This window comes from Desulforhabdus sp. TSK (genome assembly GCF_022836495.1).
GTDB lineage: Bacteria > Desulfobacterota > Syntrophobacteria > Syntrophobacterales > Syntrophobacteraceae > Desulforhabdus.
The window spans coordinates 1-113,678 of sequence record NZ_BQXM01000002.1 but is presented as its reverse complement, the minus strand read 5'-3'; the positions used below and the strand labels follow the sequence as shown (position 1 = coordinate 113,678).

The following is a 113,678-nucleotide window of genomic DNA, read 5'->3' as shown; positions in this document are numbered from 1 at the left end:
CTTACAAATCCGACATCCAGCGAAATGCTCCAATGGCTCCCCCAAAAGATGCTGCAAAATCATGGTAGGCCTGAAGAACATCTGAATCCCCTCGAACAAATCCATTTCCAGGGTGGTTGCATCGCCTTGCCGCATATCCAGGAGGATTTCCCTCAGCAGCGCCCTTTTTTCGCCTTTCTTGGTTTTCTTCACCAGCTCCTCGTCCAGGCGGCGGGACCAGCCATCCAGCAGGCGGTGAACCTCAAAGGGTGTCAGTCCGGAAATGCGGTAAACGGCACGCTGCTTGTCCGCCTGCATGGCCCGCGCAGTCGCCTGACGGACGGCTTCGATCCTCAGCCCCTCAGGCAGACAGGCGTTCAGGCGTGATTTGATGACCAACGGATCGAGTCTTTTCGTCAACGTGAGCCGCCCTTCGGCCACCAGGCTCTCCATGCCCAGGGGCAGAGCATCGGCAAAAGAAAGCTTCAAGTGCGGATGAAATCCCCTGGAATAGGCCCCTGGAAGACCGGCGCGGCGCACCGCCCGGCTGAAGGCCTGAGCCACCTCCAGCTGCCCGATGAAACGGGCTTTACCCACCTTGGCGTATCTGAAGTTGTATGCGCAGGCTTCTTCCTCAACGGGAGCCGCCACACCCCGCTGCTCCGCAGCCAGAGGAACCTCTTCGCAATGCAGCCGGGGCTGAATCGCTTTATGATCGCACACCCCGCACGCACTGCATACGTTCCAGCGGCAGTCGGGAGTGAGCTCCTCCCCCAAAGCCCGTTCGTATTCCTTCCAGAGGAACTCCTTGTCCACCCCTGCCGACAAATGGTCCCAGGGGAGTATTTCCTCGCGCCGGCGCTCGCGCTGGTTGTAGAAAACCGGGTCGAGCCCCGTTTCCTCGAAGGCCCGCTCCCACAGATCCTCCCGAAAGAGCTCCGTCCATCCGTCGAATCGGGCTCCCAGCTCCCAGGCACGTTTCAAGGTGTCCCCAAGGCGGCGGTCGCCTCGCGCGAACACCCCCTCGAGAATGCTGTGGCCCGCCTGATGCCATTTCAACCGGAGCCCGGGCTTTCTCAGCCGCTCCTTCAATGCCGTCAAACGGGCTTCCACGGCCTCCCGGGAAATCTGGGGAGCCCACTGGAAGGGGGTCTGGGGCTTGGGGACAAAGGTGGAAACGGAAACATTGACGGAAGACCGGGAAGGCTTGGCAAGGGTCCAGACCTTCAGGGAAAGCTCCACCAGGGCGTCCAGATCTTCTTCCGTTTCCGTGGGCAGGCCCGTCATGAAGTAGAGCTTCAGAACCCGCCACCCCAGGCCGAAAGCACTCTCAGCGGCGCTCAGCAGATCCTCCTCGAGGATTCCCTTGTTGATGACGCGCCGCAGGCGCTCACTCCCCGCCTCGGGGGCCAGGGTGAAGCCCGTCTTGCGCACCTTCCGAATGAGCTCCATGAGCTCCGGCGTCAGGGTCCCCACCCGCATGGACGGGAAGGAAACCGCCACTTTCTCCCTTTCAAACCGTTCCATGAGAGCCGCCAGAAGCGGCTGGATCCGGCAGTAATCTCCCGTGCTCAGAGAAAGGAGCGACAGCTCCTCGAAACCACTCTGAGCGATGGCTGCCTGGGCCCGTTCCAGCAGAACCTGGGGATCTCGCTCTCGAACCGGGCGATAAATGAAGCTCGCCTGGCAAAAGCGGCATCCGCGCGTGCACCCTCGGGCGATTTCCAGCCCCAGGCGGTTGTGGACAATATCGAGCATGGGCACGAGGGGAGTTTCAGGGATGGGGGCATCCCCGTCCAGGTCCAGAATGAGGCGTTTGCGAACGGATGTGTAGTCGTCGAAACGAGGGGTCACGGCCGACACGGTGCCGTCCGTGGCGTAGGATACTTCGAAGAAGGACGGCACATAAACACCCTCGATTTTTCGTATCTCCTGAAGGAACTCCTGCCGCGTCCCCCGGGAAGCCTTCCACCGTTCAAAGGCTACCACCAGTTCACCCAGGACTTCTTCAGCTTCCCCCAGCACAAAAAAGTCAAAAAACTGTGCCACAGGCTCGGGGTTGTAGACACAAGGCCCCCCGCCGATGACCCACGGATGTTCCAGGGTTCGGTCGGCCGATTCCAGGGGGATTCCCCCCAAATCCAAGATCGTCAGGATATTGGAGTAGCTCAGTTCGTATTGAAGGCTGAACCCCACAAAGTCGAATGCGTGCAGCGGCTGCCCGCTTTCCACACCGCAAAGCGGCTCTCCCAGGTCGCGGAGCCTGCGCTCATAGTCCTGCCAGGGCGCATAGACTCGGTCGGCCATGACCGAGCTCATCCTGTTCAAAACGTGATAGAGCAGCTGAAGACCCAGGTGGCTCAACCCCACTTCATAGACATCGGGAAACGCCAGAGCAAAGCGCACGGGCGCCTCGGCAAAGCTCTTGCCGTAGGAATTGAATTCCCCGCCGATATAGCGCCCCGGCTTTTCGATGCCGTGCAACGACTTTTCCTGCATGAACCTAAACTCCGGGATCTCTTTCAACTATGCCCGCTTATACAAGGGGGACATGGCGCGCAGCATGGTCACGACCTGGGCGAGTGTCTCCACGGTCCGGCGCACCTCGTCTTCCGTGTTCTCTTCACCCAGTGTAAATAGGAGCGTGCCCAGGGCTTCGCCACCGAGGGCTCCCATGGCTTCCAGGACGTGGGACGCCTTGGCGGTGATGGACATGCACGCGGATGCACCCGCCACACTCACGCCCCTCAAGTCCATGTGCAACAGCAGTGCTTCCCCTTCCACAAAGCGCATGGAGACGTTCACGAGACCCGGGATATGCTCCTGGGGATGCCCATTGAACTTGATCAGGTCCACCGAGTCCTCGATCCCTTTTCTGAGCAGATCTTCCAGGCGCTTGCAGGTTTCCATCCTTTGCGGCAGATTTTCGAGGGTCAACTGAGCCGCTTTTCCCATTCCCACGATACCGGGGACATTTTCCGTACCCGTACGGCGACCGTCTTCCTGCCCCCCGCCGTGAAAGAGCGGCCAGATCCCCAGACCTTTACGGCAGTAGAGTGCTCCGACCCCCTTGGGACCTCCGAACTGGCTGGCTGCGAAGCTGAAAAGATCCACGCCCAAGGCTTTCACATCCACCGGAATACGCCCCACCGAAGCGATGGCATCCGAATGAAAGGGGATCCCCCGCTCCTTCGTGCACCGGGCAATTTCCTGGAGAGGCTGGATGGTGCCCACCTCGTTGTTGGCATGCATGATGGTAACGAGAGCCGTGTCTTCACGCAGGGCCTTTTTCACATCCTCGGGATTCACTTGCCCGTAGGCATCCACGGGAACTTCCGTAACTTGGAAGCCAAAGCGTTCCAAGGCCTTGGCGGCATACAGCACGGAATAATGCTCCACGGCGGAAACCACGATATGCTTTTTTTCCCCCATGTGCAGGAACCCGATGCCTTTGATGGCAAGATTGTTGGATTCCGTACCGCACGAAGTGAATATGATCTCCTCGGGCTCGGCGCCGATCAAACGCGCCACATGGGCTCGGCTTTGAAAGAGGGCCTCCTGAGGTTCTTCTCCATCGTGGTGTATGCTCGCAGGGTTCCCATACTGCCCGCGCAAAAAGGGCAGCATGGCCTCCACAACTTCCGGTGCCACGGGAGTCCCTGCGATATGATCCATATAGATCCGCGTTTTCTTCATCGATCGACTTCCTCCGTTCATTCCTTTTTCCACAAAAACTTTTCAGGATCACCTCACAAAATTCAACTGAAACCGGGCTGTTTCCGATCCGGTCACAAGGCAAAATGGCAGGTACAACCAAAAAGCTAAAACGTTCGTTTATACTTTTCCCCTTTGAAGGGAGTCAACAGAAAAGCGGCAACACCCACCAGCGGGAAGGACTTTGCACGAGGAAGCACAAGCACGATAAATACCTGCCGCCATAGACTATTTTATACTGGACCTGTCTGTGCTTCATCGATTTATCCTTGCATTCTTTCAGTGAGCATGCTAAGCATTACTCGATTTTCGCGTGATTTAGGGTAGGTTCGAGGACCTGAAACTCTTTCGGGGAACGAGATTTTAGTCACTGGGCATGACGTTACTGCATTTCGAACAGGATTAAGGAGGAAAGATCATGAAGGTATTTTTGGGTGGGGTTATCGCAGCATTCTTGGGTCTGATCGGCATACTGATGTTTTTCGGTCCGTTCCTGCACCTTCTGGCCGGCGCTCTGCCGCTGATGCTGTTGCTCGGCGGCGCCATGGCAGCATATCTCGGTTATGACGAAGTCAAAGAGAAGCTCCCGTTCTCCAAGAGCAAAGCATCTGAGGAATCAGAGTTCGGCGGCGATGCAGCCTACAAGCAGGAAGCCGAAAAATACAAACAGGAAGCCGAAAGACTGAAGGCCGAGCTCGACAAGGCCAAGGCCGAAAGCTAAAACCTGCTGCAACACGATCTTTCGCTGCATATAAAAAACCGCCTGTCTCCACGATGGCGGTTTTTTTATTCCCGGATGGAAAAAGCGCTCGCCGGAATACACCCAAAGAATCCGGCTTTCTGTCGTCATCAAATGGAAAAGCCCTTTCACCCCGAGGTCCGAACGGGCACACGGGCCTTTTCAGGTTCCATCATAACCCTCGCGCGGCCGGTCCCCCTGTTCATGGGGCTACGAATGGGCCAGCGTCCAGTTTTCTCCCCATCCCATGTCCACCACCAGCGGCACGGACAGGGGCCACACCCCTTCCATTGCTTCCCGCACCCATTGTCGAATTGTCTCCAGCTCTTCCCCGGGCACCTCGAAAACCAGCTCGTCATGCACCTGCAGAAGCATCTTCGTCTTCAATCCCTTCTTTTGAAGGATCCCGTGGATATCGATCATGGCTTTTTTGATGAGGTCGGCGGCGGTCCCCTGGATGGGCGTGTTGATGGCGAGGCGCTCCCCCTGCTGCCGCACGGTGAAGTTGCGGCTCTGCAGTTCGGGAATCGTCCGCTTCCTGCCGAGAAGCGTTTCGCAGTACCCCTGATCCCGCGCCGCGGCGACGGCACTCTGGATGAATTTTTTCACACCGCTGTAGCGTTCAAAATAGCGATCGATGGAGGCCTTGGCCAACTTGTTGCTGATCCCCAGCCTGCGAGCCAGCCCGAAGGCCCCCATGCCGTAAATGATTCCAAAGTTGATCATCTTGGCCTGGCGGCGCATCTCGGGAGTGACTTCGAGTGGGGGGATATTGAACATTTCCGCCGCAGTCCGGCGATGCACATCGTCTCCTGCTTCAAAAGCTTCGAGAAGATGCTCGTCCTGGCTGTAGTGCGCCAGGATACGCAATTCGATCTGGGAATAGTCCGCCGAAAGAAGGACGCTCCCCGACGGAGCGATGAAGGCCTCGCGGATTTTCCTCCCCTCCTCGGAACGCACCGGGATGTTTTGCAGATTGGGGTCCGAGCTGCTGAGCCGGCCGGTCGCGGTGACCGTCTGATTGTAAGAGGTGTGAATCCGCCCCGTTTCGGGATGCACCAACTTGATGAGGGCATCGGCGTATGTTCCCTTCAATTTCGACAGGGTCCGGTGGTGCAGGATATGCTCCACAATGGGGTGTTCACCCGCCAGCTCTTCCAGGACACTCACGTCCGTGGACGGCCCGGTTTTGGTCTTCTTCACTTCCCGAAGCCCCAGCTTGTCGAACAATATGGAAGCAAGCTGTTTGGGGGACTGGATATTGAATTCCTCTTTCGCCAGCTCGTAGATGATGCCGGCTTCCCGGTCCAGGGCCTTTTCAAAATCGACGGACAGGGATTCGAGCTTCCGCGCATCCACCAGAATCCCATCGTACTCCATGCGTGCCAGGACCTCGATGAGGGGCAATTCCAGGGATTCGTAGAGGGTTTCGAAACCTTTTTCCATGAGCTTGCCCTTGAGGACGGGCACCAGGCGCCAGGTGATTTCGGCGTCTTCACAGGCATATTCCGCAGCGGGATCCACTTCCACATCCGCAAAGTTCACCTGGCCTTTTCCTTTTCCCGTCACATCCTCGTAGGAGATCATCTTCTCCCCGAGGTGCTCTGCGGAGATCCGGTCCAGGCTGTGGGAATGCTTTCCGGGATCCAGCAGGTAGCTGGCCACCATCGTATCGAACGCGATGCCGTTGAGATCGGTGCCGTGCCGCTTGAACACCACCCATTCGTATTTGATGTTCTGACCGATTTTTCCTGGCTTCTCGCTGCCGAGCAACGGTTCGAGAGCCTGCAGCACCTGCGTATCCGGGAGCTGCTCCCCGGAGCCCTTCCCCTTGTGGCCGACGGGAATATAGCAGGCCTGGTGATCTTTGCAGCTCAGGGCCACTCCCACCAGCCGGGCCTGCATCGCATCCCGGGAAGTGGTTTCGAGGTCCACCGAAAAATGCTCCTGCTGCCGCAGCTCTTCCACGAGGGACTGCAGCTCGCCCTGGGAACGAATGATCCGGTCGTTCCGAACGGCCGCCTTCTCTCCACCTCCCGCGGGAACGGCCGGGATGTCCCCCCATTCCTGACGGAGGGTGTCCAGGAGCCCTCTAAATTCCAGTTCTTCGTAGAGCTTGAACAATTCGGGCATCAACGGGTCCGAGGGAGCAAATTCTTCCAGGTTCCTTGCCACGGGCGCATCTTCCCGGAAGGCCACCAGCTTCCGTGACAGGTAGGCGTTCTCCCGGTTTTCCAGGAGCTTGTTTCGCAGGGAGGGAGGCGAAACCTCGTCCACGTGAGTGTACAGCCCATCCAGGCTTTCCCACTGCTGGAGCAGCTTTTGGGCCGACTTGTCCCCCACGCCTTTGACACCCGGAACATTGTCGGAGCTGTCTCCCACGAGGGCAAGGTAATCGCCCATCTGCCGCGGGGAGACTCCGAACTTTTCCTTCACCTGCTCCTCCCGGAAAACCCGGTCCTTTTGAGGGTCCCACTGCCAGACGAGAGGATCTTCCACCAGCTGATGGAGGTCCTTGTCCCCGGAAACGATAACGACCTCGAACCCCTGCTCCTTCCCCCAATGGGCAAGGGTCGCGATGAGATCATCCGCTTCGTACCCCTCCTGCTCCATCTGGGGGATGCCGTGGTATTTGACCAGTTCCTTGATGTAGGGAATCTGCATGCCGAGATCTTCGGGCATCTTCTGGCGCGTGGCCTTGTAGGCCTCGTACATTTCATGCCGAAAATTGGGGCCGGGAGCATCGAAGACGACACAGACATGGTCGGGCTTTTTTTCGCGGATGACCTTGAGGAGCATCTGAGCGAAGCCATACACCGCCTGTGTGGGCATGCCCCGGGAATTGCTGAGTCGCCCGATGGCGTAGAACGCCCGGTAGATGTAGGAGCTGCCGTCGATGAGATAAAAGCTCTTGGTCGTGCCCATGGGCTCAGGAACCGTCCCTTTCCGCATTCAAGAACTGCAAAAGGTTAGAAGCTTCCCGCGGCTGATCCAGGGGAGGCGGCAGGTAATCCAATTTCACGCGGCTCATGGCATGAAAGACGTTCCCACGCACCTTGGAATTCTTCCGATAAAGAGCCTCCAGGAGGCTGCGGATCTCCTGGCGGCTGTTCGTTCGGACCGACGGACAGCAATTGGGGAAAACCGGAACATTCAACCTGCGCCCCAGCCGTTCCACGGTTTCGGAGGAAACGAGGGCCAGGGGACGGATGATCGTCACCTCACCGCCGAAAAAATCCTGCCGGGGAAGCATGCCCGCCACCTGCCCCCCGTAGCAGATGTTGATGAGGAAGGTTTCTATGAAATCGTCCTTGTTATGCCCAAAGGCGATTTTACGGCATCCCAGGGCCTGTGCCGCCTTGAAAAGGGTTGTCCGCCGGAGGCGCGCACAGAGGAAGCAGGGGTTTTCCCGGTTCTCGGGGCCATGGGCCTGCAGGCCGTGATCCGTTCGGATGATTTCGTGGCGGAAGCCTTCCCGAATCAAATACTCCTGCAGCCGGTCGGCCGATTCCCCATCGAACCCGGGGTCCACGTGGACCGCAATGAGCTCGTAATGGATGGGAAGCCGCTGCAGACGCTCCCGCAACAGCCAGAGGAGAAGCATGCTGTCCTTGCCTCCCGAGACCGCCACGACGATCGTCTCTTCACCCTGGATCAAGCCGTATTGGTGGATGGCCCGACCCATGAGCCGGCGCACTTCCCGGTCCAGCGATGCCATGCGTCCCCTCAGCCCATCACCTTGTCGAACGCCGACCCCTGGACGTTGAGGTGCTCCACGGCATTCTTGATGCCCGCCAGGGTGAGATCCTCCATGTGGAAAAGGCGGCCGATCTGCGTGATGGTGGGACTGTGCCACTCCCAACGCTCCCTGGGAATGGGATTCAGCCACACACTGGCCGGGAAGGCATGGCGCAGCTCCTTCAGCCATTCCCAGCCCGGTCTGCGCTCATTGTTGTAAAATTCGATGGAGCCGAAAGCCGCCATGAGCTCGGCAGGGGCCATGTCGGCGTCGCCGATGAGAATGAGGCGCGTGCTCTTGCTCTCCCCCAGGAAGGTCTCCCATTTCAAGGGTTGAGTCCTCTGGATGTCCCTGTACACCGTCCCGTAGATGCAGTTGTGAAAATAATAGGTGTTCACATCCCTGAAGAGGCCGCGGATCTTGTTGAACACGGTCTTTACAAGGGAGACATACGGCATCATGGAATAGCCGCCGTTGTCGAGCAAAACCACCAGGCGCAGGCGATTGCGCAGCTCGCGCCTGAAAATGAATTCGATTTCTCCGGCATTGCGGGCGGTTTTGGCAATGGTTTCGTCAACGTCGAGCTCGGCTTCCGGGCCGGTGGGACGGAGGCTTCGCAGGGAGGTCAGGACCTGGCCGAGGTTTGTTGCCGTCAAGGTCGCTTTATCACTGTAGTCCACGAACCCGCGCTTTTCGATGACCTTCTGGGCGGTTCCGTGGAGGCCTCTGCCATAAACACGGATCCCTCCCCCTCCGGCGCCGCTGTGGCCGAACGGCGAGCTTCCGCCTGTGCCGACCCACTTGCGGCCTCCGTGGTGCGCCTCCTTCTGAGCCAGCACCGTTTCCCAGAACTTGGCCAGCAACTCTTCCGTGTCAAATTCCTGGAGCTCTTTGGAAGAGAGACGCCCACTCTCTATTTCCTGGCGCAGCCATTCTTGAAAGGGCTTGCCCGCCAGCAGTTCTTCCCACCGTGCGACGCTCTGCGCCGGGTCCGCCCCCAGAAAGAAGGCGCCGAAAACCTGTTCAAACAGGTCGTAATGCTCCACTCGCTTCACGAAGATGAGGCGGGCCAGCAGAAACAGCCGGTCCATATCGGGAGCCAGACCGCCCTTCAGCGCCCGGTAAAATTCGAGAATGTACTGTGCACTGATGGGAATACCCGCATCCCTCAGTTGATAAATGAATCCGATCATGAAAACACCTCGTCCCGCCTTTCGCTCATTAGAATCGACTCTCTCGTCGGAGCCCCTTGAATTTCAAGATATCCTGAGTGCGCTTGAGGAGCGTCCCGATGTGGGCGGTTTCCTTCCCCGCTCCCGGGCTCTGTTTGCCCGATTTCCACATGGAGCCGACCCAATCGAGAAGCTCCGCCGTGGCGGGAGGCTTTTCATACCCCTGGCCCCGGAGACGGTAAAATGAGGTCAGGGAAGCCTCCAGGAACTCTTCGGGGATCTCGGGATAGTGGAGCCGCACGATCTGCATCATCTCCTCGGGCGGGGGAAACGGGATGTAATGGCAGAAGCAGCGCCGCAGAAAGGGGTCGGAGAGCTCCCGTTTGGCGTTGCTGGTGATGATGATGACCGGTTTCTGCCTGGCCGAGACCTTGTGGTTGATCTCACGAATGATGAAGGACCCGTCTTCCAGAACGTCCAGAAGGTTGTCCTGAGTGTCCGAATCCGTCTTGTCGATCTCATCGAGGAGGAGCACCCGTCGGTCATCCGAGAGAAATGCGCGGCCGATGGGTCCAAAACGCAGGTAATCCCAAATGTTGTTCACGTCGCGGCCCGTCTCCCCGCTTCCGAATCGAGAGTCGTTCAGGCGCAAAACGGTGTCGTAGACATAACAGAGCTCTTCCCCCTTGAAGGTGGACTTGCAGCGGGCTTCCTCCATGGTGAAGCCCAGGGTGCGCGACACTTCGTAAGCCAGCTGAGTTTTTCCCGTTCCCGCCTCCCCCGTCAGGAGAAGCGGCTTCTCCATGGCAATGGCGATATTGACAATTTCCTTGAGCTCGGGGTTCAAATAGTAACGTTCGCTTCCTTCAAACTGATTCATCCTTCTCTCCCACTCTCCCATGCATGATACAAAATTTCAGGAAGGGCCATCCACGGGGACAACCGCTTCCACCACGATAAAATCTTATGTTTTCATCCAGGGCAGCTCCCTGTCGGTCCGGCAACCCCCCCGTCTATCCTGCCTGATCATAAAAGCAGGAAACACTATACCTCGCGCTGTCTTGAAAGCTCCCGCCATGGCAGGGCATCCATTTCCCCGATATTTCCCGATGATTCCCCGCCTGGAGCAAGAACCTCCCGGGCGGTCGTGCATCATAATCAAAACCCGCCACCTTGACAATGCACACTATAAGAAACCTCACGGAAAAAAGCCGCCCCATGATCGGGCAGCCGTGACAGGGAGGCCGGAGAAAGACACTCGATAAAACACTCCCAGGGGGATCGCGGATCAAGGCAGATTTCGTGTTCTTTAAAAAGAGCGAGCCCAAAAAAACCCGTCGTCAAAAAAACCTTGACAGAGCGCGCCGGTTTAAGATAGATAGCAGTTCTCTTTCGGTTGGTACGTATGCGCCCGTAGCTCAGTTGGATAGAGCGTCGGACTTCGAATCCGCAGGCCGCAGGTTCGAATCCTGCCGGGCGTACCACTTCAGTGCGAACCGGCACGAGGGCCGTTAGCTCAATGGTAGAGCAGCTGACTCTTAATCAGGAGGTTGAAGGTTCGAGTCCTTCACGGCCCACCAGGAAATTCAAGGGGTTGCGAGAAATCGCAGCCCCTTTTTTTTGCAGGGATAACCAGAGTGCGGAATTTTGCCTTTCGATGTCGATGTTGGATTCGTACTTCGGCTTTATCGAAAAAGCGTAAAACGAGTGGATCGATCGAAATTATTTCTGCCGCCACCGATAACCGCAGTCCCCACAGCTCCGGTTGGGAGCATTCTCGGGGGTGCAGCCGCCGCCATAGATCACCGGCCTGTCGAGTGGCTCGTCGTAGGTTCCGTAGAAGATTTCGAGGACGTTCAGCGAGTAGCACTTCGGGCGGATCATCAGAGGCCGAGTGTCCTTTTCTTCACCAGCCTTTTGCGGGTTTGAGACCTTGGTCTTCTGACTCCATTGATAACCGCACTCAGAGCAACCCCAGTCGGCAGGTTTTATCGGAACACAGCAACCCCCATAGATCATTCTGCCGGTTGTTGGCTGGGGGAAGTACCCGTAGACGACTTCGGCGACGTTCTCCGACCCGCACTTCAGGCATAAAAGTCTCATGTTCTTGATCTGCATCGCTCCCCCCCTGAGATCGATGAAGCAGCAGCGCCAATCGCTGCAGACCGACAAGAATATCCCCCCTTGAAAAAGGTCTATTTGGTGCACAAGCCTGTTCGGTACGGAGAGCCAGTGCTCCTAGATACCATTTTGGCTGTGTTATCCCCCCGTTCGCCATAGCGAAAGGTGGGCATGCGCTATCGAGGGAAAATAACAAATTGCCATGGACGCCGTTTCGAGGAATCACTGGGCTGCCGTGCGGTGGACGTCTCCCCTCAGAAGTGCGGGTGGGACCTCACCGCCTATCCTCCCGCCGCTGCGGGCGGCAGGCAGCCGGAGCCCCGCCACATCGAGGTAAAGGGCCGCGCGAAAGGGGCAAGTACTATCACTGTGCCCCGCAACGAGATGCTTTATGCCTTCAACCAGGACAACAAATTCTATCTCGCCATCGTGCTGATCGGGGAGGCCGGTGAAGTGGATGGTCCCCACTACATCCGCAATCCCTTCGACCGGGAACCCGCCTGGGGTGTGGCTTCCATCAACTACAACCTGGACGATCTGCTGGGCAAAAGGATAGAAATGGAGATATAATTTCAAATAGGGGCAAAAAGATTGTAGCATTGAAAGTATAGGAGGTCGGATTGATCGAGGACCACATAAGAGGACTGGCGGCAGAAAGAGCGGTTCGGCTGACGCTCCATGCTCAACAGGAAATGATCGAGGATGACGTTGCTGTTTCCGAGATTCTTTCCTGCTTGAAGGAATGCACGGTCCTTGAGAACTACCCTGACCACAAACGCGGTGCCTGCTGCCTTGTTGGCGGCCGAACGATCAAAGAGAGGTTCCTTTACGTCGTGTGCACAACGACCGGTCCCGATCTGATCATCATCACCGTTTATGAGCCCAAGCCCCCAAAGTGGAAGACCCCTTTCGAGAGAGGACCAGGATCATGAAAAAGTGTTCCATCCAGTCATGCCCCGGAATGTACGAAGAACGGCGCATCGCCCACGTTGTGAAGTACCATGGCGAGATGATCGTTTTTGATAATGTCCTGGTTGAAGTCTGCTCAGTCTGTGGTGATGTTTTGATGTCCCTGGAAACGGCGGAAGCCATGGAAGCCGTCCTCGCCAACCTCGGGAAGCCGAACCGCAGCGCCCCCGTCTATGAGTTGCCGAGTTTCGAAGCAGCATAGGAACGGCGCATGAAGCTCATCGAAGTTGCCCTGCCGCTCGACGCCATCAAGGCCGCCGCAGCACGTGAAAAATCCATTCGACACGGTCATCCCAGCACCCTGCACCTTTGGTGGGCGCTCCGTCCCTTAGCGGCGGCCCGGGCGGTGATTTTCAGCCAGTTCGTGAACAATCCCTCCTGGAAGTGAGAGATGGAGCACCGCGGCGAGGTGCCTCCCAGCCATCTCAAGGCCAGTTGGGCCAGCAGCCGCAAGTGCCTTTTCGGCATCATGGAAGAACTGGTGCTCTGGGAGAACACCATCAATGAAGCGGTGCTGGAGAAGGCCCGCGCCGAAATCCGCAAGTCGTTGCGCGAGGTGTGTGAACTGAACAAGGTGCTGCCCGAGGCGCTGGACGACATGACCCGAGGTTCAGGGAATGACCGCTCTCCAGTAGCTCCGGTGGACCTGTCCCAGGCCATCATCGGTCCGGGAATGGCGGTCTTCTCCAAGTATGCCGCCGTACTGGAAGCCGACGGGACGCCCATGAGCGTCAGAACGGCCCTTCAGCTCATCAACCGCTTCCTGGCTGAAGACGACTTCGATGCCGACTCGCAGTTCTGCCTGCACTGGTTCGAGCAGTACGGATGGAAGGAAGGCGCCTTGGCATTGCGGGCATCCTGGCCCGAGCCAAGGGCACCAGCGTGGACGGCGTTCGGCAAACGGGTGTGCTCTACGCTTCCGGTGGCGTGGTGCGGCTGTTCCGCTGGGGAGAATATTCCCTCAGATATTTCCGGTCTTCCAAATGAAGTCGGGTAGTGTCAAGTAAATTGTGTAAAATCTGCTCGGGTGGGCTCCTCATCGGGCAGAGTATCACGACGATTTGATCTTATGCGATTGCCAATTGCCCCGAAATCTTGGGGTATGTCCCCACATAATCGACCTTGCTCCTGCCGGTCCTCCCGGAAAGACGGTCAAGCCGTGCATTGATCTCTTCAGGCAATTCAACCGCAAGTATTTTCAACACTCCCTACGATAAACCTCGTAAAAACAAATATTTATTTAACTATTCCAATAGCTTGTGAGCTCCAACGTCCTATTTGAAAAATTTTTATGAACTCTGTGACCAAGTTCCGATTGCATGTGTATAAGTATTAGATGGCATTAGTATAGTGAGCGGATTTCTCAACCAAAGAAAGGAAAGAACATGAAAAAGTGGATCAGCATGGTGGCAGTTTTGGCAGTGATGTTCATGGGGATTGGGATGAGCTATGCGGCCGAACGCGCTCACGACAGAAAACAGGATGGGCCCGGAATCAATTGTCCAAATCCTGCTTGTACCGGCGACTGCCCATACTGCAACCGGTAGAATACCATTTCAAGGCGGGACAACCGCGTCCCGCCTTGTTTCCTGGCCGCACGCAAAGCATAAACCGCCGCATAGAGCGCAGCACCTTCCTAATAGCTACATTTTCCGGAACACTCCCCAAATTCCATTCGTACTTTCGACTCAACTCCGTCAACAGTCCACCCGGAGCGGGATCACAAGCATTGGTGAACTGCCCGGCAAGCGGCGAAAGGCTGCGCGCATCTCGGACGGCGATACAACAGGAACGTGTCCTTTCCACCAGCGGCATGAACATGGAACCATCCCTTCACGAATTCTTCAGGATGACCCTTTATGTTGGGATGAAAAGGGTGCTGGAAAGGCGTGGGTCGCCTTCCGAGGTAAAGCGCCCGGCTCATTTCAAGACAGGAGGTTTCATCATGAAGAAAAAATGGATCGGTTTTATTGGATGTGGAGCTTTGATCGGCGGGCTGGCCCTGGGAGGTCTGAGCTCCGCGAAATCGAACGACGCCGAGGTCCGTGGCGGAAGCATTCCAATCGTGAGGCAGAATGAAGCGGATTTTCCATCCATGGCCAGCCTGACTCACGATCAGGCCGTTCAAAAGGCCCTGGAGACAGTCCCCGGCGAGGTGCTCAAAGCGGAGCTCGAAGACGAAAACGGCTTTCTGGTCTACGGTGTCGAAGTGGTGGCCGCCGACAAGTCCATCGTCGATGTGAAAATCGATGCAGGCTCCGGCAAGGTATTGGCCATGGAACGAGACAAAGCGGATGACGAGGACCACGAAGACGGTGATCAGGATCGCGACTAACCAGCCTGCGGCGTTCAGAGATCTGTATTTCTGAACGGTCTCGGCGTGCATTCACCGGCGCGTGCGCCACGATCGGCGTACGCACCGCCATAACTTCGCGATGTTGGATGTTTGCATTTGCTCGGAATCCGGAGATCTCATATAAAATTGTTATGAGATCTACTGGATGCAGCTGACCATCGATCAAGGACAGGGAAGCCCATTATGAGAATCCTTTTGGTGGACGACGAATCCGATATTCGCGGCCAGCTGGGCACAATGCTCTCCGGGCAAAAATATATCGTCGAAACCGCCGCAGACGGTGAAGAAGCGCTGGACAAAATTTTCGACCGATCCTTCGACCTGATTATCCTCGACATCATGCTTCCCAAAAGGGATGGATTGTCGGTATTACGGGAGCTCCGCAATGACGGCAATCGTACTCCGGTCCTCATGCTGACAGCTCGGCACGAGATTGATGACAAGATCGAAGGTCTCGACCAAGGGGCTGATGATTACCTGGCCAAGCCATTTTCCACGGCAGAACTGTTGGCACGGGTACGCGCCCTGCTCAGAAGGGTATCCGAACATGCACGGCCGGTTCTCGAAATCGGCGACATTGAGCTCGACACCATCGCCCGGGAGGTGACAGTCAGCGGGGATGCCGTGCAGCTGACCCCCAAGGAGTTTGCCATCCTCGAGCTCCTGCTTTACAACAAAAATCGCGCCGTATCACGTTTCAGCCTGGCGGAGCATGTCTGGGGCGAGGACTTCGACCCCTTCACCATGTCCAATACCATCGACGTTCACATCAAGAACCTGCGCCGCAAGATCGGCGATGCCGAAGGAAATATTCTGCGCACGATCCGGGGTGTCGGCTACATCCTCAGGGAAGACAGCCGATGAAGATCCGCCACAGGATCATACTTTGGGTCGCCGGAGCCGGACTTTGCACGAGCCTCGTTTTTTCCCTGGTGGTTTTTTGGGAAATGCGGGATCAGAACCTGGAGATGATGGACTCGCAGCTCCAAACAGCTGCCCACACCGTGGCGGAGCAGCTGGGAACGATGCAAAGGCCATTGCCCGATGACCGGGCCAGCGTGCTGCTTATTTCATCGGAACGTTTCTGGTTCAGGGTCTACGATCAGTACCGGCGCCCGATATATTCATCCGAACTCTCCCAGGCGGTCGACCTCCCCTTGCTTCAGGACAGGGGGGATGACGCCTACATGGCCAACGCGCACGTTCCCCAAAAAGACAGCCAGATCGATTCGGACGACCGGGACGAGCCGAATAGCCAAGATGGACGGGATGATGAGCACGAAATCACCTTCAGAATCCGGGTGATCCGAGAAAACATCGCCGGTTCGCCATACTTCGTCCAGATCGCCAGGCCCATGGAAGAGATGGACGAGGAGGCAATCGATCTGCTGAGCGCTATCGCCGCCGGCCTGGCCGTTTCAACCGTGCTGCTGGTCGGCCTGAGCTACCTGCTCGCCGGGCAGATCATCAAACCAATCTTGGCTATCAACCGGCTTGCCCGCGAGATCGACGAAAAAACGCTCGATAAGCGGATTCCCACGGGCAAGAGCCGCGATGAGATCCATGAGCTCGCCACACACCTCAACCAGATGTTCGATCGGCTGCAGTATTCTTTCGACCGACAGAAGCAGTTTCTTGCCGACGCTTCCCATGAGCTCAAAAGCCCTATCGCCATGCTGAGGCTCTTTTTTGATGAAGCGTTTCAACGCAACGATATGCCGGAGGATTTCCTGCGGCAGATTGACAACCAGGGGCACAATGTCCTGCGCATGGACCGTTTGGTGAGGACGCTGCTGGAGCTGTCCACGCTCGAGATCAAACCGTCATTGACCTTCGAACGCTTCAATATTGCGGAGCTGGCCCGTTCGGTGGCGGCTGATTTCGCACCCCTCGCCGAGAGATCCAATATCCGGATGAAAATCAATATTGCGGAGCGGATCGAAATGTGGGGCGACGAAGAGAAGATCCGTAGAGTGCTCATCAATATCCTGGACAATGCCGTCAAATACAACCAACAGAACGGGTGCATTGAGCTCACTGTGACCCAAGAGGATGAATGGATACATATTTCGCTCTACAATACCGGCGCGGGCATCCCCGATAAAGATCTACCCAGGGTGTTCGATGAGTTCTACCGGGTGGACAAATCTCGCTCGACACAATACGGCGGCGCTGGACTCGGTCTTGCCATGGTGAGGGAAATCGTTCGGCTCCACAGGGGTACAGTTTTGATTGACAGTCGACAGGGCGCATGGACACGGGTCGATATCGCCATGCCGGAGCGCCCCCAAGAAAATCGTGTCGCATGACGCGGTAGAACTGCGTGTCATCAAGATCGGCCTCCTTTTGGGAGACGTTGCGGTGCTGAATCTTACATTTCGCAGGTCTGATAGAGAAAATGCATGATTGACGACGTGCCCGGATCGTGTAAAAGCACATCGTTCATGCCGACCAGGAAATATAACGGGAGATCCGTATGAAATTCCGCGTTCAAAGATACAGAATTGTCGTGACCATTTTTTTCTGCCTCTTCACTTTCGTCCTTTTCCTTGGCAGTGAAAGCCAATGGGAAAAGCAGCAGCCCCTGATTGCCGGCCTGCTGTTTCTCCTTGGCATTCTCTTCGTCGGAGTTACTTCCCTGGGACGGGTATGGTGCTCTCTATACATTGCCGGCCATAAGACAACTGCATTGGTCACCGAGGGTCCCTATTCTCTGACGAGAAACCCGCTCTATTTCTTTTCCTTCGTGGGATCGGTCGGTGTCGGACTCTGTACCGAGACTTTCCTGCTACCCACCCTGTTGATCATCGGCTTTGCACTGTATTACCCGGATGTAATCCAGAAGGAAGAGAAGATCTTGCTGGAGCTCCACCATGAGACTTATCGCCAGTATATCGCAAGAACTCCCCGCTTCTTCCCCGACCTGAAGCATTTCAGTGAACCGGATACATACCTCGTGAATCCGAAGATTTTCAGACACCATCTTGCTGACGCGCTCATGTTCGTGTGGGCGGTGGGTTTACTCGAAGTGATAGAACAAATGCATGAGCTCGGCTGGCTCCCTGTCCTTTTCAGTATTTATTAAGAATTTTAATTGATTAAACAGGAAACATCATCCCGCACCCTCCGAAATGGGACGCTGGTCAAAATTAGAGCTTCCTAAAAAGGCTTGCCGCGTTTAAAAAAGTTCATATATCTGTTTTCACTTGATGATTTAAACTTTCAGCACTAACCTGATCGACGATAGATGCTTCCTTTACGCTTCGACCGACTTGCAGCTGTCATGGAATGGAGGTGCGGGGGAGGCAAGCCAAAGGCTTCGGCATGTTGTTTCATCGCAGGCCGTCATCAGTTTGGAGGGATGGAAAGACGAATTCTCAGAGTGGCCTTGATCAACCCGGAGGGAGACAAAGATGAAGAGACAGAGAGTGAGAAGATTTAAAAGCAGAGCCATGATGATGGTGTGTGTCTTGATGCTTTCCGGTTTTCTGCCCCCTGTTTTCAGTTGCTCGGCTGACGATCATAAAGATCGAATCGAAAAGCATGACCACGGCTGGAAAAGCGGGAGCTCGGGATGGCTCAATGGTGGGAAACGGGATGAAGGCAATGAAACAACAGGGGAAATCGCTGCATGGGGTCTGGCGGCGGTCAACCTGACGGTGGCATTGAGCCTGGCAATAAAGGGGATAAGGCGATTTGCTCCGCTCACTCCGACCGTTAAGAATGCCCTGGGCCGATTCAATTCCCATCAGAAAAAGTACCTCATGCAGTTTCACTATCTCCTCAACCCTCTGCTTCTGGGGGTTGCGGTCACGCACTGGGCTCTGTCGCGCTGTAGGACGACAAGCCTCCCCGAATGGGGACTGCTCTTGATGTGCTGCATTGCCTTGCTCGGTCTGCTCATCAAATTGAAGCTCTGCCCTGGAGCGCTGCTGCAGAAGGTATATAAAATACACACACAGCCTGCCGTTTTCATCGGCGTCATCAGCCTTCTCGTAATGGGGCATATCATTGTCGACTGATTCGATCGACACCGTGGGATGGAATGTGAATATGGACTCTCTCTCATCTCCATTGGACCTTTGATTCATGCCCAAAAAGAATCTGGCCTCATATTTGGGTCCTCTCCTGGGAGTCAGCCTTTTCGGTATAGCCCTCTGGGTGCTGCACCTGGAACTGGCGCAGTACCCTTCCCAGGAGGTTCTGACAAGCTTCAAGCGCCTCCCGAAAGTCCAACTTGGTGTGGCTCTCGCCCTGACTTTCCTGAACTACGTCGTGCTTACAGGCTATGATTTTCTGGCCTTTCGCTACATCCGTCACCCCCTTCCCTACCCACGGATCGCGCTGGCATCTTTCATCGGCTATGCTTTCAGCAACAATATTGGCCTCTCCATGCTTGCGGGAAGCTCTGTCCGTTATCGACTGTATTCAGCCTGGGGCCTGTCCGCCCTTGAAATCGCCAAGGTGGTCGCTTTTTACACCTTGACCCTGTGGCTCGGGCTTTTCGCTCTTACCGGAGGGATATTTGTTCTGGAGCCGCTAAACCTCCCCGTATGGCTCCACCTGCCCTTTGCATCGTCTCGCCCTTTTGGGTTCCTCCTCCTGATCCTGCCCTGTTCCCATCTTGCGGCGAGCATCCTGAAAAAGACCCCCTTTTCCTTCAGGGGATGGAAGATCCAGCTGCCTGCACCAGGGCTTTCAGCCCTGCAGATCCTCGTTTCGGCTCTGGATTGGAGCCTTGCCGGCAGCATCTTCTACTCCCTGCTGGAGCCCTCCCCGTCACTCACTTTTCCCTTTTTTCTGAGCATTTTTCTCCTGGCGCAGGTTTCGGGGCTGCTCAGCCAGGTGCCGGGAGGATTGGGAATTTTTGAATCGGTGGTCGTCATAGGACTGGGCTCGACACTGCCCTCCTATTCAGTCCTGGCGTCTCTGCTCGCGTACCGGGTGATTTACTACCTGATTCCCTTCGCCATTGCCATGTTGCTCCTGGGATTGCGTGAAGTGCTCGCTCAGCGTGCCGGGCTTGCAAAGGCATTCCGATTTCTGGGCACATGGGTTCCGGATCTGGCACCCTGGGCGTTCGCCTTACTGTCGTTCATAGCCGGTGCCATCCTCGTCTTCTCCGGTGCGACTCCCGCAGTGGGATGGCGCCTGGAGCTGCTGCGCTACCTGATTCCACTGCCGCTCGTGGAGCTTTCACACTTTTTGGGGAGCATCATCGGCATCCTGCTCCTCGTCCTGGGGCGGGGACTACAGCTGAGGCTCGATGCCGCTTATTTTCTTACCCTCGTCCTGTTGGGAGCGGGGATGGTCACCTCCCTTCTCAAAGGCCTCGACTTCGAGGAAGCAGGGATTCTGGGAGGTGTGTTGCTCATGCTCCTGCCCTGTCGAAGCCATTTCTACCGAAAGGCTTCGCTGCTCGCGGAGCCTTTCACTCCGGGCTGGGTGGCCAGCGTGGCCATCGTCCTTCTCGGCTCGCTGTGGCTCACTTTATTCTCGTACAAGCATGTTGAATACACTGGGGATCTGTGGTGGACGTTCGCCTTTTCCGGGAACGCCCCCCGAGCCCTGCGTGCTCTCGTCGGGGCGGTGATGGCCTGCCTCTTCATTGCTGTCGTCCGTCTTCTCCGGCCGCTGCCCCCGCTGTCGCACCCCAGCGGTAATGCCGCCCAGGACGAAAGGGTGCTATCCATTGTCGGCCGTTCGCGAAACACCTCCGCGAATCTGGCCCTCCTGGGCGATAAAATCTTTCTCTTCAGTCGGAGCGAACGGAGCTTCATCATGTACGGGATAGAGGGGCGCAGTTGGATCGCCATGGGTGACCCCGTGGGAGAACCAGAGGAATGCGGGGAGCTCGCATGGGAATTTCACGAACGGTGCGATCGTTATGGAGGCTGGACCGTCTTTTATGAAGTGGGAAAGGAGAACATTCCACTCTACCTGGATTTAGGGCTGACACCCCTTAAAATCGGCGAAGAAGCCCTTGTTCCTCTGGGAGATTTCTCTTTGGAGGGAAAATCTCGAAAGAGCTTTCGACACATTCGCAACCGGTTTGAAAAGGAAGGCTATCGCTTCGAGATCGTCGAAGTGGAGAAGGTGGCTCCGATGCTCCCGGCCTTGAAGACGATTTCCGATGCCTGGCTGCGGGAGAAAAATACACGCGAGAAGAGGTTCTCCCTCGGCTCTTTCAACCCGGACTACCTTCGGCATTACCCATTGGGCATTGTGCGAAAAGACGATGCACTTCTCGCATTCTGCAACATCTGGAGGGGAGCCGAAAAAGAAGAGCTTTCTCTTGACCTGATGCGTTACCTTCCCGAGGCTCCGCCCGATACCATGGAATACCTGTTCATGGAGCTCATGCTTTGGGGGAAGGAACAGGGTTATCAGAGGTTCAACCTGGGGATGGCGCCCCTCTCCGGCCTGGACGGGCGCCCGATTGCTCCAGCCTGGAACAGGTTCGGGGCGCTCCTGTACCAGCACGGGGAGCATTTCTACAACTTCCAGGGGTTGAGGCAGTACAAGGAGAAGTTCGACCCTCAATGGGAGCCTCGGTACCTGGCATGCCCCTCGGGTCTTACTCTACCGCGTGTCCTGGCGAGTATCGCTTCCCTCGTTTCAGGCGGCATGAAAGGCGTAATATCCAAATGAGACAAACCATGGTCGTTACATTCATCCTGGTATTCCTCCTGGCCCCGGGAAGCACCAACGCCCGGGAACTGCCGCCCCTGGAGGTGGCGCCTTTCGGGACTGTCCGGCTTTATATGCCTCAGGAGCCTCCGTCCCACGTGGTGATTCTTCTGTCGGGTGAAAAGGGGTGGGACGATGTGGCTGAGAAGCTCATCACGAGGATGACCGCTCTGGGTTGCCTGGCGATCGGCGTTGATGCCCGGGACTACCTCAGCCGCCTCGTTGCGGGAAAAACCTGCACCTACCCCGCTTCGGACTTTGAAAACCTCAGCCGCTTCGTGCAGCAAAAGGTGAGGCTTGCACAATACACGCAACCCGTGTTGGCAGGTTATTCTCTCGGTTCGGCACTTGTTTACGCCACTCTGGTCCAGGCGCCCGTAAACATCTTCGCCGGGGGCATCAGCATGGGGTTTTGCCCCGAGGCGCCACTCACGGCAGGTGTGTGTAAGGGACTGGGCTTGGATTGGAGTCCCGAAGACCGCCACCTGCTTCCCGCACCCGAGCTGCGGACTCCCTGGATCGTGCTGCCCCAGCCAGGAGGAAAGGATTGTTCGGTTCCGACCGACGCCTTCCTTGCCCAGGTCAAGGGAGTGACGATTCTGGCTCCACCACCGAAGGAAGAAAGTACGGCCAAAGACGCTCCTCCCAAAGATCCACTGATCCCTGCTTTCACCATCCTCGCCGCCAATGACCACCAGCAAGCCTCCACTGGGGCATCCTCCTCTTCGGTAAGCCTGAAAGACCTGCCTCTCGTGGAAATCCCCGCGGAAAAACTGAACGTGGGGCCCTCATCGGACCACATGGTCGTATTTATTTCGGGTGACGGAGGCTGGGCCGGGCTGGATCACGAGGTGGGCAATGCCCTTGCAAAACAGGGCATCCCCGTCGTGGGACTGAACAGCCTGCGGTATTTCTGGAATCCCAAAACACCTGAAAAAACCGCCATGGACGTCGCTCTCATTCTCCGGCATTATTTGGCTTCTTGGAAAAAGGCGAAGGCCATCCTGATCGGTTATTCCTTCGGGGCGGATGTTTTGCCCTTCGTGGTAAACCGCCTTCCAGAAGACCTGAAGGCCCGAGTCGATCGGGTTGTCCTCATGGGCCCCAGTCTGAGCGCCCAGTTCCAGTTCCATTTGAGCAACTGGTTCGAGGGGGAATCGAGGGATTCTATCCCCACGCTCCCCGAGGCACAGCATATGAAAAGCCAAAATATTCTATGTATTTACGGAAAAGAGGAAGGCGAAAGCCTCTGCCCCAGCCTCGATCCTTCGCATGCGGCACGGATCATGCTGCCCGGAGGGCATCACTTCGATGGGAACTATCCGGCCATCGCCGCGAAGATCCTTACTGCAGAATTTCCCGCCCCCACCGTGCAATGAAGCAATGTGGCATGCCGGCTCAATCGGATCCCATCGCTTTGTACAGGCGGCGTGGTCGTATGGCGACACATCCGTATGCCATGTTGTCTGAATGTAATAAAAACATGGAGTGATTTGAATGGCATGGAAAACCTGGCGATGGCCACTGATTCTGCTCAACCTTTGGATGATCACGCTGACTGGAATCCATTCCATCCCGCTGGAAAGCCATGAGGTGCTCGTGATCGAGACCAGCCGTGAGATGGAATCACAGGGGGAATGGATCCTGCCCAGTTTCAACTACGAACCGAGGCTGAACAAGCCCCCCTTCAGCTACTGGGCGGTGACTATGCTCTCACACCTGGACCCGACAAGCAAGGATGTCCAGATTTGGCACGGGCGATTGATCTCTCTGTTGGCCGGCCTTGTCATGGTCTTCGCTACGTACCACGCCGGTAAGACATTGTTCAATCCTTTCATCGGGAAGCTCGCCTCATTGCTGCTGCTGAGCATGCAGGGCTACATCTCCTTTTCCCACCACGCACGACCGGACTTCCTGTATTCCACCTTTTGCGCATTGCAGCTGTTCGCCTGGACGTATGCATGGAAAGCCGAGGACGGCACGGCACGACAGCGTCTCTACGGATGGCTCGGATGGGCAATGGCCGGTCTCGCTACCTTGACAAAGGGACCTCAGGTCCCCGCTGTTTTCCTGGCTGGTGTGCTGGTGTTCCTGCTGCAGAGTCCGGAACGGAAGCGGACACTGAGGATCCTTCGACCATTTGCCGGGATTGCGATTTGGTGCCTGCTGGTGCTCCCCTGGTGGGTTCTTTTGCAACAGCATTTGAATGAGATCCGGATCGCCCTTTCGGAAACGCAGATTTCCGGTTCTCTGCTCCACAACATCGCAAGCTGGCAGGAGATTCTGAGCTTTTACTATCCCCTGAACCTGTTCAGCCTGATGATTCCCGCAAGCCTGGTCATTCCTTTCATGATCCCCTGGATCTGGAAAGCCCTGAAAGAAGCGTCTCCCCCCATGTCGATGCTGCTCTATGCAAGCACGACCTTCCTCGTCCTCTTCACGTTGGGCGGGCACTACCGCAAACACTATCTCCTGCCGCTGCTCCCGACATTTTCCATCGTTCTGGCCCATGGCATCCAGGCAGCGGCATTTCCCCAGCTGCAGGGCAATCGAAGACGCGGCATGATGGTCCTCGTTGCATTGGGCACGATCCTGTGCCTGGGGCTGATAACCTGGGGAAAGGGCTACCCCTCCCTCCTCTGGATTTTCTTGAACTCAATCCCTCTCTGGCTGCTGCTCCGACGGGAACTGCAGGATTCAAGCTGGGACCAGACGCTTTTCTCCACTCAACTGATGAAGACCTCGGTCGTACTGATCATCCTGGTCACGACCTGCCTCACCTACTTCCCATTCGGCCAGAACCAATGGCGCAGGTCCGAGCAGTCATTCGCTGAATCCATCGGGACCACCCTTCAGGCCGGAGATTTGGTTGTTCAGTGGAAATCAGACTCCTACATGATCCCCTTCTATGCCAAACGGCCAGTGCCACAAGTCGAGGATGAGGGCAGGCTGGCGACCTATTTCCAGGAGAACCAGGGGACACACAGGGTGTATGCAATTCTTCCAAAACTTGAACTTGCCAGCTTCAGCAGCCGTTTCGAGAATGTCGTTCTGAGCTCCGCGGAGAGCCGGCGCCATCCCGAAAAGGAGCTGGTCTTTGTGAAGCTCGTCGCTCTGAAGAACATGCAACCCTGAGCCCGGTTCATGGATCGCCGGTTTGCCCCATGGCCTGGGAAATGGTCAAGGCTGGATTGAAAGGATTTGCCAGGATCACTCATGAAGACGGATGTCATCATCATCGGCGCAGGGGCGTCGGGGCTCATGTGCGCCCTCGAAGCCGGCAGGCGGGGCAGATTGGTCCTGATTCTCGATCATACGCCGAAAATCGGCAGCAAGATACGCGTCTCGGGGGGAGGCCGGTGCAACTTTACCAACCGCCAGGTCAGTCGGGAAAATTATCTCTCACAGAATCCTCACTTTGTCACATCCGCCCTGGCCCGCTTCAGGCCCGAGCATTTCATGGCCATGCTCCACGAGCATGGCATCCCCTATCATGAGCGGAGCGCCGGCCAGCTCTTCTGTGACGAAAGCGCACAGGCCGTGGTCGACATGCTTGTAGCCGAATGCCAACGCGTGTCAGTCAGGTTTGTCATGGAATGCCGCATTTCCGAGGTACGGAAAAACGGCCTTTTCGTCGTCGATACCAGTCAGGGCACCTTCCATGGCGAGTCTCTCGTGGTCGCCACGGGAGGACTCTCCTATCCCCAGCTGGGGGCAACCCCTTTGGGATACTCCATTGCCAGGCAGTTCGGGATGAAGGTCACCCCTCTCCATCCCGCACTCACGCCCCTCAAGTTCAGTCCCGGAGACCTGGAGGTGTTCGGCCCCCTGAGCGGCATCGCCGTGAATGCGACGGTTGCATACAAGGGGTTGAGCTTCCGGGAGAATGTGCTCTTCACTCACAGGGGGCTGAGCGGCCCGGCCATTCTGCAGGTTTCATCCTACTGGGAGCGCGGCAGCAGTTTCACGCTGGACCTTCTTCCCGGTCTCGACGCCCATGCCTTCCTGCTGGAAAAACGAGGGAGCAGGATGCATCTCGCGACACTCCTGGGGCAACACCTGCCGGCACGTCTCGTGAAGGCCTGGTGTGAAGGCCATTTCCAATCCCGCCCCCTCAACCAGTACAGCCCCGGGGAGCTCCAGGCCATTGCGCGCAGCCTGCACGGGTGGGAGATAGAGCCCATGGACCGGGAGGGCTTCAACAAGGCCGAAGTGACCCTGGGGGGAGTGGACACCCGGGGAATCTCCTCACAAAGGATGGAATCCACATCTGTTCCCGGACTCTATTTCCCGGGTGAGGTCCTGGACGTCACCGGGCAGCTGGGCGGCTACAATCTCCACTGGGCCTGGGCTTCGGGGTTCGCCGCCGGACAGTATGTATAGGCCGAGGGCCTCGAAATCCACTTCAGGTTCGCGAAAGTTTTCATTGAAAATGCAAGCTTTTTGGATCCACGTTTTCACCGGCCTGACGTTATTTCAGCGCCCACGGGTCCTTCCGCGAGGGAATCGGAGAAAAAGTTTAAGAAATCTGGTAGACTCTTTATGCTCGATACCGCAAGGAGCCACTGCACACTTTCCGAAGCGCGGGAGCGCAACTTTGCTCCCCTGCCGTCCAGGAGATACCATGGCCCTAAAATGCGCCCTCATCCTGAGTCTTCTCTGTCTATCTCTCACGCCCCCGCCGGCAAATGCCCAGGAGCACGCCGTATTGAGAGGCAGCGAAGTCATCATCGTTTTTGACGGTGTACTGGAGGACTGGGCCAAAACGATTCTGAGGGCCTACGACGACATGCGGGCCAATGTTGAGGGCACCCTGGGGTGGAGGCTCAAGTCTCAGCCGACGCTCTTTCTCGTGGCGAGCCCGGAGGACTTCAGGCAGATGAGCGGCAGCCCGTTCATCTCGGCCTTTGCCGTTCCCCAGAGGCAAATGATCGTCATGCTGGCGCCGAGGCCCTTCCCCAGCGCCTATGTCTGGAAAGAAACCCTCGAGCACGAACTGTGTCACCTCGTCCTTCACGACCATATCCGCTCGGACCTGCTTCCCAGATGGCTCGACGAAGGGGTATGCCAGTGGGTGAGCGGCAGCCTGGGAGAGATCCTGGCCGGCGGATGGGAAAGCTCCTACCCGGCAGCAGAGCTGGTCAACCGCTCTATCCCTCTCAGTCGCCTGGTAGACACTTTCCCTGCTGACCGGGGAGCACTGCTCCTGGCTTACCGGGAAAGCAGGGAGTTTGTCGAATATCTCGTGACCCGCTACCAAAGGCAGGGGCTTCTCACCCTCTTGAATCGCCTGCGGGAGGGAGAGATCCTGGAGTACGCGGTTCAGTCGTCCCTGGCCCTTCCGCTCCATGCCATTGAATCCCAATGGCGAGAACAGCGCGGCAAGGGGAGCATTTGGCTCGTTTGGCTCAGCCGAAATCTCTATGAAATTCTCTTTTTTCTGTGTGCCCTTCTTGCGGTGGGAGCCTTTGTGAGACTATGGATCAAAAAGCGAGGCTATGCGGGTGAGGACGAGCATTGGGAATGACGGGCTCCCCGAAGACCGCCTGCGGCACACAGGCCTTTTCCCTCAGGTCGCTCATGAATTCATCCCCGGAATGTTCGATATGATCCAATTCTTTTTGAAGATTGTACTCAGTATGACCTTCATCGTGACCGCGACCTATATCGGCAGGAAAGTTCCTTCTCTCGGTGGACTCATCGCCACGATGCCGTCAACGGCGCTCCTCGTCATGATCTGGCTCTATGCGGAGCATTCAGGTGATCATGCTTTGATGGAGGAGTATTCGAAAGGCGCTCTGCTGGGCATTTTCCCGACGGTCCTCTTTTTCCTGGCGGCCTTCCTATGCTTCAGGAAGCGCCTTCCCTTTTCTCTTGCCTTGTCCGCGGGTTTTGCCTCCTGGCTGCTGGGCGCATTCCTCCACCAGTGGCTCACCAGGTTTTTCAAAATGTGAGCAGGCTCATTGCCCGTCACCAGGCCCTCCGCCATCATCGTTGGGGTTCATCCCATCTTCAGGGGCCATCCCCTCTTCGGGAGCCTGCTGCACTCCTTCCACGAACTGGCCTGGCGGTGGCTGTACCATCCCCATGGCGGGGTTGTTTTGCTGGGGAAAACGGTTAGCGGGGTCGTTCCCTCCCATGACCGGCACGGGCTGGCCTCCAGGCGGCATAGCTCCCCTGTTCTGCACAGGGGGAGGAGATTCCTGCTGAACATTTGGGGGAGGAACCGCCGGCAGGCGCGGAGCGGGAGGAACCACTTTGCCCTCGGCAAACAGGTTCACATCCTCCTGTTTTCCGTCTTTTTCCAGGGTGATGCTTTTGGTATTTATCTTGACGACCTTGTAGTCGCCGACCGATTCTCCTTCCTGAATCGTTGTATAGGGAGATTCCCCTTTTTTTCCAGTGCTGTCGGGCATTTTCCCTTTGTGGCGGATGATCGCTTTCCGGGTGGCACCCTGAATCATGACGCCGTCCAGTTGGATGGCCTTGAGGGAAACTCCGGGCTGGCTTTTCTGAGGGGGCGCTTCAACCGTTTCGGGGGAAGGGGGCTTCCTGTCCGGCGCAAAGAGGTTTTTCTCCACCATCGTCCCGGCAAAGCCCCCGGATGTGAAGCCCGCCAGGATGAAAAACACTGTACACAGAAGAGCTAAATGCCGACCTTTTCTCATGACTCTCCTCCGGAATTTCCGTCAGTCCACAATGGCGCTCGGTCAAGCAAAGATATCCTGCTTGGACCGGTTTTGGCAACTCCCCATTTTCAGCGTCAACGACCCGAAAATCCGGGCGATCCCCCTTCCGGGAAGTGCCGATGCGGTCGCAGCAAGCCGCAGGGAGAATTGTACAGCTCATGAAATAATTATTTTTTATTCAAAGCACTTATGTGCCCGATCCCCCATCGTGGCAATAAGTTTACTTTTCCCGGCGGATTTGTTAATCATGTAAGCCTCAATCGTTAATCTTTCATGGAGCTTAAGCTTATATGCCCGATTCCGCGTCGTTGCTCGGATTGTTTCAAAAGGAATTTTCTCTGCAGGACGATCAGGTCAAGCAACTGCAGAAGGCATATTTCACGCAGGGCATTTCGCTGATGGATGCCTTCGAGCAGGTCGCCATCACCGACGAGAACCGGATACTTCGTGTGCTCGCCGACCGGCTGCAGATCCCGCTCCTGGAACGGGAGGATTATCCCGAGAAGCCGGTGCTCCTGGAGGGAGTGTCCATGTTCTTCCTGCGCAAGCACGCTGTGCTGCCCATCCAGGTAGACAGCGGGCGCGTGCGGGTGGTCGTGAACAACCCCCTGAATCTTCCCGTCTTGAACATACTGGGGAATTATTTTGCGGGCATGGAGCTGAATCTCTGCCTCGGGCAGCGTGAAGAAATCCGCACCGCCATCGACCGCCTGTACGGGACTGCGGCGCGAGAGGCGGAAGCCCTCTCCAGAAATGGAGAAGGAAATCTCCTCAATACCGACCTGTTCGAAGAGGACCTCGAGCACCTCAAAGGCCTGGCCCAGGAAGCTCCCATCGTCAGGCTGGTCAATGTGCTCATCTCCCGCGCCCTCGACATGCGTGCTTCGGATATTCACTTCGAGCCTTTCGAACATTCTTTCCAGGTTCGAGGTCGGGTGGACGGGGTGCTCTTCGACCTGGACCAGCCCCCCAAGACCATGCAGGCCGCCATCATCAGTCGTTTGAAGCTCATGGCCAATCTCAATATCGCGGAGAGACGCCTCCCGCAGGATGGTAAAATCAAACTGAAATTCGGCAACCGGGAAGTGGACATACGCGTTTCCACAGTCCCGACCATATACGGCGAGAGCATTGTCCTGCGGCTTCTCGCCCAGGAATCGGTGGATTACAGCCTGACTTCGGTGGGCATGGATCCCGAGCAGCTGAAGATCATCGAAGAGCTGATCGAACGGCCTTTCGGCATGATTCTGGTGACAGGGCCGACGGGGTCGGGGAAGACGACGACCCTTTACGGGGTGCTGAAGAAGCTGAACAACATCACGCGAAAGATCATCACCGTGGAGGATCCCGTGGAATACCAGATCAACGGGATCAACCAGATCCAGGTGAAGCCCCAGATCGACCTCACCTTCGCCAACACGCTCCGTTCTCTCGTCCGCCAGGACCCCGATGTCCTGCTCATCGGTGAAATCCGCGACAAGGAAACCGCCGACATCGCCATCGAATCGGCGCTCACGGGACACCTCGTTCTTTCCACGCTCCACACCAACGATGCTCCCGGGGCCATCACGCGCATGAGAGACCTCGGCATCGAGTCTTTTCTCATGGCGGACAGCCTCCTGGCCATCATGGCCCAGCGCCTGGTGCGGGTCCTCTGCCCCCACTGCAAGGATGCCTATCCGGCGAGGGAAGTGGACATGATGCGCATGCGCCAGGTCCTGCCCGACCTTCCGGACTCCGTGACTCTCTATCAAAACAAGGGATGTGAAAAATGCGGATACACCGGCTTCCGAGGGAGGCAGGGCATTTTTGAGGTCCTCCGCGTGAGCGAGGCCATCCGCTCTGCCATCGTGGCGGAAAAGGCCGCCGGAGACATTTCCCATCTCGCCTTCAAGGAAACCTACCGTCCGCTGCTCCACCATGGATATCGCAAGGCGATCGAGGGCATCACCACCTTGTCCGAAGTCCTGCGGGTCACGAGTCTCTCCCTGGCGGGATAGTCCATGAGAGTGAATCGTCAGAGCAAGGCATGGCGCCCGGCAGGCCCAAACCGTTCAATGGCGGGGGATGAGTGACAGTTTATGGGTTATTTTCAATACCAGGCAAGAGATGGGCAGGGTGAGATGCACAAGGGCGTCCTGGAAGCCCTTTCGGAACAGGATGCGGCCAGGAAGCTCAAGTCGGGGCGGCTCTATCCCGTCAAAATCAAGGCCGTCAAGAGCGGCAGAGGGCGCAGAGTCCCCGAGGAGCATATCATCCGGTTCTTTTATGATCTCTCGGACCTGCTTTCCGCGGGGCTTCCCCTGGACCGCGCCCTGGCGCTCATCAGCACCAACCAGACACACAAAGTCTTTCAGCGCGTGGTCAAGGACCTCCTGGAGGAGGTTCAGGGGGGAAGCGACCTGTCGGGGGCACTCGGCAAGTACCGGGACATTTTTGGAGATCTTTCGGATCACATGGTTCGAGCGGGAGAAGCCAGCGGCACCCTGGGTCCCATCCTGAAGCGGCTGGCGCAATACCTGGAACAGCGCCGCACCTTCAGACAGAGCCTCATTTCCTCCATGATCTATCCCGCCATACTTTTCGGCACCAGCATGCTCTCCATGGTCGTGCTCCTCGTCTATGTCATCCCAAAATTCGCCCAGATCTTTCACGATCTCAATCAGAAGGTTCCGTTCCTGACGGAGATACTCCTCCAGACGGGGATCCTCCTCAAAGAGTATGGCTGGGTGATTCCTTTGCTGATGGGCATCGCCTTTTTTGGAGGCCGCGCCCTCTACCGGAATCCCACGGTGCGCAAAAAAATGGATCAAATCCTCTTTCGGGTGCCCTTCACGCGGTATTTCATCGTCCACAGTGAGCTGACGCGGTTTTGTCGAACCCTGGGAACGATGCTCCAGTCGGGTGTTCCCCTCCTGCGCGCCCTCAGCCTGGGACAGGAACTGCTCTTCAATACCGTATTGAAGGAAACCCTCGGGTCTCTCCACAGGGAAATCAAGGTAGGGCATTCCATGAGCAATTTCTTCCGGGCTCAACAGGCCTTTCCCGCGCGCATGGGAACCATGCTGCGCATTGCCGAGGAGCAGGGGAACCTGGGCGAGGGGCTCCTGGGACTGGGCGATCATTTCGAAAAGGAGCTGCAGCGCAGCCTCCAACGCCTGATGACATTGATGGAGCCCGTCGTGATCCTCGCCACGGGCCTCGTCATCGGAGTGATGGTTCTCAGCATGTTCACGGCAATTTTCGGCATCAACGAGATTCAGTTTTGAAATGAAGACAGCCCTGGTCCCGCCTCTCCTCCGGGGAACCGAGGTGACGCAGAGGGCAGGCGCCTTATTTTTTTCATTGAAAGACGGATCTTTCCGATCCATTTATGGAAACGGATTAAAGATATGCGGCTCGCATCCCTGAAGCGATCCTTGGGGTTCACCCTCATGGAGCTCATGCTCGTCCTCATTATCCTCACCCTGACCATCGGGCTGATCATTCCCAGAATTGGTGCCGGGTGGAAGCGCATGGAGGACCGCGACGTCCTGCAGGACATCACTCAGACCCTCAAAAGGGGAAGGCTCCGTGCGATGAATTCCGGGGAAATCATCGCTTTCAGGATCCGCGGCTCCGAAAAGCTTTTCGGTCTGGAGCTTCCTCCGGCGCATCGCATTCCTGAAAATGTGGATATTTTCGCGGATCACCTGGAGCAAGACCCTGAAACCGGCGACCATGTCATCCTCTTTTACCCCGATGGAAGCATTTCCGGAAGCGATCTAGAGGTGGTCTTTGACCAGCAGCGCAGCTTTCGCATTGCGATCCATCCGCTCTTCGGGACCGTTAAACTGTCTCGATCCGAGTCGCGCTGACCCATGAGCCTCTCGTCTCTTTTCCAAGGCAGAGCCAAGGGTTTCACACTCCTGGAAGTCATGGTGGGTCTCATCGTGGGGACCATCGTTGCCGGTGGAGTCATGGGACTCATTTCGGTCTCCTTGCAGTACAAACAAAGGCTGAAGGAAAAAAGCCGGATTCAGCCCGTCCTGGAAGCTGTGGCCCAGGCCATTCTCGCCGACCCGAGACAGGCAGCCGAAGGCAACCTGAACCTGAGCGCCCTGAAGGACGCTCCTCCCGTAGACATTTCAGTCGTCAGAGTGGCCGAAAGGCAGCAAAGCGGCAGCAATCGCATGGATCAGCTCTATCGTGTCCTTCTGGCCTGCAAGGGGCAAATGCTGGAATTCAGCGTCATCATTCCCCGGTCTGAATTTCAGTGAGGCGGCATGGAATTCCGGAGCGTCATGAGACATCACCCACGGGAAGGAGCCGCTTTCCCCAGCGGAAGCAGCGGAAAGGAAACAGTCCAGGGCCCGGCGGGCTTCACACTCCTGGAACTGGTCCTGGCCACCCTCATTGCCTCTCTTGTCATGGGGATCCTGGCCTCGGCCCTGACCTTTTCCCTCCGCGTCTGGGAACGTGAGCAAAGCCGCAAAGGGAACGAAGCACCGAGCATGATCGAGCTGCTCAAAAGGCAGCTGGCCAATGCGGATCCCGTGAATATCCTTTCCGCAGGTGAATCCCGCCCGTTGTTCCAGGGTGACGAACATTCCATCACCTTCACAACCGCCTATTCGGTCAGAGCCATTTCCAAGGGCGCTCCGGTCGTGGTGCGGTACTTTTATGACCCTGGAGAACGGCTGCTCTATTATGCGGAAATTCCCCTCGATCCCTACCACGGTGATGCCGTCGACGGCTTCCTGAACCTGCAGCCCGGCAGGGAGAGCAAAAAAGGCTCCCTGTTTCATTCCGTTGGAATGACAAGTTTTTCATTGAGTTATGAACAAGCCGAACGAGAGGGGTTCGGTTCTCCGAATACGGACGGCGTGTACCCCGATGCCATTGTTGTCACGTGGAGTGCCGATGAGGATGCATCGCCTCACTACGCCCTGATTCGGCCCAACTCCTTCTTCCGGCGGGTTCCCGAGCAGGGCGGTTTGAAAGGATCGGGATCCTTTCAATAGGAACCGAAGGCAAAGGAAGTCAGCTCAGCATGATGCCGTGTCAAGACCAGTACACGACTGAAAAAAAGACTGCCCCCCTCGGGCACATGCGCCTCCAGGGAGAAGAGGGCGTGGTGATCATTTCCGTTTTGTGGATCTGCGCCCTCATCATGTGGTTTGCCCTTCAAATCGGCGCAGAAACCAGGCTGCAGGGAGAAGAGGAACTGCATCACCTCCGGTGGTCCCAGGCATTCTACCTGGCCACGGGCGGGTGCTACGAAGCCCTGGCCCGCATGGGATCAGCCCCACCGTCGGGTTTTGAGGAGACGTCGGAACAGGACTGGCAGCCCAACGGAGTGCCCCACGTCGTAGACTACCGCACCGGTCAGGCCATGGTGATGATTGAATCTGAAAACCGGAAAGTCAACGTGAACCTGGCCGGCCACGAACAGTTGAAGGCAGCCCTGGAGAAAGCCGGTTTGAACGAAGGCGACGCCGACGTCCTGGCCGACCGCATCCGGGATTTTATCGATCAGGACGATATCCCTGGATTGAAAGGTGCGGAAAAAGACCGCTACGCAGCCGAGGGGCTGTCGTACGGCCCCTTCAACGGGCCCCTCACCAGCCTGGACCAGCTGCTCCTGGTTCCGGGGATCACCCAGCAGATCTTTTATGGTTATGGAAGCCGGGATGACACCCTCCAGGAGGAATATGAATCGGGGATTTACATTCCCCCTGCCCTGCCCAGACCCCATTCTCTATTTCAGGTGCTGACGGTTTATGGTAAAAACACCTTCTTACAAGACAACGAAGAAGATCAAGAAGCCATCAGGGAGAACATCACCTGGGAGAATGGAGGAATTTATCGCATTCTCTCCGCAGGCATCACATCCTCAGGCCCACCGGCCGTGATCATCTGGCTTACCGTCCGATCGGCTCCTGAAAAGGAGGAAGGCTATGAAGTGCTGTACCGCAAGATCCTTTAGCAGCAAGACGACGTGAAAGGGAAAAAGGATGCTGAAAGGCTCCACCAAGCATCGAACCAAAGAGCTCGTGGCCGTCTATGTCGAGCCCCGGCGCATGGAGCTCCTCCGCGCTCACCGGCAATGGCGGTCCTGGGTGATCGATTCCGTAGAAACATTTCCCATCGCCCCCGGCGAGAACGTGCTCGATGCTCTACAGCGGCTGAACGTACGCCCGAAAGGCCGGGCAGGTACGTCGCTCCTGCTGTTTTTGCCCCATCTTTTCTACAACTTTCACCGGGAGCATTACCCCTCGACCCTTGAAGACCAACTGGATGATGCCCTCGAATTTGACTGGCAGGAAAACATCTTCTACGAACAGGGACGCACCATTCATTTTGCAGGACAGCCCCTGCGCCTGGACCACCAGATCTCTGTTCCCATCTTCTCTTTACAGAACGATCTCCGCGATAAATTCCAGCAAGCCCTGAATGGAGAAGCCTTTCAGACATTTGCCGTGATGCCCGCCGCGTTCCTTTACACCACCTTCCTGCCCCCCGCCGGGGGCGACCAGGAGGCGCCAGCCCTCCAGATTCTCGGGCGTGTCCTTGACCCGGAGCACATGGAGATTCACCGTTTTTACGGGGGGCAGTTTCTGGATTCCATGATGGTAGGGAGGCAATTGTACAGCCTCGCCCTTTTCCAGGAAAATCTGCTGTGCGCTCAGGAAGGAAGGGAAGAGGGCCCCATCCCCATCCAGGTCATTTGCTCCGACGAAGAAGACGGTGAAGGTCTCCGAGAGAACTGGAACGTGGAAGCCCTTCCCCTCCAGGAGCTTCCGGTGCGGGGCGCCATGGTGCTGCCCTGGGTCAAGGATCTCCTCACGCAGGATCAGGTGAAGGCCTTTGACACCCAGCTGCTCCTGAAGCCATGGGAAGTCCCCAAAATCGTTTATCCGGTACTGGCGATGGTGGGCATTTTCGCCACGTACGCCTTCTTCCAATTCCACGCCTCCAGCAAGCTGCAGGAGGAATCGCGCGTGCTGAAGCGGCAGACGATGCAGTTGGAGACTCAATGGAAGCCCATCGAAGAGCTCCAGACGCGCATCTCGAAATTCGAGCAGGATCAGAAAACCCTTTCCGAATTCAACGCCCAGGGGTATCCCCTCCTGGAATTGCTGACCCTGCTTACCCAAGTTACCAACGAAGAGACGTGGCTGAACTATTTTTCCTTGAAAAAGGGGCAGATGATGCTGCGCGGTGAGAGCAAATCCGCCATCAAGTACCTTTCCGAGCTGTCGAAAGTCGAGGGCTTCCAGGATGTGAAGTTTGCCTCCCCCGTTACGCGCAACCCCACATCGGACCAGGAGCGGTTCAACCTTCAACTGGAGGTCAACCTGGAGAAGCTGAAAAAAACGATCTCCGACCTGCAGATTGACAAGACCGTTGAGGAAATCCCGCAGGGCACGGCAAGTTCAGTACCGGCGGAAGCGGCGGAAGGAGCTGGGGCCGAGGAGCAACCCGCTGCTGAGACCGCAGAAGTTCCGGAAGCACCGAAAGGCAACTAAAATCATGGTATACCGTTTCCCGTCCTGGACGGAGCTCAAAAAACAGCGTCTTGTTCTGCTCATCTCCTTCGCCACCCTGCTGTTGCTGATGGTGGTCTACGTCATCTGGCTGGCGCCGGTTGAATCCGAAAAGAACGATCTCCAGGCGAAGGTCAAACAGCAGACGGAAATCATCAAGAAATACAGGGAGAAGCTGGAACAGGCTCAAACCATCAAGGACAACCTGGTAAAGAAAGAGAGCGAGCTCCAGGAAATGCAGAAGCGCCTCTTTCGCGGCAACGACCCTTATCAGCTGGCGGCATCCCTGGGAGAGAGGCTTTCCTCCAAAGGGGACAGCCAACAGAAGCTCGACATCAAAACCTACCAGGTTTTGGAGAGCAAAGAATATGGTCTATACCAGGAAGTCCATTTGCGGTTCAATTTCATGACCACCATTGAAGGACTCCAGTATTTTCTCGACCGTGTGCGAAAGTTTGAAACGGCGATGCAGGTACAGGAGATCAATATTCAGAGGATCCAGCGCAAGTCGGGCCCCGACCTTGTGATCAACGTGATACTTGCGGCCTTGATGGAAAAGAAAGAAAAATCTTAAAACAAAGCTCACTTTTCGTATACCCCCAGGAGAGGTTCGTTTATGAAAATACGCCAGGCCGTCCCACTCGCTATGCTGGCTTTTGTCATTCAGGCTTGTGCAAGTACGACTCAGGGTCCTTACACCAAAGCCACGACCAACAGGTCCCTTCTCACTCCGCCTCATGTGTCCGAGGCTGCCGCCCCGGCCGAATCCACCAACGAAGAAGAGCCCAAGGCAGCACCCAAACGCCCTCCCCTGCCGAGCTTAACCGGAACCATCCAAACGGGCCTCTTGGGGTTCACCTCCCAGACAAAGGCACCGAAGACCACCTTTCCTGAAAGGGACAGGCAGAAGATCAGCTTTCTGTTCGAAAAGGTCGATGTGGCCGAAGTCACCAGCCAGATATTTGGAGACTACCTCAAACTGAACTATGTCCTGGACCCGACTCTGCAGGGACGCATCAGCTTCTATCTGGAGGGAGAATTTTCCAAAGAAGATCTGTTCCAAATGATTACAAGAGCTTATGCTGCCAACAACATATCGGTCGTCGCCCGTAACGGAGTCTACTACATTCAACCGCTCCAGAGGAGCGCCAGCAGCAGTCTTCCCCTTGCCAGCGAATTCACCCTCAAAACGGCGGCCAACGGCGCACAGCCCGTTATCGTTATTTACAGACTGCTCTTCTTGGATGTGAAGCAGGCGGTCAACACCATCAAATTTTTTCTGACCCCCGGACGCCCCATCACGTCGGACAGCATGACCAACAGCGTCATTTTCGTGGACGACACGGACAATGCCAGAACCATTGTCGACATCCTCAAGTCTCTCGACATCAATATTCTCCAGGAAGTCAGCATGGAAATCATTCCCCTGCAGGCCATCACGGCGCAGGATGCCGTGCAGGGGATGGAGTCGCTGCTGGGCAAGCTGAACCTCGTCAAAGAGAGCTCCATCAAGAACAACATCGCGTTCATCCCCCTGCAAAACTTCGGCGGCGTGCTCGTTCTGGCCCAGAGCGCCGAGCTGCTCAAGACTGCCAAGTATTGGCTGACGGCTCTGGATGTCCACAGCCAGGAAAGCGGAGAGCAGATTTACGTGTACTTTGTGAAGAATGGACTCGCGGTCGACCTGGCAGGCATTCTCACTCAATCCTATGGCCTCGAGGCTCCCTCTGGCGCCGGACGGCTGGATCAGCAGATCGTCCAGTCGGGACGGCCCTTTGGCTCATCCTCCAGCAGGAGCTCTTTCGGTTCGGGATCGAGCGGCTTTGGTGGATCCAGCTTCGGGGGCTCCACCAGCCGCAGCGGTTATGGAACTTCAGGTTCCTCCTTATCCGGCGGAGGGTTCGGCGGTTCATCCTCTTCCATGGGCACGACGGGGGGCTCCCTTTCTTCGGGGACTTCATCACAATCTCGGCAAGGGGCCCGGGGGGGCAGCGTGAGAACCGGCGGCGCCTACACGAGGGTTTCGAATGGGGACGCAACGGGCACGTCGCTGACGGGCGAGGTGGCCATCATTCCTGATGAAGTGAACAACGCCATCGTGGTACGGAGCAATGCGGCCGATTACGCCAGGATCAAGAAAACCATGGAGACTTTGGATATTCTGCCCCGCGCCGTGCTCATCGAAGTATTGATTGCAGAGGTTGCCCTGAACAAAAACATCGAGTACGGACTGGAATGGTTTTTTAAAGACATCGGAATGGACATCGGAGGCAAAGGCGGCAAATTCACCGCAGCCCATGGGACGGCTGACGGCTCAGCCCTGACTGGCGCCGCTTCCGGGGGACTCAGCCTTTTCTGGGGGAGCGTCGATGGGAAAATCGCAGCCCTCATCAATTTGCTCGCCAGCAAAACGGATGTCAATGTGCTGTCGACTCCTACCCTGCTTGCCACGGACAACAAGGAAGCATCCATCCAGGTGGGCGGTCGCGAACCGGTTCCCACCGGTTCTTACAGCAGCGACACGAACACCAACAACGCTTTCACCACGATTCAATACGAGGAAACGGGTATCATCCTGAACGTCGTTCCACATATCAATGAAGGAGGACTGGTGCGGCTCGAGGTGGAACAAACCATCCGGAGAACGGATCAGCAATCTGTGACTGTTGGAGCCAACAATACGGCTCCTCGATTTACAGAGCGAAATGTCAAGACCACACTGCTGGCTCAAAACGGCTCCACCGTCGTCATCGGCGGCATCATCGAGCAAACCGACAGTGACCAAAAGAGCGGAATCCCGCTTCTACAGGATATCCCTGTTATTTCTCCCCTATTTTCCTCGAAAGGCAAGAAGAAAATCCGCACGGAGCTCATCATTGCCATCACACCGCATGTGGTGGATCATCGAGAAACCGGCGGCAGTTCCAGGGAGTTCCTGGAGCAGCTGAAGAAACTTCGCAAACACGTCGAAGGATAGAGTGCAGGAGAGCCCGGAAGCCTCTGCAGGAGATGCTTCCGGGATATGCTCATGCCAGCTGCGCAAGGAGTTGAGAGAAATCTGAAGGGATCGGAGCATCAAAGCTTAACGCCGCCTGGGTGATGGGGTGATGGAAAGCCAGGCGCCGGGCGTGCAGCATCTGGCGCTCCACGTTCAGCAGTATCGACTGCACACTTTGGCATTTCACGGAGCGCGCCCGCCTTCTGCCCCCTCCGTATGTCTCGTCCCCAACGATGGGATGGCCCATGTGACTGAAATGCACTCGAATCTGATGGGTCCGGCCGGTTTCGATGGCAACGCGCACGAGGGTCAGTTCCTCCCATGCCTTTTCCACCTTCCAGCGGGAAATGGCCTCGCGCCCTTTTATCCGTGAAACCGCCATCTTCTTTCGATCGACGGGGTGCCTGTCCAGCTGTGTCCGGATTTCACCCTCCACCGGAAGCACCTGTCCATACACCAAAGCCAGATATTCTTTTTGGACGGTGTGGTCTTTGAATTGCTGAATGAGATTGAGGTAAGCCCGCTCGCTCTTGGCAGCCACAAGAGCCCCGGACGTATCCTGATCGAGGCGATGGACGATGCCCGGCCTCAGGGGCCCCCCCTGCATGGCCAGGTGTGCGCAATGGGCCAGGAGGCCGTGGACAAGCGTCCCGGTTTCATGGCCGGCCCCAGGGTGCACCACAACCCCTGGCGCCTTGTTGACGACGATGATGTCTTCATCTTCGTAAAGCACTTCCAGGGGCATGGGCTCGGGTGTCAGCCGTTCCTCGGACCCTGGAGCCGGCAACCAGACGGAAATTTTATCACCGTAGCGCAGTTCATAGCTCGCTTTTACCGAAACCCCGTTCACCAAAACGGAGCCCTCTTGAATGAGCTTTTTGAATTGGCTGCGGGAATGGTCCTGGCTCTGAAGACTCAGATAGAGGTCCAGGCGCTGGGGCTCCCCTCTGAACGTGCAGGAGAGATCCGGATCGGGCAATGCCTCACGACCTGCTGTACTCACTGAAAAAAACCTTATTGAACCAAAACCTGGCAGCTGATGGCGATGGAGGCCATGAACATCCATCCAGAGGCTGGAGCGGCGGCATCCTTCAATGCTGCTGCCGGGAATGGTCTCCATCCTTGAGGGTCGTAAAGATCAGACGGCCCGCAGTGGTTTGCAGGATACTGGTGACAGAGACGTCCACTTCCTTGCCAAGATGCCTGCTGGCATTTTCCACCACGACCATGGTCCCGTCTTCCAAATAGGCGATTCCCTGTCCGTGCTCTTTGCCCTCTTTGAGGATCTGCAGTCGAAGGATTTCACCGGGCAAAACCACCGGTTTCAGCGCACTCGCCAGCTGGTTGATGTTCAAGATCCGGATTCCCTGAACCTCCGCCACCTTGGAGAGGTTGTAGTCATTGGTGACGATCTTGGCGTTCAGGCGCAGGGCCAGAGCCACCAGTTTTGCATCCACCTCGCTCAGGTTCTCAAAATCCTGCCGATCAATGCGGATCTCCACCATATTTTCCTGCTGAAGCCTTTTGATGATGTCCAATCCCCGCCTGCCGCGAACACGGCGTGTCGGATCGGGGCTGTCGGCAATATGCTGCAGTTCCTGAAGGACAAATTCCGGAATCACCAGGACCCCTCCCAGGAAGCCCGTTTCCACGATATCCGCAATCCGACCATCGATGATGACGCTCGTGTCCAGGATTTGAATGTAATGACTGCTTCTGGATGTTCCGCGCATGGGCCAGGACCAGTTGGGCATCCGTATTTCTTCAATCTTGATAGTGCCGAGCACCATTCCGATGTAGCCGAAAATACATGTTAAAACGATATAAATGGAAACACTGATCGTATTGTTCTGCAGTCCTGTCAGGCCAAAGCCGATGAGTTTTGCCACGAACAGTCCCAGCATCAGGCCGATGGTTCCACCAAAAAGAATTTTCAGAGGAAGATGTTTGATGATTTTCTCAACGGATAATGCCAATAATGCGAAAAGAATACCAACCATCAAGCCGACCCACGGCGCCCAGGGAGCCCAGGAGAAATGCTTTAAACCTTCTAATTGATCGGCAATAAAATACCCCCCCGCGCTGCAGATGATAAACAGCAGCACTTTCAGTACGAGCCAAGCCCATCTCAATCGTATCACCCCCTTTCTATCTGGTCTATAACACTTTTACGGAACAACGATTCAGCAACGAGACTGCCCTGCCGGAAGGTTAGATCTGCAGCCTGGAGGATCAAGGGTTCACATGCACAAATCACTTCAGTATTTCGAAGATTTCCCGTTCCACCTCTTCCTCGGGAATGTCCTGGACAATGGAGAGCTCTTTCAAGAGAAGGGTCCTGGCAGTATCCAGCATTTTTCTTTCGCCGAAAGACAGCTCCTTATCCCCTTTGAGAACTGTCAGGTCGCGAAGCACCTCGGCCAGTTCATAAATGGACCCGGTCTTGATCTTTTCCATGTACTCACGGTAGCGTCGATTCCAGGTTCCGCCATTGACCGAGACCTCTCTGGATTTGAGGATTTCATACACTCTTGAAATATCACTGGTATCCAGCAATTCTCTCAGGCCCACAGCCTCCGCATTGTGTATGGGGATCAGGATCTTCATGTCATTTTCCAATATGCGCATGATATAAAAGTCCTGTTTCTTCCCACCAATGCTCTTCGTTTCAATGGACTCGATTCTCCCCACACCATGAGCAGGATAAACAGCTAAATCACCAAGCTTAAACATCACTTCCTCCGTGCTCTCGGTCATTCAAGGCTTATCTCTAAAAGATTTCAAACGATTTTAATTCTATCACCAGTCTAAGGACGTGCAAAGACCTAAGCGAAGAATAAAGAGATGCAAGAGGGGTAAGATCGAGAAAGGATAAGCTTTATTAATATTAAATGGAGATTACCGGTTGAATCCGGCCGAAAATGAGGCAGGCAAACAAGGAATCGGCGGTCTCGCCCCCCTGAAGCCCCGCTACGACTGAAAGCCAGTCGGTTTATTGCTGTTGACTCAGCGCCACCCCGATGAAAACCGGGGTCCGAAACGTCTTTATTTTCCTGGATTCCGCTTTCGCCGGAATGACGGAAGTTAGGTTGAGTCACCCCTCATGGGCTTTCGCCCACAGCGAAGGATGAAAGCCTCCTGATGGGCTTTTCAGAGAAACAGCATTGCCAAGTACCCTGTGGAGGCTTCAGTGGAAGGTGACACGACGCGCATCAGAACCTTCATGAAAGGGAACGAAAACTTTCCAAAGAGGCTCAGCCTGAAGTCGGTTCACGCCGATTGCAGCGATTCATGGCTTCCCCAAGACCTGAGCGCAGGACTGTTCTCACGGCCTCGGCGCCCAGCTTCACCATATGCTGGAAAATTTCCTCATCTTCGGGATAGGGGGGTTGGAGGACGAAGGACTCGATGGGCTCCCCGTGCAACGGCCTCCCTATGCCAAGCTTCAATCGTGGAAAGTCGCTCTGTTCCAAATGTTGAATGAGGGAGGAAACTCCGCGATGCCCGCCCGCACCCCCTTTCCGGACCAGCCGAATGCGCCCGCACGGGAGATCGAGGTCATCGTGGACGACCAGAACCTGTCTGCTGGAATACTCAAAATGCCGGAGCATTCCCACGACGGCTTCACCGCTCAAGTTCATGAAGGTCTGGGGTTTGAAAAGCAGGACGTTGTGCCCTTCGATCCCCGCGACCCCCCAAAGGGCTCGAAACCTCCCTCCCCTCCATTCCATACGAGCTTCCCGGGCCAGCAGATCGACCACATGAAACCCCACATTGTGGCGTGTCAACTGGTACTGCTTCCCGGGATTCCCCAACCCTGCCACGACAGCGATGCGCTCCTCGCCATCGGTCTGACTACACATTGATCATCCGTATTCCGAACGCTCCCTGGAAATTCATGGCACGAGGAGAAGCCTCCGCTATTTCTTCTTTACTTCTTCCTCCTTGGCTGCGCCCTCAGGAGCAAGGATGTTCACGATGGAGAGGTGCTTGTCGTCCACCAGCTCATAGGGAACCATCTTCGCCAGATCGCCCACATGAATGGCTCCACCGAGATCCAACTTCTTGATGTCCACTTCGATCTTTTCAGGAATTTCACCCGGAAGACAGCGCACCGACACCGTACGGCGCACGAGATCCACTGTTCCGCCCTTCTTCACCCCGACCGATTCCCCCACCAGCTCGACGGGAACCACCACGACGATGGGATGATCCATGGGCACTTCATAAAAATCTACATGAAGAAACCGGCGGCGCGATGGATGGACCTGAATCTCCCGAATGAGCACCTGCTTTGTGCGGGGCTCGCCATCGCCTTCGATGGAAAGACTCAACAGTCTGCTCTCTTCCCCCATGTCCCGCAACAATTTTTCCATTCGCTTGGAAGAAACTGCCACAGAAACACTCTCCATCTTTGGACCGTACACAATCGCCGGAACCATCTGTTGACTGCGCAGCCTGCGTGCAGCACCCTTGCCTGTTTCACTTCTCAACTGACTGACCAGTTCTACATCCATGACACATTCGCCTCCTAAAAATGAGAAAGCACACGCAACCCGTGTGCTCATTACCCATGAAAAAGGGAACTCACCGATTCCTCCAAATGCACCCTGCGAATCGCCTCAGCGAGTATCGGCGCGATACTCACCGTTCGTATCCTGCCCCACGCCAAAACCTTCCGGGAGAGAGGAACCGTATCCATCACCGTAAGCGCTTCAAGCGGAGAAGACTCCAGCCGCTCCACAGCCCCACCGGACAAGACCGGGTGGACGCAGTAGGCGACGATGGAAGCAGCCCCGGCCGCTGCAGCGCCTTCGACTGTACGGAGCAATGTCCGCCCCGTATCCACCATATCATCCAGGATGATCACCCGGCGCCCCTTCACGTCTCCGACAATGAACGAACGACGGGCCTGATTCTTATCCCTGCTATCCAAAATGGCCAGATCGGCGTTGAGACGACTGGCAAAGGCTCGGGCTCGAGCCACCCCACCCGCATCGGGGGCAACAACGACTTCATCTCCCCGCATACTTTTCTTGACGTCTTCCAGAAGCGCTCTCTCTCCAAACAAATGATCCACGGGTATATCGAAAAACCCCTGGATCTGATCCGCATGGAGATTGACGGTAATGACCCGCGCGGCGCCGGCGACCGTCAGCAGGTCCGCCACCATCCTTGCTGTGATGGAGACCCGCGGTTTGTCTTTTTTGTCCTTGCGCCCGTAAGCATAATAAGGAATCACCGCATTGATGCACCGCGGCGAAGCCCTTTTCAGGGCGTCCAGCATCACCAGCAGTTCGACGAGATTCTCATTGACAGGCGGCGACGTCGACTGGACGACGTAAACGTCTTTCCCCCTGACATTGTCCTGAATCTCGACACGCACTTCGCCGTCACTGAAGCGGCCGATCAGCGCCTGAGCCGGCTGCACTCCAAGATTTGAACAGACTTTGCGAGCGAGATCGGGGTTGGAATTGCCCGAAAGAATCACAAGCCGGCTTTGCATGCACCACCCGATCTCATCCTTCCCGCGGCAGGCAGACGCCGTACGCCTTCCGGGTCCACAGTGCCGAGTGCACTGGCTGGGGCGGGAGGATTCGAACCTCCGAGTGCGGGTGCCAAAGACCCGTGCCTTACCGCTTGGCGACGCCCCAAGAGCTCAATACTATTTTTCACAGACCGCGGAATGGCTCAATACTTCCGCGGCAGCACAATAACAGCCTTCCCATTCCCTTTCAGCCAGTTCCGACACTCTCCGGGCCGCCTCCATTTCGGAGAAGACCCCAAAAACCGTCGGCCCGCTGCCGCTCATGAGGGCTCCCAGCGCTCCCTGACGGAGCAGCCACGCCTTCATGTCCACCAGTACGGGATATGCGTTTAAGGTCACGGTTTCGAGATCATTGATCATGACTTCTTGCAGCCGCCAGGGGAGAGTCAAAAACGACGCGAGTTTAATGTGGCTTTCCCCTCTTGTCAACTTTAAACTTTGGTACACCCAGCGGGTAGAAACGGAAACAGAAGGCTTGAGGAGCACCAGGGGGTAGGGAGGAACACCTTCCACATCCCGCAGCCTTTCGCCAATCCCCGTCGCCAGTGCCGGACGCCCGTCCAGGAAGAACGGAACATCCGCTCCCAGCTCCCCGGCCAGTTGGTAGAGCCTTTCCTTGGGGAGGCGATCCTCCATCAGTCGGTTCATGCCTTTCAAAACTGCCGCGGCATCCGCACTGCCCCCTCCCAGCCCTGCCCCCACGGGGATGGATTTGGACAGGTGGAGATGCACCCCTCCTTTCCACCCTGTGGCTCGGATCCAGGATTCGGCAGCCTTCCAGGCCAGGTTGCCCGCGTCGGACGGTACGTCGGGATGGTCACACTCCAGCTCGATCCCTGAATGGCTCTGCAGACTGATTTCCAGCCGGTCATACACGCTGATGGGCAGCATGAGGCTGGAGAGCTCATGGTAGCCATCGGGCCGCCTCCGCAGCACTTCGAGCCAAAGGTTGATTTTGCCAGGAACATCGATGGAAAGATTCAACCGCCCCACCTCATGTCCTCTGCCCCCGTCTTACCGATTGCTCTTCTGAACATACCGTAATCTTAGATCGTAGAGCACCGTCTTCAGGAGATGGTCCTCGTCCGCATCCAGGTTTCCCCGGGTCTTTTCCTGCAACATCCCCAGGGTGTCGATGATCTGTTTGGCCATGGGCAGATCCACGTGCACTCTCTGGGTATCCGGCTCCGGGATCTCACCCAGGTGAACCAGGGCCGAAGAGCTGAGAGAAAACACAAAAGTCGACAGCGACACTTCAGGGAGGGGAGGACGGGCCTGCTCGTCCCTGCGCGAAGCCTCCCGGAACTCAGCCTTCGCCTTCTCTTCCTCGGCATCCTTCGGGGCCTCCGCCCTTTCTCCAGAGGGCTCCTGAACGGCCTCAGCCTCATCCAGAGAAAACGTTCGGCGATCTTTCACGACAAAACCTTTGTCTTCTTCTTTCTCTGCCATATTTGCCCTCCTTCCCCACGCATCAGAGTTTAACGGTCTGCACCACATTGACGTTGTCCATGGCCAGCAGCTCTTGCACAACCTCTTTGGGAACAGGGATATCGGTCTGGAGGAAAATGATATTCTGGCCCCGTTCCAGGACCTGCCCGACATCCATCATGGAAATGTTGATCCTGTGCCGTCCCAGACAGGTACCGATGGCCCCGATCGTCCCCGGAGTGTCGATATTGTAGATGACGCAGACATTGCCTTCCATGGCGGCTTCCAGGCGGAAATCATTGATCCTGACAATGCGCGGATCCTTTTTGCCGAAGATTGTCCCGGAAACGACGTTCTGCTCCTCGGACGTCTTCACCGAGAGGCTGATGAGAGTCGTAAAATCTTCCGCTTCCTTCCGCATGGATTCGGTCACCTTGATGTTGCGCTCCTTGACAATGACGGGCACATTCACAAAGTTGACCATATCGCCGAGGATGGGGGTCAGCAGACCTTTGAGAATCGATATGGTGAGCGGCTGGGTATCTTCCTTGGTGACCTCGCCCACATATTCTATGGAAATTTCCTGTATGGCGCCACCCGTAATCTGGGCCACCATACTCCCCAGTTTTTCGGCAAGCGTCAGGTAAGGACGCAGGCGGGCCAGCACAGCGCCGTCGATGTTGGGAGCATTGACGGCATTGCGAATGGTACCGCGCAACAGGTAGTCGATCACCTGGTCGGCCACCGCGATGGCCACGTTTTCCTGCGCTTCATCCGTCGAAGCCCCCAAATGCGGCGTAGCGATCACCTGATCCAGGGCAAGCAACGGGTTGTCTTTGGGAGGTTCCACGACAAACACATCCATGGCCGCTCCCGCCACAATCCCGGATTCGATGGCCTTGAGCAGGTCTGCCTCGTTGACGATCCCGCCCCGGGCGCAGTTCAGGATGTAAACCCCCTTCTTCATTTTGGCGAAGGCGTCGGCATTGATGATGTTTCGGGTTTCCTGCGTCATGGGGGTATGCACGGTGATATAGTCTGCACGGGCAAAGAGCTCATCCAGCTGCACCCCTTCGATCCCCATTCTATCGATGACTTCCTTGCTGATGTAGGGATCGTAGGCGATCACGTTCATCTTGAGCCCCTTGGCGCGATCGGCCACGACACGCCCGATGCGCCCCACACCGATGATTCCCAGGGCCTTGTTGAAAACCTCCCTGCCTCTGAAGCGCTTCTTTTCCCACTTCCCCTCTTTGAGGGACCGCGTCGCCTGGGGAATGTTGCGGCTCAGGGACAGCATCATGGCGATGGTGTGCTCGGCCGTGGTGATCACGTTCCCTTCGGGGGTATTCATGACCACGATGCCCCGCTTGCTGGCGGCCTCGATGTCCACATTGTCAAGGCCTATCCCGGCCCGCGCGATCACCTTCAAATGGTCGGCCGCCTCGATCACGTCGGCGGTCACCTTCGTGGCGCTCCGAATGACCAGTGCGTCATATTCCTTGATGATCTGGCGAAATTCCTCCGTGGTGAGGCTGGTATTCACTTCCACTTCGAACTCAGGAATGTTCATCAGTTTTTCGACACCCGAGTCCGCCAGATTGTCACTGACCAAAACTTTCATCTATTCCTCCTGACCCCCTATGAAATTGGCTAAAATTTCTCCGTAACCTATTTGATTTTAAAAAAAGATTCGAACATCTCAGGAAATTTGAAACACTGAAACGGTTACGCTAGCACCACAGGGAATCAGTCGTCAAGAGCTAAAACCACGGCTCAGACACTCAAACGTAGAACAATGCTCAGTATTTTTGATGCCACCCCACGCAGAGCCTTCAGCACATGCCCTGCCAAACCCTTCGGAACCATCAGGACCCCGCCTGAACGGCTTTCAGTTCTTCCTCGATGTACTGCTTGAACCCCTCGAAACTGGGCCCCCCCACAATGATCTTGCCATTGATGATGAAGGACGGCGTACTCTCGATGCCCACCTTTTTCGCCTCCGCGACCTCCCGTTCTATGGCCTCGGCATGCCTGCCGCTTTCAAGGCACTGTCGGAAGGCTTCGGGGGCCAGCCCCACCTGCACCGCAGCTTTCTCCAACTGCTCCTGCCCAAGTCCATCGGGAGTAGTGTATAAAATATCCTGATATTCCCAGAATTTGTTTTGTTCTGCCGCACAGTGCGCCGCTTGAGCCGCCTTCTTGGCATCCTTGTGCATTTTCAGGGGCAGGTCTTTAAAAACCCAACGAATCTTGCCGGCGAAAGCCTCCCGGATCTGTCGGACGACCCCATGGCTGCTCCGGCAGGCCGAGCACTGATAATCGGAATATTCCACCACCAGGATCTTTGCGTCATCCGGCCCCAGGGAGGGGCTTCCCTCCAGGTCCACCTGGGTGAGGACCGGTTTCGGCTCCTCGAGAAGCACCGTCACACCGTACCTGGGCTCCAGAGTCCTTGCATATTCTTTGACCTGCTGAATCTTTTTGAGCTGCTCCAGATAGCCCTTGATCCGCCCTCTGAGCTCCTCCGGCGATCCCCTCCAGGACTTCAGCCGTTCCGCGTTTTCCTGCTGGTATCCCTCGATTTCCTCGTCACTCACCTCGATGGGTTTGTTCAAAACGTTGGCCTCGATAAATTTCTCCGGCGGAACACCCTGCTCCTGTGCGGCCTTCTCCAGCAGTTTTTCCCGGATCAGTTCATCGAGGCGCTCTCGCTTCAAGCGATAGACTTCCTGTTCCATGGGAAAAATCCTGGCGTTCAAGGGCCCTTCCAGTTCCTGGCGCGTGATGACTTCCTCCCCGATGCGCGCCACCACGCGAAGCCCATTCTCGGCCGGGGATCCATGAGACCCCATCCCTTTGTTTTCATGGGAAAGGATAAAAAAGCCGGCGATAAAAAAGATCTGCACGATGGAGACTGTCTGCCAGAACTGCAGCGTCGATGCGGCCACGATAAATAGGAGCACCAGAACGAGAAAATTGCCCACGCAAATGATGCAAAGCATCTTCAAGGAAATCATGAACCAGACGAGGGCGATTTCCACGCCGATCCCGGCGGCAAGCACCCAGGGGAGCCATCCTCTGAAGCGCAGGGCCGACAGCGTCAGCACTAGATAGAATCCCGCCCCCCACACCCACAGGGGCAGATAGAGCAGAGACACCTCCACCGTTTCTTTGCAGCCTCCGCCAAAGCCGGTGCACAGCGACTGGAGCCAGGGAAAATACCCGGCCAGACCGGCCAGCAAAGAGATGAAAAGGCCCAGCAGACCAAGAATCCAAAACATTCTGAATCTCGACGTTTCACTCAGCATGGTCTCAGTATCCTGCCTCCCAAAACGATATCAAAAAATCGAAAAAGAACAGAGCGAACCACATGGAGCCTGCGGGCAGCGCGTCTGCATCTCCCAAAAGAGCTCATACCGAATCATTTTCGAACATTCCTCCACTGAGCTTCCTTCTTTTTCTTTTCCACTTCCTTCAAGGTCTTATCGAGATCCTGCATCTTGTCGGGCGATTCCCGCAACAGCGCTCTCGCCTTTTCGTAATGAAACAATGCCAGGCTCCAATCCTGCTTCCGTTCGTAATAGCGCCCCAGGTGAAGGTGCGCGGGTCCCAGGCGATTCATCTGCCCCAGGAGCACCCCCAGGCGATAATCGATTTCCGGAAATATGGGAGCCATATCGCTGATTTGCTGCAGGTGCTCCAGGGCCAGATCCTTCTCTCCCAGATCTTGCAAGACCAGAGCCAGCCGGAAATGAGCGATAAAGGCCGAAGGTTCCAGCAGCAGCGCCGACTCGAGGACTTTCCGCGCCTCCAGGGGCTGCCCGGCCCGGATATAGGCCGATCCGAGAGTGCTGAGGATGAAGGGATTGGCCGAATTCCCGCGTGCAGCCTGCTGAAGAAGCGGGAGGGCCTCCTTGACGTTCCCCTGCCGCAGATGGAGTGTGCCCATTCCGTAGAGCGCCGCCGTATCCCCTTTTTGTACCCCTTCCTGAAAGCGGGCCTGCGCGGCCCGTGGGTCGCCGTATTGGGCGACGAGAGCCGCCTGCATGACGGGAAAATCACCTGTATTGATCGTGGGAGTCCCCTTTTTCCCCATCTTTTTCCGCTGCTGCGCCGCAAGTTCATTCAGATACTGTACACGCTCCCCCAAGGCAGGGTGGGTGGACAGATAAGACGGTATCCTGGAGCCGCCGCTGCGCCAGCTCCCCTGGGCCATCTTTTGCATGATGCTTGCCATATCCTCGGGAGGATACCCCGCCGCGCAAAAATATCGGAATCCCAGCTGATCGGCCTCTGTTTCATTGTCCCGGCTGTATTTGAGCTCAAAGCTCTTGGCCCCGGCCAGGCTCCCCATGACGACAGCCTGTGCGGCCTCTCCCCCCCCGAGCAGGATCCCCGCCAGCATACCGGCAATGGCCGCCACATTGACCATACGACTGTCTTCGATGCGCCGGTAAATGTGGCGGGCCTCGATATGCGCCAGCTCATGAGCAAGAATACTGGCCAATTCGCCTTCGGAGCTCATCAGCTCCATGATGCCCCGGTAAATGAAGATATTCCCTCCCGGAATGGCAAAGGCATTGGGAACCGGCTGATCCACCACGAAAAATTTGTAGTCGTAGGAGGTCGTCCCCATTTGCTTGACGATGCGATTCCCTACGGCCTGGACATACGTAAAGATTTCCCCGTCCTCCACCAGGGGCAGCACCTCCCGGATCTTTTCCAGGAGCTTTTCTCCAAGCTCTTTTTCCTCGGAGAGACTGAGAGCCCAGCTGCGACCGGGAGCCAGCCCTCCCACCGCCCAGCAGAAAGAAGCCAGGGTTGCCACGGCTATCCAGCGACGCCACCGCATCGAAAAGCACCGGAGAAAACACATACACATTCCTTCGTTCGTCCCCTCAGGATTGCAGGTCCTGCTCCCAGGGAATTCTTGCCGCTTCGGACCAAAGACTCTCCAGGTCATAGAAATGACGAATGGGCTCGTAAAAAATATGCAGGATCACGTCCCCGTAATCCATCAAAACCCACTGCCCTTCCCCCCGTCCTTCCACACCCAGCGGCTTGATCCCGTGTTCTCGAAGATTTTTTTCCAGATTGTCGGCAATTCCCTGAACCTGCCGGCTCGATTTTCCGCTGGCAATGATGAAGTAATCTGCAAACGACGTGAACGGGGACACTTCCAGGACGACCAGATCGAGCGCCTTGTACTCCGCGCCCACCCGAGCACACAGCAGGGCTTTCTCCCTGGCGCTCATCTCCTTCCCCGACTTTTTCAGGCTTTCCCTGGCCGGCTTTACCTGCCCCTCCGTTTCCGCTTCCAGCATAGACTTTGCTTCCTCTCCTCATGAAAAGATCGTTCTTTCTGAACAATATAATTGATTGGCTTGAATATAACCCATCACCCCGGGGAGAACCAGATACCGGATGGACCGCCCATCCTGAAAGAGCCTCCGGATACGGGTTGAAGAAATTTCCAGGTGAGTGTTGTGGAGGTAGTGAACGGAACAGAGCTCAGGATGGTCAAACCGGGCATGACAGGCGTCCCCAACGTACAAAGACGACACGTTCTGCGTCAAAAAATCAGCCATCCGACGCTCATCGTAGCCGGGTCTGCGCAGCACCGCCAAGTGGGCCAGCTGGAAGAGCTCCCGGTAGTGCCACCAGGTGTTCAGCTCCAGGAAAGCGTCGAGGCCCACCAGGAAGTAAAGCTGCGCATCCGGAAGGACTTCCCGGCGCAATTTGCGCAAAGTCAGGACGGAATAGGATTTGCCCTGCATCTGCTGCTCGATGTCCGAGATCCGAAAGAAGGGATGCCCCTCCAGGGACAGCTCCAACATGCGCCGCCGATGCAGGTACGGCTGCACCCTCTTTCCCGTCTTGTGGGGGGGGTCGGCGGCCGGAATGAAAAGAAGCGTCTCCAGGCCCAATGCCTCCGCCGTTTCCTCCGCCGCCCTGAGGTGCCCGATGTGTACGGGATCGAAGGTTCCCCCCAGTATCCCCACGCGTTGAGGCATCGCCTCCCCTGTCCTCTTCGTCAGCTTCGCACCTGTCCGTTCCCGAGAGCGATGAATTTGGTGGTGGTGAGCTCTTCGATGCCCATAGGGCCATAGGCGTGCAGACGGGACGTGGAAATCCCGATCTCAGCGCCGAGCCCCAGCTGCTGCCCGTCATTGAAGCGTGTGGACGCGTTGACCAGCACCAGGGAAGACTGTACTTCCTGCAGGAACCGGTGTCCCCGCGCAAAGTTTTCGGTGATGATGGCTTCGGTATGGTCCGAGCCGTAGGCTGCAATATGCCGGATGGCCTCATCCATGCTGTCCACCACTCGAACCGCTAAAATGAGATCCAGATATTCCGCATACCAGTCGTCTTCCGTGGCGGGGATGGCGTCGGGAAGAATCTCTCGCGTGCGCGGGCACCCTCGAAGCTCGACGCCGGCCTTTCGGAAAGATTCCGCCATGCGGGGGAGAAACGCTGGGGCGATTTCCTGGTGCACCAGGAGTGTTTCCAGCGCATTGCACGCGCTGGGGCGCTGCACTTTTCCGTTCAGTGCGATCTCTTCGGCCATTTCCAGGTTCGCCGAGGCATCGACGTAAAGATGGCAGACCCCTTTGTAGTGCTTCAGAACGGGCATGTGGGCATGCTCCGTCACGAAGCGGATGAGATCTTCCCCCCCGCGGGGGATCATGACGTCGATGTGCTCTTCCAATTTGAGCATGTCCAGGACAGCATCCCGGTCCGTCGTTTCCACCAGTTGGACCACCGTTTCGGGGAGCTCCGTCTCACGGAGCGCCGTCTGGAGAATCTTTGCCAGGCAGTGATTGGAATGAAAGGCTTCGGACCCGCCCCGGAGAAAAACGGCGTTGCCGGCCTTGATGCAGAGGGCTGCGGCATCCACGGTCACGTTGGGCCTCGATTCGTAAATGATGCCGATGACTCCCAGGGGAATCCGCATCCGCCCCACGCGCAACCCGTTGGGGCGAGTCCACATGCGCGTGATTTCTCCCACGGGATCGGGCAGCAGGGCCACTTCACGCAAACCGGTCATCATCTCATCGACGACCTTCGGAGTCAAGCGCAGCCGGTCCACCTTGGGCTTGGAAAGCCCCTTTTCCAGGGCCGCCTGGATGTCCTTTTCGTTGGCGGAAGCGATAGCCCGGCTTTCTCTCTCCAGGGCCACGGCCATGCGCTCCAGGACCTGACGCTTGACATCGCTGTTCACATTCGCCATTTGCCGGGCGGATTCACGCGCCCGCCTGCCCATCAAGAGGATTTCTTCACGCATCGGTTCCTCCCTCGATCGGTTCTTCTTCCATGCCTTCTCCAAAAAGCACAAAGTTGTTCCGGTGAATGACTTCATCCGAATGCCTGTAGCCGATGATGGCCTCGATCTCTTCCGTATGGTGACCCTTGATCTGCTGGATTTCTCCGGACTTGTAGTTGCTCAGACCGATGCCCACGACCGTTCCCGCCGTATCCAGGCAGCGCACGGGCGCCCCCACGCCAAAAGTCCCCCGCACTTCACGAACGCCGATGGGCAGGAGCGATTTGCCCCGCTTCTGCAGGGCCAGCACCGCACCGTCATCCAGGATGAGGTCCCCCGCGGGTTTGGGCAGATTGGCAAGCCAGAGCTTCTTACCCTGGTAGAGGCGCTTGCGCGGGAGGAAGAGCGTCCCCAGCTCCTCCCCTTCGAAAAGCCTCAAAAGAATGTCACGCTCTTTTCCCGGCGCGATGACCATGGGAATGCCCGAAGCGAGGCATTTCCTGGCGGCGTTGATCTTGCTCAACATCCCCCCGGTTCCCACGGCACCGGGCTGCGGCGTGGCGCAGGCAAGCACCTTCGCATCCACCCGGTACACCACGGGGATGAGGGACGCCGAAGCATTGAGGCGCGGGTCGCAGTCGTACAAGCCCTGAGTGTCCGTCAGGTTGATCACCAAATCCGCACCGATGAGTCCTGCGATCATGGCGGAAAGTTGATCGTTGTCTCCAAACTTGATTTCTTCGACAACCACCGTATCATTTTCATTGATGATGGGCAATATTCCCCAATCCAGCAAGGTTTCCAGGGTGTTGCGCGCGTTCAGGTAGCGGTGGCGGTGCGCCAGATCCTCACTGGTGAGGAGCAGTTGGGCCACCAGCAGCTCGTACTTGTCAAACGCCGCTTCCCAGGCCTCCATGAGCACGCCCTGCCCCACGGCGGCTGTCGCCTGTTTATGGGGAATGGTGCGGGGCCTTTCCGTGAGGCCTATTTTCCGCACGCCTGAAGCGACGGCACCCGAAGTGACGACAACAATTTCCCGATCCTTGTTTCTCTCCCGCAGTTCCGCCACCTGGTCGCTGAGGCGGTGCACCATGACCCGGTTCAAACCCTGGGGACCGGTCAGCACCGCACTTCCCACTTTGATGACCAGCCGCCGGCAGCTGCCGAAGAACGCCTTTCGATCCGTTAGATCCGACGTCACCTTTTATTCTCCTCCCCTTCCCTGGCGCCAGGCCACCTCGACCCCTTTTCCCGATGCACTCTCCCCGGCCTCGAAAAGCATCTGCGTCAAAAGCCGTACCAGGTCTTTGACTCCGTCTTTTCTGAGGGCGGAAATCAGAAAAAGCGGGTAGCCCAATCCAGCGTAGACCTCCGTGATCCTCTGGAGCTTTTCCGCCTCGGGAACCATATCCACCTTGTTGAGAACGATGATTTTCGCTTTTTTCAGGATGTCCCGGGAAAAACAGTTGAGCTCATTTTCGACTTCGTGGTAGGGCCGCAGGGGATCCGCTTCGGAGAGCTGCGAAACGTCCACGAGATGTACCAGGATGCGCGTCCTTTCGATGTGGCGGAGAAAACGGGTCCCCAGTCCCGCCCCCAGGTGGGCGCCTTCGATGAGGCCGGGGATGTCCGCCACCACAAAGGGCGGCGCCTCGCCGTACTGCACGACGCCCAGGTTCGGAACGAGGGTGGTGAAGGGATAGTCCGCGACTTTGGGCCGTGCAGCCGAAATGGCCATGATCAATGTAGACTTGCCCGCATTGGGCAGCCCCACGAGCCCCACGTCCGCAATGAGCTTGAGCTCCAGGATGAGCTCCCGTTCTTCCCCTTCCTGCCCTTCCTGGGCAAATCGCGGCACCTGCCGGGTCGAAGAGGCGAATCGCGCATTCCCACGCCCTCCCAGGCCGCCGCGAGCGGCGACCCAGCGCTGTCCCAGCTCCGTCAGGTCCGCCAGGGATTCCCCGCTGTCCACCTCCTTCACCACGGTGCCGAGAGGCACTTCCAGCACAAGGTCTTCACCGCTCTTCCCGTGTCGGTTCTGCCCCGAGCCGTGCTTTCCGGACCCGGCCTGAAAGAGATGCCGGTACCGAAAATCCAGAAGTGTATGTTTCCTGTCGGTGGCTTCCAGGACGACATCCCCGCCCTGGCCTCCATCGCCCCCATCGGGACCGCCTTTGGGGACATATTTTTCACGGCGGAAGCTCACGCACCCATGCCCCCCGTTCCCAGCCTTGAGCCGAATTTTCACTTCATCGACAAATTTCATGACGCATCACCATCTTCTCATATGAAACCAGCGGCACGCACGCCCACCGTCATGCCCCTAGGCGGATCCTGCCAAAGACCACCCTTCGCCACCCGCCTGTAGCATGTGACGTGACGGAGGGATGGGGAGGACGGACCTCTATTTCTTGCCTGGCGCCTGGGATCTTGATGCGGGCAGAACAGGGTTCGGACGGTCTTGGTAGCGAATCTGCAGTCGGGCTGCGAGAAGTTTTTGTGCCCATGGTCAGACCGCCACGCTGTGGAATCAGATCTGCGCCGCCGGCTTCCGGGTTGGGGAGGGAAAAAGGATACCGACCTTTTTCCTTCTCTTCCTTTTCGGGCAGGAAGAGAAGGAAAAAGATTCAAGGAGAAGAACAGCACGACCTTGAAATCTATTGCTTCCAGGGGATCTATGCCGGACCGCCTCCAGAGTTACGGGAAGGGAAAAGGGGTTATCCTTGAGCGGGAACGGGATAAACGCTGATCTTCTGGCGCGTTTTGTCCTTGTACTCGAACGTCACCACGCCGTCGATCAGGGCGAAGATCGTATAATCGCTGCCCATTCCGACATTCTTGCCCGGGTGAAAGTGGGTTCCCACCTGCCGCACCAGAATGTTTCCGGCCCGAACCAACTCCCCTCCGAACCGTTTGACACCACGCCGCTGGCCGGCGCTGTCACGGCCATTCCGGGAACTTCCGCCCGCTTTTTTATGTGCCATGGTCTATTCCTTCCATTTCGCTTGAAAGCGGCAGCTCATCTGCAGGAGAATCTGCAAAACGCCTAGGCCTGCTTTTCGATTCCGTCAATCCGCACCGCCGTAAAATACTGCCGGTGCCCCTGTTTTTTCTGATAATCCTTGCGGCGCTTGGACTTGAACACGACGATCTTGCGATGCCGCCCCTGCTCCACAATGCGGGCCTGGATGGCCACATTCCGCACCAAAGGCTGTCCCACCTGAACCTGCTCGCCGTCGGAAAACAAAAGGACCTCATCCAGGGTTACACTTTCGCCGACTTCGCCAGGGAGCTTTTCCAGCTTGAGCACCGCCCCGGGCGTGGCTTCGTACTGCCTGCCACCCGATTTGAAAATTGCATACATGGGGATATCCTCCAACCTTGTCTCTCTACCACTGCTCCGGTTTTCCGGCAGTACCTGCCATCAACTCGACAAAAAAAGCGGCCTTCCGGCCGCCCGAAGCGGATGGCGGAACCACACTGTCATCACATCGTTGCATAAATACCTTGCTTTAGGATCTGTTCCTGATATTCTCGCAACTTCTCGCATTCTTCCAGGCACTTGTTCTTGTCTTCGTTGGCACGATCACAAGTTATGCACGGGCTTTTGAGCATCCTGTTACCTCCTAAAAAATATTCAAGCGCTTTTATATAGTTGAGAGCTCCACCGGCTGTCAAGGCCTTTTTATAGAGCATGAATCGTGAAAGAAGACAACCCTCTGTCCCGGCCTGCCCCTTATATTTTGTGGCCTGTCGTCGTCCTGGGGATCGCTTCCATCTCCATCGCCTCCCTGCTGATCCGCCTGGCGGATGCCCCCGCCGTGACGATCGCCGCCTACCGCGTCACCCTGGCCGCTCTGGCGCTGAGCCCCGCGTTTCTGTTGGGCGCGCCCAAAACCCGCCGGCCCCGGGAGCCCAGGACGGTCAGGCTCACCCTCCTTTCCGGGGTCTTCCTGGCTCTCCATTTCGTCTTCTGGATCCACTCTCTCCAGATGACCTCCGTGGCCAGTTCCGCAACCCTGGTGAGCACCACGCCGCTCTTTTCCGCTGTCTTTTCATATGCCATCCTCAAAGAGCCCGCGGGACGCCGCCTCGTCCCCGGCATATTCTGCACGCTCCTGGGCAGCGCCTTCGTCGCCGGCAACGATTTCTCTCTTTCGAGGACGGCCCTGTGGGGGGATTTCCTGGCGCTGGCGGGAGCCTGGATGGCCACCGGCTACCTCCTGGCGGGGAGAATCGCCAGGCGATCTCTCGGGCTGACCGCCTACACCTTCGGGAGCTACGGCTCTGCGGGGACAATACTTCTCTCATTTTGTCTCCTGACAGGCAGCCCCCTGGACGGTTTTTCCACGAAGACATACACGGTGCTGATCCTGCTGGCCCTGGTTCCCCAGTTGATCGGCCATACCAGCTTCAACTGGACATTGAAATACCTCTCCCCCACCTCCGTAGCCGCCCTGATCCTGGGGGAGCCCATTGGGGCCACCCTACTCGCCGCCGTTTTCCTGGGAGAAACCGTGTCCCCCCTGAAGGGAATAGGGCTCGCCGTATTGTGCACCGGCATTGTTTTGAGCACACAACCACCGGCTGCTCCGACCATCTGTGAAGACGTGCCGGCCGACGCCGCCGGAGGAATATCCCCGTGCAATTCCTCCGGAGTTGAAGTTGACAGTCTCGCAGAAAAAAAGTAGTTTCAACCTTCGAATGCGAGAGGCTAAACGGTCGGTAATTTGCTTTTTACACTGAAAACAGGTGAAACATGTTCGTAATCAGCAATCTCTTCAGCGCATTGGCCACAATCCTCCACATTGTTCTCAATGGCTACATGTGGATCATCGTTGCGCGGGCCATCCTGTCATGGGTAAATCCGGACCCCTATAATCCCATTGTCCGTTTTCTCTACAGCATAACGGAGCCCGTACTTTTGACGATACGGAGGCGGCTGCCCGTCAACTTCGGCGGAATCGATTTCTCACCCATGATCGTACTGCTTGCCATCGTTTTCCTGGATAATTTTGTGGTGGGAACCCTGGCTCAGTTGGCCGTGAGACTTGGGATCTAGCCCGTCGGGGAGCAGCAGCGTTATGGCATGGGATACGGTTGAAATACAGCACAGGCGTTTTCGCACCCGCTGGATGGGCCTGGACCCCCGGGAAGTGGAAACCCTCGTTCAGCAGATGGCCGAAGAAACACAGCGCATCAAGCTGGAAAACGCCGCATTGCGCAAAGATCTTCAAGAACGCGATGAAGAGCTCAAGGAATACAAAGGGCGCGAGAAAGCGATCCGCAATGTCCTCATGACGGTCCACAAGAGCGCCGAGCAGATCAAGGAAAGCGCGGAGAAGGAGGCGAAGCTCATCGTGGCCCAGGCGGAGCTCAACGGCGAGAATATCCTGAGGGAAGCCAACGAGCGCCTGACGCGGCTCCATGCAGAGATCAACGAATTGAAGCGCCACCGCATGCAGCTGGAGGCAAAGCTGCGATCCGTCCTGGAATCGTATCAGCAGCTTCTTGATATGGAAAAAGGGGATGAAGACGAGTTGGAGCAACCGAACAAAGTGACACTCTTGAGCCGATGAACCCGGCACCGACACATGGGGAAAAGATGACGATCAGCAAAGAGTTATTGGATATTTTGGCCTGTCCCAAGTGCAAGGGATCCATTATCCTGACGGAAGCCGGGGATGGATTGATCTGCAACCAGTGCAGGCTGCTCTATGAAATTCGGGACGGGATCCCCATCATGCTCATCGATGAGGCCAAGCCGCTGCAAGACTAAGGTCCTTCTGAATGCACAACCCTTTGCAACTTTCGCGGGAACAAAAGAAGCATCTCCTGGAAGCCATTGAACGCTTTCCCCGCTGCCGCATCCTGGTGGCGGGCGATCTCATGCTGGACCGCTTCATCTGGGGAGAGGTGCACCGGATTTCGCCGGAAGCGCCGGTACCGGTCGTGGAAGTCCGCGAAGAAACCCAGCTTCTGGGGGGAACGGCCAATGTGGTCCATAACGTGGCAGCGCTCGGCGGCAAGGCGGCCGTGGCGGGAGTCATCGGCGACGACTTGGCAGGAGAGGCCCTCACCCGGCTGCTGCAGGGCATTCATGTTCCCACCGAGAGCCTCATTGTCGAACCGGACCGCCAGACCACCCTTAAAACACGCATCATCGCTCAAAATCAGCAGGTGGTCCGGCTGGACCGCGAATGCAAAAGCCCGCTGCAGAAGGAATCCGTTCGGCGCATCCTGGCCTACATCGAAGACAGCCTGGCCCAGACGGACGGCATCATCATTTCGGATTACGCCAAAGGCGTCGTCTCCCCGGAATTCATGGACGCGCTGCGATCCATTACGGCCGGAAGCGACCTGCCCGTCATCGTGGACCCCAAGGTGCAGCATGCCGACCTCTACCGGGAAGTCACCATGATCACTCCCAACCACCACGAAGCGTCACGCATGAGCGGAGTGGACATTCGCGATGAGCAGACACTCATCGAGGCGGGACGGAGCCTCCTGGACCGGCTTCAATGCCGAACAGTCCTCATCACGCGCGGGAAGGAGGGCATGAGTCTCTTCCACCGGGACGGGCGGGTGATCCACATTCCCACGGTGGCCCGACGCGTCTTCGATGTGACGGGAGCGGGAGACACGGTCATCGCGGCTTTGACTCTGGGCTATGTGGCGGGCTTATCCATGGTGGATTCGGCCCTGCTGGCCAATCTCGCCGCCGGGATCGTGGTGGGCGAAGTGGGAACGACCGCTGTTTCAGCCCGCCAGCTCCAGGCCATACTGGAAGATAGACCATGAGTGAGCCCAGGCCACCTCTGCCGGCGAAGCTCATCATGGGGTTTCTCTTCCGTGATTTTCAACTGCAGTGCCAGGTGCTGGAACGTTTGACCCTGGAATACGGCCCCATGGATTTTCTGACGGAACCTGAGCTTTTTACATATACTCAGTATTACGAACGGGAAATGGGCCCCGGAATCCATCGCCAGACGGGCAGCTTTCTCCATCTGGTTCCCGTGGAAGCCCTGCCGGCCATCAAACGCTTCACCAACGCCCTGGAAAAAGAGAGTGCGCCGGAAGGAAAGCGCGGGATCAATGTCGATCCCGGGCTCCTCAGTGAAGAGCGCCTCATCCTCGCAACGGGAAAGAACTACACGCACCGCGTCCACCTCCAGAACGGCGTTTACGCCGATTTGACCCTCATCTACCAGGGAGGGGCCTATCAGCCGCTTCCCTGGACCTATCCCGACTATCAAAATCCGGCGCTGCGCCATTTCCTGGGTATCCTGAGGATGAAGCTCGCCTATCAGCGGAGCGGGCGGTTGCCCCGCAAGTACTTCCCAAAAGGAGAAACTTCTTGATCTGCAGCATGACCGCCTTTGGGCGAACTCAAAAAGAAGCAGGCGGCTATTCCATCACCGTGGAAATCCGCACCCTCAACGGCCGTTACCTGGACATCGTCCTGCGGCTGCCCAAGAACTACCTGGAGCTCGAGGAGCCCCTTCGGAAGCAGATTTCCCAGGCGGCGCGGCGCGGCCGCATCGAAGTTTTTGTCCAGATAGAATCCACGGAAATCGAGCAAAAAGCTCCCCGTCTCGACATCCCCCTGGCCCGCTACTACTGGGGACAGCTGCAGGAGCTGCAGCGGGAGCTCCCGGGGATCGATCCTCCCAAATTGAAGCATCTTCTCAGCATTCCCTACATTTTCGAATCGCGCAAAGTCGAGGGAGACCGGGAATCTCTGCGCAGTATCCTTTCCGAAGCCGTTGCGGAAACTCTGAAGCAGGTGCACGACATGCGGTGCCGCGAAGGGGAAGCCCTCCTGCAGGACTGCCTGGACCGCCTGAAAATCCTGCGGCAGGACCTGTCCGTCATCGACAGCCGCAAGGACCTCATCCTGGAAGAATACCAACAGAGGCTCCGGGATCGGATCCAGGAACTGCTCGGAGAAGTGCAGGTGGACGAGAACCGCATTCTGCAGGAGGCGGCGTGCTCGGCGGAACGGGCGGACATCAACGAGGAAATCGTTCGTTTGAAGAGCCACTTCCAGCAGATGGAGGCAATGCTGACCGCTCCCGGGGAAGCGGACGGAAGAAAGCTCGACTTCCTCACCCAGGAATTGCACCGGGAAGTCAATACCATCGGCTCCAAAACCGGTGATCTGGAGGCCCTGCAGGCGGTCGTCCGCATGAAGAGCGAGATCGGCAAACTGAAGGAGCAGGTTCAGAACGTGGAATAGCGCCAACCCGGGCGGCCCGTCTCGACGGTGACGCCACGACCTTTCCAACGGACGGTCAGCACCTGCCGGAAGGAAACAACAACCGGCACCCGCAGGAAAGGTTCAGACGATGCAACACAAGCCAAAGTGAGGGTTTTATGGAAGTAAAATTGCTGAACATCGGTTTCGGAAACACCGTGCTCGCCAATCGTGTCGTCGCCATCGTGTCGCCGGCATCGGCCCCCATGAAGCGGCTCAAAGAAGACGCCAAGCTGGCCAATAAGCTGGTGGATGCCACCATGGGGCGCCGGACGCGATCCATCATCATCACGGACAGCGACCACGTCATTCTCTCGGGCGTTCAGGCCGAAACCATCGCTCAACGGCTCCTCACGGATACCAGCCCGAAAGACGCCAACACTCTCAAAGCGGAAAAAGAATAGGACCATGCCTCCACAAGATCAAAGGGGTCAGCTCTTCGTCATTTCCGCTCCATCGGGGGTCGGCAAGACCACCATCATCCGCTCCATCCTGTCGGAGGGGGCTTCCCTGCGTTTTTCCGTCTCCTGCACGACCCGCCTGCCTCGGCAGGGTGAAATCCCCGGCAGGGACTATCACTTCCTGAGCCGGGAAGAGTTCGAAAGCGGGATACAGGCCGGTCGCTTCCTGGAATGGGCCCACGTGCACGGGAAGTACTACGGGACGGACGGGGAGCAGATCGAGGAATGGCTCATCGACGGAGAGGACGTGCTCCTGGACATCGATGTTCAGGGGGCCCGCCAGGTGCGCTGTGCCCATCCTCAGGCCCACACCATCTTCATCCTGCCTCCCTCCCTGGAAGCATTGGAAGAGAGGCTCCGAGGCCGGGGCACCGAATCGCGGGAGCAAATGGCCACACGGCTGGCCGCCGCCAGGAGGGAAATCCAGGAGGCTCACTGGTACGATTACATTGTCGTGAACGACGTCGTCCAGGAGGCCGCCGCGGACCTGCAGGCTATCTTCCGTTCCTGCCGCTGCCTGAGGAGGCTTCAGCTGGAGAGAGTGAGACCCTACCTCATCGCCCATTGACTCAAACAATTGCCCGCCTCACGCTCCATCACAAAAGGGATTCCAGCACCATGCCCTCTCCAGGGAAGGAAAAGCACAAGACATCAGGCGGTGGAGGACACCGGCAGGAAAGTCGGTCGCGCGCACCTCAAGAATTGTGGATCTCGGGAATCAATCCGGTGCGGGAAGCCCTCCGGGCGGATCGCATGATGATCCGGGAGATGGTCCTGGCCCGGTCGGATCAGAGGGGCCGGGAGCTCATGGAATGGGCCGCCGGTAAGAACATTCCCTGGAGGCAGGTCAGCCGGGAATTCCTTTCGGGGCAGGTCGGGCACGAGCACCACCAGGGGATAGCCGTCCTGGCGGGCGAATACCCTTACGCCTCCCTGGAATCGATGCTCGAAGCGCCGCCCCGGGAACGGGAGCCCCTCATCGTCCTCGATTGCATTCAGGATCCCCAAAACCTGGGGGCTCTCCTCAGAAGCGCCTGTTTCCTCGGTGCAAAGGGCATCGTGCTGCCCGCCGATCGCTCAGCCAGGGTCACGGCGGCGGTTGTCAAGGTCGCTGCTGGGGCCACATCCTACCTGCCCATTGTACAAGCCACCAACCTGGCGCGGGCATTGGACGCCATGAAAGCATCCGGACTCTGGATCGTCGGGCTGGATGTGGGAGGGACCCAATCCATTTATGAAGCGGACCTGACTCTGCCTCTCGGCCTGGTGGTGGGAAACGAGCAGAAAGGGCTGCGTTCCCTCGTGCGCAAGCACTGTGACTTTCTGGTGCAAATTCCAGCCCTGGGGGCCATTCAGTCCCTCAATGCCGCCACCGCCGGCGCCGTGGCACTGGCGGAAGTCCAGCGGCAGCGCCTCATGAAGGGAAAGTAGCTGCTGCCGGGGTTTTGCACAACCTGACCCAGTCGCGGCAGCGCCTCATGCGGGGAAAGCAGCCCTGCTCCCAAACAGGGCCGTGCCGACGCGAATCAGCGTCGCTCCCTCCTCGATGGCGACTTCAAAGTCATGGCTCATGCCCATGGAAAGCTCCGTCAACAATTCGGGGTGCGGAGCCTCCTGCCGCAATTCTCCCAGGAGCCTCCGCAGCATCTGAAAATAGGGGCGAACGTCTTCAGGATTTTCCAAATAGGGAGGCAGGGTCATGAGGCCCCGCACCTCAAGCCCTTCGTACTGGGCAACCGCCCGGAAGAGCTGCAGCAGTCCTTCAGGAGAAACCCCGCTTTTGCTGACCTCATCCCCGACATTCACCTGGATGAGAACCGGTATCGTTCTCCCCCGTTTGAGCACCTGCCGGTTCAGCTCCTTGGCCAGGCTATCCCGATCCACCGTCTCCACCCAGTCGCAGCAATCCGCAGCCACTCTGGCCTTGTTGGACTGCAGATGACCGATGAAATGCCAGCTGATCTGCATGCCTGAAAAGGCTTCGATCTTCCCGGCGGCTTCCTGGATATAATTTTCGCCGAGAATCGTGATCCCGGCCTCAACCCCTTCCCGGACACGGTCCACGGGAACGGTCTTGGTCACCCCCACCAGGCGCACTCCCCCGGGATCGCGGCCGGACCGCAGGCAGGCGGCCTCCATGCGGGACCGTATGTCGGCAAGATTTTCAGCAATGGTGCTCATAGTCCTTCATTCCTTTTTCACGTGGCAGAAGCAGCCGGCGCGATGACTCCGTTTGCCGTGAGATCCTCCAGGGTTTCGCACAGGGGAAGCCCCACCACGTTGGTGTAGGACCCCTCGATGGACCGCACGAGAAAGGCCCCCATTCCCTGGATGCCGTAGGCCCCGGCTTTGTCCATGGGCTCCCCGGTGGCGACGTAGGCAGCGATTTCGGCGGCATCCAGGGGCTTGAAATGCACGAGCGTCCGGATGGAGCGGACGTGGACGAAATGCCTCAGCCCATGCACGAGACAAACGCCGCTGATGACTTCATGCCTCCGGCCCGACAGTTGCCGCAGCATGCCGACTGCGTCATCAACGTTTTGCGGCTTTCCGAAAATCGTCCCTCCCAGCACGACGATCGTATCGGCAGCCAGGACCCAGCGGTCCGGAAACTGTCGGGAGACAACCTGCGCCTTTTCTTTCGCCCACCCCTCCACCAGGGTTCGGGGAGCTTCCCCTTCCCCGCCCGTTTCGTCGATTTCGCTGGGAACGACCTCGAAGGAAAGCCCCATGGCGGTGAGCATTTCCCTTCGGCGGGGCGAGGACGAAGCCAAAACCAGGGGGTGCAGGTTGCGAAAGAGGGCTTTTCCCCCGGTTTCTGAGGGGCTCATGCGGACACCCATCGCGAGGATTGGGTCTCTTCCATCCGAAACACTCCATGCGCATTGCGGGTGGTCTGCCGGGCGACCTCTGTCAGGGAAGCGCCCCGCAGTTCGGCCACCTTTTCAGCGGTGTGAAACACGTAGGACGGCTCATTGGGCTTTCCGCGGAAGGGCACGGGAGTCAAATAAGGAGCGTCCGTTTCCAGGAGCAGGCGATCGAGGGGAGCCCGGCGCACGACTTCCTGCAGCTTGGTCGCTTTGGGAAAGGTGACGGTGCCGGGAACCGACAGATAGAACCCCAGATCCAGGCATCGCCGTGCAATCGCCCAGTCGCCGGAAAAGCAGTGGAGAACCACACCCTGGAGCGATCCCACGTAAGTCTTGATGATGGACATGAAATCGTCATAGGCGTCGCGGATATGAAAAACGACAGGGAGACCGACTTCACAGGCCAGTTCCAATTGGCGGTGGAGGCATTCCCTCTGGAGCGGTCGCGGTTGACGATCGCGATAGTAGTCGAGCCCGATTTCTCCCACAGCCAGGACCCGGTCTCGACGAGCCAGATCCCGCAGGCGATCCAGGGAACGCGGATCGAGATCGAAGGCATCGTGGGGATGGATACCCACCGTGGCGTAGAGCTCGGGACGGCTTTGAGCCAGCTCCACGGCTTTGGCGCTGGAAGGAAGGTCTATTCCTATGGTGATGATTTCAGCGACCCCTTTTTGGGCGGCACGGGAAAGGACCGCCTCCAGGTCTGAAAACTCCGGAAAATCCAGGTGTGCATGTGTATCGATGAGTGCTTCCAAGACGTCTCTTTCTTCTGGGAGCCCCTTCCTGCTTCAACTTACCTGAAAGATAAAGGTGTCATGACGGGTGAGTGGTGCCACCCAATAGCGTTGACTTAACCCACTTCCGTTATTCCGGAGAAAGCCGGGATCCAGGAAGATGAAGACAGTCTGGACCCCGGCTTTCACCGGGGTGACGTTGAGTCAACAACATTGGCGGTACCCCCCATGACCCTTTCCCCGGCAAGCACATCGGGGCCAATGTTCAACAAATGGCGAGCAGGCGTGCGTCCGCTTTTTGCCTTGCCCGCCTTTCCATCTCCATCTATAATGCGGGTCGTTTCAAAAGGAGCGACCCTTCGAGATTTCTAACGATAACCCATGAACCGACGGGACTGTTCTTTATGCAAAAGACCCTCATTTCTTTTATACTCGCCGCCCTATTTACCATGGTTCTGACATGTCAGGCAAGCTGGGCCGCAAAAGCTTACATCACCGATCCCCAGGATGTGCCCTTGCGGGCAGCCCCCGGGAAGCAGAAGAAGATCCTCGTGAACATTCCGTCGGGTGCCGGCGTGGAAATCCTGAAGGGCGAAGAATGGACGCTTGTGCGTTACACGCAGGCATCGGGCACTCCCCTGAACGGCTGGGTCCCCACAGCCGCACTGGGAGCCCGCCCCCCTGAGGCACAACTGACGAAGGAGCTTGAAGAGGAAAATACTCTCTTGAAGGAGAGAGTTGCCTCCCTGGAACGGGAAAAAACCGAGCTGGCACAAAAGCAGAATGACGTGGCAACGAAACTGAGCAAGGTGGAGCATGCCTACGATTCGCTCAAGACCGGCTCGACAGACTATTTGAAGCTGAAGGAGCAGTACGATTCCGCCAAATCGAACCTGGAAAGTGCCCAGGAGGAATTTCAGACCCTCAAGCAGGAGAACGACAGCCTAAAGCTTTCCCAGCGCATCAAATGGTTTGCAGCAGGAGGAATGGTCCTCCTCGCCGGATGGTTCATCGGATGGATCACTGGCCGCCAGGGAAAAAAACGCCGCTCCAATTACTTCTTTTAGGGTGTGTGAAGGCTGGGGAGGCGAGACGACAAAAAATTATAATCTATTGCTTTTAATAGAAATATTCTATCGGCATCCCCAAAGGTCACCCGATGGAGTTTTATTGACAGCCTGACGCGCCCTATGCTATTGACAGGCTGGTCCTGCTGAAAAGCCCCCGTAGCTCAGGCGGATAGAGCACAAGATTCCTAATCTTGGTGCCACAGGTTCGAGTCCTGTCGGGGGCACCACAAATTACAAGGGGTTACGAGAAATCGTAGCCCCTTCGTTTTTGTTTGAAATATCAGGGGACGCCCTTAATTCGTTAATTTGACATATCGGAAAGACGGGCTGGTCCTGACATAAGTTAATAAATTAAGGGCGTCCCGTATGGTTCCGGTTTTCGCTGGTATAAAGATCTAAGAATATTATAAAATATATTGAACTACTTAAGTTTAGCTTTTTGTACCAAAAAAGACTCCCCGCCGATTTGCAGAAAATCTTCGCTCATCGTCCCATTCCTTGACCCTGTCGATATTACTCTAGGGCGTCCAAATTGAATCTCGATTGTTGCCGGTTTTTTCACCCTCCAGAGCCCGGAGGGCTCACAGCTATTAGCGGGGGGTGAGGCCTTAAGGCCGATACCCCCGGTTAAGAATGAATAAGAATGAAAAAGAAGGAAACGACCCTGGAGGGGTCGCAGAATGCCCTTGCTGGCACCCCTTCAGGGTGCATGATCATGCTACCAGCCTACCGGTGGTATCGCCTTTGCTGGCTCAACCACCGGCTAATGGCTGTGATCCCTCCGGGATCAGGAGGGCCAAGAACCGGGCAAGAAATTCGGGCGATTTTGCCCCTTTTTGGACGCCCCAATATTACTCCCAATACTCCGCAGGATGTGTTGATGTGACTATTCATAGCATATCATCCAAAGACGGAACTGCTGAAGAACAAAAAACTTATACTCAGAGAATTAAACGTTGAAAAATGGTCAAGTTGCTTTTATACTTTAGATATGTTGCAAGCTATCTTTAGGCTCAATGCATCGAATCAACAGAGCACACAAACGCAAGGGCATTTTGTTCCATTTACAGGAGCAGATTAAAATTCGCCCCAAAATTTATCCAACAGCGAAGATGGACTAAATAGTTGTTTTATGTGGTTCATTGACTGGACTCCCCGGCCAATGAGGGCCGGAGGAATCAATTTTTCTGTTCGTGCGCTATGTGGTTCAGAAAAAATCGAGTTTCACGTTACCGTCATTTTACGTGAGGGGAAGGCGCTTGTGTAACTCTCCCTAGTGAGGGACTGAGCACGAGCTTGCATGACCCGCACATTTCCAGGAATGGCCGACAGGTGGCATAGGAGGTAACGACATATGAGCGACATGATGAAATCACCTGAGCCCCTCTATGAGCTCGAACGGAAGTTTAACAAGCAAGACACTTCCTCCCCACCGCAGTTTGGTGTTTGCCTTTCCGGCGGTGGACATCGATCCGCGGCGTTCGCGATGGGCGTGCTCCGTGCTTTGCACGAACGTGAGCTTCTGCGCAATGTCGATGTGATCTCTGCCGTATCGGGGGGCTCATATGCCTTGTCATGGCTCCTGTTGCAGCCTTACTATCACAAAGTCTCCAAGGATGGCCTCGAGACGTTTCAGGGGGAGATGCTCGATTTTGGAGGGCCTTTTCAGCGATATCTTGAAGAGAATGCAAAACTTCTTGGAGTCCAGCATTGGTCGGAACTTTTCGCAAAAGTGCTCTTACTTTTGCCTATCGATGCAGTATGGAACAATGTGCTACGTATAATACCCACTAATAATGCGGCTCTGCTCAACAAAGGGAATATATCTCGCAACCTATATTGCAAAGGTATACAAAAAGCCTATCAGCTACCCCCCCCCCAGTGCAGACAATCAGGCTTCCGCCAGTAAGCCATCTTCTGATGAAATACAGGCCAGAATAATCCTCGACCTGACATGCCACGACCTGACACCCGTGACGTTTCCAAGATTAAGCGATTTTGCACGCGGGATTGGACTCCCAAGCTTCGTCATCAATACCACGGTCGTCCCGCCCTCCCGCGACGCTCGTGTCCCCATGCGGCAGCGAATTTTCGAACTTGGCTCAATAGGCTTCGGGTCGGATTCGTGCGGCTATCTCACATGGAACAAAACCGAGAGATTCGGCAGGGATCATGGAGATCCATGGAAAATTGGCGGGTTTTGGAAGTGGTTCAAATTGAAGCACAAGCCTGGAGAGGAAGAAATGCTTGATGATTTATTAGGGTCGCCTTATGCCACAATCCGAAACTTTAACGTCGCTTCGGCCATGTCGGGCGCAATCCTCAGCGCTGGTAACATTGAAGAAGGATGGAAAAGCCGGTTGCTGCAACTCTTGAATCTGGAGAACGATTACGCGGTGCCATGTCCGGCGAAGCGGCAGGACGTAGTCTGGCTGAGTGATGGAGGGTATTCCGACAATCTTGGCGCTTACGCCCTCCTTCGCCGCAAATGCCGGACGATCCTGATAGTCGATGCGGGGTATGATCCCCCCGACAAATCATCTGGTTTGTATAAATTTGATTCGTATAACAATCTAAAGCAAGAAATGGAGAAGGATCGCGACCTCGGCATCGAAATCAATGTACCCATTGACGCATTCACTTCCGACAAGCCAATCATGGAGGGGGTAACAACGGAAAACGGCAAGCCCTATGGTAAGATTTTATACATCAAGCTCTCGAAGCATGACAGCTTGCTGAGGGATCAGGCGGAGACCATCAATGCATACGCTAAGAAAGACGACAAGACAAAAAGAGAGTTCCCCCACGAGTCCACTGTCGACCAGTATTTTGATGAGGATCAGTTTAAGGCATACCGAGCACTTGGTTACGCCATCACGCGAACTTTGCCAAATAACGTAGTTATTTAAAAATCTTATAGTAGAGGGCGACGCAACCACATCTTTGGGCCAATTTCCGATCCTTTTCGGTCCACCCCTTTCTTCAGCGTTGGGAACGAGCCCTCTTTTGACTCTGTGCCTCGGACACGGGCGTGAGTCTTCAATCCGGGCTTACAGGCTCAATCTCCTGAAGTGGAACAAGGCAGCCAAGGCACGATCTTATAACTACCACAGCGAGCAAAGCCTTTTCATCCATGGGAGACCGCAGGCCAATTGGCGGCATCCCAAGTGTTTTTCCCAAGTACGTGAGGATGAGGCCTTCACACCTGGCAAGGGTAAGCCAATGGGTGCTCGACAACACAACGACGAAGCGGATACTGCCTGGCTCCTTCTTCATGCAGTTTCTCCTTCCTTTGACGGCTCATGTGCCGCACGCAGCCATGAGCGACTGCTTTCAACCCCTATCGGCAAAATCGCAAAATGGCATTTGCTCTCAATCCACCTTCTACGCAGGAGTGAGCGATGGACAGCGACACCACACAACTCGCCGCACAGAATCAAGGGAGTGATGCAATTCAACAAGTCTCACTGGCCTGGTTGGCCTTGGTCTGTGGCGCCATCATGCTGAGTTTGCTGGGCTTTGCGCAGGCTCTGCGACTGCCGGGCGGGTACGGGGTCGAGGATGTGCTGGGCTGGAGCAATGCGGATTCGGTGAAAGCCGCGGTCGGCTATTGGGGTGAAAATGCGAGAGACATTATGGGCATGTCCATTTCACGCCGGCATATCGCAGCCATCTACGTACTCCTGGACACCTTTCTGTTCATGCCGCTGTATGGTGTCTTGATTCTGGGGGCTGGCCATCTATTGGCCAGGGAACTGGACGGCGGTACGGACCAGGAGCGCCCGTGCTTGCTGACCCTCTTGACGGCTGTGCTGGTCTTTCTGCCGGTGGGGCTGCTGCTGGCGGCCGACGCGGTTGAAAACTACGGCGGCGCAAGGCGCATAGGGATAAGCGGGTGGCTGTACGCAACGACACTGCTTTTCGGCACAGCGCTGGGTGTGGCGTTGGGCTGCTGGCGCCTGGCCAACTCCAATAATTGGCTGGATCGGGGCCGAAGCTGGACTTCCTGGACCGTGATCACCGGCCTGCTGTTGGTGGTGCCTGTAGTGGCCTATTTCTGCCCCTTTCAGGTTCCGGCAGCCGACTGGTGGGGTTTCTGGGCACATCGCGGGAAGGGTTGGCTTCTGCTTGGGGCGTTGCTCCCTTTGCTGGTTGGGGGGACGATTTGGCTTTTCGGCCTGGAACTGGACACGACAAGTAAAAAACATGCCGGCCGCGTGGCGAGAGTCCGCGGGGCGGCCGGCATCATCTGGCGGAGCCGTTATGTGCTCGTGGCTCTGGGCCTTTTCGGCGGGCTGTCGCTGGGGATGGACCAGTGCCGCGACGTGATTCTAGGCCTGGCCCGCTCGCCGCTGAAAGACCTGTCCGAGCTGAAGGGGTGGTGGTTACCTGTGGTGCAGATCATGACAGCGCTGGCCAATGCGCTGTTCGTGTATTCCTGCTGGTTGTGGACCCGGCTGGTCTGCCGCGTGCATGGGCCTGGCGATGTCGAAGACCTGGAGATTCTGATAGCAGAGGACCCGGAGCGCTTCAAAGCTCTCCACTGGCTGAACCGGTTTGCCCGCGCGTGGGCTCGTTTCCTGTCGATCTTGCCGCTGCTGTTTACGTATGCGCTGACGGCCTATGCCCTGAGCGACGCCATCCTCGACGCAGCCGCTATGGGAGGGGTTGCGCCAGGCAAAGACATTCCGACCCTCACCGAGACCTGGATCATGCTGGTGCTGTTCGGTGGCGCCACGGTAGGACTGGGCGGATTCTTCCTCTGGGTGCGGGGTCGACCGGGATTGGGCGACTATGAGCATTACAACCGCGAGAAGAGCGTTTACAAACTGCTGCACTCCCAGGAAACTCCCCCCGTTAAAAAGAACGAAAAGGACTTGGCGCATCGACTGCGCAGGGGGCTGAGCTGGATGACGCCGACCCGGTTGCCGTTGGTGGCGCTGGGCCTGATGGTGGCCATCCGCTGGTTCATGGCGCTGTGGCCGGACACTACCGCTCAGGCCCCTGCGGCGTTGGCGCTGATGGCGCTTGTCCTGATCTGGTGGCTGGGCGTGCTGGGGGCCTTGTCCCTGGCGGAGCACGCCCAGGCTCGCCCCTGGGTGCTTCTGGCCGTGGCGGTGATGGGCCTCGTCGCCTTTCTTGGATGGAGCGAGAACCACCTGCTGCCCCTCGCGCTCCCGCGGGTCGACGAAGCGGCGCTGGCTCAGCTTCGCCTGCACAATGCGTCGCTGCTGACTCTGCTCGCGCTGCTCGCGGCCCTGCTGTGGTGGCTGTTCACCGCCCATGGCGACAGGCTGCCCGACTGGCTAAAGTCTGGCTGGATAAAATTCATCGGTATGCTGGTCGCTCTCGTGATTGCGATGCTGGGGCTGCATGGCTTTGATCGGGCCGTGCCGGGGGCTAAAGGTGACGCCTGCCGAGCGCCTGGTGCGAACCGTCCCACTCTCGATTTGGCCCTTGAAGACTGGGTGAAGCAGTTGCCGGAAAGTCGAGAGCCGGAAAGGGTATTCCTGGTGGCCAGCGAAGGGGGCGGTATACGCAGCGCCTATTGGACGGCGCAGGTGCTGCGTCAGTTACGCCGCAAATTCAAGAACTTCGACCGCCGCACCTTCGTGATCTCCGGCGTATCCGGCGGTGCGGTGGGTGCGGCCGTCTACAGTGCTTGCCTCCGCAAGGGAGGCGCCGGCCAGACCGACGAGTTCCTGCAGGAGTGCCTGTCCGACGGCTTCAGCCGGATGGATGCCTTGACGCCGCTGCTCGCCGCATGGTTGTTCGAGGACAGCCTTGCGCGCCTGCTGCCGACGTCGCTGGACAAGTGGTGCCGGCAGCCCGGCTGCGGACATATGAGCCGTGCACTGGGCTTCGAGCGTGAATGGCTGCGCGTTTTCCCGGACTTGGCCGAGCCGTTGTATTCCCGCGGGAAGGGCCTGCCGCACCTGCTGCTCAACAGCACCTGGGTTGAAACCGGCGAACTGGCTGTGGCCGGCACGATCAAGCTGGATGAAGCGCACTTTCCAGGCGCGCGCGACGTGCAGAAACGACTGGGCGCTGATCTCAACCTGATGGCCGCTGCGCATGTGGCGGCCCGTTTTCCTTACATCAACCCGCTCGCAGGGGTGCAACCCGAATCGGTGAAGTTGCAGGGTCATTTGGCCGATGGCGGCTACTTCGACAACAGCGGCGCCGTCAGTGTGGCGCACGTGTGGCGGGCGATGAATGGATTGCGGTCGCTGGATCGAAATCAATGGGGGGCGACACTGCTGCTGATCCGGAACGGTGTGAAAAAGGCTGCCTGTGAAAACGTGCCCGACGATGGGCCGCCAGAGGATTGCATCGTGCCCGGGCGCCGGAGCCTTACAGACCCGGCCGAGTTGAACAAACCGGTCAGCCGCCGCAGCTGGAATCTGTACGCTGACGCGCTGGGACCGGCAGTTGCCGTCTTGAACGTCTCGGGCACCGGCGCCAATGGAAGGCGCGCCGTTGCGCAATTGAGCGCAGAGATCGAAGGAAATGCACCCTTGATCGATCAGTACCTGGAAGTGCCGGACTATGCGGATTTTTTACGCAGTTTGGCCTTCGAAGGGAATGTGCTCCTCATCGACCAGTACCTGGAAGAGGCATTGGCTCCTCTCGGCTGGTACCTCTCACCGCAGGCCCGTGAGGCGCTGGACCGGCAGGCCGATCGCATGGCGCGCGAGCTGCCGTGTTACTGAGCAGCGTTACAAACCAATGCATGTCCGAAAGGCTCGTTCGTTATTCCGGCCTTGATCCGGAATCTGGAAGAGCTGCTGGATGCCGGCTTTCGCCAGCTTGACGAAATGGAAATGGGCGCCCCTTTCTGTGGAGCTCTGCGGGGGAAGCATAAAGCTCTGGGAAAAAGTGGAGCCAGTAGCGGTGAAAGTACTCGAAGATCCCCTTATGCGTATCGATACCGAGGAACTCACCGACAACTTCCATCGTGATCACTTCCGCATCACTCAATGCAGGCTCAGATCCCCGGCTACGGAGTCCTTTACCTTGAGAGATGGCCTTGAGGTGATCATCTACACAACAGTACCTTCGATGATAGACTTTTTCATGGACAGTGTGGCCTCTCCTTCCTTTCTCGATCTCTCTAAGAAGAGGTTAATAACTTCTCCTCGAGAAAGGAAAGGCCTGCTGTCAAAAGTTGCACATGGGGTAAATTAAGAGCGTCCCACTTTGTTTCTGCCGCACCATCCCCACCGATGCCTGCAGCGTTAGCCCCTCCAGTCCATCGTTGACATAACGTTCAATACGGGGTTATTATGTAATTACATTTTAGCAGGAGGATTATCTGATGAAGACCCGTTTAGTTCGTATTGGGAATTCCCGTGGCATCCGACTGCCAAAGGCACTGATTATTGAAGCTGGGCTGACAGACGAGGTAGAGTTGCATGTAAGGGATGGAGCCATAGTGATCGAGCGTGCTTCCATACCACGGGCTGGGTGGGCTCAAGCTGCCAAAGAAATGCACGAACGAGATCAAGATCAACTATTGGACCCTTCTGATTCGACCCGATTTGAAGAAGAGGAATGGGAATGGTAGCGGGTGGAGATATTCGCAGAGGTGATGTATTCCTGATCAGCCTCGACCCTACTCGTGGGGATGAGATCCAGAAGACCCGTCCTTGTGTTATCGTCTCACCGGACGAGCTCAATGCCAACTTGCGAACATTTATTGTAGCCCCTCTTACCACCGGAGGTCATCCCTATCCCTTTCGCGTGGTCTGCAAGTTCCAGGGCCGTTCAGGCCACATAGTTCTTGACCAGATTCGCACTGTTGATCGTGAGCGCCTTGTACGGCGACTTGGAAGACTCGCTCCCTCTACCCTTGCGCATGCTTTGGCAATTTTGCAGGAAATGTTCACACCGTAGCCATGAGCTACCAGCAAAATGCAGCGGACGGGCGGGGATGCCTGGTTCTTTCTTCTTGCTCCCAGTCCGCCTATCGCTGATTTTAGGCGTTGGCCAAAGGATTTATCATCATGATTCGCAGATGTACGCCATCTGACCTCCAGCAAATGCATGCTGCCATCAACGACGCCGCTCAGGCATACAAGGGAGTCATCCCGGACGATCGTTGGCATGAGCCCTACATACCAATGGAGGAACTGGAGGCAGAAATTCGTGACCGAGTGGTCTTCTGGTGCTTGGAGGAGGACGGGCAGCTGATCGGCGTGATGGGCATCCAAGACAAGGGGGACGTCGTGCTCATTCGACATGCCTACGTGAGAACATCGCGTCGGCACGGTGGGATAGGCACCCAATTGCTGAAACATCTTGAAGGTCTTACAACAAAGCCAATCTTGATCGGTACATGGCGGGCGGCGATCTGGGCGATTGATTTCTATGAGCGCAACGGCTACTTGATTCAATCCCGAAAAGAGACGGATCGAGACCTCAGGCGGTACTGGAATATTCCGGAACGTCAGATTGAAACCTCGGTAGTGCTGGCAAAGTCCGCTGAAGGGGCGGCCAACCAATTGATCCAGCCGACATCGTGACCTCGGCGGCAAAGGCTTCGATGGGACCGCCGAAAAGCTGCGCCTCTCAGTTCCCGGTGGGCTTTGCCGCCGTGCGAACCTCAAGCTATACGGTCGGGCAAGAGAAAAAGAGATGACGACGAGATGCCAATGGTGTGGAGAGAGTCCGCTTTATAAAGCGTACCATGACAATGAATGGGGCGTACCCGTTCATGATGACCGCCTTTTGTTTGAATTTCTCATCCTCGAAGGCGCTCAAGCCGGACTGAGCTGGCAGACCATCCTCAAAAAGCGGGAGGGTTACCGTAAAGCATTTCAGCATTTTGACATCCAAACAGTCGCCTCTTACACTGTTAAAGACATCGATCGTCTGCTCAGCAACCCCGACATTGTACGCAACCGCCTCAAAATCCAGTCCACTGTCAAAAACGCACAGGCTACGCTTACCATCATTGAAGAGATCGGATCGTTCGACACTTTCCTCTGGCGTTACGTCGGCGGAACCCCCATCCAAAACACATGGAAAACCATCGACGAGGTGCCGGCTAAAACGGATCTTTCCGATGCCATGAGCAGAGACCTGAAGAAACGTGGTTTCAGATTTGTGGGATCAACGATTTGCTATGCATTCATGCAGGCCGTGGGAATGGTGAACGATCACACCACAGACTGCTTTAGATACAGGCAAATCAAAGAACTGGAAGTGTCCGGCAAGGATAGAGATGCTTTGGGACGGGCAAATCCCACCGGGTCTGCTCACCTTCCCATTGAATGATTGATTCCGGCATGTTCGTGCCTAACATAAGGGCAAATCAACCTATTTCCCATAACGACAGCGGCATGCCCCGGCTCCGCATGGTTTTCTTGGTCGTCGTCATGTCATGAAAAGTCTTCAACATCCTGAATGCAGGAGGCGAACATGACCTTAGAAGAGATCGTCACGGCAGTTCAAAGAGTTTTGGGCATTCACATCGACGGGAAAGCCGGGCCGGAAACCTGGTCGGCCATTTACAAGGCGGTGGTCATTCCGACACTGACGGGCAGCCAGGCACCACCCGAGATGACCGACGTCGATACACGAAGTGAAAAGAATATTCTCACGCTGCAGGAAGAAGTGAGGCCCCTTGCCCGGGCGCTGGTTCACAAGGCGGCGGCTGCGGGCATCGGGATCAAAATCATCAGCGGACTCAGGACTTATGAGGAGCAGGACGCTCTCTACGCACAGGGCAGGTCGGCACCGGGCAAAACAGTGACAAACGCCAAGGGGGGGTATTCCAACCACAATTTCGGCATCGCCTTCGATATCGGTGTATTCGAAGGCAATAAATACATGGAGGAATCTCCGAAGTACAAGGCGGTTGGTGTTTTGGGCATGGATCTCGGTCTGGAGTGGGGCGGCAACTGGAAGACGATCGTTGACGAGCCTCACTTTCAGCTGCGCCCCGCATGGGCAGGAGGACTGAAAGAAAAGGAAATGCTCGCTCTGCTCAGACAACGGGTAGCCGACGGAACACCGGTGTATGCATGATATTACCACTCTGACTGGCGCTGGTCGAAGGGGTGTGGTATGTCTTGAAGGACTGCTCCGTCCTCACAGGAAGAGAAAACGGGGGGAGGCATTCCGGCATTTGTTATTCCGGCATGCCGGGATGCGATGTTGCACAATTTGTGCAGTACGAGACAAACGGCCCGGCCCATCCGACGACTTCAACCGGGTCGCCGCGCGGGCCCCGCTGCCCCCTGGGGCATATTACAGTTCTTCACCCATTGAGAAAGGGCGATGCCCATGAATTTCGATCCGTTGTTCAAGCCGGAAACCGTGGCTGTGATCGGTGTGTCCCGAAAAAATGACCGCCATCCGGCCAATGTCATTTACAACAAGCTCCACCTGCGATATCCCGTGAAGGTCTTCGCCGTGAACCCCCAGGGCGGCTCCATACTGCGGGAGCCCATCTATCCGTCCATCGCCGATGTGCCCCGAAAAGTGGATCTCGCCGTCATTGCCGCCAAGGCGGAGTTTGTTCCCAACATCCTGGAGCAGTGCATCGCGGCAGGCGTCGGCGGGGCGACGGTCATATCCGGCGGATTCGCCGAGGTGGGTCGACCGGAGCTCCAGGAGCGTATGAAGCGCATCGCCCGGGAGGCCGATTTCCCCTTCATCGGCCCCAACTGCCTGGGGGTTTACAGCCCCGACCGATTCGACACCTTTTTTCTGCCCGGTGAACGGCTCGTTCGTCCGGATGTCGGGAGCGTGGCTCTGGTCAGCCAGAGCGGCGGGGTCCTGGTGGACCAGATGGTTCAGTTCACCGAGCAGAGTGTCGGACTTTCCGTGGCGGTGAGTATCGGCAACAAGGCCGTGGTGAATGAGCTCGACCTCCTCGACTACCTTTCCAGGGACCCTGCCACGCGCGTCATTTCCTTTTACGTGGAAGGTTTCGGACCCAACGAAGGCCGTGCCTTCGTTCAGAAGGCCCAATCGTGCGGCAAGCCCGTCGTCGTCCTCAAAGCCGGAAAAACGGCGGCCGGCACCCGGGCCGTATCGAGCCACACCGCGTCACTGGCCGGAGACTACGCGGTTTTCTCCCAGGTGATGGCCCAGCATGGAGTCGTAGAAGCGACAGACGCCTCCGAATTGGTGGCTTACTGCGAGTCCCTGAGCTGCTATCACCAGCGCATCGGAAATCGCATGGGGATCATTTCCGTCAGCGGGGGTCACGGTGCCCTGGCAAGCGATGCCTGCGCGGCGCGACACATGGAAGTTCCCATCCTGCCCGACGCAATTCAGGCGGCGATCCGGGAAAGGCTTTCAGAGAGTGTGCGCTCCATTGCATCGGTGGCAAACCCTGTGGATCTCACAGGCAGCGCCACTGACGATGACTTCGTGGAAGCGGCCCAGGGCTTGAGCCGATCCCCCGATCTCGACTGCGTCCTGCTGCTCCTTTTGCCCTATTCCCCCGGACTCAGCCTGGACCTAGGGGCGCGGTTGAGCCAGGTCTACCAGAGAGAGGGCAAGCCCCTCATTGCCTATGTGCCCCACGAATCCAAATACGCCATGCTCATCGAGGGATTTCAATTGAACCGGGTGCCGGTGGCTGCTTCCATCGAAGGAGCGGTGCTCATGGCCGATGCCCTGCGGAGGTGCCAATCATGTTGACCGATGCAATGCACGCGATTATCGAAAGCTCCCGGGACATGGGCTGGATCATGGAGCCGGAGGCCAAGCGGCTCATGAGCCTTTACGGAATCGAGATTCCCCCGTACGCCTGGGTGCGCAGCCACACCGAGGTGAAGACCGCGGCGGAGCAGCTCGGTTTTCCCCTTGCCGCGAAAGTGGTCTCTCCGAAGGTCGTGCACAAGTCCGACGTGGGGGGAGTGGCTGTGGGGATCGACAGTGTGGAAGCCCTGACGGAGGTTTTCGAACGCTTTTGCAAGATCGACGGTTTCCTCGGGATGCACGTGGAAGCCATGGCCAGGGGCGTTGAGCTCATCATCGGCTCCGTGGTGGATGCCCAGTTCGGCCCGGTGGTGCTGCTCGGCATCGGGGGAACATCCGTGGAAATCTACAAGGACACCGCCGTACGCATGGCCCCCATTACTGAAAAGGAAGTGGCCGACATGGTGGATTCCCTCAAGGGGCGCGCTCTCATCCAGGGGTATCGCGGGGGAACAGTCGTCTCCATGGAGCGCCTCTCCCGCCTGCTGGTGAGCTTTTCCCATATGGTGATGGATCTTGAGGGGCAGATCGCTTCCATCGATCTGAACCCTGTCATCGCTTCGGAAAACGCCTGCGTCATCGCCGACGCGAGGATCATGCTGGCGGCTGACGGCAAGGCGTGAAAAATGGGTGAAATTAATAAATTTGGTGTGTTACCCTTTCCCGTATTTCCACATGCGCTGAAATTTGAGGACGAGTGGATTTGACAGGGAACAGCGATTAGCTTGCTTTTATGACGTTTGCCGCCATCAAGGACGGATTCAGGCCCGCGCGTCGTGTATAGGGAGGTGAAGCCATGTCGTTACAAAAAAGATACCTCGTTTCCTTTTTCGTCATTCTGATCCCGGCCGTGGTTCTCGGGGCCTTTGGCCCTTCGGAAGCGGCGCTTCCGGATGCCGTCGGCTCCAGCCGTTATCAGTTGCAGGTGGAGAGGGACCTCATCACCCTCAGGGCCCGGAGCGTCCCCCTGATGCAAATCTTCCACGACATTGCCGAAGCCTCGGACATGCAGGTCAAATTTCGTCGAAGCAGCGATGCACTGGTTACGGTCGACAAAAGGGGTGTGAAGCTCCCGGAGCTTTTGAAAGCGCTCTCCATCAATTATGCCTACATCGAAGGCTCCGAGAGGGACGGTTCCCCCTCGAAAATGCTCTACCTGCTGCCCTCGGGAAGCGCCGAATCCCCACAGGAAGGCTCGGATATGAGCGCCGGCCCGTCCCATCCGGCCTTGGCGATGGATCCCTATTCCCTCCCGAATATTCCGGCTTCGAGGAAGAACGCCCACAGTGGTTCCGCTCAACGGTCGGCCGACCCAAGGGTAGAGCGGGTGCCTAACGAGCTCCTCATTCGTTTTTCTCCCCAGGCGACTGCCGAGCAGATTGCGGCGCTTAACGAGGCAAGCGCTGCCAGCGTCGTGAAGCAGATCCCTCAGCTGAAAATTTACCGCCTGAGCTTCCCCGCCGGCAGTGACATGGACGCCGTCAAACAGCGTTATGCGGAATCCTCCCTGATTCAAAAGGTCGAGCCCAACTACGTGGCGCGCATCCCTGCGCAAAAAGTCAATGACCCGAAATCCGGAGAGCAATGGAGCCTCCAGAAAGCCAGGGTTCCCGAAGCATGGAGCATCTCCGCAGGGTCTCCGGATGTCGTCGTTGCAGTCGTGGACACGGGCGTCGATGCCGAGCATCCCGACCTGGCGCATCAGCTTCAACAGGGTTATGACGTCCTGACCGGCACGCAGGGCATCCCGGCCGACGACAACGGCCATGGAACTCAAATGGCGGCCATCATTGCCGCGGAAGGCAACAATGCACTGGGAGTCGCCGGGGTGAGCTGGAAGTCCAGGATCATGCCCATCAAGGTGCTGGACGCCAGCGGAGCGGGAGCCTACGCGGACATCATGGAAGGATTGATCTACGCGGCGGACCATGGCGCCGACATCATCAACCTGAGTCTTGGCGGATACGCCTACTCGGAGGCGATGAGAGATGCCGTTCAGTATGCGCACGACAAGAATGTCGTCATCGTGGCCGGCGCAGGTAATGACGGGGGCAATTATCCCATTTATCCGGCTGCTCTTCCCGGCGTCCTGGGTGTCACCGCAACGGGGGAAGCAGACGAAAAATGGAGCTACTCGAACTTCGGCAGCTTTGTGGACCTCGCCGCCCCCGGTGTGGGGATCCTCAGCGCCACGGTGGGCGGAGGATATGGGTATGCGTCGGGAACCTCACAGGCGGCGGCTTTCGTATCGGGGGTAGCGGCATTGGTGAAGGCAGCCAATGGCACCCTCACCAATACCCAGATCGAAGATCGCCTCCAGGCATCGGCCGATGACCTGGGCGCCTCGGGCCGCGACGTTTTCTTCGGAGCCGGCCGCGTCAATGCCCTCAGAGCGCTGTCGAGCCGTCGCTGAATCCGTCATCCCGGATCGTTCAGGGGGTAAAGGCTTCCACCATGAAAGAGATCATCGGGCTGGCGGTCTTTGTGATTTTGACCGCCAGCGTCATTGTACTCTGTGTGAAAAAGCAGCTGGGGAAGGGCGTCACGACCATTTTCCTGGTATTTGCATTGCTTTCCGGGGGGGCCATTGCAAACTACGACCAACTCCGGGAGGTGGAGTGGAAGCTCCCCGGAACGAAGGATATCGAGGCCCAGGTTTCGGCCATGAAGCAGGATGCCATAGCGGCGATTGTGAAGGAGACCGAGGCTCAGCGGGCCTCTTTGGCGAACTTGGTGCAGGAGCAGATGGCAGGGGCATCGGAAAAGCTGAATACTCAGAAAAGAACCGAAGAGACCCTGGGTGAGGCGTCCAGGAAACTGGGGGAAAGTCTCAAGGTACAGGAACGCCGTATGCAGGAGATTCTGGACTCATCGGAGCGCACCCGTGATGAAATGATGGCCGTCCATGAGGCCACCTCCGAGCTGGCTCTCACCCTCACTCACCTCATCTATCTGCAGATGGCCTTGAAGCCCGAACCGGCCAACAAGCAGGAAGCCGCGACAATGGAGAAAATCCTCGACGGGCTGGACCAGGTGGTCACCCTCGCCATTCCCGACCCTCAGGAGCGCGAAAAGTTCATCAGCGAGGTAAAGCGCTCCATTCCGGCCTCCCCATAGCGGCTTTGCACCGGAAGCTATGTCAACAGCGGAACGATGTCTCCCGCCTTTCCGGTGAGGCTGATATGAAAGGAATCCGTGTAGGGTGTCGGTTCGAGGTTGATCTCCACCACCATGGCGCCGGCGCCCTTGGCGTGCATTCCCATGGAAGCGGCCGGCTGCACTGTCCCTGAAGTCCCGATGACGAGCATCAGGTCGCAGGTCTGAATCTCCCCATACGCTTTTTCTATTACAGCGGCATCCAGCATTTCCCCAAACCAGACCACATGAGGGCGCAGGAGCCCATTGCACGCCGCGCACCGTGGGAGCGCCGGAAGGGGCACCGTGCGGTCTTCCCCCAGCCGGCCGCACTGGGTACAGCGCAGCCACCAGATGTTGCCGTGGAGCTCGATGATGTTTCGACTGCCGGCTTTCTGGTGGAGGCCGTCGATATTTTGGGTGATGAGGGTGAAATGAGGGACCTGCTTCTCCAGCTCCACCAAGGCCAGGTGGGCTGCGTTGGGACGCAGAGGCGCCAGGAGCTCGCGGCGCCAGTTGTAGAATTCCCACACCAGCTTGGGGTCGCGCGCGAAGGACTCGGGGGTGGCAAGGTCCGTGGCCCGAAATTGCCGCCACAAACCTCCCTCCCCTCTGAATGTGGGAACTCCTGATTCAGCAGAAATGCCCGCACCCGTCAGGACCACCACCCGCTTGGACTGCGCCAGCTTCTCTTCGACGGCAAGAATCCTGTCCTGCATGGAAATCAGCTCTTCGACTGCATCGTGCGCATGAGGTCATCGAAATAATCGATGGTCTTGCGCAGCCCTTCTTCCAGCGGGACCCTCGGCTCCCAACCCAGGTTCTCCCTGGCGAGAGTGATGTCGGGCTTGCGCATGGTGGGATCATCCTCGGGCAAAGGCTTGAAAATGAGCTCGGACTTGGATTTCGTCATGGCGATGACTTTTTCCGCCAGTTCGAGGATGGTGAACTCGCCGGGATTCCCGAGATTCACAGGACCGGTGAAACCGTCCGGCGTGCGCATGAGGCGAATGAAGCCTTCAACGAGATCGTCCACATAGCAGAACGAGCGGGTCTGAGTCCCCTTCCCGTAGATGGTAATGGGCTCGCCTTCCAGCGCCTGGACGATGAAATTGGACACAACACGACCATCCTGGGGATGCATGCGGGGGCCATAGGTATTGAAGATGCGGGCCACCTTGATGAGCAGCTTGTGCTGGCGATGGTAGTCAAAGAAGAGCGTCTCTGCGCAACGCTTTCCCTCGTCATAGCAGGAACGCCTTCCGATGGGGTTCACATGCCCCCAGTAGCTCTCCTGCTGCGGGTGCACCTGTGGGTCGCCGTAGACTTCGGAGGTGGAAGCCTGCATGATTTTGGCCCGAACTCTCTTGGCCAGCCCCAGCATGTTGATGGTTCCGTGGACATTCACCTTCGTGGTCTGCACGGGATCGTTCTGGTAGTGAATGGGGGAAGCCGGGCAGGCCAGATTGTAGACTTCATCCACTTCCACATACAGAGGATACGTGATATCGTGCCGGTAAAGCTCAAAATACGGATTGTCCAGAAGGTGAAGGATGTTGCGCTTGCTCCCCGTGTAGAAGTTGTCGATGCAGAGCACATCGTAGCCTTCCTTCAGCAGTCTTTCGCACAGGTGAGAGCCCAGAAATCCAGCGCCGCCGGTCACAGCACAACGTTTACGCAGATGCATTTAAATTCCTTTCCCAAAGGATAGAAAAGAAAAGAACCCGCCGGCAACGCCGACAGGTTAACCCTTAAAAGTCATTGATATCTATGGAGAGCACAGTCATAACCACCACAACTTTTTTTCGGGCTCACTGTAATTCTTCTGCCGACTTTTGACAATGCCTTTTGTATCGGACGCAGGGAAAATGACAGCCTTGGGAAATCACAGGAAAAGAGCACGGAAACGTGCGCCATCCGCACAGATTTTCCGTAGATCCGGCTGCTGCCCGACCATCCTCGCGATGGCCGGCCTTTGCCTCCTTCTGATGACTGCAGGCGGCTGCACGGGAGGCAAGCGGTATGCACCAACGGAAATTCCCGGTATCGATGCCTCAAGACTCATCCAGACGGCCCGCAGCCAACTGGGAGCCTGCTACCTTCCGGGAGGCTGTTCACCAGCGTCGGGCTTCGACTGTTCGGGCTTCATCCAGTGGGTTTTCCTGCAGCAGGGAATATCGCTTCCCCGGCAGTCCCGGGATCAGTATCAATGGGGGCGGCAGGTGAATGTGGATCAGCTCCGGCGGGGGGACCTGGTGTTTTTCGCGACGGATAAACGAGGGGTTTCCCATGTCGGCATTTATGCGGATGACGGCCGGTTCATCCACTGTTCGAGTCCAAAAGGCGGCGTGCGGGAAGACAAACTCTCGAAGGGATATTGGGCAGAACACTACCTGGGGGCGCGAAGAATCCTGCCGTAGATTTTCCTTCAAGGTCACCTGGCAGCAGAGTCGGCACCCTTCCCAAGATGCCTCCCTGCAGGTGAAGCCCCTTGGGGATCCGATCCAAAATTCCCGTTGATTCCCTCAGGGTATTGAGTTAGAAATCCTCCCGGTTTTACAAAGAAATCAAAGGCTATCGTTCTATTGGGGAGCAGGAGGCTCCTGTGCACCCTGGAAATATGGCAACGATGGCTGCACCCGACTCTAGCATGCGTGCTCGATAGATCGGCAATTGATTTTTCCACGATGGATGCGCTTTTCCCCAGGGGGCCGCATAGCGCTTGGCCCCGAAAGGTTGAAACCAAATGCTGCGCAAGATCCTGCCTTATCTCAGACCTTACCGCTTGCCCTTCCTTTTCGCATTGACTCAGGTTTTCCTCATGAGCGCCTGCGAAATCCTGAAGCCCTGGCCTCTCAAGATCGTCATTGACAATGTTCTCGGCGACAAGCCCATCCCCTGGGAATTTGCAGGGGCGATTTCCCGGCCGACGCTTCTCATTTTCGCCTGCCTGGGACTGGTGATCATCTACCTCATCCTGGGAGGGATCACTCTCCTCAACAACTACACCACCATCCGGATCGGCCAGCGCATGGTGAACGACCTGCGCCGGGACCTCTACAGCCACCTGCAGCGCCTCTCCCTGGCCTTTCACAGCCGCCGCCAGGTGGGTGACCTCATGTACAGGGTCACGGCGGACACCTACGCCATTCAGAGCCTCACCATGAACGGCGTTTTCCCCATCGTCACGGCTGCGGCACTGCTCGGCGGGATGTTTTTCGTCATGGTCAAGATCGACTGGCAGCTCACCCTCCTGTCCCTCGCCGTGGTTCCCGCACTCTTTGCGGCCATCTCCCTTCTGAGCGGCCGTATCTCCACGGCGGCAACCCTGGCCCGGCAGCACGAGAGTGAAGTCTACTCCGTCGTGCAGCGGGCCATGTCCGCCATGCGCATCGTCCAGGCTTTCACCAAGGAGGAGGACGAGCACCGCAAATTCATGACGGCCAGTGACCTCAGCCTGGACGCCAGCCTGAAGCTTTATACCCTCCAGACCTTTTATTCCGGTGTCATCAATGTCGTCATGGCCCTGGGAACGGCTTTCGTGGTGTGGGTGGGAGCGAACCACGTCATGTCCGGATCCCTCACGGTGGGGGAAATCGTGGTTTTCACGACATACCTGGCCTCCCTGTACGCCCCCATCAACACCATCAGCCAGACCTGGGGGGTGATCCAGGGGGCCAAGGTGGGGGTGCAGCGTGTCTTTGAAATCCTGGACGTGGAGCGGGATATCCAGGAGGGAACAAAAACCTTTCCCAAGTCCGGGGCGCGCGGAGAAGTCACCTGGGAAGGCATTTCCTTTCAATATGTCGAGGGGCAGAGCGTTCTCAAAAAAATCGATCTGCACGTTCAAGCCGGGCAAAGGGTAGCCATTGTCGGCCCCACGGGCGTGGGCAAATCCACCCTGGTGAGCCTCCTTCCCCGCTTCTATCAGCCCCAGGAGGGACGGGTTCTCATCGATGGGACGGATGTGCGGGAGTTTCAGCTCAAATCCCTGCGCCGGCAGATCGCCATGGTGCTCCAGCCCCCCCTGGTCTTTCCCATGTCCGTCAGGGAGAACATCGCCTACGGCCGTCCCGAAGCAACCCTGGAAGAAGTCATCGAGGCGGCGCGCCTGGCGCGCATTCATGAATCCATCGACCGGTTGCCCAACAAATACGACACCATCATCGGGGAGCAGGGCGCCACGCTCTCCGAGGGAGAAAGACAGCGCATCACCATCGCCCGCGCCATTCTGCGGAACGCCCCCATCCTGATCCTCGACGAACCCACTTCTTCGGTGGACGCAGAAACGGAAGCCTTCATCATGGAAGGACTCCAGCAACTCACCAAAGGACGCACGACCTTTATCATCGCTCACCGTCTCTCCACCGTTCGGCAGGCCGATTTCATCATCGTGGTGAAGGGCGGAGAGATCGTGGAAAAGGGTCCCTTCGACCAACTGGTGCATGCCGGCGGGCCATTCGCATCCCTCTACCACAGCCAGTTCAGCCTGGATGAGTGAATGAAGAATCAGATGGGAAGGAGAGTATGAATTTCCTCTTCCCAGCTTGTTCCCTACCCATTATATTTCAGCGTGCAAGTGGGCTGAGGGTCGTATGGAATTCAACACCTTTTTCGGAAGGCGCAAGCATATGCGGGCAACCATCGTCGCATTGTTCTCCGGACTTTTGTTCCTGTTGTTTTTGTACTGGCTGCCCAGCGTTCATCCGGTTTCTAGTTTACCCCATTCAGCTCCGCTGCAGACCACACCAACCGCATCGGGTTTCAATGCATCCGCGGGCCGCATCGGTCTTCCTCCTGCCCCGACACCCTCAAAGGAGCAAACACCCGGCATTACAGGGAAAGACCTGGATGTCCCAGTGGGTGTGAGGTTGATGGTATTTTCCCCGCATCCCGACGATGAAACCCTCGTCGCCGGGGGACTCATTCAGCGCGTGCTGGCAAACGGCGGCACCGTCCGGGTCGTGTTCGTGACCAACGGCGACGGTTATATGAAAGGGGTACGCACCCGCGTCAAGAAACTGCAGACGTCTGCCAACGATTTCATCGAGTATGGTGAAAAGCGCCATGATGAAGCCCTGGGAGCCCTGCGCATCCTGGGACTTCAGCCCGAAGACGGTATTTTCCTCGGATTCCCGGATGACGGCATCGATGACCTGTGGGCGAAAAACTGGTCCAAAATCAAGCCGTATACCTCACCCTATACCCAGTTCGACCGTCCGGAATACAAGGAGAGCTTCAACATCTGGACCCGGTACGCAGGCACAGACCTCAAAGAAGAGATTGCCGAAGCCGTGGTCAGTTTCATGCCCGATTGGATAGTTTCCCCCGATCCCCGCGACTATCACCCGGACCACTGCACTACGGGAGTTTTCGTTCTGGAAGCTCTGCGGCAGTTGAAGGAAGAAAATGAAATCTCCCTGGAGGACACTCAGATTCTCACCTATCTCGTCCATTTCTTCGACTACCCGTCTTCGCCCCAGTGGATCAAAGAAGTGAATGCCAGAGGCGTCGGCGGTACCAAGACCGCCGGCCAGGTGCTGGCTTCCACCCAGTGGGTGAATTTTGATTTGACCCCGGAAGAGCTGGCAACCAAAAAGCAGGCTCTGGCTGAACATCGAACACAGGTTGAAGCATTGGGAAACTTCCTGAAGGAATTCATGCGCCCCAATGAGCTCTTCTGCCGCTTGAGCCCTGGTCAGGCACTGCATATTCCCCTGGAATACGCCGCATATTTTAAACGGCCCAGCAGCTGAGCCCAGCACGGCAGCATGAGGCTCCGCCCTCTCCCTTTGCCGGCCGAAAGGGCACGATTCGGAGGCCATACTACAGCATATGACTTTTTGGGGCAGTGTGCACCCCGGCCTGCCCCGACTCCAGGATGACTCATGAGATTGATGCTTTCGAGACTTAGCAAGCCAAAAGTTCGCCTGATCCTCTTTTTACTCCTCACCTTTTTTGCAGCAGCCCCTGCCCGCGCCGCCGACTCCCCCGAGAGCTCCCCTCGCGGCTGGAAAACGATAGAAAATCAGGGAGTGCACTGGCTCCAGAGCCCGGATGGAAAGGTGTTTTACTCCAAGGGAGTGAACATCGTTTCAGGGGCCAAGGAGACGGAAAAGAGCCGCCGCAGCGAGGCCTATTACTGGCAGAACTTCTACCCAACCCTCGATGAATGGCGGCGCTCCGTTGGAGACCGGCTGAACGCATGGGGCTTCAACACCCGAGGCGGATGGTCCGACCCTTCACCGGACATGGGCCTTGCCCTCACGGTGGACCTGGAGCTCGGCAGGAATTCAAAATTCCACTGGTTTGACCCCTTCGATCCCGCCATGGAGGCGAAAACCCTGGAATGGGCCAGGAAGCTCACCGCCCCTTACCTGAATGACCCAAATCTCATGGGCTATTATTCCGACAATGAAGTGGGATGGTGGAATTCTTCCCTTTTTTGCTGGTATCTCAAGGCAGGATGGGAAAATCACACGAAGCGGGTGCTCTGGCAATTGCTCTACGATCACTATGCCGGCGACTGGAATCGCCTGAAGCGGGATTGGGTGCCTCAGGGCAGCCTGGGGAGCTTCGAAGAACTGAAACAGCCGGACGTTCAGCTCAAACTGCGGCAGGGTGGAGAGGGCATCCGACTGGTGAACCGGTTCATGGCCCTGTGTGCAGGGCACTATTACCAACTGATGGCCCGCTCCCTTCGTGCGGCGCACCCGGGAGCCCTGGTCATGGGAGACCGCCTTCCCCTCTACTACCACCAGGATGCCATCCGGACCATGGGTGACGCCGTGGATGTCATCTCCACCAACTACAACGTGGATACGCCCGACGGCTGGGTAGCTCCCTATTACTTCGAAGGTCTGCAGCGCCTGACGGGAAAGCCTGTCATCGTCACGGAGTTCTTCTTTGCGGCGGAAGAAAACCGCAGCGGCAACCGCAATGAAACCGCCCGCAGCGCACACGCCAAGCCCGGGCACCTGATGACGGTGGAGACCCAGGCACAACGCGCCTGGGGAGCGGCCAACGCCCTCGTAAATTTTGCCCGGTTCCCCAATGTCGTGGGCATCCACTGGTTTCAGTACGCCGACGAGCCCCTGGGGGGACGGGAAGATGGCGAAGACTACAATATGGGGCTGGTGGATACCGCCGATCGGCCCTATGAAGAGGTCACGGAAGTCTTCCGCCGCCTCAACCCCGTCCTCGAAACCTACCACCGCGAGGGCCGAAGCCCCGAGGGACCTCTCGCAGGCAGCACGGCATCCATCCTGCCGGTGAGCACGTCCACCGGCCGCCAGGATCCGACCCCTCTCCCACGGGCCGTCAGACCACTGGATGTGACGGACCAATCCCTGGTGGACTGGGACAAGAGCAGGACGCGGCTGACGGACCTTCAAGCCGTCGATCCCTATGTCCCCTTTGGAGACATCCACCTGGCTTGGAAGCCCGAAGGGCTATACGTGGCAAGCATCGCCAACACCTACGTGGATCCCAGGCTACTCGATTACCAGGGGGATTTCCCTCTCTCCGAAGCCTTTCAGCTCCACGTCCAGGTAGAGGCAGCCGGCAGGCTCCATCAGTTTGTCATCTACCTCGTACCCCAGGAAAACTCTGCCCTGCCCGACGGCTTTGAAATCATCCCGAAGCTTTACCGCAAGACAGAAAACGGCGCCATGGAGCTCATGCCCAATGACGGGCACGTGCAGCGGATCCACAAATCCCTGCCTCATATGCTCCTGGAAGCTTTTCTCCCGGCGGAATGGCTCGGCATGCCGGAGTTGGTGGAAGGAATGCCGCTCCGGATGAACCTGACCCTGGTGAGCTTTTACAGGGAAATGACCATGAGCTGGACTGGTGCTCCCGGGCTCGGAGAGGGTGGAGGCTCGGAAGGGCTGCGGGCGGTGATCCTGCGTGATACGCAGGAAGGGCTGCGCGCTGAGTCCTCCTCCGGTTCGGTCGTGCCGTAGCCTTCGTCGCAGCTTTCAACCAGTGGGGGGTGAGGAAGGGGAGAAGAGTTTGTATCGCGCTTCCAGGAAACCCACCCCTCGGTTCGTGAGCCGCTCCAGGCCGATGGCTCCCCAGCAGATTCCCGTCAGTATCCCCGCGGCGGCCAGCACGTAGAGGGGCATGCTCCAGTCCACCAGGAGCCTTCCACAATACATCACATAGGGTTGATGCAGCAGGTAGACTCCGTAGCAATAGACACCGACAAGAGTAATCCCCCGGTTCAGATAAGGAACCCTGCTCACCCCCCGGGCCACGTGCGCCATGATGACGAAGAGCCCCATACCCATGAGTCCGTCACTGAAAATGAAGGCGATATTGGGCTGATAGCAGAAGGCTCCCAGGCTGTAGATGGCGATCCCTGCCAGTAGGACCGGCCAGGAAAAGAGGCTCCGCAGCACCGACTGGGGCTGACGCCTGAAGACGAGAGCCAGGGCCATCCCCATCCCGAACTCCCAGACACGCGAACCGAAAAAGCCCCCCTGCACATAATTCCAGTGAGCATGCAGGACGAAATGGAGCAGGTAACGGCTTCCCAGGCTCATCACTCCCACGATCACCAGGAACCATACCACCCCGGTTTTCTGCATCATGCGGAAGAGCAGCGGGTAGACCAGGCAGAGCTGCAGGATCATGCCGAAATACCACCACGCGGGGTTGAGATAGTAAAACATGGTATCTACGGGAATGAAGCGGTCCCCCAGAAAGCTCAGGAGAAAGCGGTAATCCACGGAATCATGCCTGTAGACAAAGGGGGACACGAGATAGATCAGGTGAGCCAGCCAGTAGAGGGGAAAAAGGCGCATGAAGCGCTTTCCGTACCACTGAATCCAGCCGCCCTGGGGAAAGCCCGTTTTGGTGAGGGAATAGGTCAGGCCAAAGCCGCTCAAGATAATAAAAACGCCGACGGCCTGAGGCCCACGCTGAAAAAGGCCCGCCATCAAGGCATCCACCGTGCAGCTGAGCCCGCTGGCCGTGGCGCTGCACTGGGACAGGAAGGGGGGAAATGTTTTCAGGTTGACGGGCCACGGAAACCGTCCGTTGTCATAGGTAATGAAAAAGTGGAAGAACGCGATCCACAAGATGGACAGGCCGCGCATGGTGTCGAGCCAGGTGAGCCTCTGCACGGAGGGCGCGGCTACGGGTTGGTTCACTCATTTCTCCAGGGGAACAAAATTCCAAACCAGCTGAATCATTCTCACGCCAGACCGGCACGCTCCATGAGACTCCCCAGCACCTTTTCGGCGGCAAAGCATTCCTCGGCAATCTCGCGGGCGGCACGGCAGCTTCCTTCATAGTCGCTCTCGATGACATCGACGGCCGCCAGGATGTCCTCCATGGTGAGGAACCCGAAGAGTCCCTTGCCGGTGGGCAGGATCTTGCTGAATCCCGTTTCCTGGGTGATGACGGGCCGGCCTGCCGCCAGGTAGCAGCAGCTGCGGTCGCTGAACCACCCGGTCCGCGGCAGCACGACCTGCTCCTTGGCGACGGTGAATTCTCCCCGCGACTGCTGAATGTATTTGCGGTAGCCATCGATCTCCCTGGAAACATCCAGGGAATGCACCAACCGCCACCCGTTGGATGTCAAAAGGTGATGGGTGGGCTCATCTACTTCGAGGGCAAGCTCAAAAGGCACGCTCCGCCGCTGGGGCAGGTCGAGGAACTTGAGGAATTCTCGATCCTTCGTCCAGTAATAGGTCCGCCCGCGATATTCGATATTCTTCCCTTTGTTGTGCCAGGTGGTGATGGTGCTGAAAGCCGCATCCCGGGAGGGAGGGTAAGGGTTTTCCCACAAGTCGAGAAAGACCGGCTGGCGCGTGGGGAGCCAGTTCACGCCCTCCAGGGGGAGGTCGCAGTCGGGTGCCCCGAAGTTCTCCCCGAAACTGAAATGGGTATCATGAGCCGCCAGGGCATCCAGGGTGGGCTGGTCCCCCCGGGCCACTTTCACCTGCACGGCGAAGGGGTCCGATTCCACGTAGATGCGGCGGGGAATGGACAGGTGCTCTTCGCGCAGTTCCTGGGATGCCGTGACATTGAGGAAGGCATCGGCCTCCTTGTAGAGCTGCAGCAGTTGAGTCTCGGTCATCCCGTAGCACTGCCCGCCTTCGTAATTGCCCCGAAACACCCAACGGTCTTTGAAGCCATAACGCTCCAGGATGGGGGCCACCGCCGCGATATTTTCCGATGCATCGGGAGAAAATTCAAATTTCCGGGCATTATAGATCCAACGCCCCGAATCTTCCACATAATACGGATCATACCCCAGGCGCCGCAATCCCAGCAGATAATGCAGGAATTGGAAAGTCACTCCCGCCAGCGGGTACCAGAAAATGATTCCAAAAACGATGATTTTTCCCTTATGGGGCTTTTCCGAGCTCATGGATTCCATTCCCGTTCTATTGCAGTCTGTGAGCGAATTATAATGCATCCTGAATCATTTTTCCGAGTACTTTCGAAGCATCGAAATGCTCGTGGGCGGCGGCAAGGGCAGCCCTGGCATGATGCGGGTAGTCTTTTTCCACCCTGCGGAGTGCGTCCGCCGCCTCTTCCGCCGTGTTGAAAACGAGAAGGCCTTCTCCGCAGGGAATGAGGGATGAAAACCCCGTGTCCTGGACCACCACCGGGCGCGCCGCCGCAAGGTAGCATGCGGATCGGCAACTGAACCAGCCCGTACGCATGGCCACATAGACCTGCTTGGCCGGTGAAATTTCTCCGCGGGAGCCCTCGATGAACTCCTGATACATGGCGGGAGTCACGGTAGCCGCCGGTCCGTCGGCCACCGCCCAGCCGGCCTCAGCCAGCCGATCCAGGGGCGCGTTCACCCCCCCTACGGCCACCTTGAGGGGCGCCTCGACCTGGCATGGAAGTCCCATCAGCTTCTCGAATTCCGCACCCTTGCTGGCGTATTCGATCCCCTTGTAGATGAGCTTTCCCTTGAAGGCATTCCAGGTCATGATGGTGGTCCAGGGCGCACGGGGCGGCGCTTCCTTCCTCGTCAGGGGCTCCCACAGGTCCATCACCACGGGCATGCGGGTGGTCTTCCAGTTGAAATGCATGCGGGGCGCCGTGCAATCGGCCCCGTAAATGTTTTCGGCATAGGTGAAGTGCTGGTCGTGCTGCGCGACGCCGTGGCACCACCGGTCCACATTTTCAGACCATTCCAACCGCTCGCTCAACATGATCTGGTTGTAGCCGGGATCCGTATCCAGAAAAATCTTGGCGCATCCCGGGGACAACTCCTGGGGAATCATGCAGGCCCCGCTGACGTTGATGAAAAGGTCGGCTGTTCGGGCCACCGCATCGAAATCCGATCGTTTCATCCCGTAGCTGGTTTCATGCAGATGGCAATAGTGCCAGCGTTCGCTGAGATCCGGAGCATAATCTCTGAAAAAATTTTCCAGGTACTTCACGGAATAGCCGGGATCTTCGGTATAGGTTTTTTCCACAGGATGATAGGGCCAGCTCCAGGTATCCTCATGATAATAGACATCATGCCCCATGCGGGCGAAACCGACAACATACTGCAGATAATCCCAGGCGACGCCGCCCACGGGATAAAGCCCCACCAGACCGGTCACAATGATACGCAGCCGCGAAGATCCCATCCTTTTCCTCCCCTGAACCTGAAGCGGTAGACATGCCATGCTCGACGTCCCGACCTTTTCTTGCATGATTCATGAACTCATCAAGGCCAAAAGAGTAGGCAACGTTTCACGCCTTGAACGCCGTCTCCCGCAGACGCATGGCATGCACAGCCGCGCTGTCTCATAGCACATGCTCCGACAGAATAATGCTGACACCTCCTCGCCGTCGACAAAGTGGTTAAAATATCATAAGAGGCTAGAAAAACATCCAAAATTCTCATGGAACCAACACTTCTCATTGCGATATCGAGGGGGAGGAAGGACCTTTTTCATCGTAATATATTGATTTTGATTTACAAAAATTACCATTCCACGCTAGGATTCAATATACATTCACCCCAGGCTCAGAACGTTGGAAGAGGTCAGAATGATGGTTATCCATGAGAACGCCACAAAGTTATTGCCCGACCATTTGAAGAAACTGTGGCAATCCGTTGAACAGGAAAGGCTCACCGCGGCAGAATTCCAAGATGCACAGAAACGTGCGCTTGCCGGGTATCAGGCCACCTGGGAGGATGCGTTGCGCCTAGTCGGGTACGGCAACCTTAAACTCAGCCTTCTTTCGGAGCTTGGACTATATCTGGGATGTGAGCAACTCGCTGAGGTCGAGCTCAGGTGTACACGCGCATTGGCTGGAGTCAAGGGGGAATGGCATGGCATAGTTGATCCTGGAAACCGTCACTCGGTGGAACAGTTCTACGACGAGAGCCAGGCGATGATCTATGAGCTCATGTGGTGGCACACCTTGGCCGAGGACAATTCTCCACTCGCCTATGTGCTGGCATTGCATTTTGCCACACTCCACGGATGCCATCACTATCTTGACTTTGGAGCAGGAGTGGGGTCAGGGGGGATACTCTTTGCCAAGAATGGGCTGGAGACCGCTCTGGCAGATATCAGCTCAACCATGCTGAGTTTTTGCCAATGGCGATTTGAATTGAGAAAGCTCTCCGCCTGTTTCATCGACCTCAAGTCGGATAACCTGCCGGACAACACCTTCGACATAGTTACTGCCATGGATGTCTTCGAACATCTCGTTGACCCCGTGGAAACCGTGGATGTCATCTGGCAGGCTATGAAACCGGGGGGATACCTTTTCGGCCGGTTCCACTCAGAACCTGATGAAGACCGTCCCCATCATATCATCCAGGACTTTGCTCCAACTCTCAGGCGCCTTGAGGAGCTCGGCTGTGTCGAAGTCTGGAAGGACGAATGGCTATGGGGCCATCAGGTTTTTCAGAAATCCTGATCATTTCCAACAGATCAAGAAGAAAGGATGCCAGCCATTGCCTCCCCCGCATCGGCGGTATTCCCTGCGTTAAAGACTCGTCCCCAAGGGTTAAGCAGCGAGGAACTCCTCAAGTTTTTTTGATCCTGGTTTTTCTGGGAATGTGGATTGGGCGCCAGCGCAGAGAGGATCTACGGCATGTTGGAATATAAGGCCATCGAGATATTCACCAGCGAAGAAGCCCGCTGGCAGGGCAAGCCCCTGAGCGACGCCATTGTGCATTTCATCGCCGGCCTGAAGACCGCAGCGCGCTGCATGGTGACCCGTGGAACAGACGGGTGCTACGAGACCGGAGAGATCGCCACCAGAAAACTGGAAGTCCTCTCTTACAATATGCCGCTGCGCATCACCATCATCCTGCCCGCGGGCGCTTTGGATCGTGTCCTCCCGGACATCGAGCGGATGGTCACCGACGGCATCGTGGTGCTGCACTCCCTGGATGTGATCAGCCACAAAACCCAGAATCGCCTCATCCCCCCGCAGATCAAGGTGCGAGACGTGATGACCGTCAATCCCAGGACCGTCACCCCTTCGACGCCATTGGATGAAGTGGTGCGTATCCTGCTGTGCAGCATCTTCACAGGGCTCCCGGTGGTGGACTCGGACCATCGCCCCGTGGGGATCATCTCCCAGGGGGACCTCATCTATCGCGCGGGAATGCCCTTGAGGCTCTGCCTGCTCGCAGCGTCCGAGGAGAGCCGGCTGAAGGCTTTTCTCGATTCCATGGCATCCAAAACCGCCGCTGAAATCATGACCCGCCCCGTCATGTCCATCCATGAAGACCGCCAACTGACGGAAGCCGTCGATTTGATGCTCCAAAAAGGGCTGAAACGCCTCCCCGTGGTCGACAGCGGCGGCAGGCTGGTGGGGATTGTTTCACGCATGGACCTCTTCCGGACCATCATGAAGGAATCCCCCGACTGGCAAACATTCAAAAAGCTGGACATTCAGGTGGAGAATCTCCATTCCGTCTCCGATATCATGAGGCGAGACACTCACGCTGTGAAGCCCGACACTCCCCTGGACGAGGTCATGCGCATCATCGATTCCAACGACATCCAAAGGGTTGCCGTGGTGGACGCCGAAGGCCGCTACCTGGGACTCATCTCCGACGAAGACCTCCTCACGGTATTCAACCGTCACAGTGCGAGTCTATGGGATTACGTCGTGAGCAAAATGTCTTTCACTGAAATGGGGCGAAAGCACAAGGAATTCCTGGACCATCTGCAGGCCGGGACGGCTGGGGAGCTGATGTCCGTCAAACACATCACGGTCTTGGAGGAGGCTCCCATGGAGGAAGCCATCCGGCTCATGACGGAGCACAATCTCAAGCGGTTACCCGTACTGGATTCCCAGGGCTACTATAAAGGAATGGTGAGCCGTGAATCGCTGCTGCGAACCGGCTTCACCGGATGCAGGATTTGAGGGCACAGGCAATGGCGTAGACGGTGCAGAAGGAGACAGTTCATGGGAAAGATCCACTTCGAGTCTTGGCGACAAACCTCATTTTTTCACAACCCTCTGAAAGACGGACAGCTCGATACCCAGGAAATTGAGGTACGCATTGATCCTCTCACCAGACATCAGAGCACCTTCAATCCAGGACTGGAAGGCAAGATGTCGATCCTCTTTCCCGAAACGGACTACGCCTATCTTGAACAACGCGCGGAGGCGACCCGCGGGCAGTGCTTCCTGTGTGATGACCGCTGGCGCACGGCCACCCCCACCTACAGCACCGATATCCTTCCCGAAGGTCGATTGCAGCGGGGCGAGGTCGCCCTCTTCCCCAATCTCTTTCCCGTGTCGGCATTCCATGCCGTCGTCAAGGTGGGGGATCGCCATTTTCGACTGCCCAACGAAATTTCCGCCGATCTTCTCGAAGACGCTTTCACAGTCTCCATCGAATCCTTCCGACAATACCACCGCCGCCATCCCTCCATCCGCTATTTCACCATCAACGTCAACTTCCTGCTTCCCGCAGGAGCGAGCATCATCCATCCACACCTTCAGTTGCTCGGGTCCCCCTTTCCGGGGACCTACCAAGAGCTGCTGCTGGAGAAAGGCCTCGCCTATTACAAGCGTCACGGCTCATGCTACTGGACGGATCTCGTGGAGGAGGAGAAAGCCCTCGGGGAGCGCCTCATCGCACAGATCGGCGGCAGCACGTGGTTTGCGGCCTACGCGCCGGGAGGAGCCAACGAGATCAACGCGGTCTGGACCGAGCGCTCTCATTTTCTGGAATGGGGGCCGGAAGAGATTCGACAGATGGCGGATGGATTATCACGGGCACTCTGTGCCTATCACGATATGAAATTTTCCAGCTTTAATTTCTCCTGCTTCAGCGGCCCGGTCGACTCCTCGCTGCCGGAATTCCGGTGCCTTCTGCGTCTGGTAAATCGCCAGAACGCCATGCCCCACCACCGGACCGACGACTACTATTTTCAAAAGCTCCTCAAAAACGAAATCATCATTCAGCGCCCGGAGAAGCTTGCCGCTTTTCTGAAAGGGTACTTCTGACGTTTTGCGCTGGTCCTGCAAAGGAATGGCCGCGTATTTACAATCTTCGGCACTCAAGGTGCGGCACTATCCCGTATCGCGCCTCGGCGCAGGAAGACCTTCACAAAAAGGTACCCGCCCAGGCACAGAAATACTGTATCGCGCAGGAGATACCACAGGGTAGCGGGGTCTCCCTCCGTGCTGGAGCTGAAGCAGCCGCAGTGGACGTCCAGGCCTCGAGCCACGTTGAAAACGAGGGCCCCCAGGAATACCAGCAGGAGTACATTGGCGAGAGCAACAGCGCCAGGCAGCCAGACGCCCAGGACGAGAAGCATCCCCAGCAGCACTTCCACCCAGGGCAAAATCAGCGCGGTGAGGTTGATCGTTTCCCCCGGCAGGATCTGGTAATTATAGATGGCCTGGGCGAAGGCCGCGGGATGGAGGATTTTGTCGGCCCCGGCCCAGATGAAGATCCCTCCCAGGACCAACCGAGCCCAAAACACCGGGTCTCTTTTGAAAGATGGCATATTGCTTCCTTCTCGAACTTATTGTCATTGCTCAGAGTTCCTGCATCAGCCTTTCGCCTGCGCCGGAAGTCGTATGAACTGGGTAAAGATGAATGATAAGAGACTCAATGCCGCACCGATGAGAAAAGGGATCTCGTAGCTGTACATCCAGAGAAATCCGCCGAGGGCGGGCACGAAGACGGCGGCAATGTGATTGATGGTGAATCCCACGGCCGCCCCGGCCGCCATGTCCCGGGGATCGGCGATCTTCTGGTAGTAGGTCCGGATGGCCACGGCAAAATTGAACACCAGGTGATCCACGACGTACATGAAGCCCGCCAGGATATTACTGCCGGTGTAGGCATACGTCAGGAAAACCAGAATGAGCACGATGTATTCAAGGCTCAGAAGGGTCCGCTCGCCGAAGCGGTTGATCATGCGGCCGATGACCGGGTTGGCAAAGTAATTGACGATGTTGTTGATGACGAAAAGCGCCGTGACGGCCTGGACGGAATAATCGAACCGCTTCACCAGGAGAAACACCGCAAAAACGATGAAAATCTGGCGCCTTGCTCCTGCAAGAAAAGTCAGGGTGTAATAGAGCCAGTACCGCTTCTTGAGAACCATCTTTTTCATCTGGGGATGCAGGTCCTTCCGGGAAGGGTCCTGGACCAGCCCCCAGCATCCGGTCAAAACAATGAGAAGCCCCAAAATTCCGAACATCTGGGTGAAATCCATGAACTGGGACATGAGATAAATGAGGGCCCCGATAGCTATGCTGGCCGCCGCTGCGGTGGAGCGAAGCTTTCCCATGACGAGGGGCGAGACCTTCAGGTCGAAATATTGGAGGATCAAAGACTGGTTGACCGTTTCGTAATAATGAAACCCAAAGGACATGAGCAGGGTCGTCAGCGTAACGCCCCAGAAGCTCGGGAAGAAGCCGGTGAGGGCCAGGCCGGCCCCCAGCAAAGCCACCGAGAAAGCCGCCAGCTTGTGCTCACTCATGATCAGCAGCACATAGATCACCAACAGGGACAGGAAGCCCGGAACTTCCCGTATGGACTGAACCAGCCCCATCTGGGCGGCATCCAGGTGGGCGACCTCCACGGCAAAGTTATTGATGAGGATCTGCCAGGCCTGGAGTCCCGCTGTCGACGAGATCGTCATGAGGAGGAGGAACCAGAACATCCTCCGGCTGTTGTCTTCCATTTGCATCGGGAAATTCCTGCCTCTCCCGGCTTTTTGCCTGCCAGGCGCTGTCGAAAAGTTATCCTCAACCAGGGTACATGCCGTCACGCGACGGGAAAGATCCGCGTTTCAAATCACGTCCCTCTTTAAATCAAATGCCTCGGGAGATAAAGACCTATTGCCGGAGAAACCCGTCAAAAGGCGGCGGAGCTCTGAAGGGCACAAAAAAGGGGTGCCGAGAGATCTCTCTCCCGCACCCCCCTGGCGTCGCATCACTCAAGCAGTGATTGACGTATTAACCGGCAGGTTTGAACAGGCATCTTGCGATGCGCCTGCCACCGTTCTGATCGAACCGGCATGTGTTATATTTCCATCCTGAGCCGGATTTAAGGCATCCATCACCTTCGGAGCGCTACATAAAAATTCTCTTCCTGGGCCTGACATTCTCAGAACCGACTCCCGTCGGCGTTTTGGCGCTCCGATATTCCACGGCCACTTCCCTTCCGGAGCTCATCCCAACGCGCCTTCCAGGCCCGGCGGAACCGGCCGGGGCGCCACCATCCCTGGACCGGAAGGGACGGGGTGAAGGTGCATGGCTTCCCCTATGGCCCTTTTCATTTCCCGCGCCGAGGCGCGCCGTGTCGGCGGAGCGCCTCCCACCGGCATCCCGGGGCTTATGCAGAGGGTAAGCCGGCTCCAGCCCGGGAATGACATGCTGGGGCAGGCTCTGCCCCATATACCGCTCGATGCGGGCAAGATAAGGGAGATCCACTCGGGAAGCGAAAGAAATCGCCACACCGGATTCTCCAGCCCGCCCTGTCCGACCGATACGATGGACGTAGTCTTCCGCAAAACGCGGAAGATCGAAATTGATGACGTGGCTGATCCCTGTCACATCCAGACCGCGAGCGGCCACATCCGTGGCCACCAGGAGTCTGATTTTGCCGCGCCGCATGTTCAGCATGGTGCGGTTGCGCGCATTTTGAGTCATATCGCCGTGGAGTGCCGCCGCTGCATAACCCTGGCCGTTCAGGACATGGGCCAGGCTGTCTGCGTCACGCTTGGTGGCGGAGAAAATAATGGCTTTCGTCACGGTGCTGTCCGCACACAGGTGCTCCAGCATGCGGGTCTTGTGCTGCAGGTTGTCCGCCACGTGCAGTCGCTGCTCGATACGGTCATGAGTGATCTCACCGGGGGCGACCTGGACCCGTTCGGGATTTTTCATCAATTCCCCGGCCAATTGAGTCGTGGCGCTGCTCACCGTGGCCGCGAACAGCAGGATCTGGCAATGCTTGGGCACAGAGGATGCAATCCGCTTCACATCGTCGATGAATCCCATGTCCAGCATGCGGTCGGCTTCATCCATGACAAACATTTCAAGACGGGAAAGGTCGATGCGCCCACGTTCCATATGATCCAGCAGCCGCCCGGGGGTGGCCACGATCATCTCGGGCCTCTGAGAAAGCGCCCGAATCTGCTCCGGGAAGGGCATGCCTCCAAAAATGGCAACGCTCTTCACATGCAGGAATTTACCGTACATGCGGGCGGCCTGAGTCACCTGATCGGCCAGTTCCCGAGTGGGAGTGATGACGAGGACGCGGGGTCCGGGAGTACGCTCCGCCCTTTCCATGGAAAGCCGCTGGAGGGCGGGCAGGACGAAAGCGGCGGTTTTGCCGGTGCCCGTCTGCGCAGACGCGATGACGTCGTGCCCGGCGAGGGCCTTGGGAATGGCGTCCATCTGAATCTGGGTCGGTTTCTGGTGGCCACACTGGGCAAGGGCTTTGAGGATGGGGGGGCACAACTGCAGAGTTTCAAAAGACATTAAGCGTATAATCCTTCTTTTTTTCGGCTTCAGAAACAGGCCATTCCCCCGGGAGCGGGAAAAACCCGCGGATCCGGCGCAGCACGGCATGTCCACCTCGCTCCGCAAAAATCGCAGAGCGGGGCGGATACTGAAGCAGAAAATCGGTTGTGGGGATTGAGACAATCAGGCTGTAGAGGAATACCCGCGCAGAACAAGGCGCTTGCGGCTACAACACCCTAAAATGGACCGGCATGAAACGAAACATCGCCGCCAACCAGGTGCGCTGCCGCAGTCAGTAAATCTCTCTGAGGGCAAGGGGTCAGTGATCGATGGAAGTCATATTGCTAGTGCAAGAAAAAGCGAAAGCAGTCCGCAAAACCATTTTCGCCGGGGTCTCAAACAATTGGGCGGATTATACCCCGGCATTTCCAAAAGGCAACCCGTTTTTTTCTCCAGGTGATGCATCTGCCTTTCTTTCTCCCATGGAAAACCCGGCAATCCCGCAGTTGTTGGCGCGGAAGACGACTCCCCCCATCAAGGCTCCGGCTCACGCAGCATGGCATTGGGGTTGATATGAGGATCCTGCGCACATTCCCGGCAGTAGTAGAGGGGCATGACCGTTCCGCAGCCATGGCCGTAGAGCTCGAAGCGGGCGCACTCCTGGCACAAAGGCACCCCGCATCCCGAACAGGACGTAAAGAATGGGGGCCGATGACACATGCTGCAGACTCTTCCGGCATTTTGGGCGTGCATGATCAGCTCCTTGGCAAAAGAAATTAAACATTCCCGGCTTCACCTAACCCGTCATTCCAGATACGATAGCAGAATATCCCGATTGCCTGTTGATGGACAGGGTGCAAATGAATTATTTTCGAATATACACTGCGAACGGTTCAAATCTTGACTTTCGTAGGAGCGGCTTCCAGCCGCGATTCTAGTGGGAGCCCGCTATTTCTGTCGCGGCTGGAAGCCGCTCCTACAGGAGCATCAATAAGTCAAGATCTCAACCGTTTGGAGTATAAATATGAAACACCCTGCGAGAGAAGGAAGTTTCCATGAGCAAAGACACATATTATCTGCGCATCGCCCAGGCTGTGGCGTCGGAATCCAAGTGCCTGTCACGGCAGATCGGCGCCATCCTGGTGAAAGACAAGTCCATCATTTCCACGGGCTACAACGGCCCCCCGCGAGGCGTGCCCCATTGCGACGAGCGGTACACCTGCGATGCCTACCTGATGGAAAGCCTCGAAAAAATCAACGGCCCCCGTGTCTACGATCCCAAGGTATGCCCACGCCGGGCCATGGGTTTTCAAAGCGGCGAGGGACTGCATTTCTGCATCGCGAGCCACGCTGAAGTCAATTGCATCAACAACGCCGCGCGGCAAGGGATCGCCACCTATGGCAGCTCCATGTACCTTTCCTGCGAAATCCTGCCCTGCAAGTCCTGCCTGTGCGAAATCATCAATGCCGGAATCCAGGAGGTGGTCGTCGTGGAATACAACCCGTACGACCGGACAAGCCTTTTTTTGATCCAGCACAGCGGACTGCGCATCCGGACCTATTCGGCATCCGGATAGAAAAGGGACGCCCCTTTGGAGCGCCCGGCGAGCACCTCCTCCTTGACAGCTGCACACTATATATCTTAAGTTATTTTATGAATTTAGCATAAAACAAAGCCATGCTGAACGGTTGAAAGCAAGGCGTGGCAGGGAGGTAATCACCATGGCACATGAAACGATCAGAGTCTCTCCATGCGTGGCATCATGCGTGGACGACCAAAAAAATAAGATCTACCTGGAAGTCGAGCTCCCAGGAGTGGACAAAGAAGGCATCAAGCTCACCGTTCATGAAGACAGCTTCTATCTGACAGCGGCGCGCCGGGATGGCTACATGGAATATTCCACCAGTTACGCCCTGTGCTGCCCCGTGAAGGCGGAAGAAGCCAGGGCAAAATATGAAAACGGACTGCTGAAAATTGAACTCCCCTTCAAGGAGGCCTTGGAAGGGGCCGTCAATATCGCAGTGGAATGAACCCACGTGCAACGAACCCTGCCCAATGGTTCTCTCATGCCATTGGACAGGGCGACCCTAAAATACCGTAAGCTCTGTACAGTGGATTTTATCCTCGTTCCCCCGTGCCTCCGGCACTCATTCAAATGCATCCCCACCGCACGCCGCCGGTCCGTCAGAGACCCGCAAAGAGCTGAACACAGATGTTCTCATAGCAACCGATGCCAATGCGGTCGTAACGACGATCCAGGATATTCTCCCGATGGGAAGGGCTATCCATGAGGGCATCATGAAGGGCTCGGGGGGGCAGGTAGCCCTTGACAAGGTTTTCACCGGCATACCTGAATTCGCAGCAGGATTTCACCATGTCCCAAACAGGATTTCTCCCCGTCCGAGGATCTTTATGGGTAAAACGATGATTCCCCACCAGGTACCTGGCTCGCAGGTGCGCTTTGCGAGCGAGGCAGTCGTCCCACCTGAGCGCACTGTTTTCACGGCTCACCAGTTGGTAGAGCTTTCGGGCGGTCTCCCCATCGAGGGGTTTGTCCATCTGCGGGCTTGTTTCCCGAACAGGGTTGCTCTGTGATGCAAGAGGCTTGGAAGGGGCTGTGCAGGAAAGCAGGAACAAGGTTCCGGCCAGCACCAGTGAAAGCGCTCCCCCAAAATATATGCGAGACTTTTTCATTTCCATATCACTTCAGCAATCAGTCGTTCATCTTGAAGTCCGGGGCTTTAGTATTTACTATTCATAAGAGTCGGTGGCCGCAAATGCTGAATCCTTTGCATCTTTACAACAATCCTCGAAAAACTGCGGACATGCTCTCCGTGCTCAAAGGAAAGGCAAACTTCATGAAAAAACTCTGTCTCGCCATGGCCCTTTTCTTCCTCATGGCCTTTGTGTCGACGGACGAGGCAGGAGCCTTCCGCTGCGGCACGCACCTTGTCCATATAGGCGACATGAAGTGGGATGTCTTCCAAAAGTGCGGCCCCCCCAATTTCAGAGACGCCTGGGAAGAGAAGCGCTTGGAGCACGTCTACGGTGCCCCGTATGGCGACTGGGACAGCTCCCTTCAAACACGCATCCCCTTTGGCGCAGTCGTCTACGTCCTCATTGAAGAATGGGTCTACAACTCCGGCCCCACCCGATTCGTACGGATCCTGCGCTTCGAAAACAGCCGCCTCGTGGAAATCACCACGGGAGATTATGGGTTCTGAAAGGTGATGGTCCCTGCTTCAACGGAGCACGCGCACAGCCTCAGAGCTCGGCTTTGATCTTTTCCAGGGTGCTCTGCAGGCCCCCTTCCCCATAGGGTCTCGACCGCCAGGACGTGATGAAGCCGTCTTCCACCTTTCTGGGAATCAAGTGAAAATGGATGTGGTCGATGAGCTGACCGGCCGCCCGGAAATTGTTCTGCAGCAGATTGAAGCCGTCCGCTCCCATGGCTCGATGGATGGCCTCCCCCACATTTTTTGCCGCCTCGATGCAGGCGTGCAGGTCTTCTGCAGGAGTCTCAAAGAGGGTGGCGTAATGATTCCTGGGAAGAACGAGGGCGTGACCGGCGTTGATGGGATTGATATCGAGAAAACTGATGACCCGTTCGTCTTCGTACAGTTTGGCGCAGGGAATTTCGCCTCGGACGATCTTGCAGAAAATACAATCCGTCATGGTGTCCTCCATTGCTCAGGGCGGAGGGGGTGATCCCCACCCATTTGAAGTCGTACTGCCTCTTCCCAAAAGAGTGCCTTCAGAGCCATCGGCTGCAGGCCGCTGCAATTCATATTGAGGGATCGGAGCAACGCTGCTAGAGTATCAAAGATGTGTAGAGCTGTAAAGAATCGCAGCTCACGGGATTTCCCAGAGAAAGGAGAGAGTGCATATGCAGTTGCTGGCCATTTACGGATCCCCCCGCAAAGGGGGAAATACGGATCTCATGCTGGATGCATTTGTCGAAGGCGCCTCAGCGGCCGGGGGCGAGGTGCAGAAGATTTACGTCCGGGATATGAAGCTGAACGGATGCCTGGGATGCGGGCACTGCGACAAGAAGGGCGTCTGCATTCAGAAGGACGATATGACCGGCTTGTACCCTCTCCTGGAGAGCGCTCCCCGCATTGCCGTGGCCTCTCCCATCTATTTTTACGGCGTTACCGGCCAGTTGAAGCTGCTCATCGACCGCTCTCAGGCGTGCTTCATGAGCCAGGAAGTGGCAAAAAGGGAAGGCCGTGAACTGCCTCCCAAGGAAAGCCGCAAAGGATTTCTGTTGAGCGCCGGCGCCACACGGGGGAAGCGCCTCTTCGAATGCGCCGTCCTGACGGCCAAGTACTTCTTCGATGCCCTCCACATGGATTATGCCGGGGAGCTCTGCTTCCGGGAACTGGAGGAAAGAGGGGCCATCCTTCAGCACCCCGTGATGCTGGAAACCTGCCGGCAGGCCGGCAAAGACTTTCTCGCCGGCCCCTGACCCGACGGCCGCTGAAGACTTGACGCACATACATACATCAGGGATTTAGAGCTTCCCTCATTGTAGGAGCGGCATCCTGCCGCGACGGTCAACTGGTCGCGGCAGGATGCCGCTCCTACAATGAGCCCCAAGCCATGAAGCCCCATGACCTGGGCGATCAGCGCAAGTCAGCGCTTCAGTCAGCGTTCTTCAGCGTCCCACCCCAAGAAATCCGCTCCCGCCTCAGGGAAGGTCCGTCATTTCACAGGCGATTTCGGCGAAGGGGAACAGGCATTCCCTGTTCAGAGATCCGATGTACTCTTCCACGCCCCCGAGCCGTTCCACCTCCAGAAAGCGCCTCATACCCTCGATGATTTCCCGGGTCACCGCCGGATGAACGAAATTGGCGGTACCCACCTGGACGGCCCTGGCTCCCAGGAGGAGAAATTCCAGGGCATCCGTGGCGTTGGCAATTCCCCCGATGCCGATGACCGGACAGTCCACGGCCTGGAGCACCTCGTACGTGCAGCGCAGGGCAATGGGCTTGATGGCTGGCCCCGAAAGCCCCCCGAAGACGTTGGCCAGCTTGGGGCGGCGTGAAAAGATGTCCACGGCCATGGCCGCCACGGTGTTGATGCACGACAGCATATCGCTCCCCGCCCCCACAGCGGCTTTGGCGATTTCTCCGATGTGCGTGACATTGGGGGTCAGCTTGGTGATGAGGGGGAGCGTCGTCGCGCGCCGCACGGCCTCCACCACCCGTGCCGCCATGGAGGGCTCCGTCCCGAAGATCATCCCGCCGCTTTTCACATTGGGGCAGCTGATATTGATTTCCAGGGCGACGATCCCCGGGACCCCCTCCAGCCGCGCAGCCAGCTCGGCATATTCTTCCAGCAGGTTGCCGAAAATGTTGACGATCACCGGCACCTGCCGGTCCCTCAGGTAGGGCAGCTTGGATTGCAGGAAGGCATCCACCCCGACATTTTCAAGGCCAATGGCATTGATCATGCCTGCGGGGGTTTCCACCAGGCGGGGCGGCGGATTCCCCGGACGGGGAGCCAGAGAAATGCCCTTCACCACCACGGCTCCGAGTGCCGTGAGGTCCAGAAAATCCGCGTATTCTTCCCCGTAGCCGAAGGTGCCCGAAGCCACCATGACGGGATTCTTGAGGCGCAGAGGTCCTAGCTGTACAGAAAGATCGTGGGAGGCGCCCCGTGCGTCTGGATTTTGTGCCATTGGATGGATTCCGCTCCAAAAATGGGTCCGTCTTTGCAGACATGCAGGTAATGGTCCTGGGAGGATGCGTCCGCCTGCGCGGCCGGCAGGGCACAGCCCAGGCAGGCCCCGATCCCGCAGGCCATGAGGGATTCCAGGGAAAGCTGGGAAGGGACTTTGTGCTCCAGAGCCCACCGGGCGACGTGGTACTGCATGGCCAGAGGTCCGCAGGCGTAGAGCTGCGAAGGCTGCAGATTCTTTTCCTGGACAACCCGGCGGAGCAGGTCCGTGACGAAGCCGCCATACCCCAGGCTGCCGTCGTCCGTGCTCCGATATACGGAAATCCCCAAATCCTCCAGCAGGTTTTCAGGAAGCTGCTCCGCCCCGGTGCGCGCCCCGTAAAAGAGATGGATATCCGCGGGCCTACCGACCCCTCCCTTTGCCAGAAGCTGCTGAATGAGCTCCTGAAGGGGGGCGATGCCGATGCCTCCGGCAACGACAACGACAGGGCCGGCGGCGATCGGCGGCAGCTCGAAACCGTTTCCCAGGGGCCCGAGAAGGCTCAGCGGCGTACCGGGAGCACACCGCGACAGCCACCAGGTACCCTTCCCCACCACCCGGTAGAGCACTTCCACGATCCCCTCCTCGGGGAGGATTCGGTGAAAAGAGAACGGGCGCCGCAGGAGTGGGTCCATCCCTTCCCGCACCTGGAGCATGAAAAACTGCCCGGCGCGGGCGGCCCCGGCCATGCGGGGAGCCTCCAGCCGCAGGCGGTGGGTTTGGCGGGCGACTTCCTGCTGCTCCAGCACCCGGCCTTCTTCCAGGAATTTCTGCATGGATTTTCTACCTCTCCCACGCCACCACGGCCGCCAGGCGCCCCATCGTGCCTTCGCCCCGATAGGAAAAGAATTCCCCTTTCTCACACACGGTACAGCGCTGGGCGTCCTCGATGTTCTCCAGGCGCAGCCCGGCCTGGACCAGCTGATGGCGGCTGATGGCCCAAAAATCGAAATACCGGGGCCTCACCTGAAAGTCCCAAAACTCGGGGGGAAGCTCGTCCCGGTAGTTCTTGAACTCGGCACAGCACGGCCCCAGGGAAGGCCCAATGGCTGCGAGCATATCTTCCGGACGGCAGCCGAAGCGCTCCCGCATGACCCCGACGGCTTTACAGGCAAGCGCACCGACGCTCCCGCGCCATCCACTGTGCACATTGGCAATGACCCGCTTCACGGGGTCCACCAGGAAAATGGCCTGGCAGTCCGCCACCTTGATCATCAGACCCACTCCGGGCAGATCGGTCACCAGTGCGTCGCCGGGGGGAGTCACCCGCACGGGAAAACGGTCTTCCGTACGGGCCAGGGATTCCGCATCCAGTACATGGATGGTGTCCCCGTGCACCTGGGGGGCGGCCACGAGCACGTCGACGCCCAGCGCTTTGCCGATGCGGGAGAGATTTTCCCGCACCGCCTCGTGGGAATCGCCGATATTCCATGCGGCATTCAGGGAAGCGAACGGCGGCGCGCTGACCCCTCCATGCCGCGTGAAGACTCCGTGAGTGAGGCCGGCTACTCCCGAGAGGTTCTTGAAGACATGACAGGAAGGGCCTTTCTCTGTTTCCATCATTGCATGGCTTTCATTATCTTGTCTGATATCCATCATTCCCCCTGGCACCCCTCCCCTGCTTACCGCCAAATTTATTTGAGAGCAAGTTTTATTGACAATGGACGCCATACCCTTAGCTTTCCTCCCATGACAAATGCACATGAAGGATCGTAAAAGAAGGAGAAAACACTCATGCCACAGGTGAAAGAATTGATGATGCTGACGATCGAGTTCAGCATCAAGACGAAGAGCCCTCACGGTGAAATCGCCGAACTGCCTCCCCAAACGTCTCGATTCGTCTACGGAGTCGACGCGCAGTACCCCTCGGTGGAAGCCGCTCTGCAAAATAAAAAATGCGGTGACCGCGTCCATGTCTACGTCCCCCCCGAAGAATTGTTCGGAGTCTACGATGAATCCCTGGTGCGGGAGCTCCCGCGCGAGGACTACAAGCAGGAACGTCTCGCCGAAGGCAGGATGTACCGGGAAATGAAAAAGAAGACCCTGGTTCAGTTCATGGTGAAGGAACTGCGGGACGATGTCATCGTCGCCGACTTCAATGATCCCAAGGTCGGCACCTCGGCGGAATTCGACATTATCATCAAAGACCTTCGTGAAGCCACCAAGGAAGAGCTGCGCCCCTCCTGCGCCCGCGGTCCGGAAATCATGACGGAATGAACCATCCCCATGCAGGCATGAAATGCGGGTCTTGCGGTGCCGAGCAGTAGTGAGAGAATCCGCTACGGAACACGAGGAATCCACTCCTGAATGACAAGGATGGCGAGGCCCTCTCCGGGTCTCCGGCAGCAACCCCTCATCCCTGGAGGCCTTGTGCCTCCAGGGGGAGTCTTCCCGGTCCCGGGATCAGGTTCCCTACGATGCGAAGCGGCTGGATGAATCCGTTGACAATGCGGGGACCGTATGGTACCAAAACCCCATCGAAGGAGTTTGGAAAAACTCCCCGCAGTCTACCGGACAGTTTTAAAGGGCGACTAGCTCAGTGGATAGAGCGTTGGTCTCCGGAACCAAAGGTCCCGGGTTCGATCCCCGGGTCGCCCGCCAAGCAAAATCAAGGACTTAGCCAGACTGGTTGAGTCCTTTTTGCATTTGTGGTTGCGGATAGGTTGCGGATGGTTGCGCATCGTCAAGTTCATCGATATTGGTTGTACTCTCCTTCAGAAGCCACTTGTAATAAGTTCGATTATTCGAGCACCTTGCGCTTCGAGGTAGGTCTCATCCATGCATGGGTTGACCTGTGAAATATAGTCTTCGCTTACAATAAACTCGGTAAGCTTTCACGCTCGCGTCTGTCAGGAAATCGAGGCTTGGCCGGTCGGCATTCTGGCTGATTTTGCCCGGATGGTCGAACTTCTGGTGGAATTCGGACCCGACCTGCGTATGCCTCATTCGCGGGCGCTGGGCAAAGGCACCTCGCCTGCTGATTTTTCCTCCCCTGACCCGTCCTCCGTGGTCTCAACCATAGCGGAGGTTGCCGGCATGAAATTCGCCGTTAAGCACACCGGAGTTGTCCACAGGGTATTCCATGACTTGCGATCATCTGGGAGGTATCAGAGGAAGATTCCACACAACAGAAATTCAGTTGCCCCGTGAGGGATCTCCAATGGCAGAGACCACCAAAGGTCGGGGGCACGCTTTGGGTACGTCTCGCTTTGTCTTGTTATGGAGATTATGACAACGTGAAGTATTTTCTATAAGGAGGCAGTCCTGAATGTGGACAAGCCATAAGGCTACCATCTCGCTTGGAATCTCGTCGAAGGCCGGTACGGGAGTTTTCCCTGCCTTGTCGCGCTGGTTCATGACGCCTGCACTATCCCCTGGGGGCTCTTTTACGAGGTCAGCTTTTAACGAACGAAGTGATGGGATTTAGTCAAGTAGCCAATGACACCGGAGCAATGCTAGAATGTGGCTCACCCATTAGATGTAACAATATGTTACATTCCTCTTGACCACTTCCATTTTTCAGGATTATCATTTGGGTGAGTCGTTTACCAGTTCGGAAGCCACCAAGCTCGTGCGTGAGATTGCAAGGTTCGGTGATGTACAAACAACCGGTCACTGCCGAAAGAGGATGGTGGAAAGGCAGTTCAGCTTTCAGGATCTCATTTCGGTGCTGCTGAATGGGGAGGTAAGAGACCAGCCCGAATATGATGAAGCACACGGTCAGTACAAGTACCGGGTCGAGGGCAACAGCATTGATGGTGATTCAGCCGTAGCGGTAACTGTCATCGTGAGCGACCGTGCGGTCTTGGCAGTGACCATCTTTTGAGGAGACGATATTGGATCGTCCAGAGAAATGCCCAACATGCGGGAGTGAACATTTTCTTTTCGAGAAATCACACCACCATTTTCTTGAAAGTGGACTGGACAATGTTCACCTGACCAACGTTGAAATCGGGACATGTGCCGATTGCGGCGAAAAAGTCGTTTCCATTCCACATCCAACCGAGCTCATGAGACTGATCGGTGAAAGCATCCTGCTCAAACCCACAAGTCTTAACGGTGCCGAGATCCGATTCCTCCGCAAGAATCTCCATTTGAAAATCAACGAATTCGCTCAATTGCTCGGAGTGGATCGGGTGACCGTCTCCAGATGGGAAAACGAACACGAGAAGCCATCGAGAGCCGCTGATCGATTGGTGAGGCTGACCTATGCCGTGGAGGCGAAGATCGGTGAGGGAATAGTAGAAGAGTTACGAAAGAATCTCAGGAAGGAAGACATCGATTCCAAAGTGGATTTTTTCGTGTCACTCCCGTTGGCATCATAACGACTACTTTGTCATTGAAGCTTGCAACCTTCCGCATTTGATAGAAGGAAATGAGCAAGGTGTGCTCAATCTGACGGGAAACCAGAGTCTTGAAGAGTGCTAAAATTCGAAATTCTAATTATCTGGAAGAACTGCCGGCAATCAAAACGATGCCATCATCTCAGCCGGTGACTAAAATTTGTAGAGTATGAGAGGTATCAAGAAAATGGCCCAACTACCCAGACTGACAGAATCCGACATCAGCCGGTGGACCGGAGGAAGGTCCTTTGAACGAGGTCGAACCTACTTCCGTGAGGGCGCGATATACAATCCCCTCTGCCAGGTCTCAACTCTGAAAGCCCAATGCATGGGCTCTCAGCCGGAGCCCTATCGCGTGGAGATCGAGCTGGGATCGGAAGGGATAGTCACCGGCCGCTGTTCCTGCCCGGTTGGAGGGGACGGAAGGTGTAAGCATGCTGCTGCTCTGCTTCTCACCTGGCTCGATAGACCCGAGGATTTCCTGGAGATGGAAGACCTGCAAACCCTTTTGCGGAAGCGCAGCAAGGAGGATCTCATTCGCCTCGCCTGCAGGATGATCGAGCGCCACCCCGATCTTGAATCACTCCTTGAGCTGCCTTCAGCCGATGGAACGGAAGCCGGGAGGCAGATTGATCCGGAATTGATCCGACGCCAAGTGGTGAGTGCCTTCGGCACGGCTCGAGGTGATTGGGAAGATGCCTGGAACATTTCCCTGCAGCTTGAGGGAGTTCTTAAGCTGGGTGATGACTATTCCCAGGCCGGGGACTGGCGTAATGCACAGATCGTTTACCAAACCGCGGCGTGGGAGATCCTGCGGAATTATGAAACAGTCCATGAAGAGGAAAGCGAGCTTGTCGATATCGTAAATCGGTGCGTCGAAAACCTCAAGCCGTGTCTAGCCGCTGCAAGCGACCCGGCTGAACGAGAGGTCATTCTGAGAGGCCTTTTCGATGTCTACCGGTGGGATGTGGATTATGGAGGCATAACGGTGGGAGAAGAAGTCCCCGGGATCATCCTCGAACTGGCGACTCATGAGGAGAAGGAGCTCATTTCAGAATGGGTGCAGGAAGCCATGCCTGCTGGAGGAACGTGGAGCCAGGATTACCATCGGCAAATCTTCGGAGGCTTTCTGCTGGATCTCAAGAGGGATACTCTTGACGATGAGAGCTTCCTTGAGATCTGCCGCAAGACAGGGCGCCTTCAGGACCTGGTGGCTCGGTTGCTTGAGCTTCATAGAATAGATGAGGCCGTGACCCAGGCCCGTGCGGCCAGTGACAATGATCTCCTCCGCCTGGCCGAGCTATTCGAAATCGAAAACCATGGCGAGCGTGTTGAAGAGCTCATCCGCGACCGCTCGAAAGCCAGCCAGGACAGACGCCTGGTCGAGTGGTTGAAGCAGTGGGCGATCAAGAAAGGCGACATCCCGGAAGGACTGAGGCTTGCAGAGCAGCTCTTCTGGGCCGGTTCATCCATTGCAGGCTATAAGGAAATAAAGAGCCTGGCTCAACAACTGAGTCATTGGGAAGGGATGCGTCCTCAGCTGATGAATCGCCTGGAAAGGGGCCGGCAGTCTTCTTTGCTCACAGAAATTCATCTTCTTGAAGACGAGATCGATGCCGCTCTAAAGACCTTGCGACAGTCTTCCGGTGGGCCAGGAGGATGGGGCGGCTCCCCATTGAGCATTCGTACCGCCAAGGCAGCTGAGAAGAGTCGGCCTCGCGAGGCTATCACCCTTTACGTCGAAGCGGCTGATCGTATCATCAAGGCCCGGGACCGGAAGAGTTATGCCGAGGCGGTCGGATACCTCGGTCGAGTGCGGGAATTGTACCGGGATTTGGGTGAAGAGAAAACGTGGCAGAACTTTATCACCGATCTTAGGGACAAAAACCGGCGCCTTTCGGCTCTGAAAGAAGAACTGAATCGGGCCGGCATGTAGGGGAATCATGGAGAGGACATTTACCAGCGATTCTTTTCCCATCATTCATACCTACAAAGCTCCTCTCGCTCACGGATTCTGCTATCCTCTCCTGAACGGCCACAATGAACGTTTTTTCCGCTTCTCTTGGACTTCCTTGTAATACTCTACGGTAATGGTTGGAACTTCCAGTGGCTCACCTTCTTCGATTCTCTCTATTGCAATGCGGTTCATTCGTGCCGGCTCATAGCGGGGATCGAGGGCGAGCGCCCGGTCGAGGCAGTCAAGAGCTTTTTCCTTCTCTCCCACAGCCCCATGGACGAGGCCCAGATTGCCCCAGGACTGCACATGCCCGGGGTCAATTTCGAGGACATCCTGAAAGAGCTTGTTTGCCTCTCGCCATTGCCTCTTCTCCATGAGCGAGAAGGCCTTCTCGAAGAGGTCCGCCGCCTTCAGGTAGTCCTCCAGACTGAGCCCCCTGTCTTTTCGTATGCTCAACTCCAGCTCCGACAGGCGATCCCTGGCCATTTTCACGATGTCTTTGTCCATGCCGCTGGAGACCGTTTCCTGTAGTGAACGAATAGCCCCTGTGTAATCGCCGAGCTTGAACTGGGTGGTCGCTTTGTTGAACCAGGCAGCCGTGAAGTAGGGAAAAATGGACACGGAGAGATCGAAGTGTTTCAGCGCCTCTTCGTAGCGTTCCTCCTGAGCGGCCACGACACCGAGCCCGAAATGGACCGTGTGGTTTTTCGGATGATTCCTGACAAGGCCTTCAAGTGTGCTCGCAGCCTCTTTTGTCCTCCCACGCTCGGAGAGAGCCAGGGCTTGATCGACCTGATCCTCCAATTCTTCATCCAACTCGATGATGAAATCCTTCTTCGGCTTCTTTGCCGGTGCGGAGCTTCTTTGGATTTTCTCCGCATGATAGGCTGCGGCGGTATCGTAGTAGTGGCAACCGATGCACTCTTCGTTTCTCAATTCAGGGCAGCATATGGAGCAGATGGCCTGGTTCTCTCTCTTCTTGCAGAACCTTTTGCCCTTTCTGCTGTTGCATACCGGGCATATAATTTTGGGCATTGCAGCATCCTCCTCAAGAGTGTCCCAAATGGCTCAATTTATGATATAGCATGTGTTATTTGTGCAACCAAGACCCTTGTGGGCGAATGACCATGGACCGTACCTCCTTGCAGGGGATCTGTTCTCCGGGGCATGCTGAAAGAGGATGGTGGAAAGGCAGTTCAGCTTTCAGGATCTCATTTCGGTGCTGCTGAATGGGGAGGCAAAAAACCAGCCCGGATATGCTGAAGCACAGGATCAATACAAGTGATTGATAAAGGTTGATTGGGCTCGGGACGCGGTTTCCCGGTCCGCATGATGAGTTTTCGATCCATATTCCTAAGTACCCAAGCAAATATTTTCAAACAAAGTTGATATGATGAACGAAATCGGATAAGTGGTATTACGATGTTAATGTCAAAGCCTCTACGAGGAGCCTGCGTGAAGTACGTAAAGCCATTATCCGAAGCCGAATTGATCACACTTCGAGAAATGTGTGAGCACCACTCATCTCGTCGAGCCCGCATG

110 protein-coding genes, 5 tRNA genes and 2 pseudogenes (1 of these 117 running past the window's edge) are annotated in these 113,678 nt (G+C 56.9%); 70 read left to right on the top strand and 47 right to left on the bottom strand.

All coding sequences use genetic code 11. The annotated features are described in order from the left end of the window. Together MWC30_RS01900 and MWC30_RS01895 are read right to left on the bottom strand one after the other, a co-directional pair. Nucleotides 1-2,478, bottom strand: partial view of a TIGR03960 family B12-binding radical SAM protein gene (locus tag MWC30_RS01900; RefSeq protein ID WP_244082456.1) — the 5' portion only. It extends 69 nt beyond the left edge of the window; only the first 2,478 of its 2,547 coding nucleotides appear in the window; it begins with the start codon at nt 2,476-2,478; its stop codon lies off the left edge, out of view. A gap of 27 nt (nt 2,479-2,505) precedes the next feature. Beyond that, entirely contained in the window at nt 2,506-3,675 is a 1,170-nt protein-coding gene (locus MWC30_RS01895; RefSeq protein ID WP_244082455.1) for a cysteine desulfurase family protein, read from the bottom strand. A 436-nt stretch (nt 3,676-4,111) separates the two neighbouring features. Here MWC30_RS01895 and MWC30_RS01890 point away from each other — a divergent pair, with 436 nt between their 5' ends. Beyond that, nucleotides 4,112-4,414: a hypothetical protein gene (locus MWC30_RS01890; RefSeq protein ID WP_244082454.1), complete on the top strand. Its 303-nt coding sequence runs from the start codon at nt 4,112-4,114 to the stop codon at nt 4,412-4,414. A gap of 228 nt (nt 4,415-4,642) precedes the next feature. Here MWC30_RS01890 and polA read toward each other — a convergent pair whose 3' ends face one another. The 4 genes from polA to MWC30_RS01870 are packed head-to-tail and all read right to left on the bottom strand — an operon-like array spanning nt 4,643 to nt 10,223. Next, nucleotides 4,643-7,357, bottom strand: a complete 2,715-nt coding sequence (gene polA / locus MWC30_RS01885; RefSeq protein ID WP_244082453.1) for a DNA polymerase I — start codon at nt 7,355-7,357, stop codon at nt 4,643-4,645. A gap of 4 nt (nt 7,358-7,361) precedes the next feature. Continuing rightward, the gene (locus tag MWC30_RS01880; protein ID WP_244082452.1) at nt 7,362-8,150 is read right to left on the bottom strand and encodes an ATP-binding protein; all 789 of its coding nucleotides are present in this window, start codon (nt 8,148-8,150) and stop codon (nt 7,362-7,364) included. Between the two features lie 8 nt (nt 8,151-8,158). Then, entirely contained in the window at nt 8,159-9,364 is a 1,206-nt protein-coding gene (locus MWC30_RS01875; RefSeq protein ID WP_244082451.1) for a hypothetical protein, read from the bottom strand. Between the two features lie 28 nt (nt 9,365-9,392). After that, nucleotides 9,393-10,223 carry a MoxR family ATPase gene (locus MWC30_RS01870; RefSeq protein ID WP_244082450.1) on the bottom strand — a complete coding sequence of 277 codons (831 nt, stop codon included), beginning with the start codon at nt 10,221-10,223 and terminating at the stop codon, nt 9,393-9,395. A 527-nt stretch (nt 10,224-10,750) separates the two neighbouring features. Between MWC30_RS01870 and MWC30_RS01865 the strand changes: the two genes are divergently transcribed. Both MWC30_RS01865 and MWC30_RS01860 read left to right on the top strand, forming a co-directional pair. Continuing rightward, nucleotides 10,751-10,827, top strand: a tRNA-Arg gene (locus MWC30_RS01865). 21 nt (nt 10,828-10,848) lie between these two features. Further along, nucleotides 10,849-10,923: transfer RNA gene (locus tag MWC30_RS01860), tRNA-Lys, on the top strand. A gap of 142 nt (nt 10,924-11,065) precedes the next feature. Here MWC30_RS01860 and MWC30_RS01855 read toward each other — a convergent pair. Continuing rightward, nucleotides 11,066-11,515: a hypothetical protein gene (locus MWC30_RS01855; protein WP_244082449.1), complete on the bottom strand. Its 450-nt coding sequence runs from the start codon at nt 11,513-11,515 to the stop codon at nt 11,066-11,068. 156 nt (nt 11,516-11,671) lie between these two features. Here MWC30_RS01855 and MWC30_RS01850 point away from each other — a divergent pair. The 5 genes and pseudogenes from MWC30_RS01850 to MWC30_RS01830 form a co-directional block, all read left to right on the top strand. Further along, a pseudogene (locus tag MWC30_RS01850) lies at nt 11,672-12,034 on the top strand (DUF3883 domain-containing protein); the annotation flags it as partial. A gap of 50 nt (nt 12,035-12,084) precedes the next feature. Then, nucleotides 12,085-12,396, top strand: a complete 312-nt coding sequence (locus MWC30_RS01845; protein ID WP_244082447.1) for a DUF4258 domain-containing protein — start codon at nt 12,085-12,087, stop codon at nt 12,394-12,396. Continuing rightward, on the top strand, nt 12,393-12,635 hold the full coding sequence (locus MWC30_RS01840) for a YgiT-type zinc finger protein (RefSeq protein WP_244082446.1): 243 nt from the start codon (nt 12,393-12,395) through the stop codon (nt 12,633-12,635). Before MWC30_RS01845 ends, MWC30_RS01840 begins: the two co-directional genes overlap by 4 nt. Before the next feature lie 9 nt (nt 12,636-12,644). Beyond that, complete coding sequence (locus MWC30_RS01835) at nt 12,645-12,821, top strand: DUF1156 domain-containing protein (protein ID WP_244082445.1); 177 nt, start codon at nt 12,645-12,647, stop codon at nt 12,819-12,821. 174 nt (nt 12,822-12,995) lie between these two features. After that, nucleotides 12,996-13,390, top strand: a pseudogene (locus tag MWC30_RS01830) (hypothetical protein); the annotation flags it as partial. Nucleotides 13,391-13,500: 110 nt separating this feature from the next. On the opposite strand, the gene MWC30_RS22815 reads toward MWC30_RS01830, so the two are convergent. Beyond that, nucleotides 13,501-13,638 carry a TraY domain-containing protein gene (locus MWC30_RS22815; protein WP_368860778.1) on the bottom strand — a complete coding sequence of 46 codons (138 nt, stop codon included), beginning with the start codon at nt 13,636-13,638 and terminating at the stop codon, nt 13,501-13,503. Between the two features lie 180 nt (nt 13,639-13,818). Here MWC30_RS22815 and MWC30_RS01825 point away from each other — a divergent pair, with 180 nt between their 5' ends. From MWC30_RS01825 to MWC30_RS01770, 12 genes are all read left to right on the top strand, one after another. Continuing rightward, nucleotides 13,819-13,980, top strand: coding sequence for a hypothetical protein (locus MWC30_RS01825; RefSeq protein WP_244082443.1), 162 nt, complete (start codon nt 13,819-13,821; stop codon nt 13,978-13,980). A 398-nt stretch (nt 13,981-14,378) separates the two neighbouring features. After that, the gene (locus tag MWC30_RS01820) at nt 14,379-14,768 is read left to right on the top strand and encodes a PepSY domain-containing protein (protein ID WP_244082442.1); all 390 of its coding nucleotides are present in this window, start codon (nt 14,379-14,381) and stop codon (nt 14,766-14,768) included. A gap of 204 nt (nt 14,769-14,972) precedes the next feature. Next, complete coding sequence (locus MWC30_RS01815) at nt 14,973-15,653, top strand: response regulator transcription factor (RefSeq protein WP_244082441.1); 681 nt, start codon at nt 14,973-14,975, stop codon at nt 15,651-15,653. Further along, a complete protein-coding gene (locus MWC30_RS01810) occupies nt 15,650-17,098 on the top strand; it encodes a cell wall metabolism sensor histidine kinase WalK (protein ID WP_244082440.1) in 1,449 nt (482 codons plus the stop codon). Before MWC30_RS01815 ends, MWC30_RS01810 begins: the two co-directional genes overlap by 4 nt. Before the next feature lie 167 nt (nt 17,099-17,265). Then, nucleotides 17,266-17,874, top strand: a complete 609-nt coding sequence (locus tag MWC30_RS01805; RefSeq protein WP_244082439.1) for an isoprenylcysteine carboxylmethyltransferase family protein — start codon at nt 17,266-17,268, stop codon at nt 17,872-17,874. Nucleotides 17,875-18,202: 328 nt separating this feature from the next. Continuing rightward, nucleotides 18,203-18,811 carry a hypothetical protein gene (locus tag MWC30_RS01800; RefSeq protein ID WP_244082438.1) on the top strand — a complete coding sequence of 203 codons (609 nt, stop codon included), beginning with the start codon at nt 18,203-18,205 and terminating at the stop codon, nt 18,809-18,811. 67 nt (nt 18,812-18,878) lie between these two features. Beyond that, the gene (gene mprF, locus MWC30_RS01795) at nt 18,879-21,440 is read left to right on the top strand and encodes a bifunctional lysylphosphatidylglycerol flippase/synthetase MprF (protein ID WP_244082437.1); all 2,562 of its coding nucleotides are present in this window, start codon (nt 18,879-18,881) and stop codon (nt 21,438-21,440) included. 8 nt (nt 21,441-21,448) lie between these two features. Then, nucleotides 21,449-22,858, top strand: a complete 1,410-nt coding sequence (locus tag MWC30_RS01790; RefSeq protein ID WP_244082436.1) for a virulence factor family protein — start codon at nt 21,449-21,451, stop codon at nt 22,856-22,858. A 118-nt stretch (nt 22,859-22,976) separates the two neighbouring features. Further along, nucleotides 22,977-24,614 (top strand): glycosyltransferase family 39 protein, encoded by a 1,638-nt coding sequence (locus MWC30_RS01785; RefSeq protein ID WP_244082435.1) that lies wholly within the window; start codon nt 22,977-22,979, stop codon nt 24,612-24,614. An 81-nt stretch (nt 24,615-24,695) separates the two neighbouring features. Further along, nucleotides 24,696-25,862, top strand: coding sequence for an NAD(P)/FAD-dependent oxidoreductase (locus MWC30_RS01780; RefSeq protein ID WP_244082434.1), 1,167 nt, complete (start codon nt 24,696-24,698; stop codon nt 25,860-25,862). Nucleotides 25,863-26,103: 241 nt separating this feature from the next. After that, nucleotides 26,104-27,006 (top strand): peptidase MA family metallohydrolase, encoded by a 903-nt coding sequence (locus MWC30_RS01775; RefSeq protein WP_244082433.1) that lies wholly within the window; start codon nt 26,104-26,106, stop codon nt 27,004-27,006. Nucleotides 27,007-27,085: 79 nt separating this feature from the next. Continuing rightward, a complete protein-coding gene (locus tag MWC30_RS01770) occupies nt 27,086-27,433 on the top strand; it encodes a DUF3147 family protein (protein ID WP_244082432.1) in 348 nt (115 codons plus the stop codon). Nucleotides 27,434-27,439: 6 nt separating this feature from the next. Here MWC30_RS01770 and MWC30_RS01765 read toward each other — a convergent pair whose 3' ends face one another. Continuing rightward, a complete protein-coding gene (locus tag MWC30_RS01765) occupies nt 27,440-28,147 on the bottom strand; it encodes a hypothetical protein (protein ID WP_244082431.1) in 708 nt (235 codons plus the stop codon). A 311-nt stretch (nt 28,148-28,458) separates the two neighbouring features. On the opposite strand from MWC30_RS01765, the gene MWC30_RS01760 reads away from it, so the two are divergent. The 9 genes from MWC30_RS01760 (at nt 28,459) to gspD (ending at nt 38,674) form a co-directional block, all read left to right on the top strand. Then, entirely contained in the window at nt 28,459-30,168 is a 1,710-nt protein-coding gene (locus MWC30_RS01760; protein WP_244082430.1) for a GspE/PulE family protein, read from the top strand. A gap of 81 nt (nt 30,169-30,249) precedes the next feature. After that, nucleotides 30,250-31,437 (top strand): type II secretion system F family protein, encoded by a 1,188-nt coding sequence (locus MWC30_RS01755; RefSeq protein WP_244082429.1) that lies wholly within the window; start codon nt 30,250-30,252, stop codon nt 31,435-31,437. A gap of 123 nt (nt 31,438-31,560) precedes the next feature. After that, nucleotides 31,561-32,025 carry a hypothetical protein gene (locus tag MWC30_RS01750; RefSeq protein WP_244082428.1) on the top strand — a complete coding sequence of 155 codons (465 nt, stop codon included), beginning with the start codon at nt 31,561-31,563 and terminating at the stop codon, nt 32,023-32,025. Nucleotides 32,026-32,028: 3 nt separating this feature from the next. After that, on the top strand, nt 32,029-32,427 hold the full coding sequence (locus tag MWC30_RS01745) for a PilW family protein (protein ID WP_244082427.1): 399 nt from the start codon (nt 32,029-32,031) through the stop codon (nt 32,425-32,427). A gap of 24 nt (nt 32,428-32,451) precedes the next feature. Further along, entirely contained in the window at nt 32,452-33,171 is a 720-nt protein-coding gene (locus MWC30_RS01740) for a type II secretion system protein J (protein WP_244082426.1), read from the top strand. A 29-nt stretch (nt 33,172-33,200) separates the two neighbouring features. Then, nucleotides 33,201-34,136 (top strand): general secretion pathway protein GspK, encoded by a 936-nt coding sequence (locus MWC30_RS01735; protein WP_244082425.1) that lies wholly within the window; start codon nt 33,201-33,203, stop codon nt 34,134-34,136. A gap of 28 nt (nt 34,137-34,164) precedes the next feature. Next, entirely contained in the window at nt 34,165-35,679 is a 1,515-nt protein-coding gene (locus MWC30_RS01730) for a PilN domain-containing protein (RefSeq protein WP_244082424.1), read from the top strand. Nucleotides 35,680-35,683: 4 nt separating this feature from the next. Further along, a complete protein-coding gene (locus MWC30_RS01725; protein ID WP_244082423.1) occupies nt 35,684-36,271 on the top strand; it encodes a GspMb/PilO family protein in 588 nt (195 codons plus the stop codon). Between the two features lie 42 nt (nt 36,272-36,313). Next, a complete protein-coding gene (gene gspD / locus MWC30_RS01720) occupies nt 36,314-38,674 on the top strand; it encodes a type II secretion system secretin GspD (protein ID WP_244082422.1) in 2,361 nt (786 codons plus the stop codon). Nucleotides 38,675-38,723: 49 nt separating this feature from the next. On the opposite strand, the gene MWC30_RS01715 is transcribed toward gspD, so the two are convergent. The 19 genes from MWC30_RS01715 to rplU form a co-directional block, all read right to left on the bottom strand. Continuing rightward, a complete protein-coding gene (locus tag MWC30_RS01715) occupies nt 38,724-39,698 on the bottom strand; it encodes an RluA family pseudouridine synthase (protein ID WP_244082421.1) in 975 nt (324 codons plus the stop codon). An 88-nt stretch (nt 39,699-39,786) separates the two neighbouring features. Further along, on the bottom strand, nt 39,787-40,695 hold the full coding sequence (locus MWC30_RS01710; RefSeq protein ID WP_244082420.1) for a PIN/TRAM domain-containing protein: 909 nt from the start codon (nt 40,693-40,695) through the stop codon (nt 39,787-39,789). Between the two features lie 253 nt (nt 40,696-40,948). After that, complete coding sequence (locus MWC30_RS01705; protein ID WP_244082419.1) at nt 40,949-41,428, bottom strand: CarD family transcriptional regulator; 480 nt, start codon at nt 41,426-41,428, stop codon at nt 40,949-40,951. 521 nt (nt 41,429-41,949) lie between these two features. Then, complete coding sequence (gene pth, locus MWC30_RS01700) at nt 41,950-42,558, bottom strand: aminoacyl-tRNA hydrolase (RefSeq protein ID WP_244082418.1); 609 nt, start codon at nt 42,556-42,558, stop codon at nt 41,950-41,952. 57 nt (nt 42,559-42,615) lie between these two features. Then, on the bottom strand, nt 42,616-43,212 hold the full coding sequence (locus MWC30_RS01695) for a 50S ribosomal protein L25/general stress protein Ctc (protein ID WP_244082417.1): 597 nt from the start codon (nt 43,210-43,212) through the stop codon (nt 42,616-42,618). Between the two features lie 50 nt (nt 43,213-43,262). Continuing rightward, the gene (locus tag MWC30_RS01690; protein WP_244082416.1) at nt 43,263-44,201 is read right to left on the bottom strand and encodes a ribose-phosphate pyrophosphokinase; all 939 of its coding nucleotides are present in this window, start codon (nt 44,199-44,201) and stop codon (nt 43,263-43,265) included. 73 nt (nt 44,202-44,274) lie between these two features. Continuing rightward, nucleotides 44,275-44,349 (bottom strand) — tRNA-Gln (locus MWC30_RS01685). 11 nt (nt 44,350-44,360) lie between these two features. After that, nucleotides 44,361-45,236 carry a 4-(cytidine 5'-diphospho)-2-C-methyl-D-erythritol kinase gene (ispE, locus tag MWC30_RS01680; protein ID WP_244082415.1) on the bottom strand — a complete coding sequence of 292 codons (876 nt, stop codon included), beginning with the start codon at nt 45,234-45,236 and terminating at the stop codon, nt 44,361-44,363. Between the two features lie 21 nt (nt 45,237-45,257). Beyond that, nucleotides 45,258-45,692, bottom strand: a complete 435-nt coding sequence (locus MWC30_RS01675; protein WP_244082414.1) for a DUF1844 domain-containing protein — start codon at nt 45,690-45,692, stop codon at nt 45,258-45,260. Nucleotides 45,693-45,714: 22 nt separating this feature from the next. Next, nucleotides 45,715-47,295 carry a phosphoglycerate dehydrogenase gene (gene serA / locus MWC30_RS01670; protein WP_244082413.1) on the bottom strand — a complete coding sequence of 527 codons (1,581 nt, stop codon included), beginning with the start codon at nt 47,293-47,295 and terminating at the stop codon, nt 45,715-45,717. Nucleotides 47,296-47,539: 244 nt separating this feature from the next. Continuing rightward, complete coding sequence (locus MWC30_RS01665; protein WP_244082412.1) at nt 47,540-48,955, bottom strand: thioredoxin domain-containing protein; 1,416 nt, start codon at nt 48,953-48,955, stop codon at nt 47,540-47,542. A gap of 140 nt (nt 48,956-49,095) precedes the next feature. Further along, on the bottom strand, nt 49,096-50,526 hold the full coding sequence (locus MWC30_RS01660) for a M48 family metallopeptidase (protein ID WP_244082411.1): 1,431 nt from the start codon (nt 50,524-50,526) through the stop codon (nt 49,096-49,098). Between the two features lie 46 nt (nt 50,527-50,572). Further along, on the bottom strand, nt 50,573-50,998 hold the full coding sequence (gene rsfS / locus MWC30_RS01655) for a ribosome silencing factor (protein WP_244082410.1): 426 nt from the start codon (nt 50,996-50,998) through the stop codon (nt 50,573-50,575). An 18-nt stretch (nt 50,999-51,016) separates the two neighbouring features. Next, nucleotides 51,017-51,688: a nicotinate-nucleotide adenylyltransferase gene (gene nadD / locus MWC30_RS01650; protein ID WP_244082409.1), complete on the bottom strand. Its 672-nt coding sequence runs from the start codon at nt 51,686-51,688 to the stop codon at nt 51,017-51,019. 20 nt (nt 51,689-51,708) lie between these two features. Beyond that, complete coding sequence (locus MWC30_RS01645; protein ID WP_244082408.1) at nt 51,709-52,959, bottom strand: glutamate-5-semialdehyde dehydrogenase; 1,251 nt, start codon at nt 52,957-52,959, stop codon at nt 51,709-51,711. Next, nucleotides 52,952-54,139 carry a glutamate 5-kinase gene (proB, locus tag MWC30_RS01640; RefSeq protein WP_244082407.1) on the bottom strand — a complete coding sequence of 396 codons (1,188 nt, stop codon included), beginning with the start codon at nt 54,137-54,139 and terminating at the stop codon, nt 52,952-52,954. The genes MWC30_RS01645 and proB overlap by 8 nt, the downstream gene beginning before the upstream one ends. A gap of 3 nt (nt 54,140-54,142) precedes the next feature. Beyond that, nucleotides 54,143-55,204 (bottom strand): GTPase ObgE, encoded by a 1,062-nt coding sequence (gene obgE, locus MWC30_RS01635; protein WP_244082406.1) that lies wholly within the window; start codon nt 55,202-55,204, stop codon nt 54,143-54,145. 451 nt (nt 55,205-55,655) lie between these two features. Next, the gene (gene rpmA, locus MWC30_RS01630; protein WP_244082405.1) at nt 55,656-55,922 is read right to left on the bottom strand and encodes a 50S ribosomal protein L27; all 267 of its coding nucleotides are present in this window, start codon (nt 55,920-55,922) and stop codon (nt 55,656-55,658) included. Nucleotides 55,923-55,984: 62 nt separating this feature from the next. Next, a complete protein-coding gene (gene rplU, locus MWC30_RS01625; RefSeq protein WP_244082404.1) occupies nt 55,985-56,302 on the bottom strand; it encodes a 50S ribosomal protein L21 in 318 nt (105 codons plus the stop codon). Nucleotides 56,303-56,639: 337 nt separating this feature from the next. On the opposite strand from rplU, the gene MWC30_RS01620 reads away from it, so the two are divergent. From MWC30_RS01620 to rlmB, 10 genes are all read left to right on the top strand, one after another. Further along, nucleotides 56,640-57,629: a DMT family transporter gene (locus MWC30_RS01620; RefSeq protein WP_244082403.1), complete on the top strand. Its 990-nt coding sequence runs from the start codon at nt 56,640-56,642 to the stop codon at nt 57,627-57,629. 68 nt (nt 57,630-57,697) lie between these two features. Then, complete coding sequence (locus tag MWC30_RS01615) at nt 57,698-58,000, top strand: YggT family protein (protein WP_244082402.1); 303 nt, start codon at nt 57,698-57,700, stop codon at nt 57,998-58,000. 22 nt (nt 58,001-58,022) lie between these two features. After that, nucleotides 58,023-58,517, top strand: coding sequence for a DivIVA domain-containing protein (locus MWC30_RS01610; RefSeq protein WP_244082401.1), 495 nt, complete (start codon nt 58,023-58,025; stop codon nt 58,515-58,517). A gap of 26 nt (nt 58,518-58,543) precedes the next feature. Then, entirely contained in the window at nt 58,544-58,717 is a 174-nt protein-coding gene (locus MWC30_RS01605; protein WP_244082400.1) for a Trm112 family protein, read from the top strand. 11 nt (nt 58,718-58,728) lie between these two features. After that, entirely contained in the window at nt 58,729-59,739 is a 1,011-nt protein-coding gene (gene rfaE1 / locus MWC30_RS01600; RefSeq protein WP_244082399.1) for a D-glycero-beta-D-manno-heptose-7-phosphate kinase, read from the top strand. Beyond that, nucleotides 59,736-60,299, top strand: coding sequence for a DUF4416 family protein (locus tag MWC30_RS01595; RefSeq protein WP_244082398.1), 564 nt, complete (start codon nt 59,736-59,738; stop codon nt 60,297-60,299). The genes rfaE1 and MWC30_RS01595 overlap by 4 nt, the downstream gene beginning before the upstream one ends. Next, the gene (locus MWC30_RS01590) at nt 60,296-61,177 is read left to right on the top strand and encodes a YicC/YloC family endoribonuclease (RefSeq protein WP_244082397.1); all 882 of its coding nucleotides are present in this window, start codon (nt 60,296-60,298) and stop codon (nt 61,175-61,177) included. The genes MWC30_RS01595 and MWC30_RS01590 overlap by 4 nt, the downstream gene beginning before the upstream one ends. A gap of 137 nt (nt 61,178-61,314) precedes the next feature. After that, nucleotides 61,315-61,599, top strand: coding sequence for a DUF370 domain-containing protein (locus MWC30_RS01585; protein ID WP_244082396.1), 285 nt, complete (start codon nt 61,315-61,317; stop codon nt 61,597-61,599). A 4-nt stretch (nt 61,600-61,603) separates the two neighbouring features. After that, complete coding sequence (gmk, locus tag MWC30_RS01580; RefSeq protein WP_244082395.1) at nt 61,604-62,224, top strand: guanylate kinase; 621 nt, start codon at nt 61,604-61,606, stop codon at nt 62,222-62,224. A gap of 50 nt (nt 62,225-62,274) precedes the next feature. Beyond that, the gene (gene rlmB / locus MWC30_RS01575) at nt 62,275-63,087 is read left to right on the top strand and encodes a 23S rRNA (guanosine(2251)-2'-O)-methyltransferase RlmB (RefSeq protein WP_244082394.1); all 813 of its coding nucleotides are present in this window, start codon (nt 62,275-62,277) and stop codon (nt 63,085-63,087) included. 45 nt (nt 63,088-63,132) lie between these two features. Here the strand turns inward: rlmB and MWC30_RS01570 are convergent, their stop codons facing one another. From MWC30_RS01570 to MWC30_RS01560, 3 genes are read right to left on the bottom strand one after another with little or no spacing between them, the layout of a single operon-like run. Continuing rightward, complete coding sequence (locus MWC30_RS01570) at nt 63,133-63,837, bottom strand: YggS family pyridoxal phosphate-dependent enzyme (RefSeq protein WP_244082393.1); 705 nt, start codon at nt 63,835-63,837, stop codon at nt 63,133-63,135. Nucleotides 63,838-63,854: 17 nt separating this feature from the next. Then, nucleotides 63,855-64,487 (bottom strand): nucleoside triphosphate pyrophosphatase, encoded by a 633-nt coding sequence (locus tag MWC30_RS01565; protein ID WP_244082392.1) that lies wholly within the window; start codon nt 64,485-64,487, stop codon nt 63,855-63,857. Beyond that, nucleotides 64,484-65,284: a TatD family hydrolase gene (locus tag MWC30_RS01560; RefSeq protein WP_244082391.1), complete on the bottom strand. Its 801-nt coding sequence runs from the start codon at nt 65,282-65,284 to the stop codon at nt 64,484-64,486. Before MWC30_RS01560 ends, MWC30_RS01565 begins: the two co-directional genes overlap by 4 nt. A 383-nt stretch (nt 65,285-65,667) precedes the next feature. Here MWC30_RS01560 and MWC30_RS01555 point away from each other — a divergent pair, with 383 nt between their 5' ends. The 4 genes from MWC30_RS01555 (at nt 65,668) to MWC30_RS01540 (ending at nt 69,242) form a co-directional block, all read left to right on the top strand. Next, on the top strand, nt 65,668-66,330 hold the full coding sequence (locus MWC30_RS01555) for a TIGR04211 family SH3 domain-containing protein (protein WP_244082390.1): 663 nt from the start codon (nt 65,668-65,670) through the stop codon (nt 66,328-66,330). 153 nt (nt 66,331-66,483) lie between these two features. Then, a tRNA-Arg gene (locus MWC30_RS01550) sits at nt 66,484-66,560 on the top strand. A 1,127-nt stretch (nt 66,561-67,687) separates the two neighbouring features. Continuing rightward, entirely contained in the window at nt 67,688-68,242 is a 555-nt protein-coding gene (locus tag MWC30_RS01545; protein ID WP_244082389.1) for a patatin-like phospholipase family protein, read from the top strand. A gap of 334 nt (nt 68,243-68,576) precedes the next feature. Then, on the top strand, nt 68,577-69,242 hold the full coding sequence (locus tag MWC30_RS01540; protein WP_244082388.1) for a hypothetical protein: 666 nt from the start codon (nt 68,577-68,579) through the stop codon (nt 69,240-69,242). 130 nt (nt 69,243-69,372) lie between these two features. Here MWC30_RS01540 and MWC30_RS01535 read toward each other — a convergent pair whose 3' ends face one another. Further along, nucleotides 69,373-69,609, bottom strand: a complete 237-nt coding sequence (locus tag MWC30_RS01535; protein ID WP_244082387.1) for a hypothetical protein — start codon at nt 69,607-69,609, stop codon at nt 69,373-69,375. 125 nt (nt 69,610-69,734) lie between these two features. Between MWC30_RS01535 and MWC30_RS01530 the strand changes: the two genes are divergently transcribed. From MWC30_RS01530 to MWC30_RS01485, 11 genes are all read left to right on the top strand, one after another. Continuing rightward, on the top strand, nt 69,735-73,046 hold the full coding sequence (locus MWC30_RS01530; RefSeq protein WP_244082386.1) for a patatin-like phospholipase family protein: 3,312 nt from the start codon (nt 69,735-69,737) through the stop codon (nt 73,044-73,046). Between the two features lie 79 nt (nt 73,047-73,125). Further along, complete coding sequence (locus MWC30_RS01525; RefSeq protein WP_244082385.1) at nt 73,126-73,521, top strand: hypothetical protein; 396 nt, start codon at nt 73,126-73,128, stop codon at nt 73,519-73,521. Nucleotides 73,522-73,651: 130 nt separating this feature from the next. After that, complete coding sequence (locus MWC30_RS01520) at nt 73,652-73,900, top strand: AbrB/MazE/SpoVT family DNA-binding domain-containing protein (protein ID WP_244082384.1); 249 nt, start codon at nt 73,652-73,654, stop codon at nt 73,898-73,900. Then, on the top strand, nt 73,888-74,229 hold the full coding sequence (locus MWC30_RS22810; RefSeq protein WP_368860775.1) for a type II toxin-antitoxin system PemK/MazF family toxin: 342 nt from the start codon (nt 73,888-73,890) through the stop codon (nt 74,227-74,229). Before MWC30_RS01520 ends, MWC30_RS22810 begins: the two co-directional genes overlap by 13 nt. A 110-nt stretch (nt 74,230-74,339) precedes the next feature. Further along, nucleotides 74,340-74,858 (top strand): GNAT family N-acetyltransferase, encoded by a 519-nt coding sequence (locus MWC30_RS01515; protein WP_244082383.1) that lies wholly within the window; start codon nt 74,340-74,342, stop codon nt 74,856-74,858. A 112-nt stretch (nt 74,859-74,970) separates the two neighbouring features. After that, the gene (locus MWC30_RS01510; protein ID WP_244082382.1) at nt 74,971-75,612 is read left to right on the top strand and encodes a DNA-3-methyladenine glycosylase I; all 642 of its coding nucleotides are present in this window, start codon (nt 74,971-74,973) and stop codon (nt 75,610-75,612) included. 144 nt (nt 75,613-75,756) lie between these two features. Beyond that, nucleotides 75,757-76,365, top strand: coding sequence for a M15 family metallopeptidase (locus MWC30_RS01505; RefSeq protein ID WP_244082381.1), 609 nt, complete (start codon nt 75,757-75,759; stop codon nt 76,363-76,365). 258 nt (nt 76,366-76,623) lie between these two features. Beyond that, nucleotides 76,624-77,991 (top strand): CoA-binding protein, encoded by a 1,368-nt coding sequence (locus tag MWC30_RS01500; protein WP_244082380.1) that lies wholly within the window; start codon nt 76,624-76,626, stop codon nt 77,989-77,991. After that, the gene (locus tag MWC30_RS01495) at nt 77,985-78,674 is read left to right on the top strand and encodes an acetate--CoA ligase family protein (RefSeq protein ID WP_244082379.1); all 690 of its coding nucleotides are present in this window, start codon (nt 77,985-77,987) and stop codon (nt 78,672-78,674) included. The genes MWC30_RS01500 and MWC30_RS01495 overlap by 7 nt, the downstream gene beginning before the upstream one ends. Nucleotides 78,675-78,847: 173 nt before the next feature. Beyond that, the gene (locus tag MWC30_RS01490; RefSeq protein WP_244082378.1) at nt 78,848-80,464 is read left to right on the top strand and encodes a S8 family peptidase; all 1,617 of its coding nucleotides are present in this window, start codon (nt 78,848-78,850) and stop codon (nt 80,462-80,464) included. 41 nt (nt 80,465-80,505) lie between these two features. Then, on the top strand, nt 80,506-81,168 hold the full coding sequence (locus MWC30_RS01485) for a hypothetical protein (protein WP_244082377.1): 663 nt from the start codon (nt 80,506-80,508) through the stop codon (nt 81,166-81,168). A 17-nt stretch (nt 81,169-81,185) separates the two neighbouring features. On the opposite strand, the gene MWC30_RS01480 is transcribed toward MWC30_RS01485, so the two are convergent. Continuing rightward, nucleotides 81,186-81,905, bottom strand: a complete 720-nt coding sequence (locus MWC30_RS01480; protein WP_244082376.1) for an NAD-dependent deacylase — start codon at nt 81,903-81,905, stop codon at nt 81,186-81,188. A 5-nt stretch (nt 81,906-81,910) separates the two neighbouring features. Then, entirely contained in the window at nt 81,911-82,873 is a 963-nt protein-coding gene (locus MWC30_RS01475) for a UDP-glucuronic acid decarboxylase family protein (RefSeq protein ID WP_244082375.1), read from the bottom strand. A 190-nt stretch (nt 82,874-83,063) separates the two neighbouring features. Here MWC30_RS01475 and MWC30_RS01470 point away from each other — a divergent pair, with 190 nt between their 5' ends. The 4 genes from MWC30_RS01470 to MWC30_RS01455 all read left to right on the top strand — a co-directional run bounded on the left by MWC30_RS01470 (nt 83,064) and on the right by MWC30_RS01455 (nt 89,150). Continuing rightward, nucleotides 83,064-83,606 (top strand): C40 family peptidase, encoded by a 543-nt coding sequence (locus MWC30_RS01470; RefSeq protein ID WP_244082374.1) that lies wholly within the window; start codon nt 83,064-83,066, stop codon nt 83,604-83,606. A gap of 326 nt (nt 83,607-83,932) precedes the next feature. Continuing rightward, nucleotides 83,933-85,687 (top strand): ABC transporter ATP-binding protein, encoded by a 1,755-nt coding sequence (locus tag MWC30_RS01465; protein WP_244082373.1) that lies wholly within the window; start codon nt 83,933-83,935, stop codon nt 85,685-85,687. 373 nt (nt 85,688-86,060) lie between these two features. Beyond that, nucleotides 86,061-86,942, top strand: a complete 882-nt coding sequence (locus tag MWC30_RS01460; protein ID WP_244082372.1) for a PIG-L deacetylase family protein — start codon at nt 86,061-86,063, stop codon at nt 86,940-86,942. Nucleotides 86,943-87,074: 132 nt separating this feature from the next. Next, nucleotides 87,075-89,150, top strand: coding sequence for a beta-galactosidase (locus MWC30_RS01455; RefSeq protein ID WP_244082371.1), 2,076 nt, complete (start codon nt 87,075-87,077; stop codon nt 89,148-89,150). A 15-nt stretch (nt 89,151-89,165) separates the two neighbouring features. Here MWC30_RS01455 and MWC30_RS01450 read toward each other — a convergent pair whose 3' ends face one another. The 3 genes from MWC30_RS01450 to MWC30_RS01440 are packed head-to-tail and all read right to left on the bottom strand — an operon-like array spanning nt 89,166 to nt 92,792. Next, a complete protein-coding gene (locus MWC30_RS01450; protein WP_244082370.1) occupies nt 89,166-90,341 on the bottom strand; it encodes an acyltransferase in 1,176 nt (391 codons plus the stop codon). Between the two features lie 44 nt (nt 90,342-90,385). Then, the gene (locus MWC30_RS01445; protein WP_244082369.1) at nt 90,386-91,567 is read right to left on the bottom strand and encodes a hypothetical protein; all 1,182 of its coding nucleotides are present in this window, start codon (nt 91,565-91,567) and stop codon (nt 90,386-90,388) included. Nucleotides 91,568-91,604: 37 nt separating this feature from the next. Then, nucleotides 91,605-92,792: a hypothetical protein gene (locus MWC30_RS01440; protein ID WP_244082368.1), complete on the bottom strand. Its 1,188-nt coding sequence runs from the start codon at nt 92,790-92,792 to the stop codon at nt 91,605-91,607. 406 nt (nt 92,793-93,198) lie between these two features. On the opposite strand from MWC30_RS01440, the gene MWC30_RS01435 reads away from it, so the two are divergent. From MWC30_RS01435 to MWC30_RS01425, 3 genes are all read left to right on the top strand, one after another. Continuing rightward, nucleotides 93,199-94,080, top strand: coding sequence for a bifunctional 2-polyprenyl-6-hydroxyphenol methylase/3-demethylubiquinol 3-O-methyltransferase UbiG (locus tag MWC30_RS01435; RefSeq protein WP_244082367.1), 882 nt, complete (start codon nt 93,199-93,201; stop codon nt 94,078-94,080). A 177-nt stretch (nt 94,081-94,257) separates the two neighbouring features. Continuing rightward, complete coding sequence (locus MWC30_RS01430; protein WP_244082366.1) at nt 94,258-95,544, top strand: DUF190 domain-containing protein; 1,287 nt, start codon at nt 94,258-94,260, stop codon at nt 95,542-95,544. A gap of 42 nt (nt 95,545-95,586) precedes the next feature. Then, a complete protein-coding gene (locus tag MWC30_RS01425) occupies nt 95,587-96,636 on the top strand; it encodes a hypothetical protein (RefSeq protein WP_244082365.1) in 1,050 nt (349 codons plus the stop codon). A gap of 53 nt (nt 96,637-96,689) precedes the next feature. On the opposite strand, the gene MWC30_RS01420 is transcribed toward MWC30_RS01425, so the two are convergent. From MWC30_RS01420 to MWC30_RS01405, 4 genes are all read right to left on the bottom strand, one after another. Further along, a complete protein-coding gene (locus MWC30_RS01420; protein WP_244082364.1) occupies nt 96,690-97,142 on the bottom strand; it encodes a MauE/DoxX family redox-associated membrane protein in 453 nt (150 codons plus the stop codon). A 45-nt stretch (nt 97,143-97,187) separates the two neighbouring features. Beyond that, nucleotides 97,188-98,336 carry an MFS transporter gene (locus MWC30_RS01415; protein WP_244082363.1) on the bottom strand — a complete coding sequence of 383 codons (1,149 nt, stop codon included), beginning with the start codon at nt 98,334-98,336 and terminating at the stop codon, nt 97,188-97,190. A 385-nt stretch (nt 98,337-98,721) separates the two neighbouring features. Next, nucleotides 98,722-100,131 (bottom strand): DEAD/DEAH box helicase, encoded by a 1,410-nt coding sequence (locus MWC30_RS01410; protein ID WP_244082362.1) that lies wholly within the window; start codon nt 100,129-100,131, stop codon nt 98,722-98,724. A gap of 516 nt (nt 100,132-100,647) precedes the next feature. Further along, a complete protein-coding gene (locus tag MWC30_RS01405; protein WP_244082361.1) occupies nt 100,648-100,866 on the bottom strand; it encodes a hypothetical protein in 219 nt (72 codons plus the stop codon). A 302-nt stretch (nt 100,867-101,168) separates the two neighbouring features. On the opposite strand from MWC30_RS01405, the gene MWC30_RS01400 reads away from it, so the two are divergent. Continuing rightward, on the top strand, nt 101,169-101,690 hold the full coding sequence (locus MWC30_RS01400; RefSeq protein ID WP_244082360.1) for a deaminase: 522 nt from the start codon (nt 101,169-101,171) through the stop codon (nt 101,688-101,690). A gap of 145 nt (nt 101,691-101,835) precedes the next feature. Continuing rightward, nucleotides 101,836-102,144 carry an Hsp20/alpha crystallin family protein gene (locus MWC30_RS01395; RefSeq protein ID WP_244082359.1) on the top strand — a complete coding sequence of 103 codons (309 nt, stop codon included), beginning with the start codon at nt 101,836-101,838 and terminating at the stop codon, nt 102,142-102,144. A 154-nt stretch (nt 102,145-102,298) separates the two neighbouring features. Here the strand turns inward: MWC30_RS01395 and MWC30_RS01390 are convergent, their stop codons facing one another. Beyond that, nucleotides 102,299-102,808: a CAP domain-containing protein gene (locus MWC30_RS01390; protein ID WP_244082358.1), complete on the bottom strand. Its 510-nt coding sequence runs from the start codon at nt 102,806-102,808 to the stop codon at nt 102,299-102,301. Nucleotides 102,809-102,972: 164 nt separating this feature from the next. Between MWC30_RS01390 and MWC30_RS01385 the strand changes: the two genes are divergently transcribed. After that, entirely contained in the window at nt 102,973-103,338 is a 366-nt protein-coding gene (locus tag MWC30_RS01385; RefSeq protein ID WP_244082357.1) for a DUF2845 domain-containing protein, read from the top strand. A 40-nt stretch (nt 103,339-103,378) separates the two neighbouring features. Here the strand turns inward: MWC30_RS01385 and MWC30_RS01380 are convergent, their stop codons facing one another. Next, the gene (locus MWC30_RS01380; RefSeq protein WP_244082356.1) at nt 103,379-103,789 is read right to left on the bottom strand and encodes an HIT family protein; all 411 of its coding nucleotides are present in this window, start codon (nt 103,787-103,789) and stop codon (nt 103,379-103,381) included. Between the two features lie 211 nt (nt 103,790-104,000). Between MWC30_RS01380 and MWC30_RS01375 the strand changes: the two genes are divergently transcribed. Further along, nucleotides 104,001-104,582, top strand: a complete 582-nt coding sequence (locus MWC30_RS01375; RefSeq protein ID WP_244082355.1) for a flavodoxin family protein — start codon at nt 104,001-104,003, stop codon at nt 104,580-104,582. A 222-nt stretch (nt 104,583-104,804) separates the two neighbouring features. Here the strand turns inward: MWC30_RS01375 and MWC30_RS01370 are convergent, their stop codons facing one another. The 3 genes from MWC30_RS01370 to pgeF are packed head-to-tail and all read right to left on the bottom strand — an operon-like array spanning nt 104,805 to nt 107,399. Further along, nucleotides 104,805-105,797, bottom strand: coding sequence for a dihydroorotate dehydrogenase (locus MWC30_RS01370; protein WP_244082354.1), 993 nt, complete (start codon nt 105,795-105,797; stop codon nt 104,805-104,807). Beyond that, nucleotides 105,743-106,612, bottom strand: coding sequence for a dihydroorotate dehydrogenase electron transfer subunit (locus MWC30_RS01365; RefSeq protein WP_244082353.1), 870 nt, complete (start codon nt 106,610-106,612; stop codon nt 105,743-105,745). Before MWC30_RS01365 ends, MWC30_RS01370 begins: the two co-directional genes overlap by 55 nt. Before the next feature lie 7 nt (nt 106,613-106,619). Further along, entirely contained in the window at nt 106,620-107,399 is a 780-nt protein-coding gene (pgeF, locus tag MWC30_RS01360) for a peptidoglycan editing factor PgeF (protein WP_244082352.1), read from the bottom strand. Between the two features lie 171 nt (nt 107,400-107,570). Between pgeF and MWC30_RS01355 the strand changes: the two genes are divergently transcribed. The 5 genes from MWC30_RS01355 to MWC30_RS01335 all read left to right on the top strand — a co-directional run bounded on the left by MWC30_RS01355 (nt 107,571) and on the right by MWC30_RS01335 (nt 112,115). Further along, nucleotides 107,571-108,053: a peptidylprolyl isomerase gene (locus MWC30_RS01355; RefSeq protein ID WP_244082351.1), complete on the top strand. Its 483-nt coding sequence runs from the start codon at nt 107,571-107,573 to the stop codon at nt 108,051-108,053. A gap of 308 nt (nt 108,054-108,361) precedes the next feature. Next, nucleotides 108,362-108,437 (top strand) — tRNA-Arg (locus MWC30_RS01350). Nucleotides 108,438-109,368: 931 nt separating this feature from the next. Then, nucleotides 109,369-109,662, top strand: coding sequence for a DUF4258 domain-containing protein (locus MWC30_RS01345; protein WP_244082350.1), 294 nt, complete (start codon nt 109,369-109,371; stop codon nt 109,660-109,662). A 10-nt stretch (nt 109,663-109,672) separates the two neighbouring features. Further along, on the top strand, nt 109,673-110,161 hold the full coding sequence (locus tag MWC30_RS01340; RefSeq protein ID WP_244082349.1) for a type II TA system antitoxin MqsA family protein: 489 nt from the start codon (nt 109,673-109,675) through the stop codon (nt 110,159-110,161). 205 nt (nt 110,162-110,366) lie between these two features. Next, nucleotides 110,367-112,115, top strand: a complete 1,749-nt coding sequence (locus MWC30_RS01335; RefSeq protein WP_244082348.1) for an SWIM zinc finger domain-containing protein — start codon at nt 110,367-110,369, stop codon at nt 112,113-112,115. 81 nt (nt 112,116-112,196) lie between these two features. Here MWC30_RS01335 and MWC30_RS01330 read toward each other — a convergent pair whose 3' ends face one another. Beyond that, nucleotides 112,197-113,171: a tetratricopeptide repeat protein gene (locus MWC30_RS01330; RefSeq protein ID WP_244082347.1), complete on the bottom strand. Its 975-nt coding sequence runs from the start codon at nt 113,169-113,171 to the stop codon at nt 112,197-112,199. Between the last annotated feature and the right edge of the window lie 507 nt (nt 113,172-113,678).

Coding starts and splice junctions, on each gene's coding strand:
- MWC30_RS01895 (WP_244082455.1), bottom strand. CDS start 3,675: ATGAAGAAAACGCGGATCTATATGGATCATATCGCAGGGACTCCCGTG.
- MWC30_RS01890 (WP_244082454.1), top strand. CDS start 4,112: ATGAAGGTATTTTTGGGTGGGGTTATCGCAGCATTCTTGGGTCTGATC.
- polA (WP_244082453.1), bottom strand. CDS start 7,357: ATGGGCACGACCAAGAGCTTTTATCTCATCGACGGCAGCTCCTACATC.
- MWC30_RS01880 (WP_244082452.1), bottom strand. CDS start 8,150: ATGGCATCGCTGGACCGGGAAGTGCGCCGGCTCATGGGTCGGGCCATC.
- MWC30_RS01875 (WP_244082451.1), bottom strand. CDS start 9,364: ATGATCGGATTCATTTATCAACTGAGGGATGCGGGTATTCCCATCAGT.
- MWC30_RS01870 (WP_244082450.1), bottom strand. CDS start 10,223: ATGAATCAGTTTGAAGGAAGCGAACGTTACTATTTGAACCCCGAGCTC.
- MWC30_RS01840 (WP_244082446.1), top strand. CDS start 12,393: ATGAAAAAGTGTTCCATCCAGTCATGCCCCGGAATGTACGAAGAACGG.
- MWC30_RS01835 (WP_244082445.1), top strand. CDS start 12,645: ATGAAGCTCATCGAAGTTGCCCTGCCGCTCGACGCCATCAAGGCCGCC.
- MWC30_RS01825 (WP_244082443.1), top strand. CDS start 13,819: ATGAAAAAGTGGATCAGCATGGTGGCAGTTTTGGCAGTGATGTTCATG.
- MWC30_RS01820 (WP_244082442.1), top strand. CDS start 14,379: ATGAAGAAAAAATGGATCGGTTTTATTGGATGTGGAGCTTTGATCGGC.
- MWC30_RS01815 (WP_244082441.1), top strand. CDS start 14,973: ATGAGAATCCTTTTGGTGGACGACGAATCCGATATTCGCGGCCAGCTG.
- MWC30_RS01810 (WP_244082440.1), top strand. CDS start 15,650: ATGAAGATCCGCCACAGGATCATACTTTGGGTCGCCGGAGCCGGACTT.
- MWC30_RS01805 (WP_244082439.1), top strand. CDS start 17,266: ATGAAATTCCGCGTTCAAAGATACAGAATTGTCGTGACCATTTTTTTC.
- MWC30_RS01800 (WP_244082438.1), top strand. CDS start 18,203: ATGAAGAGACAGAGAGTGAGAAGATTTAAAAGCAGAGCCATGATGATG.
- mprF (WP_244082437.1), top strand. CDS start 18,879: ATGCCCAAAAAGAATCTGGCCTCATATTTGGGTCCTCTCCTGGGAGTC.
- MWC30_RS01790 (WP_244082436.1), top strand. CDS start 21,449: ATGGTCGTTACATTCATCCTGGTATTCCTCCTGGCCCCGGGAAGCACC.
- MWC30_RS01785 (WP_244082435.1), top strand. CDS start 22,977: ATGGCATGGAAAACCTGGCGATGGCCACTGATTCTGCTCAACCTTTGG.
- MWC30_RS01780 (WP_244082434.1), top strand. CDS start 24,696: ATGAAGACGGATGTCATCATCATCGGCGCAGGGGCGTCGGGGCTCATG.
- MWC30_RS01775 (WP_244082433.1), top strand. CDS start 26,104: ATGGCCCTAAAATGCGCCCTCATCCTGAGTCTTCTCTGTCTATCTCTC.
- MWC30_RS01770 (WP_244082432.1), top strand. CDS start 27,086: ATGATCCAATTCTTTTTGAAGATTGTACTCAGTATGACCTTCATCGTG.
- MWC30_RS01765 (WP_244082431.1), bottom strand. CDS start 28,147: ATGAGAAAAGGTCGGCATTTAGCTCTTCTGTGTACAGTGTTTTTCATC.
- MWC30_RS01760 (WP_244082430.1), top strand. CDS start 28,459: ATGCCCGATTCCGCGTCGTTGCTCGGATTGTTTCAAAAGGAATTTTCT.
- MWC30_RS01755 (WP_244082429.1), top strand. CDS start 30,250: ATGGGTTATTTTCAATACCAGGCAAGAGATGGGCAGGGTGAGATGCAC.
- MWC30_RS01750 (WP_244082428.1), top strand. CDS start 31,561: ATGCGGCTCGCATCCCTGAAGCGATCCTTGGGGTTCACCCTCATGGAG.
- MWC30_RS01745 (WP_244082427.1), top strand. CDS start 32,029: ATGAGCCTCTCGTCTCTTTTCCAAGGCAGAGCCAAGGGTTTCACACTC.
- MWC30_RS01740 (WP_244082426.1), top strand. CDS start 32,452: ATGAGACATCACCCACGGGAAGGAGCCGCTTTCCCCAGCGGAAGCAGC.
- MWC30_RS01735 (WP_244082425.1), top strand. CDS start 33,201: ATGATGCCGTGTCAAGACCAGTACACGACTGAAAAAAAGACTGCCCCC.
- MWC30_RS01730 (WP_244082424.1), top strand. CDS start 34,165: ATGCTGAAAGGCTCCACCAAGCATCGAACCAAAGAGCTCGTGGCCGTC.
- MWC30_RS01725 (WP_244082423.1), top strand. CDS start 35,684: ATGGTATACCGTTTCCCGTCCTGGACGGAGCTCAAAAAACAGCGTCTT.
- gspD (WP_244082422.1), top strand. CDS start 36,314: ATGAAAATACGCCAGGCCGTCCCACTCGCTATGCTGGCTTTTGTCATT.
- MWC30_RS01710 (WP_244082420.1), bottom strand. CDS start 40,695: ATGGTTGGTATTCTTTTCGCATTATTGGCATTATCCGTTGAGAAAATC.
- MWC30_RS01705 (WP_244082419.1), bottom strand. CDS start 41,428: ATGTTTAAGCTTGGTGATTTAGCTGTTTATCCTGCTCATGGTGTGGGG.
- pth (WP_244082418.1), bottom strand. CDS start 42,558: ATGTGTAGTCAGACCGATGGCGAGGAGCGCATCGCTGTCGTGGCAGGG.
- MWC30_RS01695 (WP_244082417.1), bottom strand. CDS start 43,212: ATGGATGTAGAACTGGTCAGTCAGTTGAGAAGTGAAACAGGCAAGGGT.
- MWC30_RS01690 (WP_244082416.1), bottom strand. CDS start 44,201: ATGCAAAGCCGGCTTGTGATTCTTTCGGGCAATTCCAACCCCGATCTC.
- MWC30_RS01675 (WP_244082414.1), bottom strand. CDS start 45,692: ATGGCAGAGAAAGAAGAAGACAAAGGTTTTGTCGTGAAAGATCGCCGA.
- serA (WP_244082413.1), bottom strand. CDS start 47,295: ATGAAAGTTTTGGTCAGTGACAATCTGGCGGACTCGGGTGTCGAAAAA.
- MWC30_RS01665 (WP_244082412.1), bottom strand. CDS start 48,955: ATGTTTTGGATTCTTGGTCTGCTGGGCCTTTTCATCTCTTTGCTGGCC.
- MWC30_RS01660 (WP_244082411.1), bottom strand. CDS start 50,526: ATGCGGTGGCGTCGCTGGATAGCCGTGGCAACCCTGGCTTCTTTCTGC.
- rsfS (WP_244082410.1), bottom strand. CDS start 50,998: ATGCTGGAAGCGGAAACGGAGGGGCAGGTAAAGCCGGCCAGGGAAAGC.
- nadD (WP_244082409.1), bottom strand. CDS start 51,688: ATGCCTCAACGCGTGGGGATACTGGGGGGAACCTTCGATCCCGTACAC.
- MWC30_RS01645 (WP_244082408.1), bottom strand. CDS start 52,959: ATGCGTGAAGAAATCCTCTTGATGGGCAGGCGGGCGCGTGAATCCGCC.
- obgE (WP_244082406.1), bottom strand. CDS start 55,204: ATGAAATTTGTCGATGAAGTGAAAATTCGGCTCAAGGCTGGGAACGGG.
- rpmA (WP_244082405.1), bottom strand. CDS start 55,922: ATGGCACATAAAAAAGCGGGCGGAAGTTCCCGGAATGGCCGTGACAGC.
- rplU (WP_244082404.1), bottom strand. CDS start 56,302: ATGTATGCAATTTTCAAATCGGGTGGCAGGCAGTACGAAGCCACGCCC.
- MWC30_RS01615 (WP_244082402.1), top strand. CDS start 57,698: ATGTTCGTAATCAGCAATCTCTTCAGCGCATTGGCCACAATCCTCCAC.
- MWC30_RS01610 (WP_244082401.1), top strand. CDS start 58,023: ATGGCATGGGATACGGTTGAAATACAGCACAGGCGTTTTCGCACCCGC.
- MWC30_RS01605 (WP_244082400.1), top strand. CDS start 58,544: ATGACGATCAGCAAAGAGTTATTGGATATTTTGGCCTGTCCCAAGTGC.
- rfaE1 (WP_244082399.1), top strand. CDS start 58,729: ATGCACAACCCTTTGCAACTTTCGCGGGAACAAAAGAAGCATCTCCTG.
- MWC30_RS01595 (WP_244082398.1), top strand. CDS start 59,736: ATGAGTGAGCCCAGGCCACCTCTGCCGGCGAAGCTCATCATGGGGTTT.
- MWC30_RS01585 (WP_244082396.1), top strand. CDS start 61,315: ATGGAAGTAAAATTGCTGAACATCGGTTTCGGAAACACCGTGCTCGCC.
- gmk (WP_244082395.1), top strand. CDS start 61,604: ATGCCTCCACAAGATCAAAGGGGTCAGCTCTTCGTCATTTCCGCTCCA.
- rlmB (WP_244082394.1), top strand. CDS start 62,275: ATGCCCTCTCCAGGGAAGGAAAAGCACAAGACATCAGGCGGTGGAGGA.
- MWC30_RS01570 (WP_244082393.1), bottom strand. CDS start 63,837: ATGAGCACCATTGCTGAAAATCTTGCCGACATACGGTCCCGCATGGAG.
- MWC30_RS01565 (WP_244082392.1), bottom strand. CDS start 64,487: ATGAGCCCCTCAGAAACCGGGGGAAAAGCCCTCTTTCGCAACCTGCAC.
- MWC30_RS01555 (WP_244082390.1), top strand. CDS start 65,668: ATGCAAAAGACCCTCATTTCTTTTATACTCGCCGCCCTATTTACCATG.
- MWC30_RS01545 (WP_244082389.1), top strand. CDS start 67,688: ATGAGCGACATGATGAAATCACCTGAGCCCCTCTATGAGCTCGAACGG.
- MWC30_RS01540 (WP_244082388.1), top strand. CDS start 68,577: ATGCTTGATGATTTATTAGGGTCGCCTTATGCCACAATCCGAAACTTT.
- MWC30_RS01535 (WP_244082387.1), bottom strand. CDS start 69,609: ATGAAGAAGGAGCCAGGCAGTATCCGCTTCGTCGTTGTGTTGTCGAGC.
- MWC30_RS01530 (WP_244082386.1), top strand. CDS start 69,735: ATGGACAGCGACACCACACAACTCGCCGCACAGAATCAAGGGAGTGAT.
- MWC30_RS01525 (WP_244082385.1), top strand. CDS start 73,126: ATGCCGGCTTTCGCCAGCTTGACGAAATGGAAATGGGCGCCCCTTTCT.
- MWC30_RS01520 (WP_244082384.1), top strand. CDS start 73,652: ATGAAGACCCGTTTAGTTCGTATTGGGAATTCCCGTGGCATCCGACTG.
- MWC30_RS22810 (WP_368860775.1), top strand. CDS start 73,888: ATGGGAATGGTAGCGGGTGGAGATATTCGCAGAGGTGATGTATTCCTG.
- MWC30_RS01515 (WP_244082383.1), top strand. CDS start 74,340: ATGATTCGCAGATGTACGCCATCTGACCTCCAGCAAATGCATGCTGCC.
- MWC30_RS01510 (WP_244082382.1), top strand. CDS start 74,971: ATGACGACGAGATGCCAATGGTGTGGAGAGAGTCCGCTTTATAAAGCG.
- MWC30_RS01505 (WP_244082381.1), top strand. CDS start 75,757: ATGACCTTAGAAGAGATCGTCACGGCAGTTCAAAGAGTTTTGGGCATT.
- MWC30_RS01500 (WP_244082380.1), top strand. CDS start 76,624: ATGAATTTCGATCCGTTGTTCAAGCCGGAAACCGTGGCTGTGATCGGT.
- MWC30_RS01495 (WP_244082379.1), top strand. CDS start 77,985: ATGTTGACCGATGCAATGCACGCGATTATCGAAAGCTCCCGGGACATG.
- MWC30_RS01490 (WP_244082378.1), top strand. CDS start 78,848: ATGTCGTTACAAAAAAGATACCTCGTTTCCTTTTTCGTCATTCTGATC.
- MWC30_RS01485 (WP_244082377.1), top strand. CDS start 80,506: ATGAAAGAGATCATCGGGCTGGCGGTCTTTGTGATTTTGACCGCCAGC.
- MWC30_RS01480 (WP_244082376.1), bottom strand. CDS start 81,905: ATGCAGGACAGGATTCTTGCCGTCGAAGAGAAGCTGGCGCAGTCCAAG.
- MWC30_RS01475 (WP_244082375.1), bottom strand. CDS start 82,873: ATGCATCTGCGTAAACGTTGTGCTGTGACCGGCGGCGCTGGATTTCTG.
- MWC30_RS01465 (WP_244082373.1), top strand. CDS start 83,933: ATGCTGCGCAAGATCCTGCCTTATCTCAGACCTTACCGCTTGCCCTTC.
- MWC30_RS01460 (WP_244082372.1), top strand. CDS start 86,061: ATGGTATTTTCCCCGCATCCCGACGATGAAACCCTCGTCGCCGGGGGA.
- MWC30_RS01455 (WP_244082371.1), top strand. CDS start 87,075: ATGAGATTGATGCTTTCGAGACTTAGCAAGCCAAAAGTTCGCCTGATC.
- MWC30_RS01445 (WP_244082369.1), bottom strand. CDS start 91,567: ATGAGCTCGGAAAAGCCCCATAAGGGAAAAATCATCGTTTTTGGAATC.
- MWC30_RS01440 (WP_244082368.1), bottom strand. CDS start 92,792: ATGGGATCTTCGCGGCTGCGTATCATTGTGACCGGTCTGGTGGGGCTT.
- MWC30_RS01435 (WP_244082367.1), top strand. CDS start 93,199: ATGATGGTTATCCATGAGAACGCCACAAAGTTATTGCCCGACCATTTG.
- MWC30_RS01430 (WP_244082366.1), top strand. CDS start 94,258: ATGTTGGAATATAAGGCCATCGAGATATTCACCAGCGAAGAAGCCCGC.
- MWC30_RS01425 (WP_244082365.1), top strand. CDS start 95,587: ATGGGAAAGATCCACTTCGAGTCTTGGCGACAAACCTCATTTTTTCAC.
- MWC30_RS01420 (WP_244082364.1), bottom strand. CDS start 97,142: ATGCCATCTTTCAAAAGAGACCCGGTGTTTTGGGCTCGGTTGGTCCTG.
- MWC30_RS01415 (WP_244082363.1), bottom strand. CDS start 98,336: ATGCAAATGGAAGACAACAGCCGGAGGATGTTCTGGTTCCTCCTCCTC.
- MWC30_RS01410 (WP_244082362.1), bottom strand. CDS start 100,131: ATGTCTTTTGAAACTCTGCAGTTGTGCCCCCCCATCCTCAAAGCCCTT.
- MWC30_RS01405 (WP_244082361.1), bottom strand. CDS start 100,866: ATGCACGCCCAAAATGCCGGAAGAGTCTGCAGCATGTGTCATCGGCCC.
- MWC30_RS01400 (WP_244082360.1), top strand. CDS start 101,169: ATGAGCAAAGACACATATTATCTGCGCATCGCCCAGGCTGTGGCGTCG.
- MWC30_RS01395 (WP_244082359.1), top strand. CDS start 101,836: ATGGCACATGAAACGATCAGAGTCTCTCCATGCGTGGCATCATGCGTG.
- MWC30_RS01390 (WP_244082358.1), bottom strand. CDS start 102,808: ATGAAAAAGTCTCGCATATATTTTGGGGGAGCGCTTTCACTGGTGCTG.
- MWC30_RS01385 (WP_244082357.1), top strand. CDS start 102,973: ATGAAAAAACTCTGTCTCGCCATGGCCCTTTTCTTCCTCATGGCCTTT.
- MWC30_RS01380 (WP_244082356.1), bottom strand. CDS start 103,789: ATGACGGATTGTATTTTCTGCAAGATCGTCCGAGGCGAAATTCCCTGC.
- MWC30_RS01375 (WP_244082355.1), top strand. CDS start 104,001: ATGCAGTTGCTGGCCATTTACGGATCCCCCCGCAAAGGGGGAAATACG.
- MWC30_RS01370 (WP_244082354.1), bottom strand. CDS start 105,797: ATGGCACAAAATCCAGACGCACGGGGCGCCTCCCACGATCTTTCTGTA.
- MWC30_RS01365 (WP_244082353.1), bottom strand. CDS start 106,612: ATGCAGAAATTCCTGGAAGAAGGCCGGGTGCTGGAGCAGCAGGAAGTC.
- pgeF (WP_244082352.1), bottom strand. CDS start 107,399: ATGATGGAAACAGAGAAAGGCCCTTCCTGTCATGTCTTCAAGAACCTC.
- MWC30_RS01355 (WP_244082351.1), top strand. CDS start 107,571: ATGCCACAGGTGAAAGAATTGATGATGCTGACGATCGAGTTCAGCATC.
- MWC30_RS01335 (WP_244082348.1), top strand. CDS start 110,367: ATGGCCCAACTACCCAGACTGACAGAATCCGACATCAGCCGGTGGACC.
- MWC30_RS01330 (WP_244082347.1), bottom strand. CDS start 113,171: ATGCCCAAAATTATATGCCCGGTATGCAACAGCAGAAAGGGCAAAAGG.